Here is a 115,343-nt window from a genome sequence, read left to right on the forward strand (position 1 = left end):
ATTTGTATAGTATTTTGTTTTTGCATACAATTATTATACAAGAATCCCAGGCTCTTTTGAACTTGGGATTTATTTTTTTTATACAAAAAAGGGCGTAGCACTATTTTTTAGTGCGACAGCCCCATTTAGTATTTGTAAAACAAAATATTAATTTATACAATATATAATAAAAAATAGATAATCTAAATTATATATACTTATATTTTGTTTGCATTATCTATTCTATTCTGTAAACTTTATAGAAAGCTATTTTCTAATATAAAGATGGTTTGGTATGCTTTTTGTCAGACTCTAAAATATTTACCAATAAATACTTTTTAAGCACCTAATTCTAAATACTTTCTGTTTTCTCAATCTGCTTTATCTTGTTGGATTTATAAAACATTCTTATTCCATCATAAGAAAGATTAAGTGCTACTACTGCTGATATTAACATCAACATCACTCCAAATAACTTCCATAGGGAAAAACTTTCTCCTAATATGGTACAACCAATTATTACAGAACCGACCAACTCTACCGATGCTACAACGCCTGCCACAGATAACTCTACCCCTTTAGATATCCCTGCTGCATAAAAAATATATGCAAGTGCAGCTGGTACAATACCTAACATTAACATACAAAATAAAATATTTAAATCTTTAGCATAATTCAATATCTCCCAAGGTCTAGCAGAAGGAATCATAAATATAGCTCCAAATAAGAAACTGTATACTAGTATTGTTGAACTTGAAAATTCTTTTAAGGCATTTTTACTAATAGTTGGCATAAGTGCATAGGCTATTGCTGATAATATCCCAAGTAAAAGTCCAAAAGCACTTAAACTTTGAAAATCCAAACTTCCACCAGTCACTGCCATAATAGCACCAATAAAACAAAAGATAAGTGAAAGTATTTTACTTCTGGTAATACTCTCTTTATAACAGACTTTTGAAAATACTGCTAAAAATAATGGTGAAGTGTATAGTAAAACTGCTGCTACTGATACACCCACAGTATCAATCGCTTTAAAATAACATAAATTAAACATAGCTTGACATATAATACCTATTATTATCGAATATATGATTCCCTTTTTACTTATTTTTAAGATTTGTGGTGTTCTTATAAATGAATACACTCCCAAAACTATAAATCCAAAAAATAACCTTGTAAATGCTACTTGTTCTGATGTCAATCCATTTCCCATTAAAAACTTTCCAAATAATCCAAGTGTAGCCCACAGTAACCCTGCTGTTGCTATAAATACATACCCTTTACTTTTTTCTCCCATTTTAAATTCCCCTCTAATTTTATTTAGTCAATTTGCACTATTTTATTAAGCAAAAATTATGCCATTTTAATCCAATATATATCGACATTAAAACCCTAGTCTTTTCAACAATACTAATAAAATTTCAATTTTTTCATATTTATTTTTAACTTACTTTAAGTTGATTTAGACTTGTTTAAATTGTAAAATAAGTTATATATAACTTATTTAAAGTTAAAATAGACAAAAATTTATATATTATATAAATTTAAAATTTTAAGTACATTCAATTAATTGAACTTATTTTAATATATCACTAAAAATTTAGGAGGAAAGCATAAAAATGGATTTAAATTTAGAATTAGATTTGGAATTTTACAAAAAAATATTAGAAGCTTCCCATGACGAAATATGTGCATCTGATAATAAAGGAATAATAATATATTGTAATAAAGCATTTGAAGAAAATTATGGTCTAAAAAAAGAAGATATTTTGGGAAAAAATGTTTCTTTCTTAGAGGAATCTGGATATTCAACAAAAAGCCCCATACCAGTTGTATTAAAAACAGAGTCTAAATTTTCACTAGAACAAGATACCCAAACAGGAAAAAAACTCATCATAACTGCTACTCCTGTATTTGATGAAAATGGAAACTTAGAATACACTGTTGAGAACTGTAGAGATATAACTGAACTTAATAATATAAAAAATAAACTTGAAGACACAAAAAAACAAGTAAAAAAATATAAATCTGAAGTAGAAACACTCTATAGAACTGCTCTTAGAATTGAAGACACTGTAATTATGGATGGAATAGTGATGAGACCCATCATAAATACAGTAAACCATGTTTCTAAAACGGATGTAAGTGTACTTTTGTTAGGAGAGTCTGGAACAGGAAAAAGTTCGCTTGCTAGATATATACACCACAATAGTAATAGAGCTAATGGTCCATTTATAACCATAAATTGTGCAACTATATCTCCACAACTTCTTGAATCCGAACTTTTTGGATATACTTCAGGTGCTTTTACAGGTGCAAGTACTAAAGGTAAAGTTGGTCTTGTAGAATTAGCTGATGGGGGAACTCTTTTTCTGGATGAAATAGGAGATATACCACAAAATCTACAGGCAAAATTTTTGCAATTAATACAAGATAGAACTTTTACTCCAGTTGGAAGTTTAAAAAACAAAAAAGTCGACATAAGGATTATATCTGCGACAAATGCTGATTTAGTTTCAAAAGTAAAAGAAAAAAAGTTTAGAGAAGATTTATATTATAGATTAAATGTTATAGAAATAAAATTGCCTCCTCTTAGAGAAAGAAGGGATAATCTAGTAAAAATTATAAAATATTATTTTAATAGGTACTCAAGTGACTTCAATCTAAATAAAACTATTTCCAAAGAAGCTATAGATATTATTGCAAATTATAGATTCCCAGGTAATATAAGAGAATTACAGAATATAATTCAAAAAATCTTACTTACTTGCACAGATAATCATATAACAATAGATGATTTACCAAACATTCTTACAAAAAATATACATATTACCAATGATGAAAATAAAGTACATATAACCCAACTTAATAAAGTTACTATATCTGACTCAAAATCTATTGATTGCAAAAATAAAAATTTTGATACCTTAATTATGGAGTACGAAAAAAATATAATTTTGGATGCTTATGAAAAATTTGGTAGTTCTTATAAAGTAGCCAAACACCTTGAAATTTCTCAATCTAAAGCTAGTAGGTTAATTAGAAAGTATACTAATACTTAATTTAAAATTTGATAAATAAAAACTTAACACTATTTACATATTGTAAATTCGGCCATTTACTGGTATTATGAATATGGTTGAAATTATTTAAATAAATGTGATTGACTTAGTTTCATATATTTACCATTAAACTTTTATCATAAATATCATATCATAATAATATATTTAATAAGTCTAACAAACTATACGAGGTGTAAATATGTTAATGAATACCCATTTTATTATGGCAAAATCAATACTTGATAATATAGATGAAAATAAAACATTCTTTATAAGCGAAAAAAATTTTATATATGGTAATATAAAGCCAGATGCTTTTTCTAAATATAAATTAAAAAAACATTATTTAGATGAGTCATTTAATATGATTGTTTCTAAGATAAACTATCTGTGCAGTCTTAATATAGATAGTCTTTCTAAATACTTTTCAGTAAGTAGACTTAGTCAAGAACTAGGAGTCATATGCCATTTTTTATGTGATTTTTTCTGCGTAGCTCACAGTGAACGCTGGGAATTTAAACATAGTCTAAATAAACATGTCACTTATGAAAGAGAACTTGGAGCATTTGCAAAGGATGTTGATTTATCTAAAATTAAAGGTGGTACTATAAATAATAGCTTTGAAAAGTTTTTTACTAAACTTTATAGTGACTACAAAAAGAAAACTGATTATATGAATGATTTAAAATTTTCAGCTTATACTTGCAATAGTGTCATAAATTATATACTTGACTCTATTTTATCTAATACAATAAAATCATATCATATAGCAAATTGCGGCTAACTTAAGAATTTTTAAACTTATAATTGAGTATAATCAGAATGACTGCTCCAAAGAAATATAAAATATAATTTTATATTTCTTTGGAACAGTCATTTTTTATATTTAACTATTTATCTTCATTATAACATCTATGGCACTTTTTACACTGTCTACTATATAATTTGCACTTTGTTTTACATCCTCTCTTGCCTTAGACATTGCAAAACTGTATTTAAATCCTTCTAACATACAAATATCATTTGGAGAATCCCCAATAGTAGCAACTTCATCTGGACTTACATTTAAAGTTTTTATTACATGTTCTATACTTCCTCTTTTTGATACACTTTTAGGAACTATATTTAAGGTATATGTCCCAGAAAAATATATTTCTAGCACTTCACTAAACTCACTTTTTAAATACAACTCTATTCTAGATAACTCCTCCAAATTTTCAGAACATACCCCTATATTTCCTATAAGATTATCAAAACTACTTCTTTTCTCAAAATCAGGGTCCACTATGAAATCACTAGAATAGTGTCTAAAAGCAGTTGTATCACTACCCACAATTACATCACCCTTATATTTAAAGTATAATTGTGCATCACTTGACTCAAATCTATCAATAACTTTTTTCACTAAGCTATCATCTATGGTTCTTTTAAAAATTACATTATAGTTTTTATCATGTATGAATGAACCATTTTCACATATATAATATCCATTCATATCTAAATTATCTTTGATAATATTACGAGCTTGTTTAAATATTCTACCTGTAGCAACATTAAACTGCACTCCCTTTTTTTCTACTTCTTCAATTGCTGATATATCCTCTTTTGTTATAGTTCCATTTTCATATAAAGTTCCATCTAAATCACAAAATATATGTTTTATCATAAATTAAAAGCCCTCCAAAAATGATTTTATATTTATACTAATGCTTTAAATATATCCAATATCATAATAACTTAAAGCTTTTCTAATTGTATTCTTAATTCATTAAGTAAATCTCTAGTAGCTCTTAATCTTATCTTTCTTCTATCTCCATTAAATATATTTTTCTTTACTATTGTTTTTCCATTTATATATATTGCAGTATAAACTAATCCCACAGGCTTTTCCTGAGTTCCTCCGCCAGGTCCAGCTACTCCAGTTGTAGATATGCCTATATTAGCTTTAAGTCCTTTAGCAACGCCCTCAGCCATTTCTATTGCTGTTTGTTCACTTACTGCCCCAAACTCTTCCAAGGTTTCTCTTTTTACTCCTAATCTTTTCATTTTAGCTTCATTAGAATATGTTACACAACCTTCAAGAAATACAGAAGATATTCCTGGATAGTTTATAAGGGATGAAGAAACCAAGCCTCCAGTACAAGATTCAGCTACTGCTATTGTTAGATTTTTTTCTACTAGAAGTTTAGAAACAGCATCTTCTAATACAGTCTCGCCTTCAGATACTGAAATATCTCCTTCAGTATATACATATTTGCCAACTCTATTTTTTATTTTTTCTTCTACTGGTTTTATTAATTTAAAAGCTTCTTTTTCATTTTCAGCTTTTACAGTTATTCTTATTGTAACTTCTAATTCCTTTGCATACAAAGCAACTGTTGGATTGGTTTGTTCATTAATTATATCGATAATTTCTAATTCTAGATTTGACTCTCCTATTCCATATAATCTTAAAGTTTTAGATACTAGCATTTCATTTGTGAATTGTTGTAAGTAAGGTTTGACACTCTCATTGAACATAGCTTTCATTTCTCTTGGAGGTCCAGGTAATACTATTATAAATTTATCATCTTTCTTTAAAATTGCTCCTGGAGCTGTACCATTATTATTTTTTAGTACTACAGCATCTTTTGGAAAGTATACTTGTTTCATATTGTTTTCGGCCATTTTTTTTCCTGTTTTAATAAAGAAAGATTCTAAAACTTCTAATGATGGCTTATGTAATTCTAGCTTCTGGCCAAAGTATTCTGCAGCAGTTTCTTTTGTCATATCATCACCAGTTGGTCCAAGACCACCTGTAGTAATTACTAAATCACTTCTCTTTAAACTTTCATCAAAACATTCTAAAAGCCTTTGTTTGTTATCTCCAACTGTACTTTGATGGTATACTTCTATTCCCAATGCTGCAAGTTCTTTAGCTAAAAATTGAGAATTTGTATTTACTATATCTCCTAATAATATTTCTGTTCCTACACTTATTATTTCAGCTTTCAAAATTTATCACTCCTTGATTTATAGTCATTAAGACTAGTCTTAAGTTCATAACAATAATTTTAGCAAAAATAATAGCATAAATAAAGTTAAAAAAACATTTAAATATTTCTTTAAACTAAATTATTGCTCTAAAACCACACATAATATAAACTTCATATATAGTGGTACTTTCATCATCAACTGTTAATTCATATAATTAAGTATGTAAACAAAAAATTTACTTTAAAATAATAAAAATCAAAATAGGAGTGTATAATATGAAAATAGCAGTTATAATGGGTGGAATATCATCAGAAAGAGAAGTTTCTTTAAATTCAGGAAAAGAGATATATAACAATCTTGATAAAAATAAATACGACGTTGTAAAAGTAATAATAGATGATAAAAAAGATATATTTACAAAGATACCAGAAGATATAGATTTTGCAATACTTGCTCTACATGGAAAGTTTGGTGAAGATGGATGTATCCAATCAATACTTGAGACTATGGATATACCATATTCTGGATGTGGACCTCTTTGCAGTGGAATGTGTATGGATAAAAATATAACTAAAAAAATGCTTAGAGATTCAAATCTACCTACTGCTCCATGGGCTTTGGTAAAATCAGTTGATGAAATAGACTATGATGAAATAGATAACATAGGCTATCCAGTATTTATAAAACCAAATTCAGGAGGTTCTAGTGTAGCCACATTCTTTATTCATTCTAAAGATGAAGTTGAAGAAGCAGTTCGCAAAGGTCTGGAAGTTGATGAATTTGTAATGATTGAAAAATATATACCAGGTGGAGAATATACTTCATTCATACTAAATGGAGAAGTATTCCCTACAATATCCATAAAATCTGATTCAGGCTTCTTTGATTATGAAGCTAAATACTCAGTTGAAAAAGGAGCAAAAGAAGAAGTTGTTTATTTAGATGAAGAACTTCAAAAAAGAGTAAATGAAATTTCTGAGACTTGTTGGAAAATTTTTAATTGCAAAGCATATGTAAGAGTTGATATGATTATAAGTGAAGGTATTCCATATGTTCTTGAACTAAATACCCTTCCTGGCATGACTCAAACTAGTTTAATTCCTAGAAGTGCTGCTGCTAGAGGTATTAAATACAGTGATCTATTAGATAAACTTATAGAATACTCTTTAAATTAGATGAAATAATTTGAGGTGGTAATTTGATATTTTCAAATCTAAAATTAAATGATAATGAACCAATTTATATACAAATTAAAAATTATATAAGTGATATGATATCAAAAGGATTAATTCCAGACAATAGTAAGCTCCCTTCTACAAGGGAGCTTAGTCAGCTTTTGCAAGTTAGCCGAAATTCTGTAGTTTCAACTTATGAAGAATTAAAATCAGAAGGCTTAATCTACTCTATTTCAGGAAAGGGTACATTTGTTAAATCAAATAATAAATCTTCAAATACTACATGGTCATTAAACTGGGACTGTTTAGAGAATATATACTCTAAAAAAGCTAATGAATTGGATATTATAAAAAGTGAGATTCCTTGGAGTTCTGACCTAATTTCTTTTAAAAGTATTTCTCCAGCTGGAGATTTATTCGATATAGAAGAATTCAAAAAATCCTTTTTAAACAGAATATCACTAGAGGGTCACAAATTACTCAATTATGGATACGCACAAGGTTATAAACCCCTTATTAACTATTTACTAGAATATATGACAAACAAGGGTGTTGATATAAGTAATAAAGATATACTAATCACAAATGGCTTCACAGAAGGCTTTGATATTATCATGTCGTCTTTTACCCAAGAAAAAGATTATATAATATGTGAAAATCCTACTCATAATACTGCTATAAAAATTATGAAATCGCACAATCTTAATATTTTAGGTGTAGATATACATGAAGATGGTTTAGACTTCAATATTCTAGAGGAGCGTCTAATTAAGTACAAAAACAAAATAAAGTTTGCATATATTACACCCTCTTATCACAATCCTACAGGAATTGTAATGACTCCCGAAAATAGATACAAATTCTATAATCTTATGAAAAAATATAACATAGCAATTATAGAAGATGGATTTAATGAAGAATTGCTCTACAATAGTTCTCATATATTTCCTATTTGTTCACTTGATAATATGAATAACGCTGTTGTATACATTGGTAGCTTTTCAAAAATTTTATTTCCTGGAATGAGAATTGGATGGATATTTGCAGATAAAAAAGTAATAGATAAATTGGAAAGTGTAAAAAGATGTAGAAACATACATGTATCTTTTTTGGACCAAGGAATTCTATTTGATTACTTAAGTAATGGAGGTTTTGAAAAGTACGTCAAAAAAATACGTAAGTTCTATGGAGATAAATTTAACTTTGCATATGAATGTATAAAAAAATATATAAAAACGGAATACATCTTGGGTGATGGTGGTTTGCATATATTTATAAAACTAAAAAATATAGATACTAGAACTCTATTAGAAAAATGTTATGAAAAAAATGTTATATTTATGCCTGGAGATTTATTTTTTACAGATAACTCTGGTTCTGACACTTTAAGACTTGGATTTTCTAGATTGTCTTTTAAAGACATTGAAATTGGTATAAAAATAATTGGAGAAACTATAGATGAAATGTCCTAGGTTAACTAAATATTGTTAGCCTAGTTTATTTTTATGAGGTATAATATATATAGTTTATATGAATCTAACACTGGGGGATAATATGAGTAAAAAGTCAAAACGAAAAAAGATTAATAAATTAAAACTAACAATTGTAATAACTATATTATTTCTTGCCTTATTATCTATATATGAGATACTTTTCTCTAATACCAACAAAAAAGATAATATAAAAAGTCAAGAAACTATGCAAAATAAAAATAATACAACAGAGGATTCTAAAAATAATCAAAACTCTAATAAAAAGAAGGAAGATAAGAATATTAAGCCTACTTTTTCATATTCTTCAATACCAGATAATATAAAAAATAAAATGATTGGTAAATCTATGCCTTCTGATGAACCGATAAGCTTTGATAGCCTATCTTACTTAAAACTTACATACTATGGATTTGATAAAAAAACTCATCAAGGAGAAATGATAGTAAACAGTGAACTGGCTCCAGAAGTTGTGGATATTTTTAAAGAATTGTATGAAAAAAAATATCCAATTGAAAAAATCAAACTAATAGATGATTATGATGCTGTAGATGAAAAATCTATGTCTGATAATAATACCTCATCATTTTGTTATAGAACTATAGCTGGTACAAATGTCGTTTCAAACCATGGTAAAGGACGTGCTATAGACATAAATCCATTACAGAATCCTCAAGTTTCTGGAGATGATGTTACTCCTAAAGTAAGTACAGTCTATGCTGATAGGTCTACTGTAAAATTTGGAATGATAAAAAAAGGTGATGATTGTTATAATGCTTTTGTAAGCAGAGGTTGGAGTTGGGGTGGATATTGGAAAAACCCAGACTACCAACATTTTGAAAAATAATAGATTAGAAATAAAGGTGAATTATATGAATTTAATAACATTGGAAAACATAAGTAAAAGTTATTCTGAAAAAAAATTACTTGAAAATATCTCTCTTGGAATAAATGAAGGTGAAAAAATAGGACTTATCGGTGTAAATGGTACTGGTAAATCTACTTTACTTAAAATTATTGCAGGAGTTGAAGAAAGTGAAACTGGTAATATAACAAAAACTAATGGTGTTAGAATAGAATATCTACCTCAAAACCCAACTTACAATGAAAATTCTACTGTACTTGAACAAGTGTTTAATGGAACTTCAGAAGAATTAAAGCTACTTGGTGAATATCAAGAACTTCTAGAAAAACTTAATTCAAACTTTACAGAGGAATTAAATAAAAAACTATTATTAATACAAGAAAAAATAGATGCCTTAAATCTTTGGGATTTAGAAAGTGAAGCTAAATCAGTACTTACAAAACTTGGTATAAATGACTTTAATCAAAAAATAGTAGAACTTTCTGGTGGTCAAAGAAAGAGAGTCTCTTTGGCATCAGCTCTTATTACACCTTGTGAGTTTTTGATACTAGATGAGCCTACGAACCATCTAGATAATGATACTATAGATTGGCTTGAAGAATACCTTAATTCAAGAAAAGGTTCATTGCTTATGATAACTCATGATAGATATTTTTTAGACCGTGTTACAAATAGAATTATTGAACTGGATAAGGGTAGATTATTTAGTTATGATGGTAATTATTCAATATTTTTAGAAAAAAAAATGGAAAGACTTACATTAGAGGCAAGTATTGAAGATAAGAAGCAAAATTTAATTAGAACAGAGCTTGCTTGGGTTAGACGAGGAGCTCAAGCTCGTAGCACCAAACAAAAAGCTCGTTTACAAAGATTTGATGAACTCATAAATAGAGACTCTTTCAAACCTGATGAAAATCTCGATATATCTGTTGCATCAAGTAGACTTGGAAATAAAATAATAGAAATACACAATGTATCCAAATCATTTGACGGAAATACTGTTATAGATAATTTAGAATATACTTTAGCTCGCACTGACAGAATTGGTATAATAGGCAAAAATGGTCTGGGTAAATCAACCCTTATAAACATACTCAATGGAGAAATAGAACCTGATAGTGGATATATTTCAATTGGAGAAACGGTTAAAATAGGTTGTTTTTCTCAAGACGACTCTCATATGAATATCGACATGAGAGCCATAGACTATGTAAAAGAAGCTAGTGACTATATAGAAACTTCAGATGGTACTCGGATTACAGCTTCTCAAATGTGTGAAAGATTCCTTTTTAATGGCACTATGCAGTATACTTTAATAGGTAAATTATCTGGTGGTGAAAGAAGAAGACTGCACCTTCTTAGAATCCTTATGACAGCTCCTAATGTACTTCTTTTAGATGAGCCTACAAATGACTTAGATATTGAAACACTTAAAATATTAGAAGAATATCTCGATGAATTTAGAGGTGTAGTAATTACAGTATCACATGATAGATACTTCTTAGACAGAATTTGTAATAAAATATTTGCATATGAAGGAAATGGAAAAATTCATATCTATACAGGTAATTACAGTGATTATCTTATTTATAGAGAGGTTCAAGGAATTGAGTTTGAAGAGTCTAAAAAGGAATCAGTTAAAAAAAATGATTCTACTACTTCAAAAAAAGAAAAACCTAAAAATGATAAAAAGCTTAAATTCTCATATAATGAGCAGAGAGAGTTTGAAAATATTGACTCAGACATAGAAAAACTCGAGTCTAAAATTGCAATGCTTGACGAAAGTACTTCAAAATTTTCAACTGACTTTACTAAACTTCAAGAAATTTTAAATGAGAAATCTAGACTAGAAAAAGAACTTGAGTATAAATATGAAAGATGGGAATATTTAAATAATCTGGCTGATGAAATAGCTAATAATAAATGATATTAAAGTAATCTTAAGTTTAATAAGTTTTACTTTAAATCTATACTTTATAAATATTTTATAAGGGAGTGTCTCAAAATGAACTTTTTAGTTTGTGAGACACTCTTTTTTATATGAAATCAAATATATTTTTATCATTTCAACAATGAAAAAGAGGCTTATCTATCTATTTTGAGACAGCCTCTTTTATGATTTTTATAATTATCTTCTAATTTATATAATCTGATATACCTATAATAGTTTTTATTATATCTATATATCCAGTCTTTCAATATAGTGACAATTAACTTCAATATGATTTAAAAAAACTAACAGTCTTTCATAAAGTGGATGAGATTCTTCTCCGTATTTAGCTTCTAAGTTCTCTCCTATTTCTCTAACAGTCTTTTGACCATCGATTTGTAAAAACACAAAACTAGAATATTCATCTAGCTCTATTTTTTTATATTTAGGTATTCTAGCTTTTAATTTTCTAAAAAACCTTTGAATCCTATGGTCCTGTTTTTCAAGAATAGTTACAATACTATTCTCATCTACTTTATATTCAAGCTCATTAGCAATTTTAAATACGATATCTAAAACATCATTACTCTTGCTCATTATTTTTTACTTTAGATAAAATAATAGGTAAAGCTGTAAGTACAACTAAAACTACTAATAAAGCAATTGCCATTGAGTTTGTTGCAGCAAATCCACTTGGTACTTTTGGAGTTATAACTCCAGTTACTTGTAATATTATACCTATTAAACCAATGATAGAACCACCAGCAACAAGACCAGAAGATAAACTTATACCATTAGAAACTTTAACTTCTTTTTCTTTTTCAGTTTTAGATACTAATTCAACAAATAAACGAATTAATGCTCCAACTAATATTATAGAAGTAGTTGCGATTGGTAAATAGAATCCTATAGCTATAGTCATTATTGGTAATTTTAGTGCATATAAAACAATTGCCATAAATACTCCAACAATAATCATAACCCAAGGTAAACTACCTGACATAATACCAGAAGTTAATGTTGACATTAAATTTGCTTGTGGTAATGCAAATTGTACATTATCACCAGTTGCTCTAAGTTGGTCAGAAAGTAATAAAATTACTCCCACAACAACTATCACACCAACTATACTTGCAATTGTAAAGTAACGTTGCATTTCGTTTTTGCTACCACCAATAATATAAGTTACTTTTTGAGATTGAGTATAACCTCCAGCTATCGCAATAGCAACAACTATAAATGAACCAAATAAAAGTAATGATTTATTGGCTTCTAAATCAGTCCAGCCCATTATAACAAATACTAATGTTACAATAACTAGAGAAGCTATAGTCATACCAGAAACTGGAAGATTTGATGTTCCTATTGTTCCTGTTAAACGACCAGCTACTATGACAAATAATAAAGATAATAAAAGAGATATGATAGCTCCAATAATTGCCATAACAATATTACCAGAAATTAAGAATGCTGCTAAAAATCCAACAACTACTCCACCTAATAAAAGTATCATTTGTATAGATGAACCTTCTTCTCCTTCTCCAGAACTTGATTTAGCTTTAAGAGTTTCTTTTATAGAAGCGATTATAGTTGGTATAAGTTTTATTGCACCAATAATACCTCCACAAAGCATCATACCAGCACCTATATATTTTACATAACTACTAGATATAGCTCCAACATCCATTTGGTTAAGAGGCATTGCTGGATTATTCCATACCATAGCTCCATCTTTAGCCATATCTGTAAAATATCCTATTAAAGGCGCGATACCAAAGTTTGATAAAATACTTCCTGCAAACATTGTTAAAGAAACTTCAAGCCCTACTATAAATCCAATTCCTAAAAGTAGAGGATTTACTTCAATATCAAATTTCCATTTGTAGAATTTGCTTCCTACAAGACTCATTACATTGTTTGCTACATTTAAGAATGAACCAGTTAATACAGTAATAAATCCACTTATTACAAATCCAATTCCCATGTACTTAATTGAATCTCCACCAGCCTCTGAAGCAACAAGTGTCTCAGATATAGCCATTGATTCTGGGTACATAAGTTTACCATGTTCTTCAACTATTAGATAGTTATGAACTATAGCAGCAACTCCTATACCAAATAAAACTCCACCAACTCCAACAGCTAAGCCTTCTAAAAATGTAATTTGGCTTCCAATTAATATAACTGCTGGTAATACGAAAATAAATCCACTTGCAACAGATTCTCCACCACTTGACATACCTTGGATTAAATTCTTACCAAGAATACCCTTTTGACGAGCAAATGCTCCAACAAAAGCAGAACCTATTATAGCTCCTGGAATACCTGCGGCAACTGTAAGACCAGCTTTCATTCCAGAGTAAGTTGTAGATGCGGCAAAAATGGCAGCTAAAATAATACCGATAATCAGTACAGCTACATTTCCACCGGTTCTGGACTTATCTGTGATGTATGGAACGTAATCTTTTCCACTAACTTCACCATAAGCACCCTTAGGTAATTTTTTGTTCATAAAATTTTCACCCCTTTTCAATTTGTATATATTATAACATATATACATATAAAGCTTAACTTTTTATTATTTTACAAATAGCGAGTCAAAACTACTAAAATTTAACCCTATATTATTAATTTCTACTTTTAGATATTTTTATGCTAATTTTCTTTTTATTTTTCAATTCTACTAAAAATTATTAATATGTAAAATAAAAAAATTTTTTAATGTAAAATTAATTTTGTTAAAAAAGCACTTTAAAACACGGAAAAGTATAAAAAATACAATAATCATTCTTGTAAATAAATTTTCACCACAGTAAAAATATACAGAAAATTCTTGTTTTTATGTAAATTGATTCTTTTATAAAAATATGTGTCATAAAGAAATGTCTGAAATCACTTTATGACACCTATCATAATAAAAAATTATTCTGGTAATGCTCTTTTATTTACTTTTCCGATTGGTGTAACTGGTATTTTATCTATCCTCATTATTATTGTTGGAATCATATATGGAGGTAGATGCTCATTTAAATATTCTCTAATAGTTCTTTCATTTATCTTATCGCTATCCTCATCATCAATCACATAATATGCACATATATACATATCACCCTCATCATTTGTCCTTGATATACAAACAACACTTTTAATTTCTGCAATATTGTTTATTATATTTTCAATCTCATATAGCTCTATTCTAAACTCATCAATTTTTACTTGATTGTCCATCCTTCCAATATAATCTAAATTTCCATCATCTAGCCACCTTACTAAATCACCAGTTCTATACATTAATTTATTATGTTCACAAGTTTTGTAAGGATTCGCTACAAATACTTGCTCTGTTAACCCTTTTTTATTTAAATACCCTCTTGATATTTGAATTCCTGATAGGCATAGCTCTCCTGGAACTCCAATTGGACATAGTTTATTCTTTTTATCTAATACATATGCATAAGTATTAAATATAGGTTTTCCTATTGGTATTTTTCCATATTCTCTGTCCACATAAAAAGAAGTCGATACAACAGTAAATTCTGTTGGTCCATACTCATTATATAGCTCATAATTACGCCTTCTGTATCCTTTTAATCTTTCTCCTCCAGTCTGTACAACTCTAAGTGAACTATTGTTGCAATTTTGTATAAACAGTCTTGCGAATGCTGTTGGTAATGCTAGTATAGTTATATCATTTTCCTCACAATATTCATTTACTGTATATTCATCAAATTTAGCTTCTTCAGGCATAATATTTATTGATGCTCCTATAAGCAAATAAGGGAATAGTTGTTTCATTACAGCGTCAAAACTGAAACTTAAGTATATACCACATATATCATCTTCTGTAGCACTTATATATTTTACACTGTAATAACACATATTTACTAAGCTCTTATGCTCTATAGCTATAGTCTTTGGTCTACCAGTTGAACCTGATGTAGATATAGTATATGCACAATTTGATGGTGTTATTTTTTCAGTTAATTCATGTCCAATCTTAAACATATACTCATCATTTATATCAAGTACTATTGTGTTTTCATTTATAACTTTACTTCTGAGTTCATCTGTAGTTATTACTACTTTTGCGTTACTATCTTCAAGAAGGTAATTCAATCTTTCCTCTGGATTGCTCGTGTCTATTGGAAAAAAAGCTCCCCCTGATTTCATAATCCCTAAAGCTGTAATAATTATATTAATATCTCTTGGTAACATTACAGCTACTATATCTTCGCTTTGTACTCCTATATGATTTAAATAACCTGCAAGTTTATCAGTTAATTCATCCAATTCTTTATATGTTAAATTCCTATTTTCATCTCTAGCAGCTACATTACTAGGTGTTACTTTAGCTTGTTCCCTAAATAAATCAATATAGCTTTTATCATATGGAACTTCATATTGATTATCATTAAAATCTTCTAATAATACTTTTTCTTCTTTCTTACATACAAATTCTAAATCTTCTATTAAAATATCGTTATCTTCTATTATTTGTTCTACTATATAGTCAAACTGATTTAGAATTCTTCTAATAGTCTCTCTTTTATATATAGATGGTTTATACTTTATTTTTATTTTAAGTGCTCTCTTAGTATATACTATTACAGATAAATCATATCCTTTTTTTTCTATGTCATAATCATATGATAAATCAAAACTTTTAGCTATAAATATTGTATTTATAAGTTTAGTATTCAGATGATTTTTATTCTCTATATCTGATAATAAATAATATCCATATTCTAAAGACCTACTCCATTGTCTTTTTAGCTTCCTTACAACATCTACAAATTTTTCACTTTGTCTAACCTTAACTCTTATTGGAATTATATTCATTGTTTTACCAAAAACTACATCATCTGCATATATGTACTTTTGAAGTATAAGACCATATATAGTTTCTATGATAGAGTTTATGCCAATATTATTCATTTTAGAATACTGAATTAATCTTTCATGTTTCTCAATATTCATCTTAAAAACCTCATCTACTACTTCATCAGAACAATCTTTATAAAAAAAATCATTTGGAATTTTTGCTATATTCGTATAATCATCTAACAAATCCATCCAATAATTCATAGCTCGTTCTAAATTAACTTCATACATATCAAAATTCCCCCTTACTACTAAGTCTATAGAAAAAATTCTTTTGGAATTTTATTTTTCGCAATATATAAATATATTAATAATACATATGCAAGCTCTAAAAATATGAGCTTGCATAAAATTATATCTATTATTATGACTACTAAATTCGTAATATTTACAATGTTTAAAATATATTATAACACATATATGATTTTATTTTTCTACATTTATATAATATATAAATTACAAATAGTTATTTAATTAATATATAACAATACCTTTTGGAATATGATATATTATATTAATTAAAATTTTATAAGATAAGTTATATTTACAGAAAGGAGACATATAAATGAATATTTATGCTCATAGAGGGTTTAGTGGAAAATATCCAGAAAACACTATTCTAGCTTTTAAAAAATGTGTAGATATGGATATATATGGAATAGAACTTGATGTTCACAGGACTAAAGACGGAAAAATTGTAGTTATTCATGATGAAAAAGTTGATAGAACTTTTAATGGACATGGTTTTGTAAAAGACTTGACTTTAAGAAAACTAAAGACTCTAAACTCATCTTTTGAAGGGTATCAAAACAATAAAGAATGTAAAATTCCAACTTTAGAAGAAGTATTAATTTTAATTTCACCTACAGACCTTATTTTAAATATAGAACTAAAAACTGACAAGGTAAACTATCCTAATATAGAAAAAGATGTTTTAGAGCTTATTTTAAGGTACAATATGAAAAATAGAGTTATTATATCTAGTTTCAATAGTAATAGTTTAAAAAACTTTCATAAATTAGACCCTAGTGTAAAAACAGGATTATTATGTTATTTCCCTATAAACAATGTAGTAAATTTTGCTAAATTTCTAGGTAATAGTTACCTTCATCCACCTCTAGTTTTAGTAAATGAATCCCTAATTGAACTTTGTCACAAAAATCTACTTGGCGTCAATGTATATACTGTAAATGAAGAGGACGATATACTACACTGTCTAAAACTCAATGTAGATGGTATTTTTACTAACTATCCAGATATAGCTTCAAATCTTTTACAATCAAAACAATATAGCTAACTACACAATAATTTGTACTCCTTGACTTTTATATAATTAATATGTACAATTTTATTAAATTTAGCTTGGAGGTATAACTATGGATAACTTATTAAATGAACTTGAAGCTTTAAAAAATAATTTAGATAATCTACCAATAGAAAAAATAGAAAATTATGATTTGGCTAAGACTGCTTTATTTATAATTGATGTTAACAATGGTTTTGCAAAAAAAGGTGCATTATACTCTCCCAGAATAGAGTCTTTAATAAAACCAATCGAAATGTTTGCAAAAAAAATATCAAATAAATTAAATAGAGTAATAGCATTTACTGATTCTCACACTCCTAAGTCTATAGAACTTTTGAGTTATCCTGTTCACTGTTTGGAAAATGATGTAGAAAGTGAATTGGTTGATGAGCTTAAATCAATAGAAAACTTAAAAATTCTTCCTAAAAATTCTACTAATGGATTTTTTGCATTAGAAAATTTAGATTTTGATGATATAGACAATATAATTATAGTTGGAGATTGTACAGACATCTGTATATATCAATTTGCAATAACTCTAAAATCCTATTTTAATCAACATAATATTGAAAAAAATATAGTTGTACCTATGAATTTAGTAGATACTTATGATATTTCTAATGTTCATCCTGCTGAGATTTTAAACTTAGTATTCTTTAATAGTATGATTCAAAATGGCGTTAAGGTATTAAAAGAAATTCATTAATACTCCAATATTTTATATTCTATATAATATAATTATCAAATAACCTATTTTTAATATAACTAAAATAGAAAAAGACAGTAACAAATAGTTTTAATGAGGATATTAAAATTTACAAATCTTATTTATTACAACTAATCTTTATAATATAAAAATCGCAATTTATATATTCCTTATACGGTTTTGTAAGGAATAATAAATTGCGATTTTTATTTTTAAGTTATACTACTAATCAATACTGCTTCAGTAGTTAAATCCATCTTTTAATAGTCATATTTATTTGTAGTTTCACACATTACTACCTTTATTTTTTTGTTAAACATATTCTTATATTCTAATAAAAACTCATTTAGTTCTGAGTCCATAAGATTTATTTTTTTATCACTACAAAGCATTATCTTTTCTTGGTCAATTATCACATTAATATCATTCAAATCATTTTTTATAAATGTTGTTATGCAACTCTTTGGTTGAATTTTTTCACCATATTTCTCATAAAATCCTGCACTCTTTTTGAATGATTCTAAATCTTCTGTAGATACTTTGCTGGAAGCACTATTACTCATAAAACCTGCTGCAGAAGGGTCGATTCCAAAACTTCTAAGTTGTTTTTCTACTTCTTCGGTATCCATGCCATATCTCTCCATAAATTGCTTTTGTATTTTCATAAATTTTTCTTGAGATATATTGTTATCCCTCATATAATCAAATATTTTTCTTGAAAACTCAGCCATAGACATCTTCCCATCCATAACAGAAAAATATAAGTTATATATATATTGCTCAAATTTATCTACATCAGAATCTTTAACTTTGTTCTTTAGTTCGTTAAAGTCTATTATTCTATCATCAGACATTCTTCATCCTCCTAGCTAAATTTTTACTTGTATAAGATTATACCATATTTCTGTTATATTTATATACACACTATTTTTTTAATTTAACCATTTTTTCTGTAGCATTTAATTCACACATTCTACCCAAAGGAATAGTCACCATTGGAATACAATGTCCAGATTGAAGATTATATATAGCAGGCTTATTGACCTTTTTGGCAAACTCCATTAGTAGTTCTATTAAATCTTTTTCTTCAATACAATCCTTAAAATCTCCAAAAATTATACCACTACATTCATCAAGTTTTCCTGAAGAATATAGTTGGGTTAACATTCTATCTAGTTTATATTGAGATTCTCCAATTTCCTCGATAAATAAAATTTTATCTTTTGCATCTATTTCATATTTAGTTCCCATTGTAGCAATTATTAAGGATAAATTTCCTCCCATTATTATTCCCTCTGCTTTACCTTCACATACAGTATAAATTTTTTCTTCTTTTGGGTTTTTTAAATAGAGTTCATCTTTAAATTCCAAAGCATCTATTAGAGATTTATAGGTAAACTCATCCCATTTGACTACATTTGCTGCCATTATTCCATGATATGTTAAAAGACCACAATTTTTATAGAAAGCTAGGTTTAGTCCTGTTATATCAGAAAAACCTATAAATGGTTTTGGATTTTGCTTTATTATCTCATAATTTATTTTGTCCAATATCCTTGTTGTGCCATAACCTCCTCTTAAACACATAATCATGTCTACGTCTTTATCCAAAAACATATCTTCTATATCTTTTGCTCTAATATCATCATTACCAGCTAAATAACCTTTATAATTTAAACTGCAACTTTCAGAAAATTTAACTTCATAACCATAATTCTCTAAATTAAACTTTATTTCCTCCAAACTCGTATTTCTTAATGGCCCAGATGGCGCAATTATTCCTAACATTTAAACACCTCTTATTCTAAAATGATATATTCTTATCCATGCTAAGTATCTCTACTATAATTATAAGATATTTTATTTGCACTTGATACAGAATAATGATTTATATAGAATAATATAATTAATGAAGAAAAATAAATTTTTAATATAGTTTAATATAGTTAGGATGTGTTTATGATTAATATAAAAACTCTTTGTTATGAGATAAATGATTGGGTTATAAATATAAGGAGGGATTTACATAAGACTCCAGAACTTGGGTTAGAAGAATTTCAAACTAAGAAAAAAATTATCAAATATTTAAGTGAAATAGGTATAAGTTACATTGAATATAAAAATCATACAGGAATAACTGCATATATAAATGTAAATCCAAATTTAGAAACAGTTGCGATAAGAGCTGATATAGATGCCTTACCTATAACAGAAGAACTTAATTCTTATTATAAATCCATTAATCTTGGTAAAATGCATGCATGTGGTCATGATGCACATACTGCTATTTTACTTGGTGCTTGTAATATACTATTTAAATTAAGGAATTATCTAAATGTAAACGTAAAATTCTTTTTCCAACCTGCTGAAGAAACTATTGGTGGCGCTCAACTTATGATAGAAGATGGATGTCTTGAAAATCCAGATGTAAAATATATATTTGGTCTTCATGTAAATCCTAACATTGATAAAAATCTAATTGAATTAAAATACAACACTTTAAATGCTTCCACTGACACACTTCGATTAACTGTACATGGTTCAAAATGTCATGGAGCTTATCCACATCAAGGTATTGATGCTATAGTTATATCTGCTCATATCATAACAGCTCTACAAACAATCGTTAGTCGCAACACAAACCCTACTGATTCTGTGGTTATTTCTCTAGGAAAAATTGAAGGTGGAATCAAAGAAAATATAGTTTGTGATAAGGTTATTATAAAAGGCACCTTGAGAACTTTAACTCAAGAAACTAGAGAGTTTTCAAAAAAACGAATTAGAGAAGTTTGTGATTTTACTTGTAAGACATTTGGAGGAAGTGTTTCGGTTGAAATTGAGGAGGGTTATCCAGCCCTTATTAATTCAAACAGTCTAGTAGATTATGTTAAGCAAAATGCTGTAGAATTGCTTGGAGAGGAAAATATTCTTATTAAAGATGTACCTACTCTTGGTGCTGAAGACTTTTCATATTTTCTAAGGTACTGTGAAGGAGCTTTTTACCATCTTGGTTGTGCAAATCGAGAAAAAAATATTGTTTCTCCTCTGCACACCTCTACTTTTGATATTGATGAAGATTGTCTTATTACTGGTGTCATGCTTCATGTAAAAAATGTATTATCGTTTTAATTATTAATATTTTTATCTATTATTTTTTATATTGACCCTCACATGGTGTCACGCTGTACTATAAAATTACAAAAGACAAACCAAATAATTGGAGGTAATATTATGAAAGAAATATTAGTAAATCCTATAGGTAAAATATGTATTCAAGGTGAAGAAGTATTTATTAAATTAAACAAAAAATACATACCTGCATTAAATGAACTCGATAACTTTAGCCATTTAAATGTATTTTGGTGGGCTGATGGGTTCGATAATCCTGAACTAAGAAGTATTTTAGAAACTCCAAAACCTTATAAAAATGGGCCAAATGTTATAGGAATATTTGCAACAAGGTCACCTATTAGACCCAACCCAATAGCATTGACTACCGTACAAATTATCAATATAGACCATGAAAATGGTATAATAAAAATACCATATATTGATGCTAATGATAATAGTCCTGTTATTGACTTAAAACCATATACTCCAAGTGTTGATAGGGTTGAAAATCCATCAGTTCCTAAATGGTGTAGTCACTAGCCTAAAAGTGTAGAAAAATCAGGAGAATTTGATTGGGAAAACGAATTTGAGTTTTAAACTATTTTTCTTTGCTTTCATAGGCTTGTTTTAAAAATAAAAAGTATAACTAAAATAATATATTTCTAAAATAATATATTTAAGTTTTGAGAGTTATTCAGCAACTATAGAGTGTGCTTTGGCATACTAAGTATAGTTGCTAAATAACTCTCTATTTTCTTCTTTTTATTGATTTATACAAATAAGTGCAATAGATTCTGTAAACAATCTAATTTAATCAAAACTTAACCATAAGAAACACCTTCTTTTTTCATTCATTTCAAGTATTTATAGTAATTTTATATGTTCTAAGTGATATTGGTATCAACAAATTATTATAATATATCCTTAATAAATTAAATTTTTCTTCTACTCTACTATTTTATAATAATTAATTTAACTTAAAAATAATACCTAACTATTTTAACTATGTTAAACTAGTAAATGTAACCACTTATATGTTACAATTTTATATAAATATTATATATAAAAAATCAGATAAATATATGACACCTAGTGTTATATTTTTTAATACCAGTTTAGTTATTTTTCAGTTACAGATTTAATAATAATTAATAGTAAGACATAATATTTTTATGCCCTCTATTGATTATGTATTATTTCCTGTTATCTGTTATTATCATTAATAATAAACGTAAGGGGGTATATATTATGAAATTGTATTTAAGTGCTGATATAGAAGGAACTTGTGGCATTGTAAATTGGGATGAAACAAAACTTGAATGTGAATTTTCACAGCACTACAGAACACAGATGAGTAAAGAGATAGCAGCTGCATGTGATGGAGCTACTCAATCTGGTATGCATGAGATACTCGTCAAAGATGCACATGATAGTGGTAGAAATATTAATCCAAATATTCTACCTGAAAATGTTAAAATACTTAGAGGATGGACTAAAGACCCACTAGTTATGATGGCTGGAATTGATGAAAGCTTTGATGCATGTATATTCACTGGTTATCATTCTGGAGCTACTTGTAATGGTAATCCACTTTCTCATACCATGGATATTGATTATGACTATTTTAAAATAAATGATGAAATAGCATCTGAATTTACTATAATATCCCTGTAGCATTTTTAAGTGGAGATGAAATGCTTTGTGAGAGTGCAAAAAAATTAAATCCAAATATAGTCACTGTGCCTGTGTCAAAAGGAATTGGAAATGGTTCAATTTCAATACATCCAAATCTTGCACTAAAAAAATAGAGAAGGGTGTTAAAAAGTCTTTATCTGGAGATTTATCTAGACATTTAATAAAATTACCATATAAATTTAAAATAGAAATAAAATTTAGAGAACATTACAAAGCTTTTAAAGCATCTTTTTACCCAAATATGAAGAAAATAGATTCTCAAACAATACTATTTGAAACAGAAGACTATTATGAGTTTTTAAGAATGTTATTATTTATATAAATTAAGGAGTTGATTAAGATAAGTAATAAAAGAAGAATTCCTTTAGGCGAATTTATTTCTGTATTTTTATTTTTTGCTGTTTTTTTTGGTATAACTTTTTGTATTTTCACGGTTATAGGAATTGGCTTCTTATCATTCTTAGGATTTGAATATAAATCTCTTGGAGCTGTACTAATTTTCTTTTTAATATACTTTTGTATAACTACTCCAATTGATTTTCTATGCACTACTATTTTAGATATATTCAGATATGTAAACAAATTACCATACTCAATATATAAAATTTGCGAATTTATAATTGATTTTATACTAACTTTTCTAGCTATGAACATAATTGATACATTTATGGATTCAGTAATGATTCCTCTAAGTACAGAAATCTTATTTGCTTTACTTTCTTATCTTTTATCCGAATGTATGGATTTTTTTGATAGGGATAAGAAAAAACCTTAAAAAAAGATAGATTTTTTAATAGAACACATCTTTTGTATTTCTATTACCTAATCTATCTTTATTTTATTTAACAAGTTTTTCTTAATTAAAATATAGTTTCTTCTATCTCTCTAGTCATTTGTTTGGCATTATCAAAAAATTCTTCTATATATACTACCTCATCACTAACTCTTGCATATTCAGCTGCAAATGCCATTACATGACTTTGTATCGCTTCTTTTGCTGCTACTTTACCTTTCTCTAGTTCTTTACTAGAAACTAATTTAATAAATTCAGCTATAAGATTTCTATCGTATTCTTCTACCCTATTCTGTTGATTTGATGGATTTATAACTATCTCTTCATTTTTTCCAAATTCTTTAATCCTTATTTCATTTTTATTTAAGTCTCCACCAACTTCACCATGACTAAACATCAACTTTATAGTTCTTCCATTTTCCTTAGTAAATGCACATAAATTAAAAGTGGCTGTCACTCCATTTTCAAACTGTAATATATTTACCATATTATCTACAACATTATTATCACATCTATAAACACATCTTCCATATGGGCTTGTCTTAAGTATATTTAATAGATTCTCTTTAGTTGGATTTATATGAACAGCTCTATTTATACTTCTATCTTTTTCTAGATAAATTCTCTTTGCTGAATATGGGCATTCTTTTTCGACTAAACACTGAAGACAATTTTGTGCCATCTCTCCACTAGCATTTTGGTTATTAAGATGCTTTAAACTTCCAAATGCAGATATTTTTTTACATCTACTTCCTACTAAATATAATAAAATATCCATATCATGACAGCTCTTAGCTAAAATTAAAGGGCTTGTTTCATTGCTATTTCTCCAATTCCCTCTAGTAAAGCTATGTGCAAAATGCCAATATCCTATATTTTCATTGTACTGTATACTAACAAGTTCTCCTAACTTTTTACTTTCTATAATCTCTTTTAACTTATTATAAAATGGAGAATATCTAAGTACATGACAAATCATAAAAATCTTATCTTTATACTTATCACACAAATCATTTATATGTACCAAACCATCCAAACTGTTAGACATTGGCTTTTCTAATAATATGTGATAACCTTTTTCAAGAGCTAGTTTTGCTACATCATAATGTCTATCATCATTCGTAGCTATTATTACTGCATCTGCCATCTTGTCCTGTTTAAAAAAGTCTTCTAAAGTTTCAAATACATTTTCACTATCTAGGTTATATTTTTGTGTAAATAGTTCTCGTCTTCCTTTTTTAGGTTCTGCTACAGCAACTATTTCACATACATCAGAATTTTCATAAATATATGGAGCATATGCATATGTTCCTCTATTACCTGCTCCAATCACAGCAACTTTCACTTTTTCCATACTTTAATTTATCCCCTTTATATTATTTATACTACTCTATTATAGTCTATTTTTATAGACATTTGGATATTTTTAATAAAAGAAACAGCAGTTATAATTTTTCAATTTTAACTGCTGTTATAAGTCAATATATCAAACATTTTAACTCAATTTTCTTTAATACAAAGACTTAAATATTCAATATAAATTATAAGAACACTTTTATCTAGCTTACTTCTTCTTTTCTTTATCTAATTTATCTAATTTCTTATTGTATAAAAACATATAAAAAGCTGCTGAAAATACTATTAAATATCCAACAACACTTAACATATCTGGATAAACATTGAATAAGAATATACTTAAAATTGCTGAAAAGATTATATTACTATAGTCAAATATAGAAATTTCCTTAGCAGGTGCATACTTATATGCTAAAGTTATTCCAAATTGACCTAGACTTGCAAATACTCCACCTAGTAATAGATATATAAGTTGCATAAGAGTCATTGGTTCGTATACTGCAAAAGCAATTGGCCCTACAGTAATTAATGAAAAAACTGAAAAGAAAAATACGATTGTGTAGTAATCTTCTCTATCTCCAAGAACTCTTAAACAAGTATATGCCATTGCTGCAAATACAGCTCCTGCAATTCCTCCAAGATATGGAATTACTTCTACACTAAATGTTGGTTTTATTATGAATAAAGCTCCTATAAATGCAATTATAATAGCTCCTATCTGCTTTACATTTATTTTTTCTTTTAGAGCAATTGCACAAAATATAACTACAAGGAATGGACTCATTTTATTTAGCATGTTTGCATCTGAAAGCATCAACCTGTCAATTGCATAATAGTTAAATATTACTCCTAGAGTTCCAAATATTGACCTATATAAAAGTACTTTTAAATTTTCTTTTTTACCAGTTAGACTACCTTTGTGTTTTATGATAAGCCAAAAAGCTATTACAGCTGATACTAGATTTCTAAAGAACACTTTTTGAAAACTTGGTAAATCTCCAGCTAGTTTTACAAATGCAGACATCATTGCAAAGCCAAGAGCTGATGCTATTATAAACATTATACCCTTTATTCTATTTGATTTGATTGTACTACTCATATTTACCTCTTTTCTATATAAATATATAAAGCTGTATTTATTAATTAAAGACTTAGACTTTATACATTAAATAATAATTATCTAAATATTCCAATTTATACTATAATTAAAAGTGTAAATTATGTCAAGTAACTAATAAATCTTTTCAATTAATAACAATAATAATTATAGTTAAAAAGTTATATGTTTTTATGGATTATTATCAGAATATATAATATAATTTTATATAGTATAGACTTTTTTTAATTTATTATTTAGATTTTTAATAGACTTTTTAATTATGGAGGTATTTAAAATATGGAAATAAAAAGATATGAAGGAACTGGAAGAATGAGTAGAGCTGTAGTTTATAACAATACAGTTTATTTATGTGGACAAACTCATGCTGAAGGCGGAATAATTGAACAAACTACTGAAGTTTTAGCTAAAGTAGAAGATTTATTGAACAAATACGGTTCAGATAAACAACACTTACTATCTGTTACTATTTATTTAAGAGATATGAAAGATTTTGAAGCTATGAACTCTGTTTGGGATGCTTGGGTCGAAAAAGGATTTGAGCCTGCTAGAGCTTGTGTTGAAGCTAGACTTGCTAGAGAGCATTTATTAGTTGAAATGAGCGTTGTCGCAGCTACAAAATAATGAGGCTAAAGAATAAGAGGCTGTCTCAAATATAGAGATAAGCCTCTTATTAATACATATAAACTTATTTATTTTCTATTGGCAATATTAATCTAGATGGATATTTACCTCCATGATAAATTGTATTCTTTGATTCTATATACTCAGTACTATTGTAACCATCTGTTGTGTTACTATTTTGGAAAATAAAGTTTTTAGCACTAGATGTTATATCTAGTCTAATTTTATGACCAACTTTAAATGTATTTGATATTTTTGAGGTTATAATCGTAAACTTATAAATCTCTCCTTCTTCCATAAACTCTGACTTATAAAAACCATTTCTAAATCTAGCACTAAGTATACCGTCAGCTAATTTAATTGAATTTCCATCTAAATCTACATCCATAATTTTTATAACCCAGTCAGTATCTCTGGCAGAACTTGATGCAAAGAACTCTAACTTTATATCACCTGTTATAGTAAATTCTTCGCTAAAAACATCTGATGTATAACACAACATGTCACTTCTTTTTTCCAAATCTTTGTAGTTGTTTGGGACACCAACTTCATTTTCTGACATATCAATTAGTTGTATTGATGGGTCTTTTGGATTATATATATAACTATCACACTTTTCTTCTAAAGCCCTATCAAATACTAATTTTCCATTTCCCAAAGATGTATTAGCATCTCCATCACTCATTAGATACATACTTTTATCAATTTTTTTTGTTATTGGCCAATTTTCTTCTGTCTTCCACTCATTAGAACCTACAGAGTAATACTCTATCGAAGCAGTCTTATCTATATTATTTTCTATACCTTTTAAATATTTATCGAACCATAATAGATAATTATAATCCAAATCATATCTTAATGAATTATTTCCCAAAGAAATACCATTTATATCTCTTAAAGTATTTGAATTGTGCATCCATGGACCTAGAATAGCCTTTCTCTTTCCTTTTTCATAATCCTTTATAACATCTAAGGCCTCTGTCGTTCCCATACCATTATCATCATACCACCCAGATATAACCAACGCAGGTACATTTATTTTTTCTTTTTGTAGATGCCAATCCATCATATCCCAGTATTCATCTTTTTCTACTCTCTTTAGCCATTCTTCCAGAAATTCAATTCTATATCCAAGAGCTTCAACAGGTATATTCTCTATTGGTCTTATATTTAAAACATCATCCCAGTCATTTCTTACCATTTTACTTCTATCAACTTTATTTCTTGATACCATAAATGCCCATGCAAGCATACCAGAGACAAAAGCTCCTCCTTTTCTTGGTATGTCAATAAAAGGGCTTCCTGATGTTACTATACTAACCAAAGCCTTAAGATGCTTGTTACTTGAAGATGCAGCTGCCCATTGAACATAACCAAGATATGATGCTCCAAGCATTCCAACTATTCCATTTGACCAATCTTGTGATACTATCCAATTTATAGTACTATCTCCATCTTCTTTCTCATGAATCATAGGTTCCCACTTACCTTCTGATTCATTTCTTCCCCTAACATCCTGTATTACAACAACATATCCTCTTTGTACGTATTTATAATATATTTCTTTATCATTTTCTTTTCCATAGGGGGTCCTCATAAGTATTGTTGGTGCTTTTTTAGTAGAATCTAGAAAATTAGGAAGATATACATCTGTAGAAAGTCTTATTCCATCTTTCATATCAATCATATAATTTCCATCAAATTTTATAGAATATATCTCCTCGTTTTTATGAGTTTTCTTCCATTCTTTTAATATAGTATAATCCTCATATCCATCCATAATTAATATAGTACAAGTTTCTCTAGACAAACAGATAAAACCGACTATTTTATTATCCACAATAATTATATCTAGTGGAAACTTTTTATTTCTTTGAACCCATATGTATTCATTAAGCTTAGAGTATGTTTCTCCCAATTTATTTATAACTCTGTCTTTATCTGTGTTCACTAAACTTTCAGTATATACATCAAAGTTATCAAATAAAAATTTTAAATCTATTTTTGTAAGATTTAAATAGTATGTATTTTCTTCCGTATCTATTTGTTTTAAGCTTTCTATTTTATTTGTAAAAGGATTCAATTTTTCAAGTAACAAATTATCATCAAAGATTACATTTCCACTATATAATCCAGATATATATAACTTAAATTTTGCCAATTAAAGCACCTCCTATAATCCTATAGCCATCTTTATTGCATATGCCACTGAGATACCTGCATAGTTTCCTAATACTCCACCAATTACTCCCATGACGACTGCTACACTTACAAGTGAATTCCATTTTGCAGAAGCAGCTACTAAAGCTGAAGTAGGACCATCAGCAATTGCTCCTACTATAGAAAGTATTACATATTGATACTTTATCTTTAAAAGTCTAGTTATACATAAATGGAAAACAAATGAAGCAAAAATTATACTAAAACAGTAAAGTGTTATGGTAAAAGTTGAGCCTAAAAACTCTTTTATATCTACTGAAAAACCTATAGTACATAAAAAGAATAATGCAACAAATAATCCTAAATCTAAATTTCCCTTTAATTTCTTTACTGGCTTTAATTGAGCAATTATAATTGAAATTGTTGTGACTAAAAGAATTCTTGCTGCACTACTAAAACTTGAATTAAAATATCCAGCAAGTATTGTTGCAACCTCTGTAACAACAAAACCTATAGCCAACATCCAAGCAATATCTTTAATACTCCATTCTTTTGACTCCATAAATTCTTCATTCTGACAATCCTCTAATTCCGATTCTTCTACATGATATGGCCAAAGTTTTTTAAACTTCTTTGAATTTTTTAGTATAGCTGGTAGAGCAAACATAAATATCAATGTTGGTACTCCAATTACATAATCTGCTGCATTTGCAGCAGCAAGAGTCTGTCTACTTACATTAAGACCTGTTCCAATGGCTGTAAGATTAGCACTTCCTCCAGTATATGTACCCACAAACATTCCAGCAACTTTCCAACCTTCTGATATTTTTTCTGCAAATACTAGTCCAAATAAAAATGCCATAATACTTACAGTTATTACTGCTACAAAAATTGCAATCAAGGGTTCTCTTGATAACTTTGTCATTTCTTTTAAATCAACACTCATCAGCATTATAGTCATAGAAACTGGAATAGCATATGTAGAAATAGTTCCATATAACTCAGTACTTACTGGTACTACTTTTAAGTTTGAAAGTATTATTCCCATTATGATTATTGTAAGTGCTGGTCCTAAGCTTTTAATGGCTTTGTATCTTTGTAAGTAAAAACCTAATGCAATCATTGATGTCATTACAGCAAGTATACTACCTGGATTTGAAAAAAGTGTATTCATATTTAACCTCCAATTTTATCATAAGTTTACTTCTACTCCTAAACCTGGTTTATTGACAAGATTCATAATATCTCCATCCATTACAAATCCTCCAGATATACTTTTTGATTCTTCACAAAACATAAAACTATCAAGGTCAGCTTCTGTTATGTTCTTTTTAGATGCTATTAAATTTGCTGCTGCTGTTATACCAATTCTCGTTTCTAGCATACACCCTAACATACAATTTACTCCACTTGCTTCAGCTATGTTATTGATTTTTATAGCAGGATATATTCCTCCTGATTTCATCAGCTTAATATTAAATGTATCGACTGCATTCTTTTTTATAGCTTTAATTGCATCTACTGGTGAATGTAACGATTCATCTATCATAATCTTTGTATTACTCTTATTTCTTATGTAAGCAGTACCATCTAAATCCCAATGTGGAAGTGCTTGTTCAATTGCATCAACACCAAATTCTTCTAGCCTTTTGATAGTATTTATACTACTATTTACGTTCCATCCTTGATTTGCATCAATTCTAATTCTTATACTCTCTCCAACAGCTTCTCTAATTAGCTTTACAGCCTCAATATCATCTTCAGGATTTATACCTGCTTTAAGCTTCAATATCCTAAATCCTTCTTTAACTCTTTCTAAAGCTTCTATTGCCATTTTTTCTGGTTTATCTATACTTATAGTAATATCGGTTTGAACTTTATTATCAAATCCTCCAAGAACTTTATAAAGAGGTACATTCATAATTTTACCCTTAATATCATATAAAGCCATGTCAATAGCCGCTTTTGCAGAAGTATTACCTATAATAATTCCATCCATGATTGTATGTATAGTTTCAATATCTAGTGGGTCTTTCCCTATTAGCTCTTTTTTAAACATAAGTAATACTGAAAGTACATTATCTAAAACTTCACCTGTGACTGCTGCAAGAGGTGCTGCTTCACCAAATCCACAATACCCTTCATCAGTTTCAATTTTTAAAATTATACTTTCTCCATATTCAATTACTCCAAATGAAACTACTACAGGTTTTTTTAATTTAATTCTCAGCTTTTCAAATTTGATATCTGTTATCTTCATATTACCCTCCTTATTTTTTGAAGTTATAATTCAATTTTTAAAATTTTATACTTAAAATTATATTATTACTTCAATATATATGTCAAGCTAATTTACTGAAAATTTATTATTTTCTAAAATATGCTGTAATAATATTATTCCACTTAATACTCCTTCACTAAATTCTTTTTTGCTATCATTTTCTTTGTATTAATTCAGCAATAATTTATTTTCATAGGCTTTTATTTGCATTTAATTAATTTTTAATTGTCAAAATCTACTATGTATTCTTATTGCCACTACTTCTATGTTATGCTATAATTACTTTGTTTTAAGCGAATATTTTATATTAATTTTATTATTTGGAGGTTCTTATGCTAGGTGAAAAGATGAGAAATATAAGAAAAAGCAGGAAAAAAACATTAAGTGATGTTTCCAAATTGACAGATTTATCTATAAGTTATATCTCTCAAATAGAAAGAGATGCTATTGAACCATCCTTGTCTTCATTGAGAAAAATTGCTGAAGTTTTAGACACTCCTTTATATATGTTTATGGATGATAACAATACTGATGATTTAGTCATTAGAAAAGAAGATAGAGTTATGATGAAATTTCCAAAAAGTGAAATGTTTTACGAGATAGTATCTCCAATGCCTACATCTGAATTTACACCTTCAATTTTATTTGTAGAATTTGAACTTAGACCAGAAAGTGAAGATGCTAAAGATTATATCTATCATGCATCAGAGGAAATCATGGTAGTAACGAGTGGTATGGTTGATATTTGTATGGGTGAAAAGGTAGTAAGATTAAATCCAGGTGACTCAACATTTATAAAATCTAATGTACCACATAAAATCATCAATCCAAGTAAAGATACAATAGCTCGTGGATATGGAGTTATATCGCCTCCAATTTGGCCAATAAAATCTAAATAAGATTTATATAACATATCTACTTTTTATAGATACTAAAAAAGATTTAAATATCACTTTTATTTTAAATTGAAGTATTTATTTAAATTTAATATATTTACTCAAACTAAAAAATAGCTATTTGACTAATCTAAACCATTTTAATTATGGTAAATAGTAAATAGCTATTTGTAAGTTATATTTTAAATTTTAATAAAAATTGTATCTATTAATCTTAAATTAAACTGCTATATCGCTTAATACCTTTGCTTTGACAATTCTTATATTCTTCATACTCTTATAAATATCTTGAATCTTATCTTCTTGTTCTCTCAACAATCTATGTGCTTCATATATATCTACAAATTCAAATTTTACTACATCATTTGGCTTTGCTTGTGCTAACTTATACAAATCTACACTTATAACATTCCCTATCTTAGTATAACCACCACTAGTCTGTCTATCGGATAACATTATAATAGGTTTTCCATGCCCAGGTACTTGTATAGCTCCATAAGAAATACCGTCAGATATAATATCTGCTCCATTAAGGTGCTTTATACTCTCTCCATCTAGTCTACAGCCCATTCTATCTATTTCATTTGTAACTTTGTATTCATTTGATAAAAATTTTTCTACTTCATCTTTAGAAAAAGCATCAAATTGAGGTCCTTTTACAATTCTTAGTATGATTTCTGAACTATAAGTTGGAATATATTTTAAATTTAATTTTTTATTTATTGTAAAATCTTTTTCCTGAATAAAAGTATTTATATAATCACCTTTTTTAAGTGCTCTACCTTCAAACCCACCAATTTTGGCTCTTGTATAAGTTGACTTGCTTCCCATTGCAAGTGGGATATCTATTCCACCAGCTATTGACACATATGCTCTAGCACCTGATTTCACACCTCTAAATGATAATACATCACCTGGATTTATTTGATATGACCTCCAGTTTTGAATCTCTTTTCCATTTATTCTAGCTCCTAAATCTCCACCAGTTACTGCTATTTGCGTATATTCATCAAATGTAATTGTAGGGCCTAACATTAAAACTTCTAAAGAAGCCTCATCTTCAGAATTTCCAACCAATATATTTCCTACTCTATGTGCATACTCATCCATTGCCCCACATCCAGATACACCATATTGCCCATATCCAACTCTACCTCTGTCTTGTATTAATGTTTGGAAACCTCCTAATTCAACTTTGAATCCCATATATACCACTCCCTGTACTATAACGATATTTAAATATTTAAGTTATTTTTTTCGATTTCTATAAATTCATCTAATGTTATTGGAACAAATTTTATAAAATCTCCAGCTCTAAGTAAAATCTGTTCCTCTCTATTTTCATCATATAATTTTAAAGGTGTCCTACCAATTATTTGCCATCCACCAGGACTATCGATAGGATATACACCAGTCTGAGAACCCGCTATTCCAACACTTCCACCATAGATTTTAGTTCTTGGCACCTCTAATCTAGGGGTAGCTATTCTTTCATCCATACCTCCTAGGTATGGAAATCCAGGAGTAAATCCTAACATATATATCAAGTACTCTCTACTTGTGTGTATTTTTATAACCTCATCTACAGTAAGATTATTATGTCTGGCAACATTTTTAATATCTATACCAAAAACCTCATCATAGCATACTGGAATCTCATGTGTTTTAGGTTTTGGTAATACTATACTTTCCAAATTATCTTCTATTTTTTTCAGACTCTCAATCAAACTATCAAAATCTATTTTCAATGGATTATAGCTTATCATAAGTGACCTATACATTGGCACCATTTCTGTTACAATCCCTTTAAGATTTGATATTTCTATTGCTCTCATAAATGAAATTACTTTTTTGTTTATATCTTCTGATATCTCATTTCCAAATTCAGCAACCACTGCCTTATCTCCTGATAGCAAATATCTAGTTTCCATAAATGTCACCTCTTTTAAATTAAGCAAATAAAGCACCTAAACTACCAAGAGAAGTTATTCCTGTATAGGCAGATATTAAAACTACTATTAATCCAAATATTAAAAGCCATGTAGGGTGTTTGTAATCTCCAACAATATCTTTTCTTTTAGAAGCTATAAGCATAATTCCTAATGTGATTGGAAGTATCAATCCATTTAAAGCACCTGCTAAAATTAATAAAGTCGCTGGCTTTCCTATAAATGCCATTATAAGTGTTGATATTGCTATAAATGCTATTATAAAATATTTTTCATATTTCTCTATAAAAGGATTTAATGTCTTTAAGAAAGAAACTGATGTATAAGCAGCTCCTATAACTGATGTAATTGCAGCAGACCATAATACAAGCCCAAAGAATTTATATCCTATTGCTCCTGCGCTAAATTTAAAAGCTGAAGCAGCTGGGTTTTCTGGGTCAAGTTGAAGACCTTTTGAAACTACTGCTAATATTGCTAAAAATAGAAGAACTCTCATCATTGTTGCAACTAATATCCCTAAAAAAGAAGATTTAGTTATTTCTTTTATATTTTCTTCTCCTGTTATTCCACCATCTATTAATCTATGTCCTCCAGCAAAAGTTATATAACCTCCAACACTTCCTCCAAGTAGAGTTATTATTGGGAATATCAATCCTTTTGGGTTTTCTGGTTTTACCATTCTAAAAACTGCATCTCCAATAGGAGGATGATTTGATATTGCTACATATCCAACTATAATTATCATACCTAATGCTAAAAACTTAGTTATCTTATCTACTAGAGAATTTGAATTTTTTGACATAAATACAAATATCGCTATCAATCCACTTAATATAGTTCCTAATGTCATATTCATATTAAACATTACACTCATACCAAGTGCAGCTCCACCAACATTTCCTATATTAAAAGCTAATCCTCCAAGAGCTACTAAAAAAGCTACTAAATAGCCTAATCCAGGTATTATTTTATTTGCTATATCTTGACCTCTAAGTCCTGATACACCAATTACTCTCCATACATTTACTTGAGCTCCTATAAAAAGAATTGTTGTAATTAAAATTACAAATGAAAAACTCGGTCCAAAATCTTGAGTAAATTGTGCTGTCTGAGTTAAAAACCCTGGGCCAATTGCTGATGTTGCCATTATAAATGCTGCCCCTATAAGTGCTCCAACATCCTTTTTATTTTTTGCTTTATCAGTAATATTTTTTGTACTCATATTTTATCTCTCCCTCATATTATCAGTTTTATACTGTGTTCTCTGATGAACAAACTTCCATATTTTCTAATGGACAAACTTCTATATTTTCTAATTCAAAACGCTTTCTTATTTCTTTAACAAACTCTATTGCTTTTGGATTATCACCATGTACACATATAGAGTCTGCTTTTATATTTATAACTTCACCTGCTAAAGTTTCTACAGTTCCTTCTTTTACCATCTTAACAACCCTATCTATTGCGTGTTTTGTATCGTGTATAACTGCACCATCTACACTTCTTGGAACTAAAAACCCATTATTATCATAAGCTCTATCTGCAAATACTTCATTTGCAAATTTAAGCCCAATCTCTTTAGCTGAATTTATCATTTCACTATTATATAGACCTAACAGTATAATATCCTTATTGACTTCATATATAGCTTCACAAATACCCATAGCCAACTCTTTATCTTTAGCTGCCATGTTGTATAAGGCTCCATGTGGTTTTACATGTTGTATGTTACATCCATTTGAATTTGCAAATGCCATTAAAGCTCCTAATTGATATTTTGTATAATCTTTAGCTTCTTGCCTAGTTATTTTCATCTCACGCCTTCCAAATCCTATTAAATCTAGAAAACCAGGATGTGCTCCTATTTTCACTCCATTTTTTTTTGCAAATTGAACTGTTTTTTCCATATGACTAGGGTCACCTGCATGAAACCCACAAGCTATGTTAGCTGATGAAATATATTTTAAAACCTCTTCATCTAAACCAATTTTATATGTTCCAAAACTTTCTCCTAAATCACTATTTAAATCTACTTTATACAATTTATGACCTCCCTTGCTAACATTTTGATAGAATAAGTAGTTTTAATTCTTAAATTTTGTTTATTTTATATATTGCATGAAATATTTTATTACTTGTATTCAATTTTATTTTTACAACTATTCTATTGCATTTAATTAATATAATTTTACCATTTAAGGGATATTTTTGCAATTATTTTAATCAAGCATTCATTTGTATTTCTTTTTCAAAAAATGCTTTTACTATTTTTTAGTTAATAATTAATTATTTCAGCTTAAAACAAGGGCTTTAGCCTTCATTTTTAAAGTATTTTTCATTTTTAATCACTTTATATGCAAGACAGAATCATTTTTCTTCATTCATTTGTTTGTTTCATCTATATAATTATCATTATTTGTATGTAAAATATCTTTATATTTTTATAAGCAATTCTTTATATAGTTTTAAGTATGATAAAATCGTGTATACTAAATGCAAGTTAAAATATTATTTTGAAACATGCACAATATTTGTACATATTGTAGACATCTAAACCTATAAATTATAAAATAGTATTGTTAAGATTATATATTTTTTAACATAAATTTTGTATTGGGGGAAAAACAATGGATAAAAACTATACGATGCCAATATACCAAAAAATAGCATTGGATATTGCAAATAAAATATACACGGGCGAAATACAAGAAGATTCAGTATTATTTGGACGCTCTGTTTTGGCTGGTAAATACAATGTATCTCCAGAAACGATAAGAAGAGCTGTAAAAATTTTAGAGGACATTGGCGTTGTTAAAAGCATAAAGGGTAAAGGTGTTATTGTACTATCTCCAGACAAAGCTTCTTCTTTTATAAAAAAATATAGAGATATTACAAATATATCATCATATAAATCAACACTTTATAATTTAATAGATACTAAATCTAATTTAGAAAATGAAATATTAGATACTATAAATAAAATTTTAGACTATTCTAACAGACTTGAAATAATCAATCCTTTAGTGCCCGTTCAGTTCACAATAAATTCTAATTGTAAATATGTTGGTCAAACAGCTGCACAAACTAAATTTTGGCAAAATACAGGTGCTACAATAGTTGCAATTAAAAGAGGTGAAGAACTTATAATATCTCCTGGACCATATATTGAATTTTTAGAGGGAGATATTCTCTTAGTTGTTGGAGACAAACATATTTACAACTCTATACCAATGTTTTTATATGAAAATGAAAAATAAATTATACTATCTAGTATGATTGTATAAAAATTTAGAATGAATAACAAAAAAAGAGCTTCATATTTTACATAAAGCTCTTTTTAAATTCAAATAAATTTGACTTTGATTAATTTTTAAATATCCAATTCATCTTCTTTTTCCCAGCTTAAAGCTCTTGATACAGCTTTTTTCCAACCTTTATATAATTTACATCTCATCCCTTCACTCATATTTGGATTAAACTCTTTTTCTACTGACCATTTTGATGTAATTTCATTTTTTCCAATATAGAATCCAACAGATAGTCCTGCTAAATAAGCAGCTCCTAAAGCTGTAGTTTCTACTATCTTTGGTCTATCTATATCTACATTTAATATATCTGACTGAAATTGCATTAAAAAATCATTATTACTTGCTCCACCATCAACTTTTAATGACTTTAGTTTTAATTTTGAATCATTTTGCATTGCTTCCAATACATCTTTTGTTTGATATGCAATTGATTCTAATGTAGCTCTTACTATATGTTCTTTTTTTGCTCCTCTTGTAAGACCTAAGATTGACCCTCTAGCATACATATCCCAATATGGAGCTCCAAGACCTGTGAATGCTGGCACTACATATACACCATTAGTATCCTCTACTCTATTTGCATATATTTCACTATCTTTTGCAGATTCAATTATCTTTAATTCATCTCTAAGCCATTGAATAGATGCTCCTCCAATAAATATACTTCCTTCTAATGCATATGTTACTTTTCCATTAACACCCCAAGCAATTGTTGTAAGTAATCCATGCTTAGATTTAACTATGTTACTGCCTGTATTCATAAGTAAGAAACAACCTGTTCCATAAGTATTTTTTGCAGTGCCTTCTTCAACACAATTTTGACCAAACAATGCTGCTTGTTGGTCTCCAGCACATCCAGCAATAGGTATTTTAGCTCCTGATAGCATACGCTCATCTGTATGACCATAGGCATAGCTAGAAGGTTTTACTAATGGTAACATACTTATTGGTATATCTAATTCTCTTAGTATATCTTTATCCCATTCTAAATTATTTATATTGTACATCATTGTTCTAGATGCATTTGAGTAATCTGTTACATGTACTTTTCCACGTGTTAAATTCCATATTAACCATGTGTCTATAGTTCCAAATAATAGTTCCCCTTGCTCTGCTTTTTCTCTAGCTCCTTCTACATTATCTAATATCCATTTTACTTTTGTTGCTGAAAAGTATGCATCTATTAAAAGACCCGTTTTTTCTTTTATTGATTCTTCCAATCCTTTATGTTTAAGTTCATCACATATTTCCGATGTTCTTCTACATTGCCATACTATTGCATTATAAATTGGTTTCCCAGTATATCTACTCCAAACAATCGTAGTCTCTCTTTGATTGGTTATTCCTATTGAAGCAATTTCTTCTGGTCTTATACCTGCTGTTTCTATAACTTCTCTCATTACCCCACTTTGTGAACCCCAAATTTCCATAGGGTCATGTTCTACCCATCCAGCTTTTGGATAAATTTGATTGAATTCCTTTTGTGCAATTTTAACTATTTCGCCTTTTTTATTAAATAGTATAGCTCTTGAACTGGTTGTTCCTTGGTCTAGTGCCATTACATACTTCTTTTCCATTGCTATATTCTCCTTATCATATAATAATATTTAATTTATTAAAAATAAAAATCTAATATTACATATTTCAGTAAATAATTATACTTAAGTACAAATTTAATATACAAGAACTATTATACAAAATATCTTTGGAGTAAATCTACTAGCATTAGTAATATTATTGTTCTATAAAGAAAATAAGACTAGATAAAAGAGTGTTATAGTATTATATTGTAAATTTATCTTATGCTTAAATATTTTATCTTAAGTAGTAAATGCATAAAAATTTTTATAATTGATTAATATAAACTACAATATAATACTATTTCTCTCTTAATCTTTTTTACTCCTACAATCAATCAAAAGGCAATCTTAACTTATCAAAACAAATCTATGCAATCTATTCATATACTCTTTTACATTTTTATAGCAATTAAACCTATCAATATATATACAAATCAAAATAAACCATATATTTTCAACTATAATATGTTAAAATCATATTATGAGCATATTAATTTAAGCAAAATGTCATTTAGACTTTAATTTACTAGTTTTATATTATAAATTTCTATATTTTTAATTCCAAATGTCATTTAGACATTATTTGTAAAAGAAAGGAGTGTATTTTGTGGATACTTTAGGAAAAAGAATTGCTTATTTAAGAAACTCAAAAAAACTTACCCAACGCAAACTTATGGATATTTTAAAATTTGAAAACTTAGGTAAGTATGAAACTGGAGATAGAAAACCTAATTGCGATATACTAATGTCAATAGCTGATTATTTTAATGTTACGACTGACTGGCTTCTATATGGTAAAGAAGAAGTAAACTCCAATAATAGTGTAAAGGAAGATAAGGAAGACTACCTACATATTACTGATAATGAAATGACGATATTGAATCTATACAGACAATTAAATGAACGTGATAAAATAAAAATAGAAGGAATACTTGAACTTAAGATATCTGAATATAAAGACTTAAAAAAGCATTCCTCCAATAATAATGAAGATAAAATGGTTTAAATATACATAATTTGATACGATTTTACATCATCTATTAACCTTCTTTTTTTGTAGTATATTACTAAAATATGGATATTAGGTTATTTAAAAACAAGTATAGTCTAATTTCAGGCACATTTATAATATTTAGATTATCTTATCCATATTTTAGTTTGCATATTTTTAAAAATATAGTACATTTCTATGTATCATTTATGTTCCTAAGAAATGCATTATTCATGTTTTTAATTCCTCTAGCATCTTTCTATATACAATTGTACATCCTTTGTAATTCCCCTCTTTAAGAAGGCTTGAACATGTACTAGAGTACTTAGTTAAAATATCCAATCTTTCCATATTTAAACTTTTTATACCATTGAGAGCTGTAATAAAATCATCAATTGCTCTACAGCACTCTATAACTCCATCTGAATCTAATTTACACACAAGAATATTCACCTACTTTATATACTATTTATTAATCATCTTCTGAATATTCTATATTAAGTAATTGATAAATTGATGATTTATATTTTTTACCTGTTCTTCTTCCATTTAAAATAGCTGACAAATAGTTTTCATTAACACCTATTTTCTTCGCTAATTCCCTTTGAGTCATATTTAATTCAATAAGTCTTTGCTTGACTTGCACTCCCAAAAAAGGTATCCATTTTTTTCGAGCATCCATTTATCAACTTCCTTTCTAAGTAATTTATATCTACTTTTATATTTTGGTCTACGCACCTCCCTCTATTTAGTATATATTTTTAATATGTACACATATTAAGTATATAAATTTATTTAATACTAAATAAGATTTTTTGATTACTTTGTGCTAAAATTAGGATGTAAATTCGTATCATCAAGTTAATTATAAAGTCATTTTGACCTTAAGTCAATGATTTTTATGTCATTTTGACCTTTAATTTGCAACTATTTACATCTTAAGAAGTCTTTTTGACATTAATTGAATGGAGAGTGTTTATGGATACTTTAGGAGAAAGAATTGTTTATTTAAGAAAAGCAAAAAACCTTAAACAATATGAACTAGAAGAAATGTTGGGCTGTGACAACTTGAGTAAATTTGAGAGAAACATTAGAAAACCAAATTATGAAATATTAAAATCTATAGCTGAGATATTTAATGTTTCAGTGGACTGGCTATTAAATGGAGATAATCTATCACATAAATCAGATTTAATTTGCGATTCCTCCTCAAACTATCCACTTAATAGCATAAACTCTAATGAAATAAACCTTTTAAATAATTTTAGAAAGCTAAGTGATTATGATAAAGCCAAAATAGAAGGTATGATTGAATTAAAACTTCATGAATATAAAAAAGAGAAGGATTTAAGAAAAACTGAGTATAACAAAAATATAGATGAGAAAATAGATAAATAATTTTTATGTTGCTTTTGATACGATTTTACATCATTTCTTTGTTCTAATATTTTTATTTCATTTATTTTCTTTTTTATAGTTTTATGATAAAATAATTAGTATATTTTGCTTTACTTGAATGTAATTATTTATACAAAAGTCAAACATAATATAAATGTAGTAAATTTTTAGTTTCAAGTACTATCTCGTTATTATAACTAAATATTTATTAAAATTAGGAGGATAAAATGGGCTTAAGAGACAAATTCGCGCAATCATTTGCTAGGTCAAAAACTATGAGTGGCCCTGAGAAAAAGGCTAATGAAATAATGGGTAAATTGCTTCTTAAGAAAGCTATATTACCTATCGTTTTAATGTTCGTGATAATAATCGCTGGAGCTATGCTTAAAATCAATTCTTGGGTTACACTTGGCATAAATTTAGTTATTGCTGTTGGTGCTTTCTTCTACATAAGAAATTCTAGTAAAAAGTATCAGAACTTTAAACCTTATGTTGGCAATTTGATTAGTTTAGAGAAAAAGGGTAAAAAAGAGTATGTTGCTATTATAAAACAAGGTAAGTTACCAGTTAAGTTACAAATAACTTATGGTGGTGAAGACCTTGAACATATTAAGAAAAATCAAATGGTTCAGATAAGTTATAATCCAGATGCTAAAATAGCTATTTTGGTTAATAGACAATAATTTAATAAAAAAAGGAGTTGTCTTAAAATTGATTTTTTCTAATCAAGTTTTAAGCTCAACTCCTTTTTTGAATTTTTATATGTTATTTTTAGTACTTTTTTTATTAATATTTTAAACTATAAAATCCTTCTCAATGAAATAGGTCATTATATCCTATACTACTGTATCTTTTCCTAACAATATATAATCTGGTGCTACTGCTACTTTCATGTTATACACCTTCTTTTTGTAACATACCTTTTATATCAGTAACATCTTCCTTAATTTCCTCTACATCTGTTTTCATTATTCCCATTTGAACAAGTATATTCTTATTTATTTCTTGTTGTTGTGTAGATAATTCTATAAAATTTTCCACAGTTTTTTTATACATGTCTCTATCTTCTTTTTTCTCCTGCATAGTATTTTTAAATAATAGAGCACATAGTATACCTATTGCCCCTAGACTACTCAATTCGGTTATTAATTTATCCATTATAGCCTCCTATTATCTAAATTTTTATACTTATAGCTTTAATTTTTGTTATATTCTTACATCATGCAATGTTATATTTTCAATATTATCATTTTAATCTTTTGTATTTTAAATTGTAGGTGTAATTTATAGATTGAATAAATATATTTACAATTTTCTAATTATTGTTTTGGAGTTACTTTGGTATTTTTATTCTTTTATATTCTTTTAAGTCTAATGTAAAATACACATCTCGAGTCCCATCTCTTTCTTCATAGCTAAAACCCTCAATTATGACCTCCATATTTATATTTGTTTCTGTAATAGATAATTAAATTCCTTAGTCTCTAAAAAGTACAGTGCAGTTTGAATATCTGCCTCTCCTTTTATTACATAAGCTAACAACTTATTTGGAGTATTAACATTTCCCATCAAAGCTAAATTTATATATTCTTTATTTTCAGCAGATAAATCAGCTGGTATATCCTCTTTTTCATGTACTTCATTAAGACCTAGTGCCTTAGTATCTTTAAGCACCATTGCAATTATTCCTCTAGCTGAACGTTCTTTAACAGTAGTAGCTAGCTCCTTAAATGATATGTTGATACTTGGTAATCCTATAGCCATACTATTACCCTCCTAAATTTAAATTAATTTCTTCCATATTTTCATATACGACTTCTTCTTCATATACACCATCAAGATAGTTTAATGTAATTGAAAAGTTCAATACATAAATTGACTCATCTTTTTTTATACTTTGTTCTAATTTTGCTATACTTAATTTTCTGTCTTTTACCTTTATATTTCTGTTGAATAGCTTATTTAATTCGTCTGAGATTTCATACATTCTAATACTGTTTGATTGTGGTTTTGGTAAGTATTTTATAGAGATAACAATATCTTTGTTATTCGTATTTGACATTATGGGTGTACAAACAACTGACAGTATACTTACAAAAAAAACAAGACCCTTCAGAGCCTTGCAAACTTTCATCATCAATAAAAACATTTTCAGTAAAATTTTTTTTGAGAATCTCAATAATTGTTTCTAATATTTCTTTGTATTTAAGCAAATAATCACCACTCTATCGCTAAATATTCTTGCTTAATCTGATAATCTTACTATAAATGATATAAGTCATTTTTAAATAGACATCTCATTTATTCATGTCAAGTATCTTCTATATTTCTAGGTAATATCATTCTTTTCAATTTATCACCTCCTTCAATATGGATTTCTTTCACAATAACATTATCTCACATATTTTATAGTCTATTGTTGCAATGGTTTATATAAAGTGTTGTAAAATTGTCCTATTTTTTATAATATCTCACTCAATTTAAATATCATCTTTTTCTTTAAATTGTAGCATGATGTTCTATCTAAGTGCAGTTTCATAGATATATACGTCATATTGTTTTTTGTTTTACTATTATAAAAAAGATTAAAAAACTCCATTTCCATATCATTTAAACATGTTAGAGCATTTTCTATTTTTTCTTTTTCTATTTCTATATCTTCTTTTTCCATTTTTAATTTTCTTAACCTTTCCTCCCTTTTTAACACCTCATTTTCCACAGAAGAACTTATATTATATGTGTTACTAGTCTTTTCTGTATATACCATTGCTCCACATCCAGAGTACTCATTCTCACATCTTTTTATGTCCAAGCTAATATTCTTTATCTTTATATCAAAATACTTATAATTATGTAATCTTTCATCTGTTTCTTTAAATAATATATCTTTTTTGTTTTCCATAGTACTTCTCCTTTTTTATATACTTATTATTAGCTTCAAATTTACAATAATCTCTTTAGCACAAAGTTTTTTACTAATCTTATAATTTTAAGAACATTTTATTCTATAACTATATAAAAAAACTTCTTAGCCATAAGAAGACCAGGATTTTTTATACGTCCAGCATCATTAAGAATATTTTGTTCTTACATATTTACATTATATAGAATTATTTGTTCTTTATCAATACATTTTAGAAAAAAACATTCTTTTTGTGCTTTATTAGTTTTAATTTTTAGAACAATTTGTTATAATCTATACATAAGGTGGTGTTATAATGTTTGCCAAAAGATTAAGAGAACTTAGAAAGGAATTTGGATTTACTCAAAGAGAACTCGGTGAAAAAGTAGGAGTTTCCCAAAGAGTCTTAGGGTACTATGAAACAGAAAACAGATTTCCTGATGAACACATTTTAAATAAGTTAGCTGATGTATTTAATGTATCAGTTGATTACCTTCTTGGAAGAACCTTAGTTAAGGAAAATATTGATACAGTAGCTGCACATAGAAAAAATCCACATGAAGAATTACCTGAAGAAGCACAAGAACAACTTAATGATTATATAGAATTTTTACTAAATAAATATAAAAAAAAATAAACCATATAATGAGCAGTCTATTTTCCTGCTCTTTTAATATAATTTTAAAGCAAACATACATTCTATTTTAGGGGGATTTTTATGAATAATTTGGATAAGCTTTTTGAATTAGCTTCTCAAGAAGAGATAATAATTCATTATACCACTTATATTGCAGGTGATTTAGAAGGACTATATATAAATAAACACGGTATGAAAATCATATCATTACTCAGTAATTTAAAACAAAATACCAGAAAACTTACATCCATCTTGGCTGAAGAACTTGGGCATCATTTTACTAGTCTTGGATACTACGTATCCTCTTATAATGATTATTATACAAAAATCATTATAGATAAGTGCGAAAATAAGGCCTTAAAATGGGCTTGTGAATTCTTAATTACTGAAGAGGATATAATAAGCATAATTAATTCTGGCGTCACTTGCGTTTATGAAATGGCAGATATACTTAATGTAGATATTAATTTCTTTCAAAAAAGATTGGAATTCTTATCATTAAAAAAACACTCTTTATCACTTGGAAATAATAAACATCTAATATTAACCAATTTGCCATATTTCTACATATTTGATCCAATTTCATAATAAAAATGGTAGTAGTTTTAATTGATTTAACAATAAAATCTATATATTTATTTTAACAAATTTTGGTTTCTATAAATTCAATATTAATATATAATAATGATATCATACTATTTAAAATTCTAAAAACAAATACATGCTTTTGTTAAGAAAGGTTGTTTGATGAATGTATAAAGAAAAGTTGTTTGATAATTATTTTAAGTTCTTAGCACTATTTTTTTGGCCAATAATGTGGTATAAGTGGATAGTAATTTCAAATGGTACTCTTGAAAATATGTTATTTACCACATATGCAATTATTGCAATTGTTTTCATCATTTTATATTCAGCATCTATGATAAAATATAAAGACATTACACAAATAGATTTCTTTTACAGGATAAGTACTCTACTTGCTTTTATATTTACACTTTTTAGCTTTTTAATATATCCAAAGAGTTTATTTTTCTTGTATTTAAAGATTATTTTTACTGGAGTATGCTTTTATTATTCAATAGTAAAAACCCTTAAATTTAAGCATGACGAAGGTGTAGTGGGTATTATGAGCTCACTTTTATTGATTATAATAACTTTGTTCTACTAAATTTAATTCTATTTGACTTAATATGACCTTAAATGTTAGACATCTACATTGTTTTCTGATATTATTTAAGATGGTAGTTTTTATATTAATAATGAAATACACTATGAAGGAGTTAACTATTATGGAAAAAAAAGTTTTAGTAACAGTTGGAGAAAAAGAGATAACTAATATTGATATTGAAAATGCATTAAAATCATTAGACCCTTATCAAGCTATGCAATTCAAAACTGAAGAAGGAAAAAAACACTTATTAAATGATTTAGTAAATCAAGAATTATTCTTCTTAGATGCTAAAGAAGAAAAATTAGATGAAGAAGAAATATTTAAGTTAGAAATGAAAAAGATAGAAGAAAATGTATTAAAGCAATTTGCTATAAATAAAGTTTTATCTAGTGTTGATGTGACAGAAGATGAAAAAGTAAAATTCTTTGAAGCTAACAAAAGCTCTTTCTCTAAACCAGAAAGTGCAACTGCTAAGCATATATTAGTGGATAGTGATGAAAAAGCTAAAGAAATACTTGCTCAAATAAAATCAGAAGAAATATCTTTTGAAGACGCAGCTCTTAAACATTCTTCTTGTCCATCTAAAGACATGGGTGGTGATTTAGGAACATTTGGTAGAGGTCAAATGGTTCCTGAATTTGAAGAAGCTGTATTCTCTATGGCTAAAGGTGAAATAAGTGAACCAGTTAAAACTCAATTTGGATACCATATAATAAAATTAGAAGACCTTCAAGAAAGCACAGAATCTACATTTGATGAAGTTAAAGCTGAAGTTGAAAAAAGTTTATTATATCAAAAACAAAATGAAGTTTATGGCAAGAAAATAAACGCTCTTAATGCTAAATACGGAAACCTTGTAAAATATAACGATTAATCATAAAGTAATGTATAAAAAAAGCTGTCTTTTCATAATATTTCTTGGAAAAGACAGCTTCTTATATTAAAGTTTAAATATTTAATTTCATATTATTATTCTTTTATTACAAAGAACTCTGGTTAAAAATTTGAAAAGTTTAAAGAAAATTTTTAATTATCGTTAGCTAAATTTTTATATCCACGTATTATCTCATAGCAGTAACCTATTACATCTCTTCTTTTTATTATCCCAATAAATGTATCTTGGTCATCTATAACAGGAATAAAATTTTGATTTAAAGATTTTATAACTAAATCTTCAATATCTGCATTGATGGAAACAGGAGAATTATCCATTTTTCTATTGATATCTGTCACTGGAACATCTTCCAATCCTTTTAAGTCCAGATTTAAGTCGTTTTTTAATGTCCATAAAAAATCACCTTCTGTTATAGTTCCAATATATTTACCATCCTTACTTATTATTGGAATTGCAGAGTATTTGTGATATTCCATTTTTTCTAGTGATTGCCTTATAGTGTAGTCTTCATATATATATGCTACTTCACTTTTTGGTGTTAGAAAGAATAATATGTTCATTACACTACCCACCGTTACTGAAAACTTATAAATATTATTCAATACTTATAATGTTACTTTTTTGCAGTAACTTTCTCCTTTCTTATTTTCTAAGTATTCTCAAATACTATACGCTGTAACAAGCGCTTTTCTTTTGGTCATTTTAATATCATTATGCTTTATTAAGATTCTTATATGGTCTATCAGTATCACTTATTCTCTTTTTAGAAAAATCAACTAAAAATTAATTGACTTAAACTTAGCCATAATAATTTTACTCTACACTATTAATTTTAACATATTTATCTTATTATTAATGATTTTATTTTAATAAATTTAATTTATTTTGCTATTAATTTTATTTACAAAAAATGAAAAAACCGCTAAACGATTAGCGGTTTATCTCTCATATTACTAGAACACTAATATATATGAATTTTTAATTATAATCTAACTACGTTAGCAGCTTGAGGACCTTTAGCTCCATCTACTACTTCAAATTCAACACTTTGTCCTTCTTCTAATGTTTTGTATCCATCTCCAGTTATAGCTGAGAAATGTACGAAAACATCTCCTTCACCTTCTACAGATATGAATCCAAATCCTTTTTCATTGTTAAACCATTTAACTACACCAGTTTTCATTAATAAATCCTCCTAAAAAAACACAATTATTTAGCTACTCTTTTCTGTAACTTTAGTACTACTCTATCATATATAGCTATGTTTGTCAATTATTATTATTTTTATACATTAATAATCAATTTTTTTACTTTATAATTTTAAATCACTATTCTCTTTTATACTTTATTTTTCTTTATATTTTTTCAATAATTTATTTTTATTATATGAAATCTTATGGATTTATCACTCCAGCCTAAATCCCAAGGAACCAGCATTCTGTCAGTATTATGGCAAGTTACCAAAGGATAGCCTCTTGAGTCTAATCCTGTTACTGTCGAAACATGTGTTATTCTACCCTTTTTCTCATAACCAACAAAATCTCCTGGACGTAGATTATAAGCTTGTTTGTATACTTCCTCATAAGAACCTTTAGCAATTAATGAACCTCTTCCACTATACAGTGCATAATTTTTGAAAGCTTGTGCATTTACCCATGCTTTTGTACCTGCTCTTTCACTATAATTCCAGATTGAGTTCTTTTTGAATCTTCCACTTTCAAACATTATCTGTGATGCAAAGTTTGCACAATCTCCACCTTCTGGGTTATAATCCCTATAGTTTGGATTAAATTTCATACCATGTTCTTCATCAGTTGCTGCTCCACAGTATTTATGTGCATAATCTATAGCCTTCTTTTGTTCATCTGTAAGCTGTAATTCTACACCATTTTGTTGACCAATATAGTTTCTTATATCATCAGACTTTATGTTTTCTAAATTTAAAGAGTCTGCAAAAGGGTCTGTATACCACTCTTTAGTTATGACATATTGATTATCTATAATTTTTACATTTAGATAATGATATGTACCTATTCTAAAGGCATTTTCTTTGTCTTTTTGGTTTTCATATGAATACTTATACTCAGTCGATACTGAACAGATTATACCATAAAGGTCTTTTTCTTTTTCCTTTATTTTTTTAATCTTAACTCTTGTCTTTATGTCCTTAAATTTTACACCTTGTTTACTAGACCAGTTTTCTAAATACTTCATCTTTCTTACTTCATTTTCATAAGCCCAAAGACCAAATTTTTTATCCGTCTCATAAAGACCTTTTAAAATATTTTCATTTTTCTCTAATATTGCCTTATTTCTGTAGTCAAATAAGTTTTCAAGCAATAGCTTATATTGGTCTTTTACATCATCACCTTCAACATTTGCAGACTCCATGACTTTTTCTTCCATATTTTTCATGCTTAAATCATTAATTAAAAATACACCTGCTGTAGTAGCTAAAGATAAAAATACAAACGCCATTATACCTTTGATGTACTTATTTTTATTTTTCAGTATTTTCAAAGCTACACCTCCCAAACAGTACACCTTACAAATGAAATTACAAAGAATATTCTGTCACATATAATAATTTTTATTTTTAATATTCCTCTATTTTATTATGTCCAATATTAAAAATTAATTGTATTGATACACTGTTTTTTTTACAATTTTTTATTTTATAATCTACTTTTTTCTTTTTTTTATAGTAATATATATGTATATAAATATTTTGGTATCATTATAATTAATACATACTAATGGAGGGTTTTTTATGCAAAAAAAAGTCGCAGCAATTAATGACTTATCTGGAATAGGAAAATGTTCATTATCGGTTGCTATACCTATACTTTCAGCATTAAAGGTTCAATGTTGTCCATTTCCAACAGCTATACTTTCAAGTCAAACTGGTTATCCTGAATTTACTTTTTTAGACTTTACTGATGAAATGGTAAAATATTCAAATGTTTGGAAAAATTTAAAAGTCAACTTTGATAGTATATATAGTGGTTTTTTAGGTTCAAAACACCAAATCGAAATAGTGGCTAATTTTATAAATTATTATCCCAATGCTTTTATCGTAGTTGACCCTGTTATGGGTGATAATGGAGTCATGTATCCAATATTCACAGAAGAAATGAGACAAGAAATTAAAGAATTAGTTAAACATTCAGATTTAACTACACCTAATTTAACAGAAGCTTGTTTCTTAACTGGAAATGATTATACTAAAAGCGATTACAATAGAGATGAGCTTATATATATTGCAAAATCTGTATCTGATTTAGGACCTAGCAAGGTCGTTATTACTGGTATATTAGAAGATGATAATATACTAAATTTAGCTTATGATAGAGAAAATGACCATGTATTCTTTACATCGGTTAAATACAATAATTGTTCTTATAGTGGAACTGGAGATATATTCACATCTATACTTTGTGGTATGTTAGTAAACAAACATGATTTGGGAGTAGCTGTTAATACTGCAACAGATTTTATATATAAAACTATAAATTACACATCTCAATTTGATACTGATAGAAATGATGGAGTTATGTTTGAAAACTTTTTATCAGATTTAACTAATATATAAAATCAAAAAAAATTATCCATTTTATAAATACCTATGAATCATAAAATTTAGGTATTTACAAAATGGATATTATTTATTAAACCATTGGTACTTCAATTGTTACCATAGCACCACCAGTTTTTACAGAATTTTCAATATATAAAGTCCCATTATGTTTTTGTACAATATTATTTACAATATAAAGACCCATTCCATAATGAGATTTAGAATTTCTACTCAAATCTCCTGTGTAAAACTGTTCTGTAGCTTTTGACAAATCTACTTTAGAAAAACCACCCCCACAATCTGTAATTACAAATTTTAAGTATTTATTACTTGCTGATATACTTATGTATAGTTTACTCTGACTTGGTGAATAATCTATAGCATTTGAAATTATATTCATAATAGCTCTGAATAATAATTCTCTATCTATAGTTATGTTTTTAGGCAAATTATCTTGTTTAGAAAACTCCACATCTAAGGTTTTGGTACTAGCTAATGCTTCTATTTGAACTAAAACATCTTTTATAAACTCATTGACATTAATTACTTCTTTATTTAATATATAACCACTCTCTGTTTTTGATATGTCTATTAGAGTATTAATATATTTTTCTATTTGAGTGACACCCTTTGAGATATATTCCATGTACTCTAATAACTCAGGATTTTCATTTATTTCAATTAATAGGTCAGTATTTCCATGTATAATAGTTAATGGTGTTTTTATATCATGTGCCAATGCAGATATCTGTTCCTTTCTATTTTCTTCCAACATCCACTGTTTTTCTAAAGAATCTTTTAATGCCAACTTCATTTTATCCATAGAAAAAAGAACATTATTAATTTCATAAATTTTACTAGATTCTACAACAAAATCTAAATCCTGTTGTTCTATTTTTTTTGTAGTATTTTTTAAAAGTTCCATTTCAATATTGAATTTCTTTCCAAATAATTTTGATAATATAACAATTTCAATAAAAAATATTATACTAAAAATAATCATCCCCAACATCTCTGGTTTTGGTAAATGTGCTCTTAAAACTGGAGAACTAAATTCTGATACTAGTTTGTATTTTATTATAAAGACTTCATCTTTTTTAAAAAACTTTATATAACTTTCCGAATATGCATGCCTTTCTTCAATGTCTCTCATTAAATTCCATACTTCTTTTGATTCTTTTTTATTAAAAGTACCTGAAATTAAATTCCCATCTAAAGTATAGACCCCATACTCATATAAATTTGGAATTATATCTTCAGTTACTTTCTCACTTGAAATAATCTTTTCTTTATATTTATTAAATTGTTTTTCTGCATAATTAGCTGGTAATATTATACCTGATGATAATAATACAGAAAACGATAACATCAAAAAGAGTGCAAGTAAAATTGTCATAATAAAGAATAAAGATAAATATTTTATAAAAATAGTTCTTAACTTTTCAACTTTTTTGTTGTTAGATTTTTTACCTCCAAGCATTTGTACCATGTCCTCCAATAGTTTAATTAATTCATAATTAATACCTAACCAGTTTTTTATTTGATTATTTTATATCTTTTTATTGCTAAGTTATATTTTAACATAATAATATAAATAAACAGTCAATTTTTATTCTATTCTTCTGATTTTTTACCTTCCCATTTAGAAAACCAAATACATAAAATTACAAATGCTAAAATTGTTACAAAACCACACATTAAACCTATTGATTGATAGGATTTAATTGATTCAACTTTTATATATTCAACTGTTTTAGAACTTGAAAAAGATGACCAAATAGTTATAAATCTAACACCCCATGCACAAGGAAAATACTGCCAAATACCAGAGCCCAATCCAGTTAGTAATAATGCTGAAAGTAACATTTCAACTATACCAACTCCAATTGATGCTCCTTTTCCGAACCTTAAACTTAAGAATAAATGTAATATATATTCGAATAAACTACACCCAATTAAAATTAGGATTGAAATCATATAAAAGTTGGATGTAAAGTAATCCTCAGATATACCAAATTTAAAACCTAGTACCGACACTAATGTTGCTACAAAACCAAGACATACTAAGATTACATATTTACTTATAAGAGTAAGATATTTTGGATTAGATGTCGTTAACATATGTTTATAATTTCCTGCATAATATTCTTGTTCAACAAACATTGAACACACAACACCTGACAATAAAGGAAAAGCTATTGCTATAACTTGTAAATATGCTACTATCTTTAGTATATTATCAGCTCCTGAAACCTTATAATACCATAAAAATAATCCCATTCCCATTAAAGCCATGCAAATGTGCATTAGTATTATAAAATGTCTCTTTAATTTTATTAAATCAGAACAAAATATTCTTATTAGTTGTCTCATATTACTTCACCTCTTTATTATTAAACCAAGCCCTTGTAGCTAAAGCAAATAATGCAAATAAAATAACAGATATTAATACTCCTGGTAAAATAACACCATTATTTAAAAGTTCACTTCCCTCTGGTACAGGAAGCCCATTTGGCAGAATATGCAATACAACAGCCATTAATCTTGAAGGAATTGAATATGGAAATACATACCACATTCCTGTAGTTGAGAAAACAGAAACTCCAACAATAGTAAAAAACATATTTATTAAAACTGTAACAAAAATCCCAAATTTTGAAGCTAAAAACATACAAAGAGGAATCTGCCACATAAATAGTAAAACAATTAACATGGTTGCAATAATATTTTGACTTATTGAAATAGTTTCTTTATAGATTATCCCAACAAAAACTACACCTATTGCAGAAATAATTGATGCTATAAAACAACAAATAATACAGTAAATCATTTTTCCAGTCCAAACGTCTTTCATTTCAATTGGCAATGGTAAAATACCACGATATTTACTTTTTTCATCTTTTAATACTATTAAAGAACATATTAATGTTAATGCTCCTGGAAGAAATGTCGTATACCACCAGTTGAAAGCAGCATTTTGCCCTCCACCTAGTCCACAAAAAAGTATACAAAACACTGGAACTATCCATATCAACTTCATTCCAAAAGTTCCTTTCATCTTTTGAAATTCCACTCTAATAAATCTTTCCATATTACTCCCCTCTCTTTCTATTTTCAGTTACAACTTTCATAAAAAGTTCTTCTAAGTTTTGTTCTTTTGATACTTCTCCTTGATAACCCATTACTCCATTAGAAATTATTCCGATTTCATCTACAACTTGTTCAACTTCAGACAAAATATGGCTTGATAAAATAACTGTAATTCCTTGTTTTGGAAAAGAACGAATCAATTCTCTAAGTTCTTCAATACCAATAGGGTCAAGACCATTTGTAGGCTCATCTAAGATTAAAAGTTTTGGGTGATTTAATAATGCAATAGCAATACCAAGACGTTGCTTCATACCTAGAGAGAATTGGCCTGAACGCTTTTTAAAAGTATCTCTTAAATCTACAGTCTCTAAAACTTCTTCAATACGAGAGTCAGGAAGACCAAGTAAAGTAGTATGAATTTTTAAATTTTCTTGTGCTGTTAAATTTTCATATATAGCAGGAGACTCAATAAGAGAACCAATATTTGATAAATCCTTTCTACTCCATCTATGTCCCTCAAACATTATTTTTCCTGAAGTTGGATTTAAAATCCCAGTTATCATTTTTAATAAAGTAGATTTCCCAGCTCCATTTGGTCCTAACAATCCATATATAGAATTAGGTTTAATTGCTAGTGAAATGTTATCAACTGCCATCTGCTCCTTAAATTTTTTAGAAACTCCTTTTACCTCCAAAATATAATTACTCATAATTTTCATCCTTTCTTTTGTCAAACTTATTTACAAGAATCATTCTAAATCATAAATATAAGGATTTTATAAGAATTAAAAAATTACAAAAAAAAGATGTGTAGTATAACACATCTTTTTTATCTTAACTCTATTAATTTTCCATTGTAGTATATCTCTACTTCTTCAATCCAAATACTATTATATTCTTCTTGGATGACATTTTTAATAATATTATTTATAGTATATATTATATTTTGTTCATTCAAATAATCATCCTTCCAAGAAACTCTACTTTTTTCATCTGGTTCTATCAAGTTTATTTTAACAAGATTATCTTTTTCCTTAACTTCTACTTCCATGTCTAAACCATTAAAATACTCCTTTGATAATGTGTCTAAGATTAATCGTAGTTTATCTTTAAGTGTACTTTCTTCATCAATCTGTAAGTACTTCACTATTTTCTCATCCTTTGAAATTATCTCTATGGGTATTTTAGTAGTCTTCTTAGAATTAATCATTTTACTAGTTGTTTCTTCTTTGACATCCTCATCCTTCTTTACAACTGCTGACTCTTTAGAATCAACTAGCTCAACTGCACTGATGCTATAATCCATACATGCTGTACTCAATAAAGTAGTAGCAATTATTAAAAAACTTACTGCTATTTTATTCATAAGTATCCCTCTCCTAATTCTCTTTCGATACTTATTATACCATAGTATAGATTATATTTTTATACTTTTAGAGCAATTTATCAATTATTACAGTAAATTATTTACAGTTCTAGTCTATTTGTATTTATTTTTATAGTATACTCTTTCTCTAAATTCGACATATTTTTATTCAAAATCCCTTTTATTTCCCTCATATTTCTATACTTGTTGCTATGTCCTTCACTATGTTCATAATCATATGAATCATTGTTATATTCTTCATCATTGTTGAATTCTTCAATTACTTCTTTTGACTTTATATCACAATTAAATTTATACTTATTTACTGGTATATCAAGGCTTACCTTAGAATTTGGAACTTCTATATCCAAATGCTTAGCAATTGGCATATTAGAATGTAGGTTAAATTCATTATCATAATTTGAACTTCTACCTATTTTCTCTTTTATATTTACATTTTCAGGTATATACTCTTCTATATTATTGATAAATACATCTTCATCATTTGGATATATATCTAATGACTCTGATTCTATATTTACATTTTTAACACCTAAAATTGACTTTGTTGACAAATCAATATTGCTATTAGATATTAAGTTTAAGTTTTCTAGTCTATTTACTTTATTTTCTGTTATAGCTCTACTAAAACCTCCATAAGAAGTTTTATATGTTATATTATTTGAAGCTACATTATCATATACAAATAAGTACGAACTTATACTTGATGCATTTATGTCTACATTATTTGGTACATATATTATAATTTCTCTATAATCATGTGAAAACATACTATTTATGGATGTATTTAGTAATTGGTCGAAATTTTTAATCCTTTTAATTTGATTTTCATATTTTCTTTCGCCTTTTACAACTAAAGTCTTATCTTTTAAAGTTACACTGTATTTGTAAAATTCATTATTTCCTCTTGTTGTCACACGCACATCTTCACTTGAACTTTTCTTTATCGTAACATTTATATTGTCAACAGATACATCTAACTTGTCAATATTTACTTTTTCTTGATAGAGTTTATTTTCTTTTTTAAATTCAGCTTCCTTTTCTAGCCCAAAGTTTATTAAGCTTGGCATAACTAAAATCCCTGACCATGTTGTCCCAATTATACCTATTACCAATAATACTGCAGCAAATATGGCAAGTTTCTTATTCATGTTTATCTTCTCCTTTCTTATCATCTATATCTTCAAAGTCTTTATACATCGCTTCAAAATTTATACTATCATCATTATAGTCATCAGTTTCTTTGATACTGTCTTTTTTTATATTGTAGTAGTCATCACTAGATAAATCTTCATTAACATCTTTATTCAAATCTTCATCATTTAAAGTCTCTTTATTTCTTCTTTCCATCTTTTCATTTGCATTTATATAAATATTTTTTCTCTTTATCCAATTTATATAACTGCCTAGTAATTGCTTCCCTAGTTTTATAACGAACAACAAAATTTGCCATGCAAGTATCTCAAGTCCTATAAATCCTATAGTTGCAAAGATACAAAACATCGTAACATCTGGCACCATTGATATAAATTTAATCACAAATGGAATTGATATAACAAAAGCAATTAATGTACAAACTAATCCAATAGCAACTGATATAACAGCACATATAAATGCAAATGCTGGAACAATCAAAAATAAAGATAGTACTACTAATAATACCTTTATAACTTGTCTAGACAAACCTCCAACACCCTCTTCTATACTTGGTGTAAGTTTATCATTTATATTTTCTTTTGATTTATTGTACTTTTCCTTAGCTTCATCTTTTAATACAGAATAACCCTTTTTCATATCTGATTTAAATTTACTAAATTTATCATTTAAAACATCTGTATTTATTATTTTTTCCTCTTCAATGTTTTTTTCCTTAGTCTGTAGAATAAGTTCTTTAGCTATAGATTTTGGTGAACCAAGTGATGCTATTATCTCCATATCACTCTTTCCCTCTATAAGACCATCTACAAAATACTCTTCATAATCTCTCAATATATCATTAACTTCGCTCTCAGAAAAATCTTTTTTTAGATAATCCTTTAAAATTTCCAGAAACTCAGTTTTATTCAAGTTCATTACCTCCCTCATCTTCACTTATTAAAATCTCAACAGCCTTTACAAATTCTCTCCACTCTTCCATCAGATTGGATAAATTTTCTTTTCCTAGTGAAGTTATTCTATAGTATTTTCTAGCAGGACCCTCATTAGATTCTAGTATATATGTTTCGAAATACAAATCTTTTGTAAGTCTTCTTAGAATAGGATATATTGTTCCTTCATTTACATCTATAACTTTAGAGATGTTATGTACTATTTCATATCCATACATATCTTTCTTAGATATTAGTGCAAGTACACAAATTTCTAAAACACCCTTTCTAAATTGTGTGTTCATATACTCCATCCTTTCTTTAAATACACAGTATTGTGTTTTACAAGGTACTATGTTAAAACTTCTTATATTTTCATAATAACACAGTACTATGTTTTACACAATAGTTATTTTTAAATATTCTTGTTGATTAAATTCTTCCATAAATGTATAATACTCTAATCAGATATATTTTATGAAAGTGGTGATAAATTGACTAAAATGAAATATGATAAAACAATATTAATCTTAACTGCTCAATTTGGTGCTGGACATATAAGTGCCGCAAAAGCAGTCAAAGAATGTATTATTGAAAAATATAGCAACTATAATGTTGTTATACAAAACTTTATAAATGCAAGTATTCCAATGATGAACAAACCTATGGTAAAACTTTATGAAAACAATACAAAATATACTCCTGGATTATATAATTACTATTATTACTTTAAGAAATCGTTTGATTCAAGACATGATTTCTCTCATAAATTATATACACCTAAACTTTCTGAGTATATTGCTGATATAAATCCAGATTTGATTATCTCTACATTTCCACTAGCTGCTGCTTGTGTAAATAATTTCAAGATAAAAAACCCTGATATAAACATACCTACACTTACAGTTATAACAGACGTTGTAGATAGTATGGAATGGGTCTTTGAAAATACAGATTTGTATTTCGTTCCTTCTCCAGAAATAAAAAATAGATTTTTTCAAAAGGGAATAAATCCAAACGCTATAAAGGTTACTGGAGTTCCTGTGGATAAGAGATTTCAAATTGAAAGTAAAGAACTCTGTAGTGATAAATATAGATTATTACTTCTAGGAGGAGGAAGAGGTCTATTTGATATAGATGAGGATTTTATACATTGGATAGATGAATTCATTGAAGAACATATTGATTCTATAGAAATTACAATAGTTACTGGTAAAAATAAAAAATTATATGATAACCTAACTCATAAAAAACCTCTAAAAAATATAAAAGTACTTGGATTTGTAAATGACATGTATAACCTAATAAGAGAATGTGACCTAATGCTAACTAAGCCTGGAGGAGCAACTATATTTGAAGCCATTCAATCACAAACTCCAGTACTCGTAAAAATGCCAAAAGTTGGACAAGAGATTGAAAATGCTAAATTTATAATAGATAAGGGACTTGGACTGATTTATAGTGACGACCTAGACCTGAAAAACATATTTTATAAGTTAATATCAAATGAGTTTGATTCTATAATAAACTTTATGAAGAAAAATTTAGCAGAATTTAAAACAGTCATTCATCCAGATAAAATTGCTGATTATATATCAGAATTAATAGATAATCACTACAATTAGATTACACTATTACAAAACTTCAATCATAAAACTAAGGGCAATCAAGTATGCTTTTACATTTGAGAACTTACTCATAGGACTTAATCATACTTGATTGCCTTTGTCATATTAAAATCAAACTATTGTTACCTTAGTATATATTTTTCTTGTATTGCATATACAGTTGTTGTATTTCTTCCATGCTTCTCTTTAACTCTATTTGTAAATCTGAAGCAGTCTGATAATCTTTGTTTTCTACAGCTTCTCTTACCCTAGTAAATAACGATTCTCTAGTTAAAGTATCCTTCATAATATTGAACTTTAAATCTGATATTGAGTTCCAAACTACTTCATCAAGTGCATCCATATTTTCTTTTGTGTGTATCTTGACAATACTTCTTATCTTTTGAATTCCAGCTTCTATTATTCTAGTTTTTAATTTTTTTTGCCACTTATCTATAGCTCCAATCTTAAATGATTCTATTATACTATCAGTAAATACATCGCCTTGTTTTAAAGATTTTAATTTTGAAGCATATATTTCTAAGTTTTTCATATTTTCATAAACTGTAGCTGGTGGAATTCCAAATCTTGCATTTCTTTCTTCTAAATTATAATGTTCAAATACATCATTTTCATCTCTATATGCTCTATCTTTTTCTAAGTAGAAACTTTCTTCGCCTACATCTTTAGATAATTCTTTTTCAAGTTCCTTTGTACTAAGTCCACTCTTAGCTGCTGCTTTTATACCATCCAACATCGTTTGATAACACCCTGCTATTACTAAATACGTATTAGATAGAGGGCTTGGTGACCTTAACTCAAATCTTACAGTTTTTGGATTTTTCATATCTCTTATTAATCCAACAAGTACTGACCTATTTCTTGATGGAATCTCATAACTATGACCTAGAGATGTAACTATACATACAGGTGCCTCAAATCCAGGAACTAATCTATTAAATCCATCATTAGAAGCTGTTACAATTGGGTTTAATACTTCATAATTGTAAAGAAGTCCCATAAGAGCTCCATATCCCAATTCACTTAGATAGTCTTCTTTTAAATCTTTTGGAGCAAATAGGTTTTTTATACTTCCATCCTTTAGTTTTGCACTTACTCCTACATGTGTATGTCCACCACTTCCTGCAACTCCATGAATTGGTTTTGCTTTAAATGTAACTTCTAGTCCATGTGATGTAAATACATCTTCTATAACATCTCTTACCAATAATTCATTATCTGCTGCTTGTAATGGTGTAGAAAACTTCCAAGAAACTTCTAATTGCTCCATAGCGTGGTTTGTCTTTCCATCTATGCTAATAGAACTTTGTATCCCTCCAACCTCTTTGTGAGCCATTTCAGGGTTTACACCTAGTTTTTGAAGTATAATTAAACTTTGCTCCAAGCAAGTTCTTATAATACCATGAGTTCTTTTCCAATATTGCTCTTTTAAACTTTGTGATACATATAATTTCTCCAAGTCAGCTTTATCCTCAGGAGTATTAACCCAGAACTCAAGCTCTGTAGCTGCTGTCAACATTATTTCTTCTATATCATCTACTGAATCTATTCCTATATTATTTATTACATGTGGGTATTCTCTAAATACCTCAAACATTGATTTTTTGAAATACTTATCTGCTTTTTGAAGTACTCCTCTAGAACATACTTTTTTATTATCATGTATTAAAAATGCAGGTATCTTTAAGGTTCCAACAGGCAGACCTACTTCTTCATCTATATATTCCATATTATAATCTACATACCAATGACAACTTTTATCTGGCATTAAGTCTACTTTTGCATTATTCAATGTAGCTATATTGTAAAGCTCAACACTTGAACCATCAGTCTGTATAGCTGATTCTAAAAATTTATCTATATCTTCTAAAAATAATTCTACAGGAATCTTTTCATCTGTCGCATTTCCCCCTAAGTCAACCCCCATTAAGGAAACAAATCTTATATTTTTATTACTTTTTAGGATTTCTCTTATTTCTTCATTAGTATGTTTATCTTTCTCTATTACGTATAATAGACTATCCATTTTTTCACTCTCCCATAATTTTTATGTAAATTTTATTTTGTTAAATACAAGATAAAATTCATTTTTCCTTACATTTATGAATTTTTCTTGCAAAATATCCGTATTTTATTCGTGTTTTTATTTATATTATTATATATCAAGTACAAAAAGTTCGCAATATTTTTTATTGGAAAAAATATTATACATACAATAGTTTAACATTTTTATAAATATAGGGTATACTAAAATAAAAGTATTTTTGTTTAAAAATTTAATTTTGCTTATAATATAATCTATAATAACAGCAATAATAAAAAAATTTAGGAGATAAACTTTATGGAATACATAATTTTCGATTTGGAATTTAATCAAGGATTTGATAAAAAACTCAATAAGACTATATCTAATGAAAAGTGTCCTTTTGAAATTATACAAATAGGAGCAATTAAATTGGATTCTAAATTCAATATAATTGATACGTTTAATAGCTATGTGAAACCTACAATCTATAAAGAAATACATCCTTTTATTAGTCGTATGACTAATATTAAAAACTCTGATTTTAATGATTCACCTACTTTTCCTGAAGTTTACAACAATTTCATAAAATTTATATCATCACAAGACCCTATATTATGTGTCTGGGGAGCAGGAGATTTAAAGGAATTATACAGGAATATTAATTACCATAAGCTATCATCAAGCTCCTTACCTAAATCTTATATTAATATACAACAACATGCATCTAAATATTTCAATAACCCAGCAGGAAAAAGTATTGGACTACAAAATGCTATTTCTATATTGGAACTTGATGAAAAAATGTCTTATCACAATGCTTTAAATGATGCATATTATACTGCCAAAGTTTTTATTAAGATATACAATCCAAGTATAGTACCAGATATATATCTTTATACGAGTATCAAACCTAAAACCATAAAATATTCTAATAAAAAGAGAGTTGATTATGATAAGTTATTTGATGAGTTTAAGAAAATTTTAAATCGTGAATTGACTAAAGACGAGAAAAAAATCATTAACTTGGCTTATAACATGGGAAAAACGAATCAATTTACATTAGAAAATACTAAGCAAAGAGAAAATAAATAAAGTTTACTTAGGTTAAAAATAGGCATGTAGATAAAAAAACAGTTAACTTTAAATTTATATCTACATCCCAATTTTTACCCTGATTAATCTTTATTTTATCTCTAATTCAACTGGACAATGGTCTGAACCCAATACTTCAGTGTGTATATCTGCACTTACCAATCTATCTTCTAGCTTTTTAGATGCACAAAAATAATCTATTCTCCACCCTGCATTATTTTTTCTTGCATTAAATCTATATGACCACCAACTATAGACACCTTCTTTGTCTGGATTAAAATATCTATAAGTATCTATAAATCCACTATCTAATAATTTAGAAAATTTCTCTCTTTCTTCTTTAGTAAAACCTGCATTTTTCATATTATTTTTAGGATTTTTTAAATCTATTTCTGTATGTGCAATATTCATATCTCCACACACAATTACAGGCTTATGACTATCTAATTCGATTAAATAGTCTATAAAGTCATCTTCCCATCTAGTTCTATATTCTAGTCTCTTTAACTCAGATTGAGAATTTGGTGTATATACTGTAACAAAGTAAAAATCTTCAAACTCTAGAGTTATGACTCTACCTTCTTTATCATGTTCTTCTATATTTATTCCATACATTGCTTTTAAAGGCTCTTTTTTTGTAAATATAGCAGTACCTGAATAACCTTTTCTCTCAGCATAATTCCAGTATTGAAAATAGCCTGGTAAATCTAACTCTATTTGCCCTTCTTGTAATTTAGTTTCTTGTAAGCAAAATATATCTGCATCTACTTCTTTAAAAAAGTCTAAAAATCCTTTCCCAACACAAGCTCTTATTCCATTAACATTCCATGATATAAATTTCATACTTATACTCCTCATCTAAACAGTAAATTTTTCATTTGTTTTATTTTAACAATGTTATACTATAATTTTATCTAAAAATTACTATTTCCTTAATACATTTTACTTAATACCTTAAAAATATATGTTTTAATCAATTTTTAATTTTTTTGTTAACTCTTCAGGGTTCATTGAAGAAACATACATGTTTGTTCCCAGCTCAAATCCTCCAAAATTATATTTTCTTGGGATTATGTGCATATGAACATTAAAATACAATTTTGTTTCAATCTTTGTTGGATGAGTGTGAATACATAAGTTAAATGGCATATATCCATTGATATTGTACAACTTCTTAAATAATTTTTCAAATATTGTAGAAAGTTCCTTTATATTATTATCACTTAACTCATCAAACTTTATCTTATCTTTAAATATTATTCTTACTTCTCCACTATACTTAGTTGCATACGGTATAAGTACCAAAAAAGCTTCTCCATTATAAACAACTCTTCTATTTAAATTTATTTCATTTTCTATTAAATCATCATATAAAGAGCTTTTATTGCTATCATAATACTCTTTTGAAACTAGCAACTCATTCGTAATTTCAGGAGGGATAAAAGACATAGACAGTATTTGAGCATGTGGATGCATCAAAGATGCCCCTGCTTTTCTCAAGAAATTTTTAAAGATACTAACATATTCTACATTGTCATCTTTCGACAAATCTCTAAATCTATTTCTATACATAAAAAAAACATCTTCAAATTCTTTTTGACTCATGTTATAAAAACTACGATTGTGTTTATCGCTCTCTATCATTACTTCATGAATACCATATACATCTTTTGCCATATCATCAATTATAGGAAATTTATTGTAGACAGATTTTACAAGCCATCCTTCTTTACCTTCTATTTCAAATAATGTATCAGTTGCATAAGCTTCATTTCCTTTACAAAATGGACACTCTTCATCGTATTCCTTAGTTTCTTCATCTTCATTTGGTATGTCTGCTGTATCTAAAGGTCTTTTTAACCTATCAGTAGCAAATATAACAACATCATTGGTAATTGGATCTATTCTTAATTCTTTCATAATTAACACCTCTTAGTTAATAGCCTTTAATATAATTATATGATATTTATCGTATCTGTTAAATAAGTTTATAATATTTTTTATAATTTTACACATTTATTATTATATATTTTTGTCTAGAGTTGAAAGATTATAACTAAAAATTACTATCAATATATCAGAATATTATCTTACCATAAATTAATTTGTGAATACATAATTTATTGGCATAAAAATAGCATTTTACTAGAATTTGTTAAAAGTTTATTTTAAAACTATATTAATTTTTTTTGATGATTTTTACCCATAAGTATGTTATTATTATCTTGTAAAGATGTCTTATATTCAAACATACAATATACGTATTTAAATTAAATAGGGGGTATTAAAATGAATTATTCAAACAGAGTTAGTGCAATGCAAGCCTCTCCAATCAGAAAACTTGTTCCATTTGCACAAGCAGCAAAAGATAAAGGAATCAAAGTATATCACTTAAACATCGGACAACCAGATATAAAAACTCCTAAAGGGTTTTTTGATGCTGTTAAAAACTTTGATAGCGAAGTCTTAGAATATGCTACATCAGAAGGTATTCCAGAATTATTAGAAGCACTTCAAAATTACTATAAAACTTATGATATGAATTTTGAAAAAGATGAGTTACTAGTAACTAATGGTGGTAGTGAGGCTTTACTTTTCACTATGATGGCAGTTTGTGACCCAGGAGATAATCTATTAGTTCCAGAACCATTCTATACTAACTACAATGGATTTGGTCAATCTGTAAACGTAGAAGTTAATGCTGTTACAACAAAGGCAGAAAACGGTTTCCACCTTCCATCTAAAGAAGAAATCTTGTCTAAAGTAGATGATAAAACTAAAGCTATAATTCTTTCTAATCCAGGAAACCCAACTGGTGCAATTTATACAAAAGAAGAACTTAATATCTTAGCTGAAATAGCTAAAGAAAAAGATTTATGGATAATAGCAGACGAAGTTTATAGAGAGTTTGTCTATGATGGACTTGAGTATACAAGCTGTGGTAACTTAGAGGGTGTACAGGATAGAGTTATAATAATAGACAGTGTTTCTAAGAGATACAGTGCTTGTGGTGCTAGAATTGGTTCTATCGCTTGTAAAAATAAAGGTCTTATCGCTCAAATACTTAAATTATGCCAAGGAAGACTTTGTGTTCCTACATTAGAGCAAATAGGAGCTGTTGAATTATATAAAACTCCTGTTTCTTACTTCAAAGAAGTTAATGAAGAATACAAAAAAAGAAGAGATGTATTATACAATGAATTAATGAAGGTTGAAGGTGTTATATGTAAAAAACCAACTGGCGCTTTCTATATAGTTGCTAAATTACCAGTTGAAAATGCAGAAGATTTCACAATCTGGATGTTAAAAGAATTCAACAAAGACAATGAAACAGTTATGGTTTGCCCTGCTGAAGGATTCTATGCTACTCCAGGTTTAGGACGTGATGAAATAAGATTAGCTTACATCCTAAATGAAAAAGACCTTCATAGGGCTGCTACATTATTAAAAGAAGGTTTAGAGCAATATGTAGCTTTACAAAAATAATTTTTTAAAATTAATTTATATAAATTTAACGATATAAAATATTCCCATTTCAACTAATATTTGAAATGGGAATATTTTTTCTATCTAAATTCTTCTTTATTCAATATATATTGAAGAGTATTTATCGCCTCTAGATATTTTCTTCTGTCTTCTTCTGTCAATTTAGAAAGCTTTTCTCCTAGACCATCACTCAACTTATCCATAAAATCAGATGCTATCTTGTCCCCTTCTTCAGTAATGTCAATTATATATTTTCTCCTATCAACTAAATCCCTTTTTCTTGTTACATACTTCTTATCGGTTAAATCATCAACCATACTAGTTAAACTGCCTTTTTCTATATTTAACTTAGAGCATAAATCAGTCATACTTATTACTCCATAATTTTTTATGAATACTAATGCTCTTAATTGTGTTTTATTTACATTATAGTCTGGTGCAAATTTTTTTAGGTCTTCTAAGTATAGGCTAGAATAAATCTTAGGAAATGTTTTTACTAGAAAACTTATGGTATCTTTTACTACATAGTTCATACAATCACCTCGGTTGTTTTAAATTTGTTAATTTATCTAAATAACTTTATTTCAGTTTACATTAAAAATATTGCAAGTACAATAGTTTTTACCGAATGTTTAAATTTAATTAGTAATCTTATCATTTTTCTTATTTTTATTTATATTATCCATATTAAATACTATTTATATAGCTATTTTATTGAATTCATGGTATAGTAAGTAAGGAAGAACTCTTCACAGCGGTGAAGAGCAGACGCTAGCCCATTAAAATGGCTATCTTATTTATATAAATAAGATAGCCGTTTTTAATTATATTTTATCTGTAGAATTTTATACTCTTAAATCCACATCTACTTTTCCTAAATCTTCTTTATAATCTTTTATAGCAGGTTCTACAACTTCATTTACAAACTCTACAACTTGTTCTGGAGCTCTACCTATAAAGTTTTTTGGGTCCATTATAGATAATATTTCTTCTTTGCTCATTTTAAATGAATCATCATTCATTATAAGCTCAATTAAGTTATTATCTTTACCTTCATGCTTTACTCTATAAGCAGCTTTCATAGAATACTCTCTTATTATTTCATGTAATTCCTGTCTATCTCCACCTCTTTTTACAGCTTCCATAAGTATTGTTTCTGTAGCCATAAAAGGAAGTTCTTCATTTACACGTTTATTTATCATATTTTCATATACTACTAAACCATCAGTTACATTTATACCTATTTCAAGTATAGCATCTGCTGCCATAAAAGCTTGAGGTATTGCCAATCTTTTATTAGCTGAGTCATCTAATGTTCTCTCTAACCATTGAGTAGCTTGTATCATTGCAGGGCTTATCGATTCAGAAATTATATACTTAGATAAAGATGCTATTCTCTCACTTCTCATAGGATTTCTCTTATAAGCCATTGCTGATGAACCTATTTGATTTTTTTCAAATGGCTCTTCCAATTCTTTTAAACTTTGTAAAAGTCTTATATCATTAGTCATTTTATGCATACTTTGAGCTATTCCTGATAATATACTTATCACTTGATAATCTAACTTTCTAGTATATGTTTGACCACTTACTGCATAAGAAGAATTATATCCCATCTTTTTGCAAATTTTCTTATCTAACTCTTTTACTTTTTCGTGGTCTCCTTCAAATAAGCTTAAAAAGCTTGCTTGAGTACCAGTAGTACCTTTAACTCCTCTTAACTTCATATTGTCTATTCTATAGTTCAAATCTTCCAAATCAAGGATTAAATCTTGAGCCCATAAACAAGCTCTTTTCCCTACTGTTGTAAGTTGTGCAGCTTGAAAATGTGTAAATCCAAGAGCTGGCATATCCTTATACTTAAGTGCAAATTCCTTTAAATTGTTTATTAAATTTACAAGCTTTACTCTCAGAAGTTTTAAAGCTTCATTCATTTGTATAACATCTGTATTGTCTCCAACATATGCAGAGGTTGCTCCTAGATGTATTATTCCTTTGGCTTTTTCACATTGTAGACCATAAGCTTTTACATGAGACATTACATCATGTCTTACTTCTTTTTCTATTTTTCTAGCTTCATCAAAATTTATATTATCTATATTAGCTTTTAGCTCGTCTAATTGTTCTTCAGTTATATTTATTCCTAACTCATGCTCACCTTCTGCAAGAGCAACCCATAATCTTCTCCATGTAGAAAATTTAAATTGTGGAGAAAATATATAACTCATATCCTTGCTACAATATCTGTCTGTAAGTGGATTTGAGTAAGTAGTATATTTATTATCTATCATTATATTAGCACCTTCCTTAAATCTTTTGTCGTGTGATTACTGTGTACACATTAGTACATAAATAATTATATATAATTTTACGAACTATAACAAGACTTTTTTATTTTTTGTTCATATTTATGTATAGTGTTTTTTATTTATTAATATTTTTTATTTATATCTAAATTATCTTTTTCAATTAAATAGTCCACTATTTCGCTATCAACAAAATTTAATACATACTTATATCTAATTGCATAGTATTTATCACTCCAACCAAGTTGATTTTTTACATCACTCTCATCCGCCCCAAGTCTTAAGCTTATTGCCGCAAATGAATGTCTAAAGTCTCTTGCTGAATATTGAGAAAGCCCTGCTAAATCTAACGCTTTTTTAACTATAAGTCTGACATTTCTATCTGTTATAGAATTACTTTTTTGAGTTGTAAAAATAAAGTCATCACTAGGTATTATTACCTCTGGAAGTCCAGAATAATTCCTGTAGTCTTCTAAAAGTTTAAAAAAGTATGGATGTAATTTAACTACTCTCTCTTTTCTTCCCTTACCTAATCTTACGTAAGAGTTATCGTTTTCATCTACCATAAGGTCTTTCCACTTTAAACTAACTAATTCATTTAATAAACACCCAGTAGTAACAAGACAGACTATTATTACTCTATCTCTTATATTTAATTTTGGTAAAATACCTATAAGTTTATTTATTTCTTGTATACTTAGGACATCATCTTTTGTTTTTATTCTTGTTACTGTTGGTTTTTCTACATATCTAAATGGATTTATATCTATGTACCCTTCTTTTTTTAAGAAATTATAAAAACTATGTAAATAACTATATATCTTTTCGCAAGTTGATTTCGCATATTTAGTCTGTATATAGTCTACAAAATTTTTACAATCTTCTTTTGTCGCATAAATCAATTCTTTCCCTTTTAAGAACTCTTTAAATAACATAACCTTTGATAAATAATCATGTTTTGTGTTTGGGTTTAATTTTGTAGAAAAAACATTAAAGGTTTCGTACTCATAATCATCTAGTATTTTTGTACTATACATAATAACTCCTTTCCTTTTCATAAAATAAAATGGTTATACTTTTACTATACCATATATTTCCCCTTCAAATATACCCCTTATTCAATAGATAGCTTATAACTTTATTTTGTTAAATTATGAAGGTTTTATGAAAATATCAATCTTCCATTGTGCACTACACAGTACTGTGGTATTATAAGTTAGTAAAAGGTGGCATTTTTTTGTTAATATCTGCATAGAATATGCTACTATAAATTTGTATTGGAGGTATTTTAGTTTGGAAACATTTAGTTTGCTTGAAGTTTTTAAGGCAGTCATTTTAGGCATAGTTCAGGGAATCACAGAATGGCTACCAGTAAGTAGTACAGGGCATATGATATTAATTAATGAGTTTATAAAATTGAATTTTTCAGATACATTTATAAGTACATTTTTGGTTGTAATTCAATTTGGTTCAATATTAGCTGTACTTGTTATATTTTTTAGAAAGTTAAACCCTTTTGATAGTTCAAAAAATATTAAACAGAAAAAAGAAACAGTTCGTTTATGGCTTAAGGTTATAATCGCAGTTATACCATCTGGAGTTATTGGAATACTGTTTGAAGATGACATAGACAGAGTATTCTTTAATTCAACAGTAGTTGCTATTGCTCTTATTGTATATGGTATAATAATGATAGGGCTTGAAAAGAGAAATAAAAGACCTAAGTATAAAGATTTTTCTCAAGTTACATATAAATTAGCTCTTTGTATAGGATTATTCCAATGTCTAGCTCTTATACCAGGTACATCTAGGTCTGGTTCAACTATAATAGGTGCAGTATTACTTGGTACTTCTAGATATGTAGCAGCAGAATTCTCATTCTTCTTGGCTATCCCTACAATGCTTGGAGCTAGTGCATTAAAACTTCTAAAAGCTGGATTTGGATTTACTGGCTTTGAGTGGCTTATTTTAGGAGTTGGTTCTGTAGTAGCTTTTATTGTTTCAATTATAGTTATTAAATTTTTTATGGACTATATCAAAAAACACGACTTCAAAGTGTTTGGTTATTATAGAATAGTCTTGGGTATAGTTGTCCTTGCTTATTTCTTTCTATTCTAATGTACTTTAATTTAATGACAAATGATAAGGAGAAAAGTTATGAGTGTTAAAAAAGAAATATTTGATTGGATTAAATCAATAGCTATGGCTATTGTACTTGCATTTGTAATCCTACAATTTATAAGACCTTCTATTGTCAGTGGAGAATCAATGTATCCCACTTTAGACGATAAAGACTATCTAATTTTAAATAAGATTTCATACAAGATTGGCAAACCTGAGAAAGGCGATATTGTCGTTTTTAAAACCAATTTAGTTGATGGAGATACAGGAAAGAAAAAAGACTTAATAAAAAGAGTTATAGCTACTGAAGGTGATAGTATAAAAATATCCAATTCTAAAGTATATGTAAATGGAAAATTATTAAGTGAACCATATATACACAACAATTATACTTCTGGAGATATAGATACAGTTGTTCCAAAGGGAAAGCTATTTGCAATGGGAGATAATAGGGAAAATAGCAATGATAGTAGATTCCCTGATGTAGGTATGGTTGATGAGGATGAAATTCTTGGTAAAGTTATGGTAAGATTATTACCTCTCGATAATATTGGAAAAGTAGAATAGAAAAATAAGAGACTGAATTAGTAAAGTTTATTTTACAAATCTCAGTCTCTTTTAATTTTCTTAAATTAAAAAAATATTCTTTTACTAAGAATCTTTTGATTCTGTGATAAGTCTTATTATATCGCTTGCTTCTTCATTAAAAGTTGTTACTATACTTAAATAATCTGTTGCTCTACTCATAGCTAAATATACCTTATTTAAATCTCCCACAAAATCATTTACCTGATAATCTTGCTCTGTATCATTTATAGTTTGATTATATAACATTTCTAATTCACATACTATTACTGCTTTATATTCTAAATTCTTTATTGCATATATATTTGCTATTGTAGTTCCTACCTTCTTACTTATATTTGTCAAGTTATCTTCTGCACATATATAAGGAATTTTTGCTTCTTCTAATGCCTTTTTCAGCATATATTGGAAATAAATAGTTTTTCCACTTTTTAATTTTTTCTTATTATAAGGATAGACTATAGCAACTTCAGAATAATAAAGACCTTTTTTACTTATTAAGTACTCAATTTCCCATATCACAGAACTTATTTGGTCATCAAGATCACTTACCTTTATTATATCAACATACTTATTACCACCTCTAAGTGCTTTAGTATAAAAGAAAGTATTAAACTTTGTCTTTGGTCTTAACTCATTGATATATGAGTTAGAATTATTTGAAAATTTATTTGTAAAATCTACAATCTCTTTGGCTTGTCTATAATTTTTACTTAAACTAATCTTATCATCAAATTCTATGCCATTATATAAGGTCTTAAATATATTCAATCTATTAGAGATGTTCAAGGAATTGCAAGAACATATATTGAATATAAACTTTGTTTTATATAAAAACTCTCTTATAAAATCTATTTCATACTCTAAAAAGCTTTCTGCTTCATCGATAAAAATAGCCTTGAACATATTTTTATTTTTTATAATGTTCTGTGCTTGTTTCACAAGATTATTAAATGTTTTTTCATAATCATTTTTTAACATGTTATAGTCTATAATTAAGTTAAACTTTTTAGCCAGTTTAAATATAAAGGAACTAAATGTATGGACTTCTAAATTGTTATTATCTTTGTATAATAACTCTATTCTTTCTCTAAGTTCATTACACAATTGTTTTGTATGTGTAAATATGATTAATTTATGATGTGGATATACTTTTGCTAGTTTTATAGCTCTAGAAAGCATAATTGCTGTTTTGCCTATACCAGAACCACCTTCAATAAGTGTATTCCCATATTTAATAGAAATAGCATCTTTAATTTGAACTTCTTCCATCATAGTTGCTGTATACTTATAGTCATCATTATAGAAGGAAATTTTTTTAAATTTCTCATTTAGATGAAGTTTATCATTTATTATATAATACTCTGAACATATATCTAATAAAAATAAATTTAAGTTTATTTCATCATTTTTCTCACTAAGATATTCATCCAGAGAACCTTTATTCATTATATCTTGAAGCTTAGTTTTATCTATTATATTGTTATTAACAAATTTTCCAAACTCATATGCTTCTTCAACTTCAACATATGGCATAATGTAAACGCAATTATAGCTTATATTTCTATTCTTTTGTCCCATTTTTAGTTTCAAAAGTTCATATTCCTCATTCATAACTTCAAGTAACTCTTCTTCCAAAATAAAATATATATCTTCTGTTGTATCCATAAATTTTATAAATAAAATTCTTCCATCTTTAACATACAACAAATCAGTATTTATTCCTTTAAAAGGAGTAACTTTTGGCACTACTTTAACGTCCTCATTGATATTCTCGTAAAATATTTTCTCGAATTCCTTCAATTTTAGGGCGTCTAACTGAGAGTTTATATTTATGTATTGGCTCACTTACATTACCTCCTTCTGTTATACTTAATTATACCATTTTGAACTATATTTTTATATATACTTTTTATATGCAAATTTAGTAAATAAATTCAAAATAAACACAAATAAATACAAAACTATTAAAAAATTTGCAATAAGTATAGATATTTATATTAAGACCTTGCCTTTCATCCCCACATCTAAAGAAAGTGGCTTTTCGGCAATTTTATTGTAAAGCCTTTAAAATAATCAATCTTATTGTATATAAGCAAGAAAATTTATTATTAAAAATTTAAAAACCTGCTAAAAATAATCTATTTTTATTAGCAGGTTTTATTTATAATTCTCATATCTTAATACTGTTATATTAAATTTTATATTTTACTGTACTATCACTTTTTATTTTCTGATAAAGAATTAAGACTTGATATATCTGTATAAATTGCATAAAAAATAGGATAACGATTTTGATATAATTCATTTACAAACTTCCCTTGCATTCTTACAGGGAAAATATGTCCATCTGTGTGACAGAAGCGAAAAACCACTTCAAAGGTTTCTCTCTTAGGAATTGCTTCTCTCAATGTATCAAGTACTATCTGTAAGTCATCTTGTAATACTGGCGACAAAATATCAAACTCTGTAGACGAAACAGCTTGAGATGAATATCCAGTAAATTCAAGCATCTTTTGGTTAAAATAAAGTAATTTCAAATTTTCCATACAAGCAAATTTGACAATACCATCAGTGGCCATTTCTAACAATGCTTTTATATCTCTAGGGTCTATACGAAATGACATACTATCAATAGAATCCTCAGAAAATACATGATAAGAATTTTTCCCATGGCTTTTTGCATAATAAAGTGCTTGGTCTGCTTTCTCATATAACTCAGAATATACATATCCATGTTCAGGATACATTGCTACACCAATACTACATGCAATAGAAAACTCTGCTTGTTCAGTAAATTTTTTCTGATTAATTTTAGAACAAAAACGCTCTAATTTCTCCACAAGTACATAGTTATTACTATTAAAGTTTTTTATCAATACTACAAACTCATCTCCTCCAATACGCCCAATAATATCATCCTCACGAAATTGAGATTTTAATTCTAAGGCAAATTCACTTATGACAAAATCTCCAAATGCATGACCATATTTATCATTTACATTTTTAAAATCATCAATATCGAATATTAAAAAAACATGTTCTAAGTCTTGATTATTTTTATTTTTTAAAAATGAACTAATAAATTCCTCCGTCACACCTTTATTGTAAAGACCAGTAAGAGAATCACGTTGTGAACGTTCAAGAAGTACTAATTCTCTGTTTTTTTCTTCATCTATATTTTCACGATAAGATATCATACGAACAGATTCATCTGATGTCCAAAAGAAAATTCGTGCATTAATTCTCATCCAGTGATAATTTTCTTCACTATTCTTAATTAAAAAGTCATAACTTATATTATTGATTCCACTATCATAACACTTAAGCACATTTTCAGGAAGGAATGTATCTAAATAACCCTGTGCATACTCTTCTTTGATTTGTTTTGTAGCAATAATATGTAATGCTTCATCATATGGTGTATTAAGTCCTAACCCAAACTCATGAAAATATCTATTTTCATCTTCACAACCAGCTCTATTATTAGTGACATCAATTTCAAAAATATTCTCGTAAAGTTCTTCAGTAGATTGACTCAACAACTTTTGATATTCTAATTTCTGAGAAACACTAAGCTTCATTATTTGGTTTTTATACTTCTTAAGTACACGCGTAATTGTAAAAAGCACAAATATTATAATTAAAATTATGACTGCAATTCCTTTAAAAAATTGTATATGAAGTTGCTTACTCATTATAGTCAAATCATTTTCTAGCACAAGATGCCATTTTAAACTAGGTATATACTGACATACAACGTAACTTTTTGATTTTTTAGATGAATGCCAAAAACTCTTTTGTTCCTTTTTATTATCTAATATTAATTGTTTTGAATCAGATAAGTCACCACTAGAATTTTCAAAGAAATTTATATTTTCATGACCAGTTTTATTCGATGCTAATTGTACAAATCCTTTGTCATCAATTAAGCGTGCTACAACATCAAATTTATCATCATATTCTTTAAGCAACGTTTGTAATGAATTCACCTTTAGTCCAACGCCTATAATTCCCATAGTTGCTCCATTATCCTCTTTTATCTTACAATTTACAAATACTGTAATACTATTGTTACTTGCTTCATCATTATCAACATTTAATGAGTATTCATCATCATTCTTTAAGAAATTATAATACCATTGATTCTCTGAATTATTATCACTAAGATTTCTATCAAGTCCATTAAAATGATAATAGTTATTTGTTTTGCTTGATACTAAAAAAACGGAATCATATGAGTATTTATTTCTATATACATTCAGATAATCTTGCAATTTATAAATAAATTCTTCATCACTTATATGTTCTTGCTCACCATCTAAAAAGTTTTTTAACAAACTATCATTTGCCATGGTAAGAGATACATTTATAGGTTCTGAAAGGAGTTTATCTATCTGATAATAAATACCTTCAGCAGCTAATGTAGATACATGTTCAATATCATTTTTAAAAATATTAGTATTAGATTGGTATCCAATTACAGAAGTAGCTATAAAACCAAGAGTAATAATAATACAAACAATAACGTTTGTATGTAAAAGTGTATTTTTTTCCATAGTATGCCCTCTCTTTAACCCTCACTTTGGCTTCATCGTATTTTCACCCTCTTTAAATATAATCATTTCAAGCAGTAATATATTATTTTACAATTTCATTATATCAAACAAACTTGAATAATTATATAAATAATGCATATATAAGTCTTTATTTTATTAATCTTTTGTAAGTAGCACTTTTATCACTTAGATTATTTCTATATTATGTTAAATTAAATTTAAACAATTTAAAAGCCACAAGATATATTATCGTATCTTGTGGCAAATTTAAATTTCTAAAAATATTTTCTTATTATTTAGATATTATTTCTTTTACTTCGCATATTCTATAGCTCTTGTTTCTCTTATTATACTTACTTTTATTTGTCCAGGATACTCAAGTTCATCCTCTATTTTCTTAGTCATGTCTCTAGCCAATAGGTGTATTTCTTCATCATTTATAGCTTCTGGTTTTACCATTATTCTTATTTCTCTACCGGCTTGTATAGCAAATGATTTCTCTACACCTTCATATGAATTAGCTATTTCCTCTAGTTTTTCAAGTCTCTTAATATATGCTTCTAAAGTTTCTCTTCTAGCACCAGGTCTAGCAGCTGATATTGCATCTGCTGCTGTAACTAATACAGCTTCTACTGTTTGAGGTTCGTAATCTCCATGATGAGTACTCATGGCATGTATAACTTCTTTAGATTCCTTATAACGTCTAAGTAAATCCATACCTATTTCAACATGTGTACCTTCCATTTCATGGTCTACAGCCTTACCTATATCATGTAATAAACCTGCTCTTTTAGCCAATCTAATATCTGCTCCTATTTCAGCAGCCATTATACCAGCTATATGAGCAACTTCTATAGAGTGTTTAAGAACATTTTGTCCATAACTAGTTCTATAGTTAAGTCTACCTAATAATCTTATTAATTCTGGATGAATTCCATGTACACTAGTTTCAAATGCAGCTTGTTCACCATATTCTTTTATAATATTGTCAACTTCTTTTCTTGCCTTTTCAACCATTTCTTCAATTCTAGCTGGATGTATTCTTCCATCTGCTATTAATTTTTCTAGAGCAATTCTTGCAATTTCTCTTCTTATTGGATCAAATCCTGATAAAATTACGGCTTCTGGAGTGTCGTCTATTATAAGGTCTATACCTGTTAAGGTTTCTAAAGTCCTTATATTTCTACCTTCCCTACCTATTATTCTACCTTTCATTTCATCATTAGGTAAGCTTACTACTGTGACAGTAGTTTCGGCTACGTGATCTGCTGCACATTTTTGAATTGCATATCCTATAATTTCTCTTGATTTCTTATCAGCTTCTTCTTTAGCTTGACTTTCTATCTCTTTTATCATTATAGACATTTCACGTCTTACATCTCTCTCTGCATTTGTTAAGATGATTTCTTTAGCCTTATCAGAAGTAATTCCTGATATACTTTCTAATTTTTCCAATTGTTGCGTTTTTATTACTTCAACTTCTTCTTCTTTCTTTTCAACTACCTTTAATTTTTCACTTAGGTTTACTTCTTTAGATTCTAAATTTTGTAATTTTCTATCTAAGACTTCCTCTTTTTGTACTACTCTTTTTTCATACTTTTGTACTTCTGTTCTTCTTTCTCTGTTTTCTCTTTCAGCTTCTGTTCTCCACTTATGGATCTCTTCTTTAGCTTCTAGCAATTTTTCTTTTTGTACTGTTTCTGAGTCGTGGTGTGCTTTATCTATTATTTCTTTGGCCAAGTTTTCAGCTTGTCCAAGTTTTGCTTCAGATATATTTTTTCTAACAAAATATCCAGCTATAATACCAACAGCTGCACCTATTACAATCATTACTACACTATCTATGACATCCACCTCCTTCGTTAATAATCCCAAAATGTCATCACTATGATTAAAAAATATTCCTAATAATTAAAATTAAATTTAGATATTTTATCCTCACTTAATTTTATAATTTTTTCAACATTGTGTCAAGCTAATAGGGAGCGTGGCATGTCTTTAATTACTAGTTATTTTTTTGTATTTTTATTTATTCTTCTACAATTTCTTTTGCTACTGAAGTACCTGATTCTTCACGTTCTTCATTTAAATTGTAAAATGCTCTTACTTTCTCGTCTATTTCATTAGTTAAATCTAAATTATCTTCCAGGAATTTTTTTACATTTTCTCTTCCTTGACCAAGTTTAGTATCATTGTAACTATACCATGAACCTGATTTTTTAACTATATCTACATCAGCAGCTATATCTAAAAGGTCTCCAATTTTTGAAATACCCTCTCCATACATTATATCAAATTCAGCTTGCTTAAATGGTGGTGCTACTTTGTTTTTAACAACTTTGACTCTTGTTCTACTTCCTATAACTTTATCACCTTGTTTTATTGTATCTATTTTTCTAACATCCAATCTAACTGATGAATAAAACTTTAGTGCACGTCCTCCTGTAGTAGTTTCTGGATTTCCAAACATTATTCCTACTTTCTCTCTTAACTGGTTTATAAATATAGCAACACAATTTGATTTTTTAATTGAACCAGTTAATTTTCTAAGTGCTTGAGACATAAGTCTAGCTTGTAAACCTACATGAGAATCACCCATATCTCCATCTATTTCAGCTTTTGGAACTAATGCTGCTACTGAGTCTATTACTATTATATCTATCGCTCCACTTCTTATTAATGCCTCTGCTATTTCTAAAGCTTGCTCACCTGTATCTGGTTGAGATATTATTAGGTTATCAACATCCACACCCAACGCTTTTGCGTATACTGGGTCAAGTGCATGTTCTGCATCTATAAATGCAGCTATTCCTCCTTCTTTTTGAGCTGATGCTACACAACTAAGCGCAACAGTAGTCTTACCAGAAGATTCTGGACCATATACTTCAACTATTCTCCCTCTAGGTAGCCCCCCTATACCAATTGCTATATCTAAACCAATTGCTCCTGTTGATATAACATCTATAGACATAGACGTTGCTTCTCCCAATTTCATTACTGAACCTTTACCAAAATCTTTTTCAATTTTACCTAAAGCTTCATTCAACGCTTTTAATTTTTCTTGATCTACACTCATCTCTATACCATCCCTTCATTTATCTACAAACATTTGTTCTCCTGTTATATATTAATTATATAACATAAATCAAACCTAGTCAATTTAAAAACGCTACTAATGATTATATTTTTATTCATTACATTTTATTTATAAACCATTATTAATAATTATATACACAAAAGAAAATATTCTTAAAATGAAAAGAGGTATACTATAATAGTATACCCTTTTTTATCTTTTTAAAATTTCAAGTTGTTATTTTTTATTTATTAATCATTAATTTTTATTTATTAAAGCATAACTATTTACTTAGAATACATAAAAAGCTCTTTATTTTTATATAAGTATTCCCACCCAGAATATAAAGTAAGTAGTGTAGCTATAAGAATAAGAATTCCACCTATGTTTAATATTAATCCATTTTCAAACTGAGCACCTATCAATAAAAACACTATAGATACCATTTGAGTTATCGTTTTAAGTTTTCCACTGTTGCCAGCTGCAATTACTTTCCCATCTGCCGCTGCTATAGCTCTTAATATGCTAACTGTAAGCTCTCTAGCTACAATTATAATTACCATCCAACTACTTACAAGATGGTCTTCTATCATACATGTAAGTGCTGAAATAACCAATAGCTTATCTGCTAATGGGTCCATAAACTTTCCAAAATCAGTAACTAAGTTGTATTTTCTAGCTATTTTTCCATCTAAAGCATCCGTAATTGAAGCTATTATAAAAATAATACAAGCTATTAAAAACTTATTTGGTACATTGAGTAACATAATTAAAACAAATACTGGTATTAAAAATATTCTAAACAAAGTTAATTTGTTAGGCAAGTTCATATAAAACATCTCCCATTAAATCGTATTCCATTGCATTATTTATTTGAACACTTACAAATTCTCCTACTTCAAGATTGTCTACGCTTTTCACATATACTATACTGTCAATTTCTTCTGCATCGCCTTGTGTTCTTCCCGTATACACATTATCTTCTATCTGCTCTTCTATTAGCACCTCATATGTTTTTCCTATTTTTTTATCATTGAGTTCTTCAGATATTTTTTGTTGAATCATCATTAAAGTATCTCTTCTCTGTATTTTTACTTCTTCATCTATATGATTTGGCAATCTATCTGCTGGTGTATCTTCTTCTCTTGAATATGCAAATGCACCAAGTCTATCAAACTTAACTTCTTTAACAAAGTCCACAAGTTGTCTAAAATCATCTTCTGTTTCACCTGGAAATCCTACTATTATCGTAGTTCTAAGTATTGCATCTGGTATATTGCTTCTTATAAGATTAATTTTATCTAAGATATCTTCTTTAGTAGTTTTTCTATTCATTAATTTTAAAATATTGTTACTTGCATGTTGTATTGGCATATCAAAGTAACTACATATATTATCATATTTCTTTATAACTTGTACCAATTCTTCTGTTATAGATTCTGGATATGAATACATAACTCTTATCCACTTAAATCCATCTATCTTTGCAAGTTCTTCTAAAAGCTCTGATAGCCTTTCTTTTCCATATAAATCAAAACCATACTTTGTAGTATCTTGTGCTATAACTACAAGTTCTCTTACTCCAGATTCAGCTAATTTATTAGCCTCTTTAATTATATCTTCAAATTTTCTACTTCTATATTTACCTCTTAATTTTGGTATTATACAGTAAGTACAATTATTAGAGCATCCTTCTCCAATTTTTAAATATGCCATATAACTAGGTGTAGATACATATCTCGGTAAATCTTCATTGAATACAAATTCTATATCATCAAGACTTACAATTTGATGTTTTTCACTTAGCTCTTTTAGTATTTCATCTATATTTTGATAACTTCCTGTACCTACTATAGCATCTATTTCAGGAATTTCAGCTTTTAATTCTTCAGAATATCTTTGTGCTAGACACCCTGTTACTATCAACAATTTTAAGTTGCCAGTTTGTTTTAATTCTGCAAAGTCTATTATTGTATCAATAGATTCTTGTTTAGCTGACTCTATAAAACCACATGTATTTACTATAATTACATCAGCTTCTTCAAAATCTCCAATTAATTTATAGCCTTTTTTATTTAAAATTCCCATCATTATTTCTGCATCCACTAAATTTTTTGAGCATCCTAATGATTCTAATGCTATCTTTAACATTTCCTATCTCCTTCCAATATGCTCTCATATAAATCTATAACATCTTCCAAAGCCTTTTGTGTATCATTAAAATTTATAATCTTATTGTACTTATATTTCTCCACTGAATGCATATACAATGGGTCATAGTATTCTAAAAGATACCTTCTTACAAGTTCTTTATATTTACCTAATTCTAATAAATCAATATAATCATCTACTACTTTATGACCCAATCTTTTTCTAAATTTATTTATACATTCTTTTAAGACCAATATATTATCTTCATCTTTATCATAAATGTAATCTCTACAAAGTCTATTAACTCTATTTTCAATATCACAATTTAACAATATGTGATAACCTTCTCGTGTCATTGCCTCAAAAATCTCATTTGGAACTATAACACTTCCAACTCGTTTACTTTCACTCTCAACAAATATATAATTCTCTTTTGAGAAAAATATACTTTCAAATAATTTCGTTTCAAAGTTCTTTTGAGATGGTGGTTTTTTATCAAATGTTATAAAACCAAAAGTAGAACCACTGTTTCTAGCTATCCCCTCTAAATCCAATACATCTATTCCTTTTCTTTCTAATAAATGTAGTAAATCAGTCTTTCCTGTTCCAGTCAATCCATGAACAGATACAAAGTTTTTTGTATCCATTATATTCCTTAAATACTCTAAAACAAAATTTCTATAAGCCTTATATCCACCTTCAAGTTGATATACATTTACACCTAATGATGATAATAAATTTACTATACTTCCACTTCTCATCCCACCTCTTGCACAATATATGACAATATTATCATAATTTGCTGAAAGCTCTGCTGCTTCTAAATATATATCTTTTAATTTATACGATACATAGTCAAAACCCTTTTGTATTGCCTCATGTTTTCCCTGCATTTTATAAATTGTTCCAACTTCATTATGCTCATTATTTTTAAAAAGAGGCATATTGATTGAATTCAATATATGGTCCTCTTCATATTCCCCTTCTGTTCTTACATCTACGAATATTACTTTATCTAGCTTAAGTGCTTTTTCTATTTTTATAACTGACAATTCTATTCACCTTCTAAATTCTGCAAATCCTGTTTGCTTATTAATACCTTTCTTGGTTTACTTCCCTCACTTGCTCCAATTATGCCTCTTTCTTCCATAGAGTCTATAAGTCTAGCTGCTCTATTGAATCCTATTTTAAATCTTCTCTGTAACATAGAGGCAGATGCTTGACCACTCTCCACAACAAATTCTATTGCTTCACTCAAGAATTCATCCTCATCGCTACTCTTTGAAGTATTAACCTTAGATATAGTTTCAATTATGTCTTCTTCATATTTTATTCCATCTTTAACCTGACTTTTTACGAAATCAATTACTTTTTCCGATTCGCTCTCTGATATGAATGCACCTTGAAGTCTAACTGGCTTTGCTGCACCAAGTGGGTAGAATAACATATCTCCTTTACCTAGAAGCTTCTCTGCGCCACCCATATCAAGGATTGTTCTTGAATCTGTTTGAGATGATACAGCAAATGCTATTCTAGATGGTATATTGGCCTTTATGACCCCTGTTATAACGTCAACAGATGGTCTTTGAGTTGCTACAATTAAGTGCATTCCAGCAGCTCTTGCCATTTGAGCTAGTCTACAAATATAGTCTTCCACATCATTTGCACTTGCCATCATTAAGTCTGCTAACTCATCTATTATTATTACTATTTTAGGTAATTTTTCTTCTGCTTTCTCATTATAACTTGTTACATCTTTTACTTGAGCATCTGCAAATAGCTTATATCTTCTATTCATCTCTGTAACTGCCCAATTTAAAGCATTTGCAGCTTTTTTAGGGTCAGTAACTACTGGTATTAATAAATGTGGTATTCCATTATAATTTGCAAGTTCAACTACTTTTGGGTCTATTAATAATAATTTTACTTCATCAGGGTTTGCCTTATATAATATACTACTTATCAAAGTGTTTACGCACACACTCTTTCCTGAACCTGTAGAACCAGCTATAAGTAAGTGTGGCATCTTACCTATATCTCCAATTATAATTTTACCTGCTACATCTTTTCCAAGTCCCATTGCAAGAGGAGAATTAAAATTATTAAATTCATCACTTTCTAGAACTTCTCTTACTCCAACCATTTGAGCCTCTTCATTTGGAACTTCTATTCCAATTGCACTTTTCCCAGGAATTGGTGCTTCAATTCTTATACTTTTAGCTGCTAGACTTAAAGCTATGTCATCAGTTAAATTTACAATTTTACTTACTTTTACTCCTGGACTTGGTTGTATCTCATATCTTGTTATAGTAGGTCCAACTGTAACTTGATTAATTTTTGCTTCCACTCCAAAATCTGATAGTGTCTTTTCTAAAAGAGAAGCATTTTTTAATACTTTCTTTTTACCATTTTCATCAGACTTCTTATTTACTTTGTTTAAAAGCTCAATGCTAGGCTTTTTATAGTTTGAATAATCTTCATTAACTGGCTCTGCTATAATACTCATAGGTTGAGTTTTTTCTATATTGTAATTAGATTTACTTATATCAACTTTTTTTTCTGGTTTAGTATCTACAACTAGACTTTCATTTGTAGCTTTTTGTAATTCTTTTAAAACATCTAGCTCTGGCATACTTTGAGTTCCTTCTAATATTTCTAAGTATTCATCTTCTGCCTTATTAAATCCAACTATTTTAATAGTCTTATCATCAACACCATCACCATTTTCCTCTTCAAAATATTCATCTTCTTCATCTTCATTATTACTACCTTTTGATATCAATCCTTTAAAGAATCCTGTTTTTTTGTTTATAGTAGTGTCATCTACTTCATCAGTCATCATATCTATTGCAGATTTCTTCATATTTGCAATTTTATCTTTAAATGTTAAATTACTATCTTTTGATGCTTTAGGTTTTGATTTTGCATTTGATATCAAATCTTTTATAGAAATATTAAATATAAACATTATAGAAAGTATAAGGGCAAAGATACTTATTAACCATCCACCTGCTATTCCAAATATTTTACTCATGTAATACGCAATAGTTGTTGCTATCAAACCACTACCTTGTCCACTTACACCCAATTTCATAACATCATCAAACATATTACCTTTTAGTGGGCTATCTACAGGAATAGTTCCTGCATTTAATAATCCATAAAATACAAAGATAAATAAAATAATTATGTAGTATAGTTTAGTTTTTCTTAGCCTATATATATATTCATTTCCATCAAAAAAACCTAGAAGTCCTGTTATAATTACTATAAATGGTATTGCTATAGAAAGCCCTCCAAATAGTCCTTTAAAAAGATTTTGCATTAACACAGGTACCCATCCCATAGAATTAGAGTTTAAACTATATAATAAAAATACACCTACAAATATTGTTATTAAATTATGATATTCTGCATTAAAACTTAAGGTATTCACCTTCTTTTTTTTCTTCTTTTTCGTGGCCATTAATATCACTCCTTATTTTTAGCAAGTTTTACCCCTTCACAGCAAAAAGTGCTAATGCCTTAACACTAACACTCCTACTTTATTACATCATTATATCATAAATTTTATTATTTAAACAAATTTTAATCATTATTTTTTTCGTCCTCAGATTCTTTTATAAGTTCTTTTAATTTTTTAAGAGCTTCCTTTAGTCCTCCGACTTCATCTATAAGACCATAATCTACAGCTTCTTTTCCTATTAATACACTACCAACATCACTTACAAGCTCGTCTTTTTCATGCATAAGTTTCTCAAGTACATCTTTTTTGATATTTGATGTTCTTGTTATAAATTGAATTATTCTATCTTGCATCTTTTTAAAATATTCAAAGGTCTCATTTATACCAATCACAAGACCAGTAGTTCTCACAGGATGTATAATCATGGTTGCTGTTGGTGCTATGAATGAGTAATCTCCTGCTGTAGCAAGAGGAACTCCTATACTATGGCTTCCTCCTAGAACAAGAGTAACTACTTTCTTAGATGTACTGTTTAAAAGTTCTGCAATAGCTAGACCTGCTTCAATATCTCCTCCAACAGTGTTTAAAACAACTAGTACTCCTTTAACATCATTGCTTTCCTCAATTGAATATAACATTGGAATTATATGCTCATACTTTGTAGCTTTTTTTTGAGGATTTCCTATAAAATGTCCCTCAATTTCTCCAATTATAGTTATACATTGAATATCTTTAGGAGGTTGAGGTGGCATTTCATTAGTACCAAATTGCTTTATACATTCTCTTTCTTCACAACTAGATTCTTCATTACAATTCTCTTTATCAAATCTTTCATTATCTTCTCTGTAATCTTTCATAAACAAACTCCTATCAAAATTATATTTAACTTAGTTTTACCAAATAAATCAAATATATTAAGATATATATGAAATTATCAAATTTGAATAAAAATAATTGTATTATAGTGCTTATTTTACATAAAATTGTTGATGTATAGCATGTACTGCTGTATTCATATCTTCTTCACTAACTAAACAAGATATAGTCATATTTGAATCTGATGTTTGTAAAAGAGATACTCCTTCTTTTGATAAGCCTCTAACTACCTTTGACATGATACCAGACATTTCATCAGCAATTCTTGAACATATCAGTGTTACCTTAGCACAATCTCTATTTACTTCATAATCCAATTCAAATTTATCTAGTATTTCTTTTAATACTTTTATATCAGAATCTTCTACAACAAACGCTTTTTCTGATATGAAGAAATTTATCATATCTATAGTTATAAGTTTATTTTCTATTTCATTTAATACTTCTGTAAATACTTCCTCTGCTGATTTAATCTTAACTTGAGCCACATTATCTTTATTTGCAACAGCAACTTTAAAGTCTTTTTCTTGCTCATATTCTATATTTTCTTCTAAATGACTACATAAAGAGCCTATTTTTGTACCTTCAAAAGTTGGGTTCGTTGTATTTTTTATGGCTAAAGTTATATTTCCACTTTTAGCTAATTGTACAGCTCTTGGATGTATTACCTTTGCACCTTTGTCAGCCATTTGGAATACTTCCTCATAATCTATAAAACTCAATACTTTAGCGTTTGGTTCTACTCTAGGGTCTGCAGTCATTATACCATCTACATCAGTGTAAATTTCCACTGTTTCACATTCTAAAGCTTTACCAATAGCAACTGCTGATGTATCACTTCCTCCTCTTCCAAGAGTAGTTATTTCTCCATCATCTGTTACACCCTGGAATCCAGCTATAATTACAACTTTACCATCATCTAAAGCTCTTTTTACTTTTTTAGGATTTATATACTTTATTTTGGCATTAGAATATTCATCACTTGTAATTATACCTGCTTGTTGACCAGTAAAGAAAACAGATTCTATACCCTGTGAATTCAATAAATTAGCAAGAATTGTTCCTGATATTATTTCCCCACAAGACATTATTAAGTCAAGTTCTCTTTTACTTGGCTCATCATTTACTGCATTACATAAATTTATAAGTGTATCTGTAGCATATGGAGCTCCTTTTCTACCCATTGCTGAAACTACTAATACTAATTGTAATTCTTCATCATTATTTTTGTATGCTTTTACTATCTTACATACTTCATTCATTTTTTCATATGATTCTACTGATGTCCCACCAAACTTCTGCACTAAAATACTCATTTTTTCCTCCTAAATATATCCCTCATATTCTATAATTATCATGTCATTACCTATTTTTTTTACATTTCTCCATGGTACTTCTAAAAATGACTTATCTTTTCTTCTGGCAAAAAAGCCTTTTTCTTTTGGAATTAAAAGCGCTAATATACCGCCTGTAGTTTCATCTAGTATAAGGTCACATTCTCCAATGACCCCCAGTCTTTCTCCTGTGACCAAGTTAACTATTTCCTTACCTGCTATTTCAGATAAATTCATATTTTATACCTCCAGAGATTTACTTTTTAAGATACTAATCCAGATGTAGAATCTTTTCTACGTCTCTTCCAACTATACATGTACCAATATTTTCGATATTGAATACCTTGTCAACAACCTTCTTTACTGAATTAATATCAACATTATTTATACATTCAAGTATTTCATCTGTAGTTTTTACGTTTTTACTAAGTAACATAGATTTACCAGTAGACATCATTCTACTGCTAGTACTTTCTAAATCCAATATATAATTGCCCTTTAACTGTTCCTTACTTTCAGATATTTCTTTTTCTGTAAGATAGTTTTTTCTTATATTTTCAATTTCTTTCTTTATTAAATTATACACATCTTGTAAATTTTCTGTACTCATACTTGCAAATATACCTAATTCACCACATTTTCTATATAATGTCTGTGATGAGTATATTGAATATACTAAACCTTTTTCCTCCCTTATTTTCTGAAAAAGCCTTGAGCTTATACTTCCACCGAAAATATTATTTACCACTGCCATTGAGTAGACTTCTTCATCATTTTCAAAAGGAATACCTTTTAGACACATAGCTAGGTTTACTTGTTCAATATCTTTATTTTTTGATATAAAGCAAGGATTAAACTTAGCCTCGTTTATGTCTACACTCAAATTTTTCTTTTCCCAGTGTCCAAATTTTGATTTAATTTTTTCTACCATATCATCAAATTTAAAGTTTCCAGCTATAGAAATAACAGCGTTATTTGGAATATAATACTTGTTTAAGTATTCTAACATAGATTCCCTAGTTATACTGTATAGAGATTCTTTTGTCCCAATTATATTCATTCCTAATCCATCATTAGCATATATATTTTCTACCAATAAATCATAAGATAAGTCATCTGGAGAGTCTTCATACATCTTAAGTTCTTCCAATATTATAAGTCTTTCCTTATCTATATCATTTTTATCAAATTTAGAATTTAGTATCATATCGCTTAATACATCAATTCCTATATCTATATGCTCATCTATTAGTTTTACATAATAACATGTACATTCCTTACTTGTAAATGCATTTATTTGCCCACCTAAATTGTCTATTGAGCTAGCAATCTCTTTTGATGTTTTGTTTTTGGTTCCTTTAAACATCATATGCTCTATAAAATGAGAAGTTCCACTCACCTGTGCTTCTTCTATCCTAGAACCTGCATTTATCCAAATACCTAATGTTATTGACTTTAGATATGGTATTTCTTCACCAATTATTGTAAGCCCATTTTCCAGTATTTTTGTCTTATACATTACATTCTCCTAACAATTTATTCTTTGTTTCATATTGGATTATTGAAAACACTATGTTTTAATTATATTTATTTTTATATGTATTACATTATAAGTCAGTCCTTTAATTAATTCAACTACAACTTATACAATCTTAATCAAATATTTATACTTTGTCTACTTAAATACATCACTAAGTTTTCCTGGTTTTAGTCCCTTTTCCTTTACAATTGCTATAATATCATCTATACATTTTGTAGTTGCACTTGTTGGATGCATTAAAATTATACTACTATCTTTAATATCTTTTTTCTTCATTCTATCAATGATTACTTCTGGCTGGTCTTTGTATTTCCAGTCTATAGTATCGGCATCCCATTTGATAGAAGTATATCCTAATGCTTTAGCGGCTTTTACTGTTTCTGGACCAAAAGAACCTGCTGGTGCTTGAAAAAATTTAGTTTTTTCACCTATAATTTCTTCAATTATTTTTTTAGATGTCTCTATTTGTTCATAGTTATCTTCATATGATAGTGTTGAGTAATCTAAATGTTTGTATCCATGATTACCTATTTCATGTCCTTGTTTTTTTATCTTTAATAATTCGTCCTTATTCTTTTCTGCCCATTTACCAGTTACATTAAATGTAATCTTTACATTTTCTTTTTTAAGTGTTTCTAAAATGGATTCTACGTACTCTGTTTCCCATCCAAGGTCTATGTTACAAGTTAACGCAACGTATCCACTTTTATCCTTAGTACCTCTTTCATATGGCAAATCTACACCATTAAATAAATTAAATACTGGCTTATTATTAAATAGCTTTAATACCATTACCCCTCCTGATAATCCTAATAATATTACTAAAATTAGTACTACGATTTTTTTAAGCTTACTCTTATTAAGTACCATCATTATCATTAAAACTCCCCCTAATTATGTACAAATTGTTTCTTATTTAATACTATTAAAAATAAGCTCTGTTTATGCACTAAATATAACTTAAATGATTCTCTGCATATCCAATAAAGCTTTCTATCAATTAAATTTTAAATAGATTCTTTATAAGAATAAAACATCCAAGAAAAATAACTTTAAGTTATCTACTGCTAAGCTTTTAGGGTTATCTACTTTTTTGTATCAAAAAAGCAAAGTCCTAAGGCTTTGCTTTTAATTATATAATAAATTATTTATTTTTATGCTCTGGTTTTGGCAAAAGAGCTTTTCTTGATAAATTAACTCTTCCTTTTTCATCAATTTCTGTAACTTTAACTTCAACTTCATCTCCTATATTCAATACATCTTCAACTTTAGCAACTCTTTCGTGACCTATATGAGATATGTGAAGTAATCCTTCTTTTCCTGGAAGTATCTCAATAAATGCTCCAAAGTTCATTATTCTACTTACTTTACCTTTATAAGTTTTCCCTACTTCTGGTTCAACTACTATGTTATTTATAAGTTCTTGAGCTTTCTTAATCATATCAATCTCAATACCTGATACAAATACTTCTCCAGTTTGTTCAATATCTATCTTAACTCCAGTTTCATCTATTATCTTAGTTATTATCTTTCCACCAGGTCCTATTACATCCTTTATCTTGTCAGGATTTATTTGCATTTTAACAATCTTAGGTGCATATGGTGAAAGTTCTGATTTTGGTTGAGATATAGTTTTTCTCATCTCTCCTAATATATGGATTCTACCTTCCTTAGCTTGTTTTAAAGCACGTTGTAAAATTTCTTTATCTATACCATCTATTTTTATATCCATTTGTATTGCTGTTATACCATATTCTGTACCAGCAACTTTAAAGTCCATATCTCCTAAATGGTCTTCCATACCTTGTATATCTGAAAGCACTGCAACTTTACCATCATGCTTTATAAGTCCCATTGCAATACCTGCAACCATATCTTTTATAGGTACACCTGCATCAAGTAAAGATAATGTTGAACCACATACACTTGCTTGAGATGTAGAACCATTTGAACTTAATACTTCAGAAACTAATCTAATAGCATAAGGGAATTCTTCTTGAGATGGTATTACTGGTAATAAAGCTCTTTCTGCTAAAGCACCATGTCCTATTTCTCTTCTTCCTGGTCCTCTTGATGGTCTAGCTTCTCCAACACTATATGCAGGGAAATTATAATGATGCATATATCTCTTGTTTTCTTCTTCATCTAATCCATCTAATTTTTGAACATCTCCTAAAGCACCTAAAGTAGCCACGTTAAGTACTTGAGTTTGCCCTCTAGTAAATATAGCTGAGCCATGAGCTCTAGGTATCATACCAGTTTCACACCATATAGGTCTTATTTCTTCAAGTTTTCTATTATCTGGTCTTACATTTTCATGTACTATAAGCTTTCTTACCTCTTCTTTTATTATATCTTGTAATACTTCTTCTATATCACCAATAAACTCTTCAAAATCTTCTAGAGTCTCTTCAAAGTGAGCTAAAGTTTCTTCTTTAACTCTGTCCATATTTTCCATTCTCTCTAACTTTTCAAAAGTCTGAACTGCTTTTTTCATCTTGTCAGTTGCAAATTCACGAACTAATTGATTTATTTCTTCTCCCGCATGGTATAATTCAACAGCCATTTTTTCTTTTCCAACTTCTGCAACTATACCTTCTATAAACTCCACTACTTTTTTTATTTCTTGATGAGCAAATAAAATAGCATCAAGCATTATATCATCTGGAACTTCATCTGCTCCAGCTTCAACCATCATTATGGCTTCCTTTGTACCCGAAACAACTAGATGCATTGAACTTTTTTCTCTTTGCTCTGCGTTTGGATTTACAACAAATGCGCCATCTACAAGTCCAACACATACTGAACCTGTTGGTCCATTAAATGGTATGTCTGATATAGAAAGGGCTATTGAAGAACCTATCATTGCTACTATATCTGGTGTGCAATCTTGGTCTACTGATAAAACTGTTGCAACTACCTGAACATCATTTCTAAATCCTTTTGGGAATAAAGGTCTTATTGGTCTATCTATCAATCTTGATGTAAGTATAGCTTTTTCTGAAGGCTTCCCTTCTCTCTTTAAAAACCCTCCAGGTATCTTACCTACAGAATATAATTTTTCTTCATAATCCACACTTAATGGGAAAAAGTCTATTCCATCTCTAGGTTTGGCAGACTTCGTTGTATTTACCATTACCATACTATCGCTGTATCTAACTATACAACTACCATTAGCCATTTCACAAATCTTGCCTATTTCTACAGAAAGTTCTCTTCCTGCAAAATCCATTTTAAATATTTTATGTTCAAACATTAATGCTTGTCCTCCTCTTATTAAAAACACGTATATCACTCTATTTACTATATTATCAAAAATACTATAAATTAACAATATAAAATTATCTTCACATATATATGCAAAAACCTTATATTACTACTAATTAGAACAACTTATAGCCAATATATCTGGCCCTGTATGAGAGCAAATAGAAACTCCTCCTCGAGTAAATAATACTCTTCTTGCCTTTATTCTCTTATTTACTTCATCTTTTAATATTTCACAATCATGTAAATTATCCCCACAACCTATTGTGACGATTTTTCCTTCTAAAGTTCCTTCATTCATTTCTAAAATTATATCAACCAATTTACTTGCTATATTCTTTGTTCCTCTAACCTTATTTACCAACTTAGCTTCCCCATTATCAAAGAAAAATATAGGTTTTATATTCAACATATTTCCTATCAAAGCAGTTGCAACTGGGACTCTTCCACTTTGCTTTAAAAAATCAAGTGTATAAGGTGCAAAAAGTAATCTTACACTACTACGAGTATTTTCTAACTCATCTATGATTTCTTCAAATCCCAATCCTTCTTCAAGAAGTTCACATGCCTTTATAACATATTGTCCACTACCAAGAGATAAATTTCTAGTATCAAATATATGTATTTTCTCATTTTCATCTACATCATTTTTAGCTATCATAGCACTTTGAAAGGTTCCTGATGCATTTGATGCTCCTGTTAGACAGATTATATGATACCCCTCTTCTGTAAACTTATCAAATACTTCTTTAAACTCCATATATGTAGCTTGTGAAGTTTTAGGTATTTGCTTAATTTCTTTTACTTTTTTATAAAACTCTTCTTTCTTTATATCTACTCCTTCTATATATTCTTTGTAATTAAAAACAACTGTAAGTGGAACTATTTCTATATAATCTTTTTCCGATATTTCATCTGGAATATCACATAAACTATCACATACTAACTTTATTTTCAAAATAATATCCTCCTTATTCCAACTGATTATACTGTTATAAAATTTCTATATTCCAACTGATTATACTGTTATAAAATTTCTATATTTATCCTGTCTTTCCTTTTAAATTAATTATGTATTTATATACTATTTTAATATTCTTACCCAATATTATTCATTTTATAATTTTTTATAATATATAAACTACTTTTATTATTAACCATTTTATTTTATAATGAATTAACTATAAAAAAGCAGGTATAGTGTATACCTGCTTTTTTATAAAGAATGAAATTACTTTCTTAATCCTAACTTAGCTATTAATGCTCTATATCCTTCAAGATCTTTTTCTTTTAAGTAAGCTAATAAGTTTCTTCTTCTACCAACCATTTTTAATAATCCTCTTCTTGAATGGTGGTCTTTCTTATGAGTTTTTAAATGTCCATTTAACTCATTTATTCTAGCTGTTAATAAAGCTATTTGTACTTCTGGAGAACCAGTATCTCCTTCAACTCTTCCATATTCTTTTATTATTTCTGATTTGTTTATCATTTAGATTACCTCCGTATTTTTTTAGAAACGCCTATTACTAAGCATTGATTGGAGTATTCAAATGCCGAGTAATGGTTATTTTCCTTAATCATTTTATCATACATTACTTGTTTTTGCAAACATAGTTTTCATATACATAATTTGTGTCATGAGACAATTGATTTTTTAAGTCATCTATCGAATTAAACTTTCTCTCATCCCTTATTCTTTCCAAAAATTCAACAATTATATTTTCACCATAAATGCCTCTGTCAAACTCTAAAATATTTGTTTCAATAGATAAAGATTTTCCATTAACTGTTGGGTTGTAACCTACATTTGTAGCACCAAAATAAGTCTCATCTCCAATATGTACAATAGAAGCATAAATACCTCTCTTTGGAACGAGCATATTATTCTTAAGGTCAATATTAGCTGTTGGGAATCCCATAGTTCTTCCAAGGTGTTTAGAATGTATAACACAGCCTTCTAACTTGTAATTACGACCTAAATACTCTTTGACATTAGTCATATCACCTTTGGATACTAAACTTCTAATATAAGTACTACTCACTCTTACATCATTTATTTTGATTGGTCTTATTACTTCTACTTCAAAACCAAATTCATGTTCTAAGCTTTTTAATAGATTAACATTACCTTCTTTTGCTCTTGCAAATGTAAAATCATGTCCAATTACTATCTTTTTAGCTTTTAATTTTTTTACTAGTATCTCATCTACGAAATCCTTTGCAGGTATTTTAGTCATATACTCATCAAATGGTATGATTACAACTGTATCTATTCCCAAATCTTCTAATAATTTTATCTTATCATCATTACTTATAATATTTTTTGTTGAGTTTGGTCTAAAGTAATTTACAGGATGATTTGCAAATGTAAATACAATACTCTGTATATTTTCTTTTTTTGCATATTCAACTGTTTTTTTTATAAGAACTTGATGGCCTTTATGTACGCCATCAAAATTTCCTATGGTAATGACACTTTCTTTTATGTTTGCTATTTCTTCTATAGATTTTATAATCACCATAATAAATGTTCCCCGCTAAAATATAATTTACTCTTAACTTATTCACAAACTATTATAGCATAAGTAAAAGAGATAGACTATAGAAGTTATTATAGTACTATCTCTTTTGTTGTTTTTTTAAATACATTAGTTATATGAACATCTTATCACTTTTAACACTTATTGTATTATTATGTTTTGATAACTTTCCTAATCCTAAGAAGTTATCTGTACTATATACTCTTACAAATTCATCATCTTTATCAAAATTATTTTTCAAAAATCTTTTATCTTCTATTGAACCACCATTACTATAATATTTTATAGCGCTAGGATTTAATACAATATAATTAAACGAATCAAGTACGTAATCTATATCATATAAGTATTTATCTAAAGTTTTATTTTCATGAAATAATTCTAATTCTTCTAATGTTATTGAATTCTCTAAGTTAAATTTACCAGAAGATGTTCTATTCAAAAATGACATATGTGCTCCACAACCTAAATATTCTCCTATATCATGGCAAATACTTCTAACATAAGTTCCTTTAGAACACTCAACATAAAACATTACTTTGTTACCCTTTATACTGAGTATTTTTATGTCTTTTATATTTACCCTTCTTGTTTTTAAAGTAATTTCAGATTGTCTACCACTTCTTACTAAATCACACATTCTCTTTCCATTTACTTTTAAAGCTGAATAAATTGGAGGAAGTTGATTTATTTCTCCTCTTTGTGTATCAAAAGCTCTCTCTATCTCTTCATTACTGAATTTAAAATCATCAACCTTTTTTAAAATTTCACCTGAGGCATCATAAGTGTCTGTACTTATTCCTAAAGTAAGCTCACATATATACGATTTATCTTTATTTAAAATAACTTCACATACTTTTGTAGCTTTCCCTATACAGATTGGTAAAACACCTGACGCATCTGGGTCAAGAGTACCTGTATGACCTACTTTCTTTATATTTAAAATCTTTCTCACTCTACTTACAACATCATGAGATGTCATACCTGTAGGTTTCAATATACTTATAATCTTATTCATTTTACTGTCACCTTAAATTGATTTTAACACTGCCTCTAGTACCATTTTTTTTGCATTATCAACACTATCTTTAATAGTACATCCAGCAGCCCTTATATGACCACCACCACCAAATAACTTGGCTATTTCACTTACATCAACATAATTTTTTGACCTAAAACTCACTTTAATTTCATTTTGTTTTTTCTCTTTAAATAAAATTCCAACTTCTATACCTTTTATGTCTCTTGTATATGTTGTTATTCCATCAACATCATTAAAGCCAATATTATTTCTATTCATCATGTCTTGAGTTAAAACTATACTAGATACCTTTGAATCAAATATCTCCAAACCCTTTAGAGCTTCTCCTAATAATTTATAATAATCAGAAGAATTGCTTTGATATATATTTTGTATTATAGTATTTTTTTGTGCACCTAAAACAAGTAAATTTTTTGCCATTTCAAAGCTACTTGCATGTACATTTGAATACGAAAAGTTTCCAGTATCAGTTACAAGACCTGTATATAAACATGTTGCTATATCTTCATTTATAATCTTAATATCTTTTATTTTCTGGAATCTAACCAATAAATTATAAACTAATTCACATGTAGAAGATGCATCAATATCTACATAATTTAAATCACCATATGAATCATTACTAGCATGATGGTCAATACAGATTAATTTTGATGCATTATTTTTGATTTCATCACTCACACATATTCTCATTTTATCTCCACAATCAAGTGCTATTAGAGAATGCTTATTTATATCAAATTCATTAGATTTATAGATTCTTACACCTTCAACCAAAAATTTTAGATTTAATGGAACTTCATCATCAAGTACATAATATACATTTTTTCCTAATTTTTTTAATGTATAATACATTGAAAGTGTAGAACCAATGTTATCTCCATCTGGACTAATATGAGAGGTAACTATAAAATAGTCACCCTCATAAATATAATTTATAATACTATCCATATTATTCATCATAATTTTTATCCTCATTTTGTTGAGTATTTGTTTTATTAACTCTTTTTATAAGGCTATCCATATACATTCCTTTTTCTATTGAATCATCAATTTTAAAGATTATTTCAGGAATATATCTAAGTTTTATATTTTTTCCTACTTCTCTTCTTATATACCCTCCAGCACTTTTAAGTCCTGTTAGTGTAGATTCTTCATCTCCACCTAAAATACTCACATATACATAAGCATATCTTAAGTCATTTGTAACTTCTACATCAGTTACGCTTACCATAGATGTTATTCTAGGGTCTTTTACTCCATTTATAATCATAGTACTTACTACTTTTCTTATTTCTTCTGCTATTCTTCTTGTTCTATTATATGATGCCATACCATCGACCTTCTTTACTAACTGATTTTCTTTGATACGAATTTATAATTTTCTTTCTACTTCTTTAGTTATATAAGCTTCTACTATGTCACCTTCTTTTATATCATTATAATTTACAAAGCTCATACCACATTCGTATCCAGAATTAACTTCTTTTACATCATCTTTAAATCTCTTAAGTGCTGCAAGTTCACCTTCATGTATTATTATACTATCTCTAACTAATCTTACTTTACAGTTTCTAAATATCTTGCCATTAGTCACGTAACATCCAGCTACTGTTCCAACACCAGATATTTTATATATTTCTCTTATTTCAGCTTTTCCTGTTTCTTCATCAACATATTCAGGGTCTAACATACCAGTCATAGCAGCTTGTATATCTTCTATGGCCTTGTATATTATAGTATATGTTCTTATGTCAACATTTTCTTTTTCTCCTAAAGATTCTGCACCTGGAACTGGTCTTACATTGAATCCTATTATTATTGCATTAGAGGCTGCTGCAAGTAATATGTCTGATTCAGTTACAGCTCCAACACCTCCATGTATTACTTTAACTTGTACTTCTTCATTTGATAATTTTTCTAAAGATTGTTTAACTGCTTGTACTGAACCTTGTACATCTGCTTTTATAACTATATTAAGGTCTTTTATAGAACCTTCGCTCATTTGACTAAACAAAGCATCTAGTGATAATCTTTGAGTTGATTTTAACATTTCATCTCTAACTATTTGCTGTCTTCTTGCTGCTACACTTCTAGCAATTTTATCAGTTGGAACTTCTACAAATTGGTCTCCACCTTGTGGAACTTCTGATAAACCTAATATCTCAACTGCTGTAGATGGACCTGCTGTTTTTACTCTTTTACCTTTTGCATTTATCATTGCTCTAACTTTACCACATGCAATACCTGCAACGATTGGATCACCTACTGTTAAAGTACCACCTTGAACAAGTACTGTTGCAACTGGCCCTCTTCCTTTATCAAGCTCAGCTTCTATAACAGTTCCTACTGCTCTTTTATTTGGATTTGCTCTCAATTCTTCCATTTCAGCAACCAATAATACCATTTCTAAAAGTGTATCTATTCCCTCTTTTTTCTTAGCTGATACTGGAACTGCTATTACTTCTCCGCCCCAATCTTCAACCAATAGTCCTTGGTCTGCTAATTCTTGTTTAACTTTATCTGGATTTGCACCTGGCTTATCTATTTTATTGATAGCAACTATTAAAGGCACACCTGCTGCTTTAGCATGGTTTATAGCTTCCACTGTTTGAGGCATTATACCATCATCTGCTGCAACTACTAGTATTGCTATATCTGTAACTTGTGCTCCTCTTGCTCTCATTGATGTAAAAGCCTCATGTCCTGGAGTATCTAAAAATACTATTTTTTGTCCATTGATTTTAACTTCTGAAGCACCTATATGCTGAGTTATTCCTCCAGCTTCACCTGAAATTACATCAGTTTTTCTTATTGCATCTAGTAAAGATGTCTTACCATGGTCAACATGTCCCATAACTGTAACAACTGGTGGTCTAGGTTTTAAATCCTCTTCTTTATCTTCTTCAATTTCCATTAAAGCTTCTATTTCTAAAGCTTCTGTATCATCACTTTCAGCTACTGTTAATTCAAATCCATAGTCTTTGGCAGCTAAAGCAGCAATCTCAAAACTTATCTCTTGATTTATTGTTGCCATAGTTCCCATTTTCATAAGCTTCATAATTATTTCTGATGGAGATTTATCTAATCTCGTTGCTAATACTTGTACTGTCAACTGTCCATCTATTTCTATAACATTTCCATTTTCTTGAGATGAATCTTCACCTAACATTTCAAGTGCTAATTCTAACTCTTCACCTTCTAATACTGAATCCTTGTCAGTTACATTTATATCTAATTCAGCTAACTTATTTATAAGCTCTTCATTTGATATATTTAATTCTTCTGCTATTTGGTATACTCTTGTTTTTGACACAAGATCACCCCCTATTTTATTTTAAATTTCTATTAATTCAATTATCTTTTTAGAAAAATTTTCATCTTTTATTCCTACAACTGCCCTTGGAGATTTTCCTATTGCAAATCCTATTTCCTCTTTTGTTGAAAAAAATAGATATGGAATATTTCTAAAAGTTGATTTATCTTTAAAAAGTTTTTTAGTATTATTTGACGCATCTTCTGCTATCAAAATCAAACTTACTTTTCCTTTTTTAAGGTCAAGCAAAGTTGAATCATCACCAGACACTATTTTCCCTGCACGAGTTGCGAGTCCTAAGAATGAAAGTACTTTTTCTTTATTATTTTTCATATTCTTCTAACTCCATAAGTAGATTATCATAGACTTCATCAGGAACATCTATCTTAAAAGCTTTATTTAATGCTTTACTTTTTATAGCTTTTTTTAGACATTCAGAGCTTTTACATACATATGCTCCTCTTCCATTTGCTCTTCCTGTTGGGTCTAAAAATATTTTTCCTTCTTTATTTTTAACTATTCTTATAAGCTCTTTTTTAGAGTCTCTATCTTGACACGCTATGCATTTTCTTTGAGGTACTTTTTTTACTTTTTTCAAAATCATCCCTCCTTACTCTTCTTCACTAAAATTATCATCTGAAGTATCTAACTCTTCTTGGTTGACAAATTCAGCTTCAACATCCTCTTCTTCTATTTTTTTGAAATTTTCAAGAGTTAACATTTCTTGTTCTGCTTGAGATTCGCTCTTAATATCTATTTTCCAGTTAGTCAATTTTGCTGCAAGTCTTGCATTTTGTCCTTCCTTGCCTATAGCAAGTGATAGCTGATAATCTGGAACGATTACTAAAGCAGACTTTTCATCTTCATTTATATCTACTCTAACAACTTTTGATGGGCTAAGTGCTGCTGATATAAACTCTGCTGGATTTTCACTGTATTTTATTATATCTATTTTTTCATCACCAAGTTCATCCACTATATTTTTTACTCTAAGTCCTTTTGGTCCAACACAAGCTCCAATTGGGTCTATTTTTTCATCTATAGATCTTACTGCCATTTTAGTTCTTGACCCAGCTTCTCTTGCTACAGATTTTATTTGAACTATTCCTTCATATATTTCAGGAACTTCTTCTTCAAACAATCTCTTTACTAGACCTGGATGACTTCTTGATACAACTATTTGAGGTCCTTTGTTAGTCTTTTTAACTTCAAGTATATAGAATTTTATCTTTTGACCTGCTTTATAATTCTCAAATGGTATTTGCTCACTTTGAGTCATTACACCTTCTATTCTTCCAAGGTTTACATAAACAACATTTTTATTTGCTCTAGCAACCTCTCCTGTAACTATTTCATTTTCTTTTTCTATAAATTCATTATACACTATTTCTCTCTCAGCTTCTCTTATTCTTTGAACAACTACTTGTTTTGCTGTCTGAGCTGCAATTCTTCCAAAGTTTTTAGGAGTAACTTCATGTTCTATAATATCACCTAATTCATAATTAGGATTTATCTCTCTAGCATCCGCTAACTCTATTTCTAAGAAAGTATCATATAAATCTGATTCATCAACAACAACTCTTTGAGAAAATACTTTTATATCTCCCTTGTCTCTATCAAACTCAACTCTAACATTTTGTGCTGAACCAAAGTTTTTCTTGTATGCAGTTAAAAGAGCTTGTTCTATAGTATCTATAAGTATCTCTTTGTCTATACCTCTATCAACTACTAATTCATCTAATGCTTCCATAAATTCATGATTCATTTTTTTATATCCTCCCTATTTAATATACCACTAAAACTTTATTGCTAATCTGACAATAGCAACATCTTTTCTATTAAATTCCATTTCTTTACCATTTACAAGGATTTTTATATTATTATCTTCTGTTAGTCCTACAAGTTCACCTTCAAATTGTTTACATCCATTTAATGGTTTATATAATTTCAAATCTACATCTCTACCTTGGTATCTCACAAAATCTCTGTCTTTTTTTAATGCTCTATCAAGTCCTGGAGAGGATACCTCTAAAAAGTAATTCTCTTTTATAGGGTCTTTTTCATCAAGTATTGGGCTTAATTCTCTACTAACTAATTCACATTCGTTTAAAGATATTCCTTCTTCTTTATCTATGTATACTCTTAAGTAGTATTCTCCTGCTTCTTTTACATATTCAACATCAACCATTTCAAATCCATGTTCATCCGTTATTTTAGTTACAATCTCTTCGATTGTAGCTTCTAAATTTTTTTTCATTAAATTTCCTCCTATTCAATTGTAAATAACCAGTTCCTATAATCTTAAACAAAATACATTTAATAAAACTAAAACTAGTTTTTTAATAATATATTTAAAATAAAAGAGTGAGAACAGCTGTCTCACTCTTAGTTTCTGCAAAGTATACTATTTTCTATACTATGATATCATAAAATTCTTTTATTTGCAACTTTTTAAACTAACTTAAAACAGTGACAATTGATTTTTCTCACTCATATTCTCAAGTGAACCATGATTAGTAAGAGTTTCTATTACCGTTTTTGATATTTTTGTTCTCTTTCTCAAATCTTCCTTTGATATAAATTCACCATTTTTTCTTTCATTTTGGATGTTTATAGCAGCATTTCCTCCAAGACCTTGTATTGCTGCCATTGGTGGAAGTAATGTTTTTTCTCCTACAACTATAAACTCAGTCGCATCTGATTTATATATATCAACTGGTAACAATTTTATTCCTCTAGCATACATTTCAAGAGCAACTTCTAATACAGTTAACATACCTTTTTCTTTTGTAGTTGCATCATTTCCCAGCGACTCAATTTCGTTTATTTTTGATTTTATAGCATCCAATCCCTTAACAATTAAATCTGCATCAAAATCCTCAACTTTTGTAGTAAAATAAGTAGCATAAAATGCCTCTGGATAGTGAACTTTACAATATGCAATTCTAAATGATGTCATAACATAAGCAACTGCATGTGCTTTTGGGAACATATACTTAATCTTTTTACATGAGCCTATATACCATTCTGGAACATTGTTTTTTTTCATTTCTTCAATGTGTTCTGGTTTTAAACCTTTACCTTTTCTTACACTTTCCATTATTGTAAAACTCATTTTTGGAGGTAATCCTTTAAATATTAAATAGTTCATGATGTCATCTCGTGTCGATATAACATCTTTTAATCCAACTATGTCTTCTCTAACTAAGTCTTGTGCATTGTTTACCCAAACATCTGTACCATGAGAAAGACCAGATATACGTACAAGCTCTGCAAATGTAGTAGGCTTGGTGTCAAGTAGCATTTGTCGTACAAACTTAGTTCCAAATTCAGGTACAGCAAGACAACCTATAGGACAATTTATCTCTTCTGGAGTAACTCCTAATGCTTCTGTAGATGTAAATAAAGACATAGTTTCCTTATCATCCAATGTGATTTCTGTTATATTAATTCCAGTAATATCTTCAAGCATTCTTATGATGGTAGGACCGTCGTGTCCAAGTATGTCTAATTTAAGTATTCTACCACTTATTGAGTGATAGTCAAAGTGAGTGGTTATTACACCACAAGAAGTATCATTTGCTGGATATTGAATAGGTGTAAAATCATATACATCTTTATAGTCTGGTATAACCATAACTCCACCGGGATGCTGTCCAGAAGTCCTTTTAACTCCTGTACAACCATTTGAAAGTCTGAGTACTTCTGCATTTGGCACACTTATGTTGTTTTCTTCTACATACTTTCTTGCATATCCAAAAGCTGTTTTTTCTGCTACAGTACCTATAGTACCAGCCCTGTATACATATCCTTCTCCAAACAATTCTTCTGTATATTTATGAATTATTGGTTGATAATTTCCGGAGAAATTTAGGTCTATATCTGGCTCTTTATCACCTTCAAAACCTAGAAATACCTCAAATGGAATATCATGACCATTCTTAGCAAGCTTTCTTCCACATTTTGGGCAATCTTTATCTGGTAAATCAACACCTGAACCCCATTCACCTATTTCATAAAAGAATGAATATTTACAATCTTCATTTTCACATATATAGTGTGCCGGAAGAGGGTTAACTTCTGTTATATCACTCATTGTAGCTGCAAAAGATGAACCAACTGAACCTCTTGACCCAACTAAATATCCATCTGATAGAGATTTTGCAACTAGTTTTTGGGCTATAATATACATAACTGCATATCCATTGCTTATTATTGAATTTAATTCTCTATCCAGTCTTTTTTGAACTATTTCTGGTATTGGGTCTCCATATATTCGTTTGGCTTTTTTGTAACACATTTCTCTTAGTTCTACATCTGAACCCTCTATAATTGGAGGATAAGTGTCATCTGGTATAGGTTTTATATCTTCAACCATATCAGCAATCAAGTTGCTATTTTCAACTACAACTTCATATGCTAATTCTTCACCAAGATAACTAAACTCTTCTAACATTTCATCTGTTGTTCTAAAGTGTAAATAAGTTTCTTCTTCATCTACTTTAAACCCCTGAGAATACTTAAGAACTTTTCTTAACACAGCTTCATGTTTATCTAAAAAGTGAACATCCCCAGTAGCTACTGGAATTTTATTAAATTTTTTAGCTGTATCAATTAGCTTTCTATTCAATTCTCTTAACTCTTCCTCGTCCTTAACTTCTCCCTTATCAATCATAAATCTATTGTTATCTATAGGCATTACTTCAATATAATCGTATAAATCTATTATTTTTTTCATTTCCTCATCAGACACATTTTTCTTTACAGCTTGAAAAACCACTCCTGCTTCACATGCCGAACCAATTATTAACCCTTCTTTATATTCATTTAATACACTTCTAAGGATTCTTGGGGCTCTAAAAAAATGATTTACATGTGCATCTGAAATTATTTTATACAGATTTTTTATACCTACAGAATTCTTTGCTATCAAGGTTATATGGTTTGTACTAAGCTTTGTATAATCAATTTTTCCAAGTATATTGTTTACATCACTTAAAGTTTTCGCACCTTTCTCTGTAAGCATTTGTAAAAATTTATTAAATATGAGTGCTGTAGCTTCAGCATCATCTACTGCTCTATGGTGATTTAAAAGAGGGATACCAAGTTCTTTAGCAACAATATTTAATCTATGTCTTTTTAAATTTGGTAACATTACTCTTGCCAACATAAGCGTATCTACTTTTTTATTATTATATAATAAACCTTGTTCTCTGCATTTTTGTGATATAAACCCTGTATCAAACTCTGCATTATGTGCTACTAATACACTATCCCCAACAAATTCCATAAACTTAGGAAGAACTTCTTCAATAGTTGGCTTGTCTTTAATTAACTCGTTAGTTATTCCTGTTAATTCCTGTATCTTATATGAAATATCTTTTTCAGGGTTTATCAATTCGCTAAATCTATCTATAATTTTAAAATCTTCTATTTTTACAGCACCAATCTCAGTTATTTTATCATTTGTATTGGAAAATCCAGTCGTTTCTATATCAAATACAACAAATGTTTGTGAAAGTTCTTTATCATTTGCATCCTCTATAATAAGAGAATCATCTTCAACCAAGTATCCTTCTACTCCATAAAGTATTTTTATGTTATTTGACTTACCTGCATTCATAGCATCTGGAAAGCCTTGTACAACACCATGGTCTGTTATAGCAATAGCAGGGTGACCCCATTTAGCTGCACGCTCTACAAGATTTTTAACAGAGCAAATAGCATCCATAGAAGACATTTGAGTATGTGCATGTAGTTCTACCCTTTTTTCCTCTGACTTATCCTCTCTCTCTGGTCTACTTTCTTTTCTTATCCCACTAATCATCATACTAATTTCTCTTTGATATGTATCATAAACTATGTCACCTTTTATTTTTAAGTAAGCTCCTTTTTTGACATTTTCAAGTACTCCATCTTTATTTGTATCTGTTAAAAATAGTTTACAGCTTATTGAACTAGTATAATCTGTAATTGATGCTATCATAAGTATTTTCCCATTTTTAAGTTCTTTAGTTTCAACATCAAATATATCCCCAACAACTGCAACTGTTCCAGAAGATGCATTTAATTCAACTATATTTTCAATCATAGCATTTGCATTATCTCCATAGATTAAATTTTCATCTACTTCAGATTTAATGACATAACTTTCTTCTTCACTTTCTTCACACTTACTAACTTTCCCAATTTCTAAAGCTCTAATTTTTTCTTCCATTTCTCTATCATTGATTCTTATAAGTCTCTCTTTATTTACCTTTTCATCCACAGCTTTTTCTATCGTTATATTTAAATCTAATCCTAACTCTTCACTAAGTACAGTTTTGAGTACATAGATTACATTTTTTTTCATTAATCGCTCATAAAATATACCCTTCGGAAGTTTTATTTTTAATTCTTCATCTAAACAAAGAAATTCTACTTGTTTATACCACCCTGCAATAGATGGGCAAAGATATTTTAATATATACAATATATTGTTCCAATATTTTTTTATAACATCTTTGTTGGATTTCCTTTCAAAACCAGTAAACCTTATCTTCATTCTGATATCTTTAAAATAATCGAGTTTATACATCAATTCTTCTTTAAATTTATCTAAAAGCTCATGAGAAACAATGTCTTTAGATGTAAGATAAAAATAAACTATTTTGTCTTCTTTAAAATAAACTACTCTATTTATGTAAACATCTTTAAGTTGCTTTCCAAGACCACTATTATTAATTTCCAACTTATCTAAATATTCCTTAATACTTTCCATTTATATCCTCCTTTCTCAAAATTATCTTTATATATATTATTACCACTTTTTATCTATTTCTATCTAATTACTCACTTATATTTACTTAGAATCATTATTATAACATAAAAATTTTGTTAATATTAAATTTATAATTGGTAAATTATATACAAAAAGACTATAGATAATTTAAACAAAATGAAAACTACCCATAGTCTGTATTTTTTATTTATATATTACTTGTATTGAGGAACCTCAAAAACTAAACTGCTTCCTCCACCATAAAGACCAATTAAATTCTCCATAATTCCAGAAATCCCATTAGCCCAGTTTACGTCAGTTGCATATTGATGCCATGTATAATCATAATTCCACTTCATCTTGTAAATAGTATTTTGATTGTACTTAGAACTATTTATATAGTTTTGAGATATCCACTTTGCAGAACCATCTATTGTAGCTTCTACACTAGTCCATCCATTAGAATATGCTGCTTCTGCTCCTGAAACATTCGCACTTTTATCTATTGCTCCTATCCCAAAAAAATTGTATACTTTAACTGGTTTACTAAGAGGTTCACCCTTATAAGAAGTTAGTGTCTGACCTTGTGCAAGTGTTGACTTGCCATAAGCAGTTTCCCACATAGCATGAGATACTAGATATACGACATCTATATTATACTTCTTAGCAGCATTTATAAATGCTGCTCCTTGGTTTTTAAATACACTAGAAGACAAACCATTAAGATATGAGTTCAGACTTGATTCTGAAATACCACCTCTATAACTGTTAATCTTCAAAAACTGCATCATACCCTTAGTAGTATTTGTAAAGTTTTTAGGATTTAAATAGTATTCTATATCACTTGTACTTGCATTTACAAATGAGCTTGTTCTTTGTGCTGAAAAAGTACTAAATTCAGGACTTGGAGTACTTTTTCTATTACCTGGTGCTACTACATTTCCTCCTGTTGCTGCTTTTTCAACTTGTTTACTTATATGAGATGACAAAGTATAGTTCAAAGATTTATAATCAATTTTAGCGCCACTTATACCTGACATGCCATTTATTTGACCTGATGATGAAGAATCATTACCATTATTATTAGAACTACTATCAGAGTTATTATTTGATGTATCTGCTGAAGTAGTTAGATAATTTCCTACTACAAAGGCTTCTTTATTGTTAAAATTAATCTTAGCCCATCCACTACTTTCTGATAGTACGGTTACCTTACTTCCTTTATAAACCTTTCCCAACTTACTATATGTAGAACCTGGTCCACTTCTTACGTTTAAAGAAGCTGTATTTACAACCTTATCAGCATTTTTTTTGTCATTGCTTTTATTAGAATCATCTGAATTACTTTGGCTTACATCTGATAAGTACATGCTAGATACATATGCGTCTTTTCCATTATACTTTATTTTGGACCATCCATTACTTTCCGATATTACTTCTACTTTACTTCCTTTTGGCAACTTGCCTAACAAACCATAACTTGTATTTGGGCCACTTCTTACATTTAGTGAAGTTGTATTTACTTGTTTAGTCTTTGATTTATTAGTTGAATTTGAAACATCTCCTAAATAAGAACTCGCTACATACCCTAATCTTCCATCATATTTGATTTTAGACCACCCATTACTCTCTGATATTACTTCTACTTTACTTCCTTTTTTTAGTACGGTTATTACTCTGTAACTTGTACCTGCTCCATTTCTCATATTCAAACTATTTGAAATAACTTGTTTTTCTTTATTTGTAGACGTTCTTAAAGAATCACCATTTGACTTTGCTATATATTTTGATGAAGCCCAACCTTCTTGTCCAGATTCGGCTTTTATTTTATACCATCCATTAGAAGAGTCTTTAATCAAAACTTTATCATCTTTTTTAGCAACAAAGGCTATACTACTTTCGGCAGTTGGTTCATTTCTTACATTTAAATAATTTATAGTCACTATACCTATATCTCCATTAGCATGTGCATTTACCACACTTAAGGGTAACATAGCTAATGTTGCTAAAGCTGCTTTTTTCTTCACGTACTTCCCCCGCCCTTCTTATACATTAAAACAATTTTAATATAATTATACGACAACTTGTTATTTTAGTAAATATTGTCTATTTACATTATGTATACATTGTCTTTATATTCACTTTATTTTTTCTTTATTGAACTGATTGAATTGTATATTTATTTGAAATAAATAAATAAAAATCTTTTATTTCTCTTATAATTTTGTCTATCATTAAATTAATATTAATATTGAAAATACTAAATTAATTTTAATGTAGTAGTTTACAAATACTCAGTTCTAATAAAGTAACATAAACACCTCAAGATGTAGTACAATTTATATATAATAATATGGAGGTGTAACTATGGATGCAAATAACTTAAAAGACTTAATAGCCAATCACAATAATATTGTATTTTTTGGTGGCGCAGGTGTTTCAACCGAATCTAATATTCCAGATTTTAGAAGTTCTACTGGACTATTTAGCCAAAAACTCAATAAACAATTTACTGCTGAACAATTAGTTTCACATACTTTTTTTGTTAGATACCCAGAAGAATTTTTTGAATTTTATAAGGATAAATTGATATATCCTAATGCAAAACCCAACAATGCTCACATGGCTTTAGCAAAGCTTGAAGAAATGGGTAAACTTAAAGCTGTCATAACTCAAAATATAGATGGACTTCATCAAATGGCTGGGAGTAAAAATGTCTTAGAACTTCATGGTTCTGTACACAGAAATTATTGTACTGAATGTGGTAAGTTTTTTGACTTAGAATCTATGTTAAATCTAGGTGGTAATATTCCTTACTGTGACAACTGTGGTTCTATAGTAAAACCTGATGTAGTGCTTTATGAAGAAGCCCTTGATAGTGATGTCATTACTAAAACAATTTCTGCTATAAGTAATGCTGATTTACTAATTATAGGTGGTACATCATTAGCTGTATACCCAGCAGCAAGTTTTATAGATTATTACAAAGGCAAGTATATTGCTCTTATCAATAAAGCAAACACAGTTTATGATAAGTCAGCTTCTCTTGTAATAAATAAGCCTATTGGAGAAGTTTTATATGACGCTGTATTAAGACAAATGTAAATTTATTTCACGATTTTTATTATACATATGAGTTTTTATGTTGAATTTAAAGTTTTTTTTTAGTATTATTTTTGTTATGATGTTTTAGTATAAATATGAATAACTTGAAAGGAGCTTTTATGAAACTAAAAACTATATCCTTACCAGAGCTTAATAATTTAGACCCAACACTAGAATCTACATTTATCAAAATGGGTGAAGAACAAGGTGAACTAGCTGAATGTATAGGTAAATTTAGAAATCTAAGTGGAGAAAATAATGACTTAGATGAAGTTGATATTATAAAAAAAACTGCTAAGGAACTAATGGATGTAGCGCAGACATGTGTTACAATGATGTTTAAGTTAGAAGAACAATATGGTATTAATCTTGATGAAATACGAAAAGAACATATAAAAAAATTAGAAAAAAGAGGCTACATAAAAAATATAGATAAGTAAAATTTCTTACTTATCTATTTATCAAAACAAATCTAAAGATGGTATCTCAAAATGACTTTCTAAGTACATATGAAATACCATCTTTCTTATTTATGTGATTTTTAATATTTTTATAAAAAATTAATCTTATCTAAATAAAGTTACTTCTTACCATAAAATTTTTATTTTTAATTATTTTATTCCTTTCTTCTTTCTTCATAAAGTTTGCTATATTCTTCCACAGCTTCATCCCATGCTTCTATATCAGTTATCCCCTTTTCAATTGCTAATAAATGAGCCATCTCAGCCAATTTTGATGCGGACTCTATTATTCCCATTTGCTACATCCTCTCTATTGTCAAATACTTACAAAAACTATTAATTAGTTCTAATATTTGTTATTATTATTCCCAAAAACTCTAGTAAATAAAAAAAAAATTATTTTTTGACATGATGAGACTACACTTACAAAATAACATTGCGTTTTATTTATTAGAATTCTTATATAAAATAAAACTCTTATTGAATTTTTTATATATTAAATTGAGAGAGAATGAATATATTTATATAGATACATATCAAATTTATTATAGGAGAGAATGTTATATGTTTAAAATTTTTCTTTTTTCTAGTGAACAATTTGTAAGTCTTTTTATATTTGGATTGTTTCTATACTATTGTCCAAAACTAACCAAAAACATTTTACCTTATAGTTACACAGTTGAGAAGATAATTTGTACACTAATGGTAGTAGTTATGGCCTTAGAACAACTATTAATCATTTCTTCAGGTAATTATAGTACTTTAAACTCTTTACCAATTGGAATTAATTATATCTGCATATATCTATGTATAGCTATACTGGTTTTTAAACAGTATCATCTTTTTAACATATTTTTTTCTTGGAGTTTAGTTTGTTCAGTTGGAGAACTCATTTTTTCTAAAAACTTGGGTTATGAATTTCCTAGCTTAATATACTTTATATTTATCTTCTCTAAGTGCCTGATAATTTATGCAGATATATATATGGTCGATGTTAGAAAATTTAAAGTTAACAGATATGCACTTAGAGATAACTTAGCTATCTGTTTCATTTATTTTTCATTCATTTTTTTACTAAACACATTTACTAACGCACAATATTATTATGGTTTTTTAAGTCATAGCACAACTGCTATTTTTTCATTCATTTTTGTTACTAGTATTATGTACATACCTGCTCTTTTATCTAATAGAGATACTTTTATACTTGAAAAAAAGAAAAAGAGTAAATAATTTATTTAAATTTACAAATAAAGCCACATGAATAATTTTTGTAATCTAAGATTATTCATGTGGCTTTATAAATTATATTTTTTGATTGTTATTTTAGATTTCTGCCAAATAATACAATGTTCTAACAGGTTCTCCTGTAGCTCCCTTTGCTTTGTATCCAATTGCTTTTGATGATGTACTTGTCCCTGCTATATCCATGTGTATCCATGGAGTACTGCCAACAAATTCACCAATAAAAGCTCCTGCCGTTATACATCCAGCATTTTTACCCCCAGTATTTTTAAGGTCTGCTTCTTCTCCTTTTATCATATCTTTAAATTCATCATAAATTGGCATCTTCCACACTCTTTCTCCAGATAAAGTGGCAGCTTTTTCTAATTCACAATAAAAGTCATCATTATTTGTTACTATAGGAGTTGCAACATTACCTAACAATGTTAAAGCAGCACCAGTTAATGTTGCTACATCAACCACCTTTGTCACTTTTTCATTATTTATAATGTAATATATTGCATCAGCTAATGTAAGTCTACCTTCTGCATCTGTATTTAAAACCTCGATAGTTTTCCTTGCCATCGAATTAATTATATCCCCAGGTTTGTATGAACCTCCTGATAAAGCATTCTCACATGCAGCAACTACTGCTATAACATTTTTCTTTAATTTGCTTTGAGATATAGCACACATAGCACCTATAACACTTGCAGCACCAGCCATGTCTGTCTTCATGTCTAGCATAGAAGCATTTGATTTTAAAGAATATCCACCTGTATCATAAGTCAATCCTTTACCTACTAAACCTAATGTATCTGTACTTTCTTTATCTCCAAAATATCTCATCACTATGAATCTTGGTTTATTAATCGAACCTCTTGAAACAGCAAAAAAAGCTTCCATGCCTAATGCCTTTATTTTTTCTTCTTCATAAACCTCAACATTGAACCCAAACTCTGCACCAAGTTTGACTGTTTCTATTGCTAATGTTTTTGGATATATTACGTTTGATGGTTCATTTACTAGATTTCTAGCTATTATAGTTGAATTAGCTAATACTTTAGCCTTTTCGATTTGACACTCAACATTCTTTTCAGTAAATATAGTTATAGTATCAACTTCTTTTTTTTCAAAATCCTTATTTTTTGTCTTATACTTATCAAACTCATAATTTCCAAGTAATATACCTTCTGTAAAAGAGCCTATTTCATCACTATTTAAATCAAGATTCAGTATATTAATATCATTACTCTTGCATACTTTATTTTTTAATATATTTTTTAACTTCTTACATAAATTACCACCTATGATTCTGATTTTTTCTCTATTCAATAACTCTTTCTTACCAAAACCAATAAAACAAACATTTACTAAATTATCATTTTCAATTAATGTTACAGTATCTATATTATTTTCTTTACCATTAAAATTTTTACTTATCATATTTAACTCATCAAATGTCGTAGAAACATCTTCTCCCTCAAATACAGCCACTACTGTTATAGCATTTTCTAAACTTTTTAATATTTCTTTAGAACATTTTATCTGCATAATAACATCTCCTTTTTAAAATAATTGTTCTATTATATTTTTGGACTCTTCTAAAGAAGCAAATAATTTATCTTTATTATCTATATCTAAGCAATCCATTTTATCACTTATTATAGACACAAACTTTAATATTTCATCATCTAGTATCTTTTCTCCATTTTTAGTTATTCCATAAAAAGTATTTCGTCTATCTCTACTATCTTCTTCCCTATACACATACTCTTGCTCAACCAATTTATTAAGCAGTATACACAAGCTAGAAGTAGATACATGTAAATCTCTACTCAAATTTTTAAGCTCTATTTTATCATGCTTTCTTATTTTTACTAAGGCAAAAAACTGTCTTTCTGTAAGTACCTTATCTTTTTTATATCTTTCATTATTAATAATCTTTATTAAATTATGAAAGTTATTCATACTTTCTAACAACAAAATAGATAACTCTTTATCGCTCATAACATTCACCTCAAAACTAATGATTTATAACTCCTCTTATATCTCAAATGCGTTTATATATCTATAATATAATACTTCTTTTCTTTTTATAATTATACTATATATCAACTTTATTATCTATTTAAATTGTTTTAAACTAAAATCTTATTAGATATAAACGTTTAAATTACACAATAAAGTAGTGGGATTTACACTAATCCCACTACTTTTATTTAGAAATATTTTATCTTATTCTTACATATTATTTTTATCTTGATTTTTATTGCTTTGAGACATATTTTGAATTTTTTCCAATACCCTAGGAGTTATAGATAATATATTATCTACAAGATTAATATTGCTATCTAAACTCATTATTCTAGTCTCTCCACTTTCAACTATTACAAATGCTACTGGTTGTACAGATATAGCCCCTGCACTACCACCAGCAAAATTTGTATCTGCTTTTTCACTTTTTAATTCAATTTCTTTCTCATCATATCCTTTTGAGTATTCTCCTCCCCCTATACCAAATCCAATCGTAACCTTTGATATAGGTACAACCACTGTAGTATCTGTTTTTATAGGGTCTCCTATAATAGTATTTGCATCTATAGAACCTTTAATTGTTTCAAGAGTTGTTTCCATAAGACTCTGTATCGAACCTGTTGCTCTCATTACTATCACCTTCCTTATTTCCTTTATTCTTATTCATAATTTTATTAGTCATTATTATAATGTTAAATAAATCTTTTATTCTTGGCCTTATATGTATCCTTATATTTCCCAAAAAATAATTTTTTGTAAAGTCTGGATTTACATTCAAATACATTTTTTCTGCATTAATTACATTAAATAAATTTCCATACAAAGTATTTATTAATACATACACAGAAGATGTTAAGCCAATATTTTCAGTTCCAAAATTAATATTTGAATAAAGTTCATGTATTTTTATCTTTTTTAATAATCTATAAACACTTAAAAGGTCATCAGCTAATAATATACTTGAATCTATATTATCCTTCATCCCCTCTTTTTTATCATTATTTTTACTATTTTCAGCTGGATAAAGTTGTCTATTTATATTTATTAAATTAAACATGTATTTTATATTAAGCTTTAAACGAATATCTTTGTTGTTTATATCAGCTATTATTAAGATGTTTATATGAGATATTAAAATCAGCATAACTACACTTATTATAAAAATTACAGCTATTATTAAATATTTAAAATTAAATAATTCATTAAACTCCATGTTTATATTATCATCAAAAAATTACTATTTATACTTAATTATCCATATTTATTTTAATAAAATTATCATTTTTCACTTATACAAAAAAACACAATAACTTAGAGCATTTTAAATCTTTAAAAATTTAAAATTATAGACTAAATTATTGTGGTTTTTATATTTTTATTCATTTGTTGCTACTTCTTGATAATTTTCTATAGGTGGTAACTCTTCAAGACTTTCTATATTTAACAACTTTAAAAATTCATCTGTTGTTTTATAAATTATTGGTTTTCCTATCTTGTTAAGTCTACCAGCTTCTCTTATAAGTTCATTTTCAAATAAAGTTTGTAGTACCTTATCACATTTTACTCCTCTTATATCCTCTATTTCTACCTTTGTTATTGGTTGTTTGTAAGCAATTATAGTAAGAGTTTCTAATGTAGCTTGACTCAAACTTTTCTTTTTCTTTGGTTCAATAATCTTCTTTATATACTCTGCATAGTCTTTATTTGTACACATTTGATACTTATTTTCTAACTTGATTATTTGAATACCTCTATTGTGTTCTCTATACTCCTCAATAAGTAAATTTAACATAATTTCTATTTCTTTTGATGAAAGTTCTTTATTTATTATGTAGTTTAATTCTTTTATACTTATTGGTTCTCCATATGCAAACATAACAGATTCTATAATATACTTTATATCTTCTCTTTTCATTTTAACACTCCGAACTTTTTCTTATTAAAATATCATCAAAAAAGACATCTTGCACTACTACTATTTCTTTTTCTTTTATAAGTTCTAATATAGATAGAAAAGTAGCAATTATTTCATCATTTTCATATGATTTTATAATATTTGTAAAAGTAACTTCAATCTTCTCTTTTATAATATCTCTTATATATAATATTTTTTCTTCTACAGATATGATTTTCTTCCTTACTATTTTATCTAGTTTCTCATCATTAACATTTTCAATCTGTGATGTTTTAACTTTAAATATGTATGGAAGTATATTTTTTATCGCTTCTATTGATATATCTTCTAAATCTACATTGTCATCAATAATTATTTCTTCTTTATTTCTATAAAATCTCTCATTGACATAAGTTATATTTTCTTTTATATCTTGTGATGCCACCTTAAACTTTCTATATTCTTCTAACTTTTCCATAAGTTCTATTCTTGGGTCTTCCTCTTCATCTTTTTGCTTATAAAGCAGATATTTGGACTTTATCTCTAAAAGTTTTGATGCCATAGTTATAAATTCACTAGTTATCTCTAAATCCATTTTATCTAGCATTTTCAAATAATTTAGATACTGCTTAGTTATATCTATTATAGATATATCCTTTATATCTATTTTATGTTTCGTTATTAAATCATACAGTAAATCCAATGGCCCCTCATAGACTTGTAATTGTATATTATACTTCATATCAATCCCTCTTTAATCTGTTTATTATATTAAACAAATAAATATACTATTTTTAGTAACACTGCATATATTGGTGTTAATATTATTCTATACATACCAGTAAATAAAGCAATTAATAAAATTATATAGCTCATACTTTCAAATTTATACACATATTCATTCCATTTATATGGTACAAATGTAGATATAACACCCCATCCATCAAGTGGAGGTATAGGAAGTAAGTTAAAAGCTGCAAATCCCATACTATATAAAAGCACATAACCAGCTATTGTATTTATCGCATACATATGCACATACTTATTGATAATTACACAAAGTATAGCAGTCAAAACATTACAAAAAACGCCTGCAAGTGAAACTATTAGGTTTCCTATCTTATAGTTTTTAAAGTTATTTGGATTTACTGGTACTGGTTTTGCCCATCCTATTCTAAGAATAAACATAGCCAAAAGACCAATTGGGTCAACATGTCTTACAGGATTTAATGTCATTCTACCATAAGCTTTAGCTGTATCATCTCCCAATAAGTGAGCTGAATAAGCATGACCAAACTCATGTATTGATATTGCCATAGCTATACCAACTAAACTTGCTACTATTTCTCCTATATTCATACTTAACATTAATTTACATCTCCTAAATCAAATTTTTAATACTATTATAACAATTAAATAACTTATAATCAAAATTATTTTATATTATAATAATTTTAACCTCTAATCATAAAATTAAAATTCACTTTTTATTTTATAACTTTTATTATTATATCATATTCATTGTAAAAATATAATAATTACACCTACTGTAAGTGCAATATTATATTGACAGGAATTGACATCATTGTCCTTTAGTCAATATCATACAAGAAGTACAAAAAAATATGTGTTACACTTTGTATAACATGAAAGGAGGTTAATTAAGTGAAACAAGAAGAGCGCACAGTATGTTTTGATAAGGAATTAAAAATTGAAGCATATAGATTTAAAGGTATAATGCAAAAATTCCCAAACCATTTTCATGAACATTATGTAATTGGTTTTATAGAAAAAGGTCAGAGATATTTGTCTTGTAAAAATAAAGAGTATACCACAGGTACTGGGGATTTGTTACTTTTCAACCCTTTTGATAGTCATACTTGTGAACAGATAGATAATAAAGTACTTGATTACAGATGTATCAATATTAAGCCAGAAATAATGAAAAAAACTGTCTTTGAGATTACAGGTGAAAATTATTTACCAAAGTTTAATCAACCTGTGATATTTCGCAGTGAACTAGTCCCTCTACTACAAGAACTACATCATATAATCATGGAAGAAGAATTAGATTTT

At 28.1% G+C, this 115,343-nt stretch carries 105 protein-coding genes and 1 pseudogene (1 of these 106 running past the window's edge); 30 read left to right on the top strand and 76 right to left on the bottom strand.

Annotated features, from left to right (window positions below; translation table 11 throughout):
• Positions 1-331 precede the first annotated feature (331 nt).
• On the bottom strand, positions 332-1,276 hold the full coding sequence (locus tag KGF42_RS01905) for a DMT family transporter (RefSeq protein ID WP_227825621.1): 945 nt from the start codon (positions 1,274-1,276) through the stop codon (positions 332-334).
• 322 nt (positions 1,277-1,598) lie between these two features.
• Here KGF42_RS01905 and KGF42_RS01910 point away from each other — a divergent pair, with 322 nt between their 5' ends.
• Together KGF42_RS01910 and KGF42_RS01915 are read left to right on the top strand one after the other, a co-directional pair.
• Positions 1,599-3,041, top strand: a complete 1,443-nt coding sequence (locus tag KGF42_RS01910) for a sigma 54-interacting transcriptional regulator (protein ID WP_227821626.1) — start codon at positions 1,599-1,601, stop codon at positions 3,039-3,041.
• 199 nt (positions 3,042-3,240) lie between these two features.
• On the top strand, positions 3,241-3,825 hold the full coding sequence (locus tag KGF42_RS01915) for a zinc dependent phospholipase C family protein (RefSeq protein WP_054273395.1): 585 nt from the start codon (positions 3,241-3,243) through the stop codon (positions 3,823-3,825).
• Positions 3,826-3,927: 102 nt separating this feature from the next.
• Here KGF42_RS01915 and KGF42_RS01920 read toward each other — a convergent pair whose 3' ends face one another.
• Together KGF42_RS01920 and KGF42_RS01925 are read right to left on the bottom strand one after the other, a co-directional pair.
• Entirely contained in the window at positions 3,928-4,707 is a 780-nt protein-coding gene (locus KGF42_RS01920; protein ID WP_107595332.1) for an HAD family hydrolase, read from the bottom strand.
• A 71-nt stretch (positions 4,708-4,778) separates the two neighbouring features.
• The gene (locus KGF42_RS01925; RefSeq protein WP_227821627.1) at positions 4,779-6,035 is read right to left on the bottom strand and encodes a competence/damage-inducible protein A; all 1,257 of its coding nucleotides are present in this window, start codon (positions 6,033-6,035) and stop codon (positions 4,779-4,781) included.
• Between the two features lie 257 nt (positions 6,036-6,292).
• Here KGF42_RS01925 and KGF42_RS01930 point away from each other — a divergent pair, with 257 nt between their 5' ends.
• The 4 genes from KGF42_RS01930 (at position 6,293) to KGF42_RS01945 (ending at position 11,474) form a co-directional block, all read left to right on the top strand.
• Positions 6,293-7,192 (top strand): D-alanine--D-alanine ligase, encoded by a 900-nt coding sequence (locus KGF42_RS01930; RefSeq protein ID WP_227821628.1) that lies wholly within the window; start codon positions 6,293-6,295, stop codon positions 7,190-7,192.
• Positions 7,193-7,215: 23 nt separating this feature from the next.
• Positions 7,216-8,664 (top strand): transcriptional regulator DdlR, encoded by a 1,449-nt coding sequence (gene ddlR, locus KGF42_RS01935; protein ID WP_227821629.1) that lies wholly within the window; start codon positions 7,216-7,218, stop codon positions 8,662-8,664.
• An 82-nt stretch (positions 8,665-8,746) separates the two neighbouring features.
• Positions 8,747-9,529 (top strand): M15 family metallopeptidase, encoded by a 783-nt coding sequence (locus KGF42_RS01940; RefSeq protein ID WP_227821630.1) that lies wholly within the window; start codon positions 8,747-8,749, stop codon positions 9,527-9,529.
• Positions 9,530-9,554: 25 nt separating this feature from the next.
• On the top strand, positions 9,555-11,474 hold the full coding sequence (locus tag KGF42_RS01945) for an ABC-F family ATP-binding cassette domain-containing protein (RefSeq protein ID WP_227821661.1): 1,920 nt from the start codon (positions 9,555-9,557) through the stop codon (positions 11,472-11,474).
• Between the two features lie 252 nt (positions 11,475-11,726).
• Here KGF42_RS01945 and KGF42_RS01950 read toward each other — a convergent pair whose 3' ends face one another.
• The 3 genes from KGF42_RS01950 to KGF42_RS01960 form a co-directional block, all read right to left on the bottom strand.
• Entirely contained in the window at positions 11,727-12,074 is a 348-nt protein-coding gene (locus KGF42_RS01950) for a PqqD family protein (protein ID WP_227821631.1), read from the bottom strand.
• Positions 12,061-13,989 carry an OPT family oligopeptide transporter gene (locus KGF42_RS01955; protein ID WP_107595337.1) on the bottom strand — a complete coding sequence of 643 codons (1,929 nt, stop codon included), beginning with the start codon at positions 13,987-13,989 and terminating at the stop codon, positions 12,061-12,063. The genes KGF42_RS01950 and KGF42_RS01955 overlap by 14 nt, the downstream gene beginning before the upstream one ends.
• A gap of 410 nt (positions 13,990-14,399) precedes the next feature.
• The gene (locus KGF42_RS01960) at positions 14,400-16,589 is read right to left on the bottom strand and encodes an amino acid adenylation domain-containing protein (RefSeq protein ID WP_227821632.1); all 2,190 of its coding nucleotides are present in this window, start codon (positions 16,587-16,589) and stop codon (positions 14,400-14,402) included.
• 334 nt (positions 16,590-16,923) lie between these two features.
• On the opposite strand from KGF42_RS01960, the gene KGF42_RS01965 reads away from it, so the two are divergent.
• Together KGF42_RS01965 and KGF42_RS01970 are read left to right on the top strand one after the other, a co-directional pair.
• Entirely contained in the window at positions 16,924-17,655 is a 732-nt protein-coding gene (locus KGF42_RS01965) for a glycerophosphodiester phosphodiesterase (protein ID WP_227825622.1), read from the top strand.
• Between the two features lie 79 nt (positions 17,656-17,734).
• Positions 17,735-18,370, top strand: coding sequence for an isochorismatase family protein (locus KGF42_RS01970; RefSeq protein ID WP_107595340.1), 636 nt, complete (start codon positions 17,735-17,737; stop codon positions 18,368-18,370).
• Between the two features lie 260 nt (positions 18,371-18,630).
• On the opposite strand, the gene KGF42_RS01975 is transcribed toward KGF42_RS01970, so the two are convergent.
• Both KGF42_RS01975 and KGF42_RS01980 read right to left on the bottom strand, forming a co-directional pair.
• Entirely contained in the window at positions 18,631-19,224 is a 594-nt protein-coding gene (locus tag KGF42_RS01975) for a DUF3867 domain-containing protein (RefSeq protein ID WP_054273384.1), read from the bottom strand.
• 70 nt (positions 19,225-19,294) lie between these two features.
• Positions 19,295-20,158 (bottom strand): LD-carboxypeptidase, encoded by an 864-nt coding sequence (locus KGF42_RS01980; RefSeq protein WP_227825623.1) that lies wholly within the window; start codon positions 20,156-20,158, stop codon positions 19,295-19,297.
• A 171-nt stretch (positions 20,159-20,329) separates the two neighbouring features.
• Here KGF42_RS01980 and KGF42_RS01985 point away from each other — a divergent pair, with 171 nt between their 5' ends.
• From KGF42_RS01985 to KGF42_RS02000, 4 genes and pseudogenes are all read left to right on the top strand, one after another.
• Positions 20,330-21,499, top strand: coding sequence for a M20 family metallopeptidase (locus tag KGF42_RS01985; protein ID WP_227821634.1), 1,170 nt, complete (start codon positions 20,330-20,332; stop codon positions 21,497-21,499).
• Positions 21,500-21,601: 102 nt separating this feature from the next.
• A complete protein-coding gene (locus KGF42_RS01990) occupies positions 21,602-22,021 on the top strand; it encodes an SAM-dependent methyltransferase (RefSeq protein ID WP_227825624.1) in 420 nt (139 codons plus the stop codon).
• Positions 22,022-22,729: 708 nt separating this feature from the next.
• Positions 22,730-23,498, top strand: a pseudogene (locus tag KGF42_RS20390) (M55 family metallopeptidase).
• A gap of 9 nt (positions 23,499-23,507) precedes the next feature.
• Positions 23,508-23,951 (top strand): regulatory YrvL family protein, encoded by a 444-nt coding sequence (locus tag KGF42_RS02000; RefSeq protein WP_079740004.1) that lies wholly within the window; start codon positions 23,508-23,510, stop codon positions 23,949-23,951.
• An 85-nt stretch (positions 23,952-24,036) separates the two neighbouring features.
• On the opposite strand, the gene KGF42_RS02005 is transcribed toward KGF42_RS02000, so the two are convergent.
• Together KGF42_RS02005 and KGF42_RS02010 are read right to left on the bottom strand one after the other, a co-directional pair.
• Entirely contained in the window at positions 24,037-25,323 is a 1,287-nt protein-coding gene (locus KGF42_RS02005; protein WP_227825625.1) for a Gfo/Idh/MocA family protein, read from the bottom strand.
• Between the two features lie 210 nt (positions 25,324-25,533).
• On the bottom strand, positions 25,534-26,424 hold the full coding sequence (locus KGF42_RS02010; RefSeq protein WP_107595344.1) for a DMT family transporter: 891 nt from the start codon (positions 26,422-26,424) through the stop codon (positions 25,534-25,536).
• A 297-nt stretch (positions 26,425-26,721) separates the two neighbouring features.
• Between KGF42_RS02010 and KGF42_RS02015 the strand changes: the two genes are divergently transcribed.
• Positions 26,722-27,066 (top strand): RidA family protein, encoded by a 345-nt coding sequence (locus tag KGF42_RS02015; RefSeq protein ID WP_227825626.1) that lies wholly within the window; start codon positions 26,722-26,724, stop codon positions 27,064-27,066.
• Between the two features lie 64 nt (positions 27,067-27,130).
• Here KGF42_RS02015 and KGF42_RS02020 read toward each other — a convergent pair whose 3' ends face one another.
• The 3 genes from KGF42_RS02020 to KGF42_RS02030 are packed head-to-tail and all read right to left on the bottom strand — an operon-like array spanning position 27,131 to position 31,486.
• Positions 27,131-29,227: a CocE/NonD family hydrolase gene (locus KGF42_RS02020; RefSeq protein ID WP_227825627.1), complete on the bottom strand. Its 2,097-nt coding sequence runs from the start codon at positions 29,225-29,227 to the stop codon at positions 27,131-27,133.
• 12 nt (positions 29,228-29,239) lie between these two features.
• The gene (locus KGF42_RS02025; RefSeq protein WP_227821638.1) at positions 29,240-30,400 is read right to left on the bottom strand and encodes a DUF819 family protein; all 1,161 of its coding nucleotides are present in this window, start codon (positions 30,398-30,400) and stop codon (positions 29,240-29,242) included.
• Between the two features lie 18 nt (positions 30,401-30,418).
• The gene (locus KGF42_RS02030) at positions 30,419-31,486 is read right to left on the bottom strand and encodes a dipeptide epimerase (protein ID WP_227825628.1); all 1,068 of its coding nucleotides are present in this window, start codon (positions 31,484-31,486) and stop codon (positions 30,419-30,421) included.
• 353 nt (positions 31,487-31,839) lie between these two features.
• Here KGF42_RS02030 and KGF42_RS02035 point away from each other — a divergent pair, with 353 nt between their 5' ends.
• Positions 31,840-32,406, top strand: a complete 567-nt coding sequence (locus KGF42_RS02035) for an XRE family transcriptional regulator (RefSeq protein ID WP_227821640.1) — start codon at positions 31,840-31,842, stop codon at positions 32,404-32,406.
• Between the two features lie 216 nt (positions 32,407-32,622).
• Here the strand turns inward: KGF42_RS02035 and KGF42_RS02040 are convergent, their stop codons facing one another.
• Genes KGF42_RS02040 through KGF42_RS02055 form a run of 4 tightly spaced genes read right to left on the bottom strand, consistent with a single transcriptional unit; the run spans position 32,623 to position 36,394 of the window.
• A complete protein-coding gene (locus KGF42_RS02040) occupies positions 32,623-33,609 on the bottom strand; it encodes a biotin-dependent carboxyltransferase family protein (protein WP_227821641.1) in 987 nt (328 codons plus the stop codon).
• Between the two features lie 29 nt (positions 33,610-33,638).
• Positions 33,639-34,334, bottom strand: coding sequence for a 5-oxoprolinase subunit PxpB (pxpB, locus tag KGF42_RS02045; RefSeq protein ID WP_227825629.1), 696 nt, complete (start codon positions 34,332-34,334; stop codon positions 33,639-33,641).
• Positions 34,335-34,353: 19 nt separating this feature from the next.
• Positions 34,354-35,574: an NRAMP family divalent metal transporter gene (locus KGF42_RS02050; protein ID WP_227825630.1), complete on the bottom strand. Its 1,221-nt coding sequence runs from the start codon at positions 35,572-35,574 to the stop codon at positions 34,354-34,356.
• A 28-nt stretch (positions 35,575-35,602) separates the two neighbouring features.
• Complete coding sequence (locus tag KGF42_RS02055) at positions 35,603-36,394, bottom strand: 5-oxoprolinase subunit PxpA (RefSeq protein ID WP_227825631.1); 792 nt, start codon at positions 36,392-36,394, stop codon at positions 35,603-35,605.
• 585 nt (positions 36,395-36,979) lie between these two features.
• Between KGF42_RS02055 and KGF42_RS02060 the strand changes: the two genes are divergently transcribed.
• The gene (locus tag KGF42_RS02060) at positions 36,980-37,609 is read left to right on the top strand and encodes a TrkA C-terminal domain-containing protein (RefSeq protein WP_054273367.1); all 630 of its coding nucleotides are present in this window, start codon (positions 36,980-36,982) and stop codon (positions 37,607-37,609) included.
• 113 nt (positions 37,610-37,722) lie between these two features.
• On the opposite strand, the gene glpK is transcribed toward KGF42_RS02060, so the two are convergent.
• Positions 37,723-39,237: a glycerol kinase GlpK gene (gene glpK, locus KGF42_RS02065; RefSeq protein ID WP_227825632.1), complete on the bottom strand. Its 1,515-nt coding sequence runs from the start codon at positions 39,235-39,237 to the stop codon at positions 37,723-37,725.
• Between the two features lie 610 nt (positions 39,238-39,847).
• Between glpK and KGF42_RS02070 the strand changes: the two genes are divergently transcribed.
• Entirely contained in the window at positions 39,848-40,246 is a 399-nt protein-coding gene (locus KGF42_RS02070; RefSeq protein WP_227821643.1) for a helix-turn-helix domain-containing protein, read from the top strand.
• A 216-nt stretch (positions 40,247-40,462) separates the two neighbouring features.
• Here the strand turns inward: KGF42_RS02070 and KGF42_RS02075 are convergent, their stop codons facing one another.
• Both KGF42_RS02075 and KGF42_RS02080 read right to left on the bottom strand, forming a co-directional pair.
• Entirely contained in the window at positions 40,463-40,672 is a 210-nt protein-coding gene (locus KGF42_RS02075) for a hypothetical protein (protein ID WP_227821644.1), read from the bottom strand.
• A gap of 31 nt (positions 40,673-40,703) precedes the next feature.
• A complete protein-coding gene (locus KGF42_RS02080) occupies positions 40,704-40,913 on the bottom strand; it encodes a helix-turn-helix transcriptional regulator (protein ID WP_003428146.1) in 210 nt (69 codons plus the stop codon).
• Between the two features lie 296 nt (positions 40,914-41,209).
• Between KGF42_RS02080 and KGF42_RS02085 the strand changes: the two genes are divergently transcribed.
• Together KGF42_RS02085 and KGF42_RS02090 are read left to right on the top strand one after the other, a co-directional pair.
• Positions 41,210-41,629: a helix-turn-helix domain-containing protein gene (locus tag KGF42_RS02085; protein WP_227821645.1), complete on the top strand. Its 420-nt coding sequence runs from the start codon at positions 41,210-41,212 to the stop codon at positions 41,627-41,629.
• 227 nt (positions 41,630-41,856) lie between these two features.
• On the top strand, positions 41,857-42,312 hold the full coding sequence (locus KGF42_RS02090; protein ID WP_054273355.1) for a hypothetical protein: 456 nt from the start codon (positions 41,857-41,859) through the stop codon (positions 42,310-42,312).
• Positions 42,313-42,523: 211 nt separating this feature from the next.
• Here the strand turns inward: KGF42_RS02090 and KGF42_RS02095 are convergent, their stop codons facing one another.
• The 4 genes from KGF42_RS02095 to KGF42_RS02110 all read right to left on the bottom strand — a co-directional run bounded on the left by KGF42_RS02095 (position 42,524) and on the right by KGF42_RS02110 (position 44,531).
• The gene (locus KGF42_RS02095) at positions 42,524-42,787 is read right to left on the bottom strand and encodes a hypothetical protein (protein WP_054273354.1); all 264 of its coding nucleotides are present in this window, start codon (positions 42,785-42,787) and stop codon (positions 42,524-42,526) included.
• Between the two features lie 285 nt (positions 42,788-43,072).
• Entirely contained in the window at positions 43,073-43,393 is a 321-nt protein-coding gene (locus KGF42_RS02100) for a hypothetical protein (protein ID WP_227821646.1), read from the bottom strand.
• 4 nt (positions 43,394-43,397) lie between these two features.
• Positions 43,398-43,691 (bottom strand): DUF6838 family protein, encoded by a 294-nt coding sequence (locus KGF42_RS02105; protein ID WP_227825633.1) that lies wholly within the window; start codon positions 43,689-43,691, stop codon positions 43,398-43,400.
• Positions 43,692-44,090: 399 nt separating this feature from the next.
• Complete coding sequence (locus KGF42_RS02110) at positions 44,091-44,531, bottom strand: hypothetical protein (protein ID WP_227821648.1); 441 nt, start codon at positions 44,529-44,531, stop codon at positions 44,091-44,093.
• 316 nt (positions 44,532-44,847) lie between these two features.
• Here KGF42_RS02110 and KGF42_RS02115 point away from each other — a divergent pair, with 316 nt between their 5' ends.
• From KGF42_RS02115 to KGF42_RS02125, 3 genes are all read left to right on the top strand, one after another.
• A complete protein-coding gene (locus tag KGF42_RS02115; RefSeq protein WP_054273342.1) occupies positions 44,848-45,168 on the top strand; it encodes an XRE family transcriptional regulator in 321 nt (106 codons plus the stop codon).
• An 81-nt stretch (positions 45,169-45,249) separates the two neighbouring features.
• Positions 45,250-45,756 (top strand): hypothetical protein, encoded by a 507-nt coding sequence (locus KGF42_RS02120; RefSeq protein WP_227821649.1) that lies wholly within the window; start codon positions 45,250-45,252, stop codon positions 45,754-45,756.
• Between the two features lie 701 nt (positions 45,757-46,457).
• Positions 46,458-47,213, top strand: a complete 756-nt coding sequence (locus tag KGF42_RS02125; protein WP_054273339.1) for a peptidylprolyl isomerase — start codon at positions 46,458-46,460, stop codon at positions 47,211-47,213.
• 152 nt (positions 47,214-47,365) lie between these two features.
• On the opposite strand, the gene KGF42_RS02130 is transcribed toward KGF42_RS02125, so the two are convergent.
• The 3 genes from KGF42_RS02130 to KGF42_RS02140 form a co-directional block, all read right to left on the bottom strand.
• On the bottom strand, positions 47,366-47,794 hold the full coding sequence (locus KGF42_RS02130; protein ID WP_227821651.1) for a CBS domain-containing protein: 429 nt from the start codon (positions 47,792-47,794) through the stop codon (positions 47,366-47,368).
• 422 nt (positions 47,795-48,216) lie between these two features.
• The gene (locus tag KGF42_RS02135; protein WP_003419624.1) at positions 48,217-48,417 is read right to left on the bottom strand and encodes a cold-shock protein; all 201 of its coding nucleotides are present in this window, start codon (positions 48,415-48,417) and stop codon (positions 48,217-48,219) included.
• A 182-nt stretch (positions 48,418-48,599) separates the two neighbouring features.
• Positions 48,600-49,754 (bottom strand): amidase domain-containing protein, encoded by a 1,155-nt coding sequence (locus tag KGF42_RS02140; protein WP_227821652.1) that lies wholly within the window; start codon positions 49,752-49,754, stop codon positions 48,600-48,602.
• A 250-nt stretch (positions 49,755-50,004) separates the two neighbouring features.
• Between KGF42_RS02140 and KGF42_RS02145 the strand changes: the two genes are divergently transcribed.
• A complete protein-coding gene (locus tag KGF42_RS02145; protein ID WP_227821653.1) occupies positions 50,005-50,826 on the top strand; it encodes a pyridoxamine kinase in 822 nt (273 codons plus the stop codon).
• A gap of 76 nt (positions 50,827-50,902) precedes the next feature.
• On the opposite strand, the gene KGF42_RS02150 is transcribed toward KGF42_RS02145, so the two are convergent.
• The 8 genes from KGF42_RS02150 to KGF42_RS02185 form a co-directional block, all read right to left on the bottom strand.
• Positions 50,903-52,291 (bottom strand): sensor histidine kinase, encoded by a 1,389-nt coding sequence (locus tag KGF42_RS02150; RefSeq protein ID WP_227825634.1) that lies wholly within the window; start codon positions 52,289-52,291, stop codon positions 50,903-50,905.
• Positions 52,292-52,425: 134 nt separating this feature from the next.
• Entirely contained in the window at positions 52,426-53,184 is a 759-nt protein-coding gene (locus KGF42_RS02155) for a lantibiotic immunity ABC transporter MutG family permease subunit (protein ID WP_227825635.1), read from the bottom strand.
• A 1-nt stretch (position 53,185) separates the two neighbouring features.
• Positions 53,186-53,902 (bottom strand): lantibiotic immunity ABC transporter MutE/EpiE family permease subunit, encoded by a 717-nt coding sequence (locus KGF42_RS02160; RefSeq protein ID WP_227821656.1) that lies wholly within the window; start codon positions 53,900-53,902, stop codon positions 53,186-53,188.
• 1 nt (position 53,903) lies between these two features.
• Entirely contained in the window at positions 53,904-54,611 is a 708-nt protein-coding gene (locus KGF42_RS02165; RefSeq protein ID WP_227825636.1) for a lantibiotic protection ABC transporter ATP-binding protein, read from the bottom strand.
• Between the two features lie 119 nt (positions 54,612-54,730).
• Positions 54,731-55,267 (bottom strand): hypothetical protein, encoded by a 537-nt coding sequence (locus KGF42_RS02170; protein ID WP_227821658.1) that lies wholly within the window; start codon positions 55,265-55,267, stop codon positions 54,731-54,733.
• Between the two features lie 101 nt (positions 55,268-55,368).
• Positions 55,369-56,439 carry a DUF4097 family beta strand repeat-containing protein gene (locus tag KGF42_RS02175; protein ID WP_227825637.1) on the bottom strand — a complete coding sequence of 357 codons (1,071 nt, stop codon included), beginning with the start codon at positions 56,437-56,439 and terminating at the stop codon, positions 55,369-55,371.
• Entirely contained in the window at positions 56,432-57,361 is a 930-nt protein-coding gene (locus KGF42_RS02180) for a DUF1700 domain-containing protein (RefSeq protein WP_054273330.1), read from the bottom strand. The genes KGF42_RS02175 and KGF42_RS02180 overlap by 8 nt, the downstream gene beginning before the upstream one ends.
• Complete coding sequence (locus tag KGF42_RS02185) at positions 57,348-57,680, bottom strand: PadR family transcriptional regulator (RefSeq protein WP_009889116.1); 333 nt, start codon at positions 57,678-57,680, stop codon at positions 57,348-57,350. Before KGF42_RS02185 ends, KGF42_RS02180 begins: the two co-directional genes overlap by 14 nt.
• 198 nt (positions 57,681-57,878) lie before the next feature.
• On the opposite strand from KGF42_RS02185, the gene KGF42_RS02190 reads away from it, so the two are divergent.
• Entirely contained in the window at positions 57,879-59,000 is a 1,122-nt protein-coding gene (locus tag KGF42_RS02190; RefSeq protein WP_054273366.1) for an MGDG synthase family glycosyltransferase, read from the top strand.
• Positions 59,001-59,130: 130 nt separating this feature from the next.
• Here the strand turns inward: KGF42_RS02190 and KGF42_RS02195 are convergent, their stop codons facing one another.
• Positions 59,131-61,029, bottom strand: coding sequence for a glutamine synthetase (locus KGF42_RS02195; RefSeq protein ID WP_107595830.1), 1,899 nt, complete (start codon positions 61,027-61,029; stop codon positions 59,131-59,133).
• Between the two features lie 315 nt (positions 61,030-61,344).
• Here KGF42_RS02195 and KGF42_RS02200 point away from each other — a divergent pair, with 315 nt between their 5' ends.
• Positions 61,345-62,121: a 3'-5' exonuclease gene (locus tag KGF42_RS02200; protein WP_227823070.1), complete on the top strand. Its 777-nt coding sequence runs from the start codon at positions 61,345-61,347 to the stop codon at positions 62,119-62,121.
• A 90-nt stretch (positions 62,122-62,211) separates the two neighbouring features.
• On the opposite strand, the gene KGF42_RS02205 is transcribed toward KGF42_RS02200, so the two are convergent.
• Together KGF42_RS02205 and galT are read right to left on the bottom strand one after the other, a co-directional pair.
• The gene (locus KGF42_RS02205) at positions 62,212-62,964 is read right to left on the bottom strand and encodes an exodeoxyribonuclease III (RefSeq protein ID WP_227823071.1); all 753 of its coding nucleotides are present in this window, start codon (positions 62,962-62,964) and stop codon (positions 62,212-62,214) included.
• Between the two features lie 126 nt (positions 62,965-63,090).
• Entirely contained in the window at positions 63,091-64,041 is a 951-nt protein-coding gene (gene galT / locus KGF42_RS02210; RefSeq protein WP_227823072.1) for a galactose-1-phosphate uridylyltransferase, read from the bottom strand.
• 369 nt (positions 64,042-64,410) lie between these two features.
• Between galT and KGF42_RS02215 the strand changes: the two genes are divergently transcribed.
• Complete coding sequence (locus tag KGF42_RS02215; RefSeq protein ID WP_003438357.1) at positions 64,411-65,607, top strand: pyridoxal phosphate-dependent aminotransferase; 1,197 nt, start codon at positions 64,411-64,413, stop codon at positions 65,605-65,607.
• Between the two features lie 80 nt (positions 65,608-65,687).
• Here the strand turns inward: KGF42_RS02215 and KGF42_RS02220 are convergent, their stop codons facing one another.
• From KGF42_RS02220 to KGF42_RS02230, 3 genes are all read right to left on the bottom strand, one after another.
• A complete protein-coding gene (locus KGF42_RS02220) occupies positions 65,688-66,140 on the bottom strand; it encodes a MarR family transcriptional regulator (protein WP_227825638.1) in 453 nt (150 codons plus the stop codon).
• 312 nt (positions 66,141-66,452) lie between these two features.
• On the bottom strand, positions 66,453-67,898 hold the full coding sequence (gene purB / locus KGF42_RS02225; RefSeq protein WP_227823074.1) for an adenylosuccinate lyase: 1,446 nt from the start codon (positions 67,896-67,898) through the stop codon (positions 66,453-66,455).
• Between the two features lie 140 nt (positions 67,899-68,038).
• Positions 68,039-68,950 (bottom strand): tyrosine-type recombinase/integrase, encoded by a 912-nt coding sequence (locus KGF42_RS02230; protein WP_054273323.1) that lies wholly within the window; start codon positions 68,948-68,950, stop codon positions 68,039-68,041.
• Positions 68,951-69,206: 256 nt separating this feature from the next.
• Between KGF42_RS02230 and KGF42_RS02235 the strand changes: the two genes are divergently transcribed.
• A complete protein-coding gene (locus KGF42_RS02235) occupies positions 69,207-70,031 on the top strand; it encodes an undecaprenyl-diphosphate phosphatase (RefSeq protein ID WP_227823075.1) in 825 nt (274 codons plus the stop codon).
• Between the two features lie 39 nt (positions 70,032-70,070).
• Positions 70,071-70,601, top strand: coding sequence for a signal peptidase I (gene lepB / locus KGF42_RS02240; protein ID WP_227823076.1), 531 nt, complete (start codon positions 70,071-70,073; stop codon positions 70,599-70,601).
• Between the two features lie 84 nt (positions 70,602-70,685).
• Here lepB and KGF42_RS02245 read toward each other — a convergent pair whose 3' ends face one another.
• From KGF42_RS02245 to acd, 27 genes are all read right to left on the bottom strand, one after another.
• Entirely contained in the window at positions 70,686-72,467 is a 1,782-nt protein-coding gene (locus KGF42_RS02245) for a UvrD-helicase domain-containing protein (protein ID WP_227825639.1), read from the bottom strand.
• Positions 72,468-72,838: 371 nt separating this feature from the next.
• A complete protein-coding gene (locus KGF42_RS02250) occupies positions 72,839-75,178 on the bottom strand; it encodes a diguanylate cyclase (protein ID WP_227823078.1) in 2,340 nt (779 codons plus the stop codon).
• A gap of 312 nt (positions 75,179-75,490) precedes the next feature.
• A complete protein-coding gene (gene rny, locus KGF42_RS02255; RefSeq protein WP_227825652.1) occupies positions 75,491-77,032 on the bottom strand; it encodes a ribonuclease Y in 1,542 nt (513 codons plus the stop codon).
• 175 nt (positions 77,033-77,207) lie between these two features.
• Positions 77,208-78,254, bottom strand: a complete 1,047-nt coding sequence (recA, locus tag KGF42_RS02260; RefSeq protein WP_054273319.1) for a recombinase RecA — start codon at positions 78,252-78,254, stop codon at positions 77,208-77,210.
• 287 nt (positions 78,255-78,541) lie between these two features.
• Positions 78,542-79,084, bottom strand: a complete 543-nt coding sequence (gene pgsA / locus KGF42_RS02265; protein WP_227825640.1) for a CDP-diacylglycerol--glycerol-3-phosphate 3-phosphatidyltransferase — start codon at positions 79,082-79,084, stop codon at positions 78,542-78,544.
• Positions 79,071-80,405 (bottom strand): 30S ribosomal protein S12 methylthiotransferase RimO, encoded by a 1,335-nt coding sequence (rimO, locus tag KGF42_RS02270; RefSeq protein WP_227821479.1) that lies wholly within the window; start codon positions 80,403-80,405, stop codon positions 79,071-79,073. Before rimO ends, pgsA begins: the two co-directional genes overlap by 14 nt.
• A complete protein-coding gene (mnmH, locus tag KGF42_RS02275; protein ID WP_227821480.1) occupies positions 80,399-81,457 on the bottom strand; it encodes a tRNA 2-selenouridine(34) synthase MnmH in 1,059 nt (352 codons plus the stop codon). Before mnmH ends, rimO begins: the two co-directional genes overlap by 7 nt.
• A 2-nt stretch (positions 81,458-81,459) precedes the next feature.
• Positions 81,460-83,871 carry an FtsK/SpoIIIE family DNA translocase gene (locus KGF42_RS02280; protein WP_227825641.1) on the bottom strand — a complete coding sequence of 804 codons (2,412 nt, stop codon included), beginning with the start codon at positions 83,869-83,871 and terminating at the stop codon, positions 81,460-81,462.
• Positions 83,872-83,993: 122 nt separating this feature from the next.
• The gene (locus KGF42_RS02285; protein ID WP_227821482.1) at positions 83,994-84,728 is read right to left on the bottom strand and encodes an ATP-dependent Clp protease proteolytic subunit; all 735 of its coding nucleotides are present in this window, start codon (positions 84,726-84,728) and stop codon (positions 83,994-83,996) included.
• A 111-nt stretch (positions 84,729-84,839) separates the two neighbouring features.
• Positions 84,840-86,063, bottom strand: coding sequence for an aspartate kinase (gene dapG, locus KGF42_RS02290; RefSeq protein ID WP_227821483.1), 1,224 nt, complete (start codon positions 86,061-86,063; stop codon positions 84,840-84,842).
• A 9-nt stretch (positions 86,064-86,072) separates the two neighbouring features.
• Entirely contained in the window at positions 86,073-86,318 is a 246-nt protein-coding gene (locus KGF42_RS02295) for a YlmC/YmxH family sporulation protein (protein ID WP_003419503.1), read from the bottom strand.
• 34 nt (positions 86,319-86,352) lie between these two features.
• The gene (locus KGF42_RS02300; RefSeq protein ID WP_227825642.1) at positions 86,353-87,600 is read right to left on the bottom strand and encodes a M16 family metallopeptidase; all 1,248 of its coding nucleotides are present in this window, start codon (positions 87,598-87,600) and stop codon (positions 86,353-86,355) included.
• 156 nt (positions 87,601-87,756) lie between these two features.
• Complete coding sequence (locus KGF42_RS02305; RefSeq protein ID WP_107595521.1) at positions 87,757-88,500, bottom strand: polysaccharide deacetylase family protein; 744 nt, start codon at positions 88,498-88,500, stop codon at positions 87,757-87,759.
• Positions 88,501-88,765: 265 nt separating this feature from the next.
• Positions 88,766-90,877 carry a polyribonucleotide nucleotidyltransferase gene (gene pnp, locus KGF42_RS02310; RefSeq protein WP_227821485.1) on the bottom strand — a complete coding sequence of 704 codons (2,112 nt, stop codon included), beginning with the start codon at positions 90,875-90,877 and terminating at the stop codon, positions 88,766-88,768.
• 123 nt (positions 90,878-91,000) lie between these two features.
• A complete protein-coding gene (locus tag KGF42_RS02315) occupies positions 91,001-91,846 on the bottom strand; it encodes a DegV family protein (protein WP_227821486.1) in 846 nt (281 codons plus the stop codon).
• 273 nt (positions 91,847-92,119) lie between these two features.
• On the bottom strand, positions 92,120-92,377 hold the full coding sequence (gene rpsO, locus KGF42_RS02320) for a 30S ribosomal protein S15 (RefSeq protein WP_054273308.1): 258 nt from the start codon (positions 92,375-92,377) through the stop codon (positions 92,120-92,122).
• A 103-nt stretch (positions 92,378-92,480) separates the two neighbouring features.
• Complete coding sequence (locus tag KGF42_RS02325) at positions 92,481-93,410, bottom strand: bifunctional riboflavin kinase/FAD synthetase (protein ID WP_227825643.1); 930 nt, start codon at positions 93,408-93,410, stop codon at positions 92,481-92,483.
• Between the two features lie 130 nt (positions 93,411-93,540).
• On the bottom strand, positions 93,541-94,446 hold the full coding sequence (gene truB, locus KGF42_RS02330) for a tRNA pseudouridine(55) synthase TruB (RefSeq protein ID WP_054273306.1): 906 nt from the start codon (positions 94,444-94,446) through the stop codon (positions 93,541-93,543).
• 12 nt (positions 94,447-94,458) lie between these two features.
• Positions 94,459-95,430, bottom strand: a complete 972-nt coding sequence (locus KGF42_RS02335) for a DHH family phosphoesterase (protein ID WP_227825653.1) — start codon at positions 95,428-95,430, stop codon at positions 94,459-94,461.
• The gene (rbfA, locus tag KGF42_RS02340) at positions 95,423-95,803 is read right to left on the bottom strand and encodes a 30S ribosome-binding factor RbfA (RefSeq protein ID WP_227821488.1); all 381 of its coding nucleotides are present in this window, start codon (positions 95,801-95,803) and stop codon (positions 95,423-95,425) included. The genes KGF42_RS02335 and rbfA overlap by 8 nt, the downstream gene beginning before the upstream one ends.
• 42 nt (positions 95,804-95,845) lie before the next feature.
• Positions 95,846-97,786 (bottom strand): translation initiation factor IF-2, encoded by a 1,941-nt coding sequence (infB, locus tag KGF42_RS02345; protein WP_227825644.1) that lies wholly within the window; start codon positions 97,784-97,786, stop codon positions 95,846-95,848.
• A gap of 21 nt (positions 97,787-97,807) precedes the next feature.
• The gene (locus tag KGF42_RS02350; protein WP_054273303.1) at positions 97,808-98,119 is read right to left on the bottom strand and encodes a L7Ae/L30e/S12e/Gadd45 family ribosomal protein; all 312 of its coding nucleotides are present in this window, start codon (positions 98,117-98,119) and stop codon (positions 97,808-97,810) included.
• Complete coding sequence (gene rnpM, locus KGF42_RS02355) at positions 98,109-98,390, bottom strand: RNase P modulator RnpM (RefSeq protein WP_003419469.1); 282 nt, start codon at positions 98,388-98,390, stop codon at positions 98,109-98,111. The genes KGF42_RS02350 and rnpM overlap by 11 nt, the downstream gene beginning before the upstream one ends.
• 6 nt (positions 98,391-98,396) lie before the next feature.
• Positions 98,397-99,551: a transcription termination factor NusA gene (gene nusA / locus KGF42_RS02360; RefSeq protein ID WP_227821490.1), complete on the bottom strand. Its 1,155-nt coding sequence runs from the start codon at positions 99,549-99,551 to the stop codon at positions 98,397-98,399.
• A gap of 30 nt (positions 99,552-99,581) precedes the next feature.
• Positions 99,582-100,043 carry a ribosome maturation factor RimP gene (rimP, locus tag KGF42_RS02365; RefSeq protein ID WP_054273301.1) on the bottom strand — a complete coding sequence of 154 codons (462 nt, stop codon included), beginning with the start codon at positions 100,041-100,043 and terminating at the stop codon, positions 99,582-99,584.
• A 204-nt stretch (positions 100,044-100,247) separates the two neighbouring features.
• Positions 100,248-104,546, bottom strand: coding sequence for a PolC-type DNA polymerase III (locus KGF42_RS02370; RefSeq protein ID WP_227825645.1), 4,299 nt, complete (start codon positions 104,544-104,546; stop codon positions 100,248-100,250).
• 215 nt (positions 104,547-104,761) lie between these two features.
• Entirely contained in the window at positions 104,762-106,573 is a 1,812-nt protein-coding gene (acd, locus tag KGF42_RS02375; RefSeq protein WP_227821492.1) for an N-acetylglucosaminidase, read from the bottom strand.
• Positions 106,574-106,913: 340 nt separating this feature from the next.
• Here acd and KGF42_RS02380 point away from each other — a divergent pair, with 340 nt between their 5' ends.
• Positions 106,914-107,651: an NAD-dependent protein deacylase gene (locus KGF42_RS02380; protein WP_227821493.1), complete on the top strand. Its 738-nt coding sequence runs from the start codon at positions 106,914-106,916 to the stop codon at positions 107,649-107,651.
• Positions 107,652-107,770: 119 nt separating this feature from the next.
• A complete protein-coding gene (locus KGF42_RS02385) occupies positions 107,771-108,091 on the top strand; it encodes a MazG-like family protein (RefSeq protein WP_009905401.1) in 321 nt (106 codons plus the stop codon).
• A gap of 176 nt (positions 108,092-108,267) precedes the next feature.
• On the opposite strand, the gene KGF42_RS02390 is transcribed toward KGF42_RS02385, so the two are convergent.
• The 8 genes from KGF42_RS02390 to KGF42_RS02430 form a co-directional block, all read right to left on the bottom strand.
• On the bottom strand, positions 108,268-108,408 hold the full coding sequence (locus KGF42_RS02390) for a hypothetical protein (RefSeq protein WP_227821494.1): 141 nt from the start codon (positions 108,406-108,408) through the stop codon (positions 108,268-108,270).
• A gap of 1,030 nt (positions 108,409-109,438) precedes the next feature.
• Complete coding sequence (locus KGF42_RS02400; protein ID WP_227825646.1) at positions 109,439-110,890, bottom strand: leucyl aminopeptidase; 1,452 nt, start codon at positions 110,888-110,890, stop codon at positions 109,439-109,441.
• Positions 110,891-110,905: 15 nt separating this feature from the next.
• A complete protein-coding gene (locus KGF42_RS02405; protein ID WP_054273294.1) occupies positions 110,906-111,346 on the bottom strand; it encodes a MarR family winged helix-turn-helix transcriptional regulator in 441 nt (146 codons plus the stop codon).
• Positions 111,347-111,580: 234 nt separating this feature from the next.
• Positions 111,581-112,003 (bottom strand): GerW family sporulation protein, encoded by a 423-nt coding sequence (gene ytfJ, locus KGF42_RS02410; RefSeq protein ID WP_227821497.1) that lies wholly within the window; start codon positions 112,001-112,003, stop codon positions 111,581-111,583.
• On the bottom strand, positions 111,957-112,586 hold the full coding sequence (locus KGF42_RS02415; protein WP_227821498.1) for a DUF2953 domain-containing protein: 630 nt from the start codon (positions 112,584-112,586) through the stop codon (positions 111,957-111,959). Before KGF42_RS02415 ends, ytfJ begins: the two co-directional genes overlap by 47 nt.
• Before the next feature lie 162 nt (positions 112,587-112,748).
• Complete coding sequence (gene scpB, locus KGF42_RS02420) at positions 112,749-113,288, bottom strand: SMC-Scp complex subunit ScpB (protein WP_054273291.1); 540 nt, start codon at positions 113,286-113,288, stop codon at positions 112,749-112,751.
• 1 nt (position 113,289) lies between these two features.
• On the bottom strand, positions 113,290-114,009 hold the full coding sequence (locus tag KGF42_RS02425; protein ID WP_054273290.1) for a segregation and condensation protein A: 720 nt from the start codon (positions 114,007-114,009) through the stop codon (positions 113,290-113,292).
• Between the two features lie 29 nt (positions 114,010-114,038).
• Complete coding sequence (locus tag KGF42_RS02430; protein WP_227825647.1) at positions 114,039-114,635, bottom strand: site-2 protease family protein; 597 nt, start codon at positions 114,633-114,635, stop codon at positions 114,039-114,041.
• 297 nt (positions 114,636-114,932) lie between these two features.
• Here KGF42_RS02430 and KGF42_RS02435 point away from each other — a divergent pair, with 297 nt between their 5' ends.
• Positions 114,933-115,343 carry the beginning of an AraC family transcriptional regulator gene (locus tag KGF42_RS02435; RefSeq protein WP_054273288.1) on the top strand. Its footprint extends 426 nt past the window's final position, so only the first 411 of its 837 coding nucleotides appear in the window; it begins with the start codon at positions 114,933-114,935; the stop codon falls past the right edge of the window.

It is taken from the genome of Clostridioides sp. ZZV15-6383, from assembly GCF_020657735.1.
GTDB classification, from domain to species: domain Bacteria; phylum Bacillota; class Clostridia; order Peptostreptococcales; family Peptostreptococcaceae; genus Clostridioides; species Clostridioides difficile_D.

Excerpts from the sequence above, each read along its gene's own strand:
- KGF42_RS01905 (WP_227825621.1), bottom strand. The coding sequence starts at position 1,276 with ATGGGAGAAAAAAGTAAAGGGTATGTATTTATAGCAACAGCAGGGTTA.
- KGF42_RS01910 (WP_227821626.1), top strand. The coding sequence starts at position 1,599 with ATGGATTTAAATTTAGAATTAGATTTGGAATTTTACAAAAAAATATTA.
- KGF42_RS01915 (WP_054273395.1), top strand. The coding sequence starts at position 3,241 with ATGTTAATGAATACCCATTTTATTATGGCAAAATCAATACTTGATAAT.
- KGF42_RS01920 (WP_107595332.1), bottom strand. The coding sequence starts at position 4,707 with ATGATAAAACATATATTTTGTGATTTAGATGGAACTTTATATGAAAAT.
- KGF42_RS01930 (WP_227821628.1), top strand. The coding sequence starts at position 6,293 with ATGAAAATAGCAGTTATAATGGGTGGAATATCATCAGAAAGAGAAGTT.
- KGF42_RS01940 (WP_227821630.1), top strand. The coding sequence starts at position 8,747 with ATGAGTAAAAAGTCAAAACGAAAAAAGATTAATAAATTAAAACTAACA.
- KGF42_RS01945 (WP_227821661.1), top strand. The coding sequence starts at position 9,555 with ATGAATTTAATAACATTGGAAAACATAAGTAAAAGTTATTCTGAAAAA.
- KGF42_RS01950 (WP_227821631.1), bottom strand. The coding sequence starts at position 12,074 with ATGAGCAAGAGTAATGATGTTTTAGATATCGTATTTAAAATTGCTAAT.
- KGF42_RS01955 (WP_107595337.1), bottom strand. The coding sequence starts at position 13,989 with ATGAACAAAAAATTACCTAAGGGTGCTTATGGTGAAGTTAGTGGAAAA.
- KGF42_RS01960 (WP_227821632.1), bottom strand. The coding sequence starts at position 16,589 with ATGTATGAAGTTAATTTAGAACGAGCTATGAATTATTGGATGGATTTG.
- KGF42_RS01965 (WP_227825622.1), top strand. The coding sequence starts at position 16,924 with ATGAATATTTATGCTCATAGAGGGTTTAGTGGAAAATATCCAGAAAAC.
- KGF42_RS01970 (WP_107595340.1), top strand. The coding sequence starts at position 17,735 with ATGGATAACTTATTAAATGAACTTGAAGCTTTAAAAAATAATTTAGAT.
- KGF42_RS01975 (WP_054273384.1), bottom strand. The coding sequence starts at position 19,224 with ATGTCTGATGATAGAATAATAGACTTTAACGAACTAAAGAACAAAGTT.
- KGF42_RS01980 (WP_227825623.1), bottom strand. The coding sequence starts at position 20,158 with ATGTTAGGAATAATTGCGCCATCTGGGCCATTAAGAAATACGAGTTTG.
- KGF42_RS01985 (WP_227821634.1), top strand. The coding sequence starts at position 20,330 with ATGATTAATATAAAAACTCTTTGTTATGAGATAAATGATTGGGTTATA.
- KGF42_RS01990 (WP_227825624.1), top strand. The coding sequence starts at position 21,602 with ATGAAAGAAATATTAGTAAATCCTATAGGTAAAATATGTATTCAAGGT.
- KGF42_RS02005 (WP_227825625.1), bottom strand. The coding sequence starts at position 25,323 with ATGGAAAAAGTGAAAGTTGCTGTGATTGGAGCAGGTAATAGAGGAACA.
- KGF42_RS02010 (WP_107595344.1), bottom strand. The coding sequence starts at position 26,424 with ATGAGTAGTACAATCAAATCAAATAGAATAAAGGGTATAATGTTTATA.
- KGF42_RS02015 (WP_227825626.1), top strand. The coding sequence starts at position 26,722 with ATGGAAATAAAAAGATATGAAGGAACTGGAAGAATGAGTAGAGCTGTA.
- KGF42_RS02025 (WP_227821638.1), bottom strand. The coding sequence starts at position 30,400 with ATGAATACACTTTTTTCAAATCCAGGTAGTATACTTGCTGTAATGACA.
- KGF42_RS02030 (WP_227825628.1), bottom strand. The coding sequence starts at position 31,486 with ATGAAGATAACAGATATCAAATTTGAAAAGCTGAGAATTAAATTAAAA.
- KGF42_RS02035 (WP_227821640.1), top strand. The coding sequence starts at position 31,840 with ATGCTAGGTGAAAAGATGAGAAATATAAGAAAAAGCAGGAAAAAAACA.
- KGF42_RS02040 (WP_227821641.1), bottom strand. The coding sequence starts at position 33,609 with ATGGGATTCAAAGTTGAATTAGGAGGTTTCCAAACATTAATACAAGAC.
- pxpB (WP_227825629.1), bottom strand. The coding sequence starts at position 34,334 with ATGGAAACTAGATATTTGCTATCAGGAGATAAGGCAGTGGTTGCTGAA.
- KGF42_RS02050 (WP_227825630.1), bottom strand. The coding sequence starts at position 35,574 with ATGAGTACAAAAAATATTACTGATAAAGCAAAAAATAAAAAGGATGTT.
- KGF42_RS02060 (WP_054273367.1), top strand. The coding sequence starts at position 36,980 with ATGGATAAAAACTATACGATGCCAATATACCAAAAAATAGCATTGGAT.
- glpK (WP_227825632.1), bottom strand. The coding sequence starts at position 39,237 with ATGGAAAAGAAGTATGTAATGGCACTAGACCAAGGAACAACCAGTTCA.
- KGF42_RS02080 (WP_003428146.1), bottom strand. The coding sequence starts at position 40,913 with ATGGATGCTCGAAAAAAATGGATACCTTTTTTGGGAGTGCAAGTCAAG.
- KGF42_RS02085 (WP_227821645.1), top strand. The coding sequence starts at position 41,210 with ATGGATACTTTAGGAGAAAGAATTGTTTATTTAAGAAAAGCAAAAAAC.
- KGF42_RS02090 (WP_054273355.1), top strand. The coding sequence starts at position 41,857 with ATGGGCTTAAGAGACAAATTCGCGCAATCATTTGCTAGGTCAAAAACT.
- KGF42_RS02095 (WP_054273354.1), bottom strand. The coding sequence starts at position 42,787 with ATGGATAAATTAATAACCGAATTGAGTAGTCTAGGGGCAATAGGTATA.
- KGF42_RS02100 (WP_227821646.1), bottom strand. The coding sequence starts at position 43,393 with ATGGCTATAGGATTACCAAGTATCAACATATCATTTAAGGAGCTAGCT.
- KGF42_RS02105 (WP_227825633.1), bottom strand. The coding sequence starts at position 43,691 with ATGTCAAATACGAATAACAAAGATATTGTTATCTCTATAAAATACTTA.
- KGF42_RS02110 (WP_227821648.1), bottom strand. The coding sequence starts at position 44,531 with ATGGAAAACAAAAAAGATATATTATTTAAAGAAACAGATGAAAGATTA.
- KGF42_RS02115 (WP_054273342.1), top strand. The coding sequence starts at position 44,848 with ATGTTTGCCAAAAGATTAAGAGAACTTAGAAAGGAATTTGGATTTACT.
- KGF42_RS02120 (WP_227821649.1), top strand. The coding sequence starts at position 45,250 with ATGAATAATTTGGATAAGCTTTTTGAATTAGCTTCTCAAGAAGAGATA.
- KGF42_RS02125 (WP_054273339.1), top strand. The coding sequence starts at position 46,458 with ATGGAAAAAAAAGTTTTAGTAACAGTTGGAGAAAAAGAGATAACTAAT.
- KGF42_RS02130 (WP_227821651.1), bottom strand. The coding sequence starts at position 47,794 with ATGAACATATTATTCTTTCTAACACCAAAAAGTGAAGTAGCATATATA.
- KGF42_RS02135 (WP_003419624.1), bottom strand. The coding sequence starts at position 48,417 with ATGAAAACTGGTGTAGTTAAATGGTTTAACAATGAAAAAGGATTTGGA.
- KGF42_RS02145 (WP_227821653.1), top strand. The coding sequence starts at position 50,005 with ATGCAAAAAAAAGTCGCAGCAATTAATGACTTATCTGGAATAGGAAAA.
- KGF42_RS02150 (WP_227825634.1), bottom strand. The coding sequence starts at position 52,291 with ATGCTTGGAGGTAAAAAATCTAACAACAAAAAAGTTGAAAAGTTAAGA.
- KGF42_RS02155 (WP_227825635.1), bottom strand. The coding sequence starts at position 53,184 with ATGAGACAACTAATAAGAATATTTTGTTCTGATTTAATAAAATTAAAG.
- KGF42_RS02160 (WP_227821656.1), bottom strand. The coding sequence starts at position 53,902 with ATGGAAAGATTTATTAGAGTGGAATTTCAAAAGATGAAAGGAACTTTT.
- KGF42_RS02165 (WP_227825636.1), bottom strand. The coding sequence starts at position 54,611 with ATGAGTAATTATATTTTGGAGGTAAAAGGAGTTTCTAAAAAATTTAAG.
- KGF42_RS02170 (WP_227821658.1), bottom strand. The coding sequence starts at position 55,267 with ATGAATAAAATAGCAGTAAGTTTTTTAATAATTGCTACTACTTTATTG.
- KGF42_RS02175 (WP_227825637.1), bottom strand. The coding sequence starts at position 56,439 with ATGAATAAGAAACTTGCCATATTTGCTGCAGTATTATTGGTAATAGGT.
- KGF42_RS02180 (WP_054273330.1), bottom strand. The coding sequence starts at position 57,361 with ATGAACTTGAATAAAACTGAGTTTCTGGAAATTTTAAAGGATTATCTA.
- KGF42_RS02185 (WP_009889116.1), bottom strand. The coding sequence starts at position 57,680 with ATGAACACACAATTTAGAAAGGGTGTTTTAGAAATTTGTGTACTTGCA.
- KGF42_RS02190 (WP_054273366.1), top strand. The coding sequence starts at position 57,879 with ATGAAATATGATAAAACAATATTAATCTTAACTGCTCAATTTGGTGCT.
- KGF42_RS02195 (WP_107595830.1), bottom strand. The coding sequence starts at position 61,029 with ATGGATAGTCTATTATACGTAATAGAGAAAGATAAACATACTAATGAA.
- KGF42_RS02200 (WP_227823070.1), top strand. The coding sequence starts at position 61,345 with ATGGAATACATAATTTTCGATTTGGAATTTAATCAAGGATTTGATAAA.
- KGF42_RS02205 (WP_227823071.1), bottom strand. The coding sequence starts at position 62,964 with ATGAAATTTATATCATGGAATGTTAATGGAATAAGAGCTTGTGTTGGG.
- galT (WP_227823072.1), bottom strand. The coding sequence starts at position 64,041 with ATGAAAGAATTAAGAATAGATCCAATTACCAATGATGTTGTTATATTT.
- KGF42_RS02215 (WP_003438357.1), top strand. The coding sequence starts at position 64,411 with ATGAATTATTCAAACAGAGTTAGTGCAATGCAAGCCTCTCCAATCAGA.
- KGF42_RS02220 (WP_227825638.1), bottom strand. The coding sequence starts at position 66,140 with ATGAACTATGTAGTAAAAGATACCATAAGTTTTCTAGTAAAAACATTT.
- purB (WP_227823074.1), bottom strand. The coding sequence starts at position 67,898 with ATGATAGATAATAAATATACTACTTACTCAAATCCACTTACAGACAGA.
- KGF42_RS02230 (WP_054273323.1), bottom strand. The coding sequence starts at position 68,950 with ATGTATAGTACAAAAATACTAGATGATTATGAGTACGAAACCTTTAAT.
- lepB (WP_227823076.1), top strand. The coding sequence starts at position 70,071 with ATGAGTGTTAAAAAAGAAATATTTGATTGGATTAAATCAATAGCTATG.
- KGF42_RS02250 (WP_227823078.1), bottom strand. The coding sequence starts at position 75,178 with ATGGAAAAAAATACACTTTTACATACAAACGTTATTGTTTGTATTATT.
- recA (WP_054273319.1), bottom strand. The coding sequence starts at position 78,254 with ATGAGTGTAGATCAAGAAAAATTAAAAGCGTTGAATGAAGCTTTAGGT.
- pgsA (WP_227825640.1), bottom strand. The coding sequence starts at position 79,084 with ATGAACTTGCCTAACAAATTAACTTTGTTTAGAATATTTTTAATACCA.
- rimO (WP_227821479.1), bottom strand. The coding sequence starts at position 80,405 with ATGTTAAAGATAGCATTAGAATCATTAGGATGCTCAAAAAATTTAGTG.
- KGF42_RS02280 (WP_227825641.1), bottom strand. The coding sequence starts at position 83,871 with ATGGCCACGAAAAAGAAGAAAAAAAAGAAGGTGAATACCTTAAGTTTT.
- KGF42_RS02285 (WP_227821482.1), bottom strand. The coding sequence starts at position 84,728 with ATGAAAGATTACAGAGAAGATAATGAAAGATTTGATAAAGAGAATTGT.
- dapG (WP_227821483.1), bottom strand. The coding sequence starts at position 86,063 with ATGAGTATTTTAGTGCAGAAGTTTGGTGGGACATCAGTAGAATCATAT.
- KGF42_RS02295 (WP_003419503.1), bottom strand. The coding sequence starts at position 86,318 with ATGAATTTATCTGAAATAGCAGGTAAGGAAATAGTTAACTTGGTCACA.
- KGF42_RS02300 (WP_227825642.1), bottom strand. The coding sequence starts at position 87,600 with ATGTATAAGACAAAAATACTGGAAAATGGGCTTACAATAATTGGTGAA.
- KGF42_RS02305 (WP_107595521.1), bottom strand. The coding sequence starts at position 88,500 with ATGATAATGATGGTACTTAATAAGAGTAAGCTTAAAAAAATCGTAGTA.
- pnp (WP_227821485.1), bottom strand. The coding sequence starts at position 90,877 with ATGTTTGAACATAAAATATTTAAAATGGATTTTGCAGGAAGAGAACTT.
- rpsO (WP_054273308.1), bottom strand. The coding sequence starts at position 92,377 with ATGATAAACAAATCAGAAATAATAAAAGAATATGGAAGAGTTGAAGGA.
- KGF42_RS02325 (WP_227825643.1), bottom strand. The coding sequence starts at position 93,410 with ATGGTGATTATAAAATCTATAGAAGAAATAGCAAACATAAAAGAAAGT.
- truB (WP_054273306.1), bottom strand. The coding sequence starts at position 94,446 with ATGAATAAGATTATAAGTATATTGAAACCTACAGGTATGACATCTCAT.
- KGF42_RS02335 (WP_227825653.1), bottom strand. The coding sequence starts at position 95,430 with ATGAATAATATGGATAGTATTATAAATTATATTTATGAGGGTGACTAT.
- rbfA (WP_227821488.1), bottom strand. The coding sequence starts at position 95,803 with ATGGCATCATATAATAGAACAAGAAGAATAGCAGAAGAAATAAGAAAA.
- KGF42_RS02350 (WP_054273303.1), bottom strand. The coding sequence starts at position 98,119 with ATGAAAAATAATAAAGAAAAAGTACTTTCATTCTTAGGACTCGCAACT.
- rnpM (WP_003419469.1), bottom strand. The coding sequence starts at position 98,390 with ATGATTTTGAAAAAAGTAAAAAAAGTACCTCAAAGAAAATGCATAGCG.
- nusA (WP_227821490.1), bottom strand. The coding sequence starts at position 99,551 with ATGAATCATGAATTTATGGAAGCATTAGATGAATTAGTAGTTGATAGA.
- rimP (WP_054273301.1), bottom strand. The coding sequence starts at position 100,043 with ATGAAAAAAAATTTAGAAGCTACAATCGAAGAGATTGTAACTAAAATA.
- KGF42_RS02370 (WP_227825645.1), bottom strand. The coding sequence starts at position 104,546 with ATGGAAAGTATTAAGGAATATTTAGATAAGTTGGAAATTAATAATAGT.
- KGF42_RS02380 (WP_227821493.1), top strand. The coding sequence starts at position 106,914 with ATGGATGCAAATAACTTAAAAGACTTAATAGCCAATCACAATAATATT.
- KGF42_RS02385 (WP_009905401.1), top strand. The coding sequence starts at position 107,771 with ATGAAACTAAAAACTATATCCTTACCAGAGCTTAATAATTTAGACCCA.
- KGF42_RS02390 (WP_227821494.1), bottom strand. The coding sequence starts at position 108,408 with ATGGGAATAATAGAGTCCGCATCAAAATTGGCTGAGATGGCTCATTTA.
- KGF42_RS02400 (WP_227825646.1), bottom strand. The coding sequence starts at position 110,890 with ATGCAGATAAAATGTTCTAAAGAAATATTAAAAAGTTTAGAAAATGCT.
- KGF42_RS02405 (WP_054273294.1), bottom strand. The coding sequence starts at position 111,346 with ATGAGCGATAAAGAGTTATCTATTTTGTTGTTAGAAAGTATGAATAAC.
- ytfJ (WP_227821497.1), bottom strand. The coding sequence starts at position 112,003 with ATGAGAGCAACAGGTTCGATACAGAGTCTTATGGAAACAACTCTTGAA.
- KGF42_RS02415 (WP_227821498.1), bottom strand. The coding sequence starts at position 112,586 with ATGGAGTTTAATGAATTATTTAATTTTAAATATTTAATAATAGCTGTA.
- scpB (WP_054273291.1), bottom strand. The coding sequence starts at position 113,288 with ATGAAAAGAGAAGATATAAAGTATATTATAGAATCTGTTATGTTTGCA.
- KGF42_RS02425 (WP_054273290.1), bottom strand. The coding sequence starts at position 114,009 with ATGAAGTATAATATACAATTACAAGTCTATGAGGGGCCATTGGATTTA.
- KGF42_RS02430 (WP_227825647.1), bottom strand. The coding sequence starts at position 114,635 with ATGTTAAGTATGAATATAGGAGAAATAGTAGCAAGTTTAGTTGGTATA.